Here is a 113317-nt window from a genome sequence, read left to right on the forward strand (position 1 = left end):
CGCAGCTTCGGCTCGTAGGCGTCGAGCCAGGCCTGGGTGACCTTGGGGTCGACCTTCGGCACGTCGGCAACCTTGGCCTGGGCAGGGGTGCTGCTGGCGCCGAACGGCCACCACCAACGGCTTTCGCTGTCGGACTTGGAATCGGCCTTGGCCACCTTGTCGGTGATGGCCTGCTCGACTTCCTTGTCAGCCGCCTTGCTGGCGACTGCGTCACGGCCAAATGGCCACCAGGCATGCCCGCCCTGGGCCGAGGAATCCTGGGGAGTTTGAGCACAACCGGTAGCGGCCAGGCACAAGGCAAACGCGATGGATTTATTCGGTGACATGGTGCATTCCACAAGGTGTTGGTAAATACAAACCGGTTTAACAAACCGGCCTAAATTATTGATTGATAGAGTAGAGCAGTCATAGCCCAATGGGCGACCGCTGGTCGATTTGTGATCAATCGCTTCAGAGACAACTGCGCAGAACGCGCACCAGGTGCTGTGCTCGTGGGTCCATCAGTATATAGGGGCCCAGTGTGTTCACGGCAAAACCAAAGGCAACATCATGTTCCGGATCGGCGAAGCCGACCGACCCCCCTGCCCCAGGATGACCGAAGGCGCCGGCCCCCAGGCCGAAGGTGGCGTTGGCCACCTGCGGCTGGTCGAGCATACAGCCCAGTCCGAATCGTGTAGGCGTCATCAAAGTCTTGTCCATGCCCAGGCTGTGCTCGCGAGTAAGCTCGGCGAGCATTTCGGATTCGAGCAGGCTGCCATCGAGCAAACCGGCGTAGAAACCAGCCAGGCTGCGGGCATTGCCATGGCCGTTCGCCGCAGGCTGCTGCATGCGTCGCCACTCCGGCTTGTTGGTACTGGTCAGCACCGATGGCGGATTGGTGAAGGCGCGCGTGGCCATGGCCGCGGGTTCGCGCATGGTCACCTGCAACAGACGCTGGGCCGCTTCGTCGCCGACATTGCCCTTGCCGCGGGCGATGTGCGCGACGCGGTGGAACTCCTCATCCGCCAGCCCGACGTGGAAATCCAGCCCCAGGGGTTTGGCCACCCGCGCCACGATAGATTCGCCCGGCCCGCGGTTATCGGCCCGCCGCAGCAGTTCGCCGACCAGCCAGCCGTAGGTGATGGCCGCATAGCCATGCCCAGCACCCGGTTGCCACCATGGCGTTTCCGCCGCCAGCGCGGCAGTCATCCGTGGCCAGTCGTAGAGCGCCTCGGGCGGCAGCATGTCACGCAAGGCCGGCAGGCCGGCCTGATGGCAGAGCAGATGGCGCAAGGTGATCGACTGTTTGCCGGCGGCGGCGAATTCCGGCCAGTAGCGTGCCACCGGAGCGTCCAGCGCCAGCTTGCCCTCGGCCACCAACTGCAGGGCAGTCACGGCGGTGAAGGTCTTGGTGCAGGAGAACAGGTTGAGGATGGTGTCGCTGTGCCAGGCCTGGGTACCGTCCTTGTCGGCAGTACCGGCCCAGAGATCGACGACCGTCTCGCCACCCACCTGGATGCACAGCGCGGCGCCGCGCTCCTGAGGGTTGTCGAACAATGCCGCGAACGCTTCACGCACGGCTTCGAACTGCAACTCGAAGTGACCTTGTATCTGCACCCTGACTCCCATCGACCACGCCGCGAAAAATGAAGCGCATTGTTTCAGCGATTCAGCGCTTTGTGAACCGCCCTGCCCTCGATTATCGTCGCGCCGGAACCGTGCGGGCCGTCAGGAAATCTCCCGACGGAACGGTGGCAATGCGTTGAGGATGGCCTTGCCGTAGCGCTGGGTGACCAGGCGTCGATCGAGCAGCGTGATGGTGCCGCGATCCTGCTCGGTACGCAGCAATCGCCCGCAGGCCTGGATCAGGCGCAGCGAAGCATCGGGCACGGCGATTTCCATGAACGGGTTGCCACCGCGCGCCTCGATCCATTCGGCCAGTGCCGCTTCGACCGGATCGTCAGGCACTGCGAAGGGGATCTTGGCGATGATCACATGCTCGCAATAGGCACCGGGCAAGTCGACGCCTTCGGCGAAGCTGGCGAGACCGAACAGCACGCTGGAGTCCCCGCCATCGACACGCGCCTTGTGCTTGTTCAGGGTTTCCTGCTTGGACAGGTTGCCCTGGATGAACACCTGCTTGCGCCAGTCGCGGTCCAGGCCGTCGAACACGTCCTGCATCTGTTTGCGCGAGGAGAACAGCACCAGGGTTCCACGATAGCCTTCGACCAGGTCCGGCAGGTCGCGGATGATCGCAGAGGTATGCGCCGCCGCATCGCGGGGGTCGGCTCGCAGGTCGGGGACGCGCAGCACCCCGGCCTGTTCATGGTGAAAGGGGCTGGGCACGATGGCAGTCACCGAGGCCTTGGGAATCCCGGCGCGCATGCGGAAACGGTCGAACTTGCCCAATGCGGTCAGGGTAGCCGATGTCACCAAGGCACCGTAGGCAACGTTCCACAGGTTGCGGCGCAGCATTTCAGCCGCCAGGATCGGGCTGGCATTGACTTCGATATCGTACAGCGCACCGCCATCGGCCAGGGTCAGCCAGCGCGCCATGGGCGGACTGTCTTCGGGGTCTTCGGCGGTGAAGGCCGTCCACAATTCCCAACTGCCCTGGGCGCGAGCCAGCAGGCTGCCGAACAGCGGGTACCATTCCTCGGCCTGATGGCTGGCAATGCCCACGTTCTTTTCGCCGTCCATGCCTTCCTTGAGCAACTCGCTCAAGCGGGTGAACAGGTCGGTCAGTTTGGAAAAGCCCTTCTTCAGCTCGATGCCCATTTCCCGCATATGCTCGGGCACCACCCCGCCGACGAAGCGATGGCGTGGGCGCTCACGGCCTTCCATGTCTTCGCCGGGCTTGAAGTCCGCCAGTTGCTCGCAGGCGCTGAACATGAACTGCTGCTGGGTCTTGATCTCACGGGCCAGCTCCGGCACCTGCTCGATCAAGCGCCCCAGGTCACCCGGCAGCGGGTGCTGGGCGAGCAGCTTGGTCAGGTTCTTGGCCGTGGTTTCCAGCCAGTCGGCTGTGGAGCGCAATCGGCTGTAGTGAGCGAAATGGCCGATCGCCTTGTCAGGCAGGTGATGGCCTTCGTCGAATACGTACAACGTGTCGCGCGGGTCGGGCAGCACTGCCCCGCCGCCCAACGCCAGGTCGGCCAGTACCATGTCATGGTTGGTGACGATCACATCGACCTTGCCCATGCCTTCGCGTGCCTTGTAGAAGGTGCACTGGGCAAAGTTAGGGCAATGGCGGCCGGTGCACTGGCTGTGGTCGGTGGTCAGGCGCGACCATTGCTGATCTTCCAGGGCCACCGGCCAGCTGTCGCGGTCACCGTCCCATTTGTTGCCGGCCAGTTTCTCGATCATGCTGGTGAACAGTTTCTGGCTCGCCTCGTCGACCTCGATCTTGAAACCTTCCTCTTCGAACAGCTGCGCGGTCGCGCTCTGCGCGTGTCCTTCCTGCAGCAGCACGTCGAGTTTGGACAGGCACAGGTAGCGTCCGCGGCCCTTGGCCAGCGAGAAGGTGAAGTTCAGCCCGCTGTTGCGCATCAGGTCGGGCAGATCCTTGAACACGATCTGTTCCTGCAGCGCGACCGTGGCCGTGGCAATCACCAGGCGCTTGCCGGCCGCCTTGGCCACCGGAATCGCGGCCAGGCTGTAGGCAACCGTCTTGCCGGTGCCGGTGCCCGCTTCCACCGCCACCACCGCCGGATCGCCCGTACGCCGACCTTCGTCATCGCACGCGATGTCGCCCAATACCTTGGCGATTTCGGCGATCATCAGGCGCTGGCCATAGCGCGGCTTGAGGCTCTTGGCTTCGAGAAAACGCGTGTAGGCGCCCTGGATCGTGGTTTTGAGTTCGTTACTGATCATCGGCTGGTCATGGCGAAAGGCTGGATATATTTTCAGTGTTTCTCATCGGGTCGCTATCATACCCTGCTCGACTTCGATGTGCTGGCTGGAGATACCCATGAGCGCCGACAGCGTCTTTCAAACCCTGCATGGGCTCGCTGTGCTGATGTGGCTGGGCGGCATGCTCGCGACATGCACGATCCTGCGCCCGGCCGGGCTGGCAGTGCCTTCGCGGGTTCAGCGCCTGCAGCGTCTGGTGGATATTTTCCCACGGCTGTTCGGCGGGGTCTGGGCCGCCGTGCTGATTCTTCCGATCAGCGGCGTCGCCCTGCTGCGCCTGCGCTTCACCGGCTTCGAGACGGCGCCACGCGACGTACAGATCATGATGGGCCTGTACGTGGTCATGGTGGCCTTGTTCCTGCGCATGCAGGGCCTGCAACTGCCCGCGCTGCGCAAGGCCGTGGCGGCCCAGGCGTGGACGGACGGCGCGATCGCCATGAAGAAGCTGCGTCGCCTGGCGGTGGGTGGCCTGCTGCTGGGCCTGGCGACCGTGGTGCTGGGTATGGCCAGGCAGTTCTGAACCAACCTGGTCAGAAGCGCTGGATGCTCAACGTGCCTTCGGTGCCCGCCTCGCCTGCTCTTCCCGGCAAGCCCTCGCGACCCGACTTGCCGCCTTCGGCGCGGTACACCATGCAGCCCTTGGATTTGCCTCCGGCGCCCGGACGTCCGGGAACACCGGCAGCGCCGCCCTGGCCGCCGTCGGTGCGCACCTTGATCGCTTCGCTGGCGAAGGTCGCCGGCAGGCGCAGGCGGACATTGGCGCCAGGCGCGCCAGGCAGGCCGTCGCCGCCATTGTCACCGTTGCCACCGCGTCCCGCCGAGCCCCAGGTACAACCAGGCGCCTGGCCATTGCCACCGTCCAGACCCGCATAGCCATCGGCACCCGCGCCGCCGCGCGCGTCAATGTTCACCTCCAGGGCGTCCAGCGATTGCAACTGCACGTCAAGATTGCGCCCTGCGCGAGCCGCCTTCTGATGGGTACCGGGCGCGCCACGGGCGAGGATCTGGCTGCCGCTGCCAAGCTCTGCATGCTGCGCGCGCAGGCGCAACTCCTGCTCGCCCGGCACTATCGCAATCCGCGCCTCATGCCCCAGGCGCAATTGCTCGACACTGAGTTCGGTCAGGTTGGCGGGAATCAGCAAGGTGCCGTAATCCGCTACCTCCAGGCGCTGCAACTGCAGCACGCTGGAGCTGGCCGGCAGGCGCAACAGCGAATGAGGTTCGACACTGACCGACTCGGCCAATGCCAGCGGCGTAAACAGTACTGCCAACAAACCCAGCTTACGCATGGCTAGCCTCGGTATCGGACGGTGCGGGAATGGATTGGATGTGAAAGATCCCGGCCAGCAGGATCTGGACTCGGTCAAGCCACGGATGGCTGCGCCCGCGCAGGCGCTTGTTGAAGGCGATCGCTTCGATCAGGTGCAGGAACAGCAACGTGCCGCCGGCCAGGTTGATCAGTGCATGAAACGGTTTGACCATCGGCATGAACAGGTTGAGCAGTACCACCCACCAGAACAGCAAGGTCAGACATTTACCCAGAATCAGAAATCCTTTCATGTGCCCCCCACGGCATTGGCTAGGCGCACATTAACGGCTGGGAGGTGGCGGTGACCAGAGGCCGGCAGGAAAAACCTGCCGACCCACATCGATCAATGGCTCAGATGGATTTCCACGCGACGGTTCTTGGCGCGTCCGGCGTCGGTGTCGTTGCTGTCGACAGGCTCGCTTTCACCGCGACCCTCGCTGCTCAGCTTGTCTGCCGCAACGCCTTGGCCCAGAAGGAAGGAGACGACACTGGCGGCACGTTGCTCGGACAGCTTCTGATTGAAGGCATCGCTGCCGACGCTGTCGGTATGACCGACGATCTTGACCATGGCCACCTGGGCCGTCTTCATCCGCGCTGCCAGCGATGTCAGCTCGGTGCGGGCACTTGAGGTCAGTTCGGCGCTGCCGAATTCGAACGGTACGTCGCCCGCATCGCTCAAGGTAACCACTTCGGGGATATCGGCCACTGGCGGCTCGGGCGCCTTGGTCACGGCGGGGTAGACCGGCAATGGGCAGCCGTTGTGCTTGACTGGCGTATTGGCCGGGGTATCGGGGCAACGATCGCGTCGATCGAATACGCCGTCTTCGTCCTTGTCGCCGTCCTGGGCATAGCAGACCAGACCGCTCACCACCGCGCCGGCCAAGCCACCGCCAGCGGCCCACGCACCACTTTCAATGGCACCCAGCCCACCACCGGCGAGGCCACCCAGCACGCTGCAGACAGGCCAGGTACGCGAGTTGAGTGGGGACGCCCCTTCAGGGGAGGTGGTACAGCCGCTCAGCACACCGGCGACCAGCAGAGCGGGAAGTACGGTCCGCGATAGATCTTTCAGCTTCATTCAAGGCTCCTGAGTCGCCGGCGGGCGCCGGCAACTGAGAAGTAAAGCGTGCCGCCGGTCGTTGTACAAGGGGACTGGCGGTTGGCGCTAAAGGTTCAACGCTGGATGAGAATCTCGGTACGACGGTTCATGGCGCGACCGTCGGCCGTGTTGTTGTCGGCAACCGGCTGGGCCTCGCCCACGCCCTTGACCGATACCACGCTGGCCCGCGGTACGCCGCTGCTGACCAGGTAGTCAGTCACTGCCTTTGCGCGCTGCTCGGACAACCGTTGGTTGTAGGCGTCCTTGCCGACACTGTCGGTATGACCGCTGACGCTCAAGCGCGCCGTGGTCGCTTCGGTCTTCAGGCGGGTAGCGACGGTATCGAGCTGCGCCCGGTCGGCGGCGGTGAGGGTGGCCTTGTCGAATTCGAAATGCACGTTGCGGATGACGATCGTCTCCTCCTTGGGCATCGGTGCCGGCTCGGCAGCGACTGGCATCGGCGCCGGGGCAGGCGGCGGGCAACCATTGGCGTCTACCGGCGTGCCCTTGGGAGTGCCGGGGCACTTGTCGCGGCTGTCCGGTACGCCATCACCGTCTTCGTCGCCATCGCCATGCACCCAGCAATAGGCCGCGCCGACACCGGCCGCCGCCGCGCCAACACCGGCTGCCAGCGACCCGCTTTCGATTGCACCCAGCGCCGCACCGGTCACACCGCCCACGGCCGCGCACATCGGCCAGTCGGTTTTCTGCAAGCCTGCGCAACCCGTCAACACGCTGCCGACCAATATCAAGGGTAGTGCCGTCCGAACTATGCTCATCTAGTTTCTCCTCAGGGAATCGGCAGCAGGGGCCGACGTTCTGGGAGTAAAGACCGTGGTTGGCATATGCGCCAGCAATAAGCCATAGGGCACGCCATCCAATCAATGCTGGGCCATCGGGTCGGGGCCCTATAATGTGGTGGCCACGACCGAGGAGCTTCAATGACCGACGCAGTATCTTCCCGTACCCCGCAACAGGCTCTGGCGGCCTTGCTCGAACGTCACGCGCCGCAGCGCCTGCTGCTGATAGGCGCGAGTGCATTCCCCGCCCTGGCCGCGTTCGAGGCAGCGCACCCCGAAACCCGTATATACAGAGCCGCGCCCGGGCCCCTGCCCGCAGACCTGGCCGGCCAGCGTTTCGACCTGGCGCTGGCGGTGGATTGCCTGGAGCATCTGAACAAGGCCGAAGGCACGCGTCTGCTGGCCGGCATCCGCAACCTCAATGCGAGCTGCATCGCCGTGCTCGCCGACCCGGTCGCAAGCGGCTGGAGCGACACCGACTTCTACGCCCTGGCCCTGCAGGCCAGCGAACGCTTCGCCCGCGACCAGCAGGTGCTCAAGCTGTACACCTATGATGTGCGCGAATACAAACAAGTCCCGGACTGGCTCAACGCCAAGTTCTGGGCCAACCCGGAAAACTTCGGCAAGTATTGGTGGTGATATGAGCGTTTCGATCTGTCCGTGCGCAAGTGGCAACCTGCTGCCGGCCTGTTGTGGTCGCTATCACGAAGGCCAGCCGGCGCCCGATGCGCAGAGCCTGATGCGCTCGCGCTACAGTGCCTACGTGCTGGGCCTGGTGGACTATCTGGTGAACACCACCCTGCACGCCCAGCAGGCCGGCCTGGACCGCCAGGCTATTGCCCTGTGGAGTTCGCAGAGCACCTGGCTGGGCCTGGAGGTGGTGGCGGCGGAAGTCTTCGGCGGCCAGCCGGAACACGCGTTCGTGACCTTCACTGCGCGCTGGCACGACAGCACCGGCGAGCACTGCCACCGCGAGCGGTCGGCGTTCGTGCAGCACGACGGCCGCTGGTATTTCATCGACCCGACCGTCCCGCTCAAGGCCAGCCGCAACGACAGCTGCCCCTGTGCCAGCGGGTTGAAGTTCAAGAAATGTTGCGCGGGCTACATCAGCCAATGATTTTCAGATGAGAAGTGTCCGGCACCTGGACGGTTTCCTCGTGCCGCAACTGACCCATGTCGCTGCCGGCAGGCGCCAGGCTGAACTGCTGCAGGTTCAACTGCGCCGAGCGCTGTGCGGGTCGTTCATCCTGCAGATCGGCGCCCACTTCGGCGATGGCGAAGTCCGGCGCATCCACAGCCACGAACGCTGCCATGTACGCATCACGCGGCACGACCTCGGCGCGGCGGGCCACTGCCATGGGTTTCTGGCCGAAGTCGCCTGCCGCCGCCGGCGCGGTCATGATGATCTCTTCAATGTCCTGAGCCATTTCGTCGATGCTGGCCACGGCCCCTGCGCGTGCCAGCGCCGCACGGTATTTTTCCGCCGCCTGGGCGTCGAGGTTGTTCTTGAGGACCAATCGGCGTCCGGAAAACAGCATCTCGATTCGCTGGGCGTCGGCCTGGAACAGTTTTGCCAGGTTGCTCTTGACCTGGTCCAGCGCCGCGCCGGGCACGCATTGGCCGCTGAAGACGATCTCGTAGAAACGCATGGCAACTCTCCTGGCATGGCACCGTTGCGGGCGCTGGGCGTCCGCACAGATGCCGAAAAGCCAGCACCGTAACAGTGATTATGGACCACGATGTTTCGGCGCAACAAGCACGCCCTTGTCATGCCCGTGCGCCTTGTTAGACTCAAGGCAAATCCGGAGGTCCCTGCCATGTCCGCTTGCACTCTCGTTCTGCGCAGCATCGGCTTGCTTTCACTGCTGGGACTCACGGGCTGCGCCACCTGGTTCACCGGCAACTACCAAGATCCTCAGGTGCATCTGGTCAAGGTCGAAGTGGTCAAGGCCAACATGCTGCAACAGCGCCTGATCCTGCGTTTTCGCATCGACAACCCCAACGGCCGCAGCCTGCCGGTGCGCGGCATGAGCTACAGCGTGCGCCTGGAAGACATGCTGCTGACCGAAGGCGACGCCAGCGACTGGTTCAGCGTGGCCGCCAACAGTGGCGAATACTATGAGCTGCCGGTGCGCACCAATCTCTGGCAACACGCGCGCGAGCTGTCACGCCTGCTCAAGCACCCCGAGCGAGCGATCCGCTACGAATTGCGCGGCGAATTGCGCACCGGGGTGCTGTTCGGCCACGACGTGGTGCTCAACCACACCGGCGTAATCGACGCGCGCGGCTTGTCCGGCCGCTGAGACGTCGCAAAGATTTTTCCCGCAGCGCTGCTATTCCTAACCCAGGGTGAGATAATTCCGGCCAATTTCACCTGCGGAGTATTCTCGATGTCCCAGCAACCCCATGTGCACGGCCCCGACTGCAATCACGACCATGACCACGATCACGCTCATGAGCACGACCACGGTCACGTGCATGGCCCGCACTGCAACCACGCCCCACAGGAACCGGTGCGCAATGCACTCAAAGATGTAGGCCGCAACGATCCCTGCCCCTGCGGCAGCGACACGAAATTCAAGAAGTGCCACGGCGCCTGAGCCGAAACGATGCCCGAGGGTGCTGCGTGCTGGCAGCCCCTCCTTTGACCCCAATGCCACCGCTGTGCGCTGTGTCCGCGAGCGGCTTGGGCACGAAGAAAATATCCCCCGTCTGACGCTTGCGCGTCGCCCCCGCCCTCTCTAACGTAGCGCCTTTTACGCCAGCCCCTGCAGGAGCTTCGCCATGGCCTCGCCCGCCCGTTTTTTCTTCACGCCCACGTTCGGCTGCGCCGCCGTGGTCACCGGCATGCTCACCCTGACCGGCTGCCAACAATGGCTGGGCGGCTCCGCCGAGCAAAACCTGCCGCCAAGCGTGGGTGTACAGCCGCTCAAGGGCCTGGCGCAGAACGTCTCGGTCAGGCGTAACGGGCTGGGCATGCCGCTGATCGAAAGCAATACCTTCCACGATGCTCTGTTCGCCCAAGGCTATGTGGCCGCCAGCGACCGCATCACCCAGATGGTCCGTCTGCGGCTGCTGGCCCAGGGACGCCTGGCCGAACTGGACGGCGTCGAAGCGCTGGACGGCGACCGCCTGCTGCGCAGGATCAACCTCAGGAAGAACGCCGACCAGTTGTATGCCGCGGCCTCACCCCGATTGAAGCGTTTCTTCGATGTCTATGCACGGGGCGTCAACGCCTACCTGTTTCGCTACCGCGGCAAGCTGCCCGCGCAGTTGGCAGGCTACACCCCCGAATACTGGAAGGCCGAAGACTCGGCGCTGATGTTTGCGCTGTGGTCGTTCAGCCAGTCGCTCAACCTGCAGGAAGAGCTGGGTTCGCTGGTACTGGCGCAGAAAGTGGGCACCGACAGACTGGCCTGGCTGCTGCCGGTCTATCCGGATGAGAGCCTGCCTTTCACCGAGGCCGACAAGCTCAAGGGCGTGTCGCTGGGCAACTCGCTGACCAGCCTGGCGGGCCTGGCCACGATGAATCGCGAACTCGAGCGGCTTGGCGCGCCAAGCTCCAGCAACTGGGCCATCGCCCCGCAACGCACGCGGGCCGGAAAAAGCCTGTTCGCCAACGATATTCATGTGGCAACCAGCATTCCGTCGGCGTGGAGCTTCGTGCAGCTGCGCGCGCCGCGCTTTCAGGCGGCAGGTGTCGCCCTGGCCGGTATGCCGGGCGTGCTGGCTGGCTTCAATGGTCAAGTTGCCTGGGGCATGGCGGCAGTGATGGGCGACAATCAGGATGTTTTTCTGGAGAAGGTCCGCAGCGAAGGCGGCCGCGTGCTGTATCAGTCCAACGGCAAGTGGCAGCCGGCCCGCGTGCGTCAGGAGACCTACCTGGCCAAGGGGCAGCGTCCGCTGCGCGAGGCGGTCTACGAAACCGGTCACGGCCCGCTGCTCAACGACGTCAGCGGCATGCCGGCAAGCGGCGGCTACGGCTTGGCCCTGCAACTGCCGGATTTGACCGACGACAAGAGCCTGGATGCGCTGTTCGATCTGTCGCGCGCCAGCAATGTCGAGAAGGCTTCGGATGCCAGCCGGCAGATACGCGCCGTGGCCACCAACCTGCTGTTCGCCGATGCCAGCAGCATTGGCTGGCAGGTCACCGGCCGCTTTCCCAACCGTCTCGAAGGCAAGGGCATGCTGCCCTCGCCCGGCTGGGACGGTCGACATGACTGGGACGGCCTCGCCGACCCCATGCTTCACCCCTACGACCAGGACCCGCCGCAGGGTTGGCTGGGTACCGCCAACCAGCGCATCGTCCCGCCCGGCTATGGCATCCAGCTGTCCAACGCCTGGTACTACCCGGAGCGCAGCGAGCGCCTGGCCGAGCTGGCCGGTGCCGGCAAGCACGACACACGCAGCATGATTGCCATGCAGTCCGATCAGACCACCCCCTTCGCCGCCAAACTGAAAAAGATGTTTCTTGCGCCCGGCATGGCACAACCGCTGAAAAGTGCCATCGATGCGCTGCCCGAGGGCGATCGAACCAAGGCCCGCGAAGCGTACACTCGCCTCATGGCCTTCGATGGCCGCCTTGCCGCGCAATCCGCCGATGCCGCGCTGTACGAACTGTTTCTGCAGCAAAGCGCGCAGCGGACCTTCCTCGACGAGCTGGGTCCGCTCGACAGCGCCAGCTGGAAGGCCTTCGTGGCCCAGGGCATGACTTCCTACTCGGCCCAGGCCGATCATCTGCTGGGGCGTGACGACAGCCCGTTCTGGGACGATCTGAGCACCGCGCAGAAGGAGGACAAGCCGGCCATCCTGGCGCGCAGCCTGGCCGCCGCGGTCAGCGCCGGCGAGGCGCAGCTGGGCAGTGATCGAAGCACTTGGCAGTGGGGGCGTCTGCATCGCACCACCTGGACCGACACGGGCGGGCCCGGTGCCGGCGCACCCGTGCTACGCGGCCCGGTTGCCACCGGTGGCGATCACACCACCTTGAACGCTGCGCCCTACCGCTGGGGCGACAGCTTCGACACCGCGTCGATACCGGCGCTGCGCATCGTCGTCGACTTCGCCCAGGCCGAGCCGATGATCGGCCTTAGCAGCAGCGGGCAGTCGGGTAATCCGGCCAGTGCCAACTACACCGACGGCATCGACGCGTGGCTCAAGGGTCAATACGTCAGCTTCCCGATGCAGCCGCAGCATTTCGACAAGGCCTACGGGACCAAGCGACTGACGTTGACGCCGCAGAAATGACCGTGTGAATTCGCCGCTGAAAACGCAAGAGAGCCCCCGTTACTCGAAACGGGGGCTTGATCACTGCGCTGGATCCTGCCCTATCGGGAAGAACACCCCGCCACTCCACACCCCCAGCCAACCGTCACGCACCACGGCCAGCTCGACCAGCCGATAGAACACGTTGCGGTGAATGCGTGCTTCCAGGTTGTTGCGCACCAGCACATAGGGTGAAGGCTCCTGGGTACAGGGGTCGATGTCGACCCGCAGCGGGTGCTGCGCGTCGGCGTCGACGCAGTCCTCGACATTGCTGGTGAAGCGCAGCGACTGCTGCTCGCCTTCCCCCGACACCTGCATGTCGATGGCCACGAACGGTGCGTCATCGACGACGATGCCGACTTTTTCCACCAGCGTCACCAATACGTACTCGTCGCCATCGCGGCGCAGGATCCCGGCGAACAACTTGACCATCGCTGGTCGGCCGATCGGCGTGCCCTGGTAGAACCAGGCACCGTCGCGGGCAATACGCATGTCGATGTGCCCGCAGAAATCGGGATTCCACAGATGCACGGGCGGCAAGCCCTTCTTGGCAGTGGGAATGTGCGCCAGCAAATCGTCGGCCTTGCCCGTCATGCTCGTCTCCTCAGCGGCTTACGCCCAACAAGCTGCGAGCGTAGTCCTCAAGGGGTGGGCCAAGCAAATCTTCCGGTTTGTTGTTGCGCATCGTCAACAGCCCGCCACGGCTGCGGATGGTCGCGGTGTCGATGAGATAGCGGGTGCTGGTTTCGATGAGCATGATCTGAATCACGCTGCTGTCGACGCCGAGCCGGTCCAGAGCTTCCTGGTCGGCCCATTCGTCAGCATTGCCGATGCGGTCGTCGGCGCGTGCAAAACGGGTGTAGAGCAGGTAATGCGCGCCGGCATTGCGCGCCTCGCCCAAGGCCTGTTCCAGGCCCAGCGGTGCCGGGGCGCGGCGTACCAGGGGAAAGTACTCGACGAACGCTTCGAACGCCTGTTCAGCCACAACGTTGGGCCGCGGGTAGGCGCCGCCGGGAGGCACGAACGCGCCCTGACCAATGTAGATGAACGAATCAGGCTGCACGCGCAAGTTGTTGAACCGGCGAGTTTCACTGTGATTCAACACACCCGCATCGCTCAGGTGATAGCGAGCGCCTTCGCCCAGATCACTGACCTTCATGCAACCGCCCAACGCCAACAGCGCCAGCAGCACGACCAGGTTACGCATGCATCCTCCAGAGCCGGCGACAAGATCCCGGCGATCAGCCACATGATGCAGCTTCTGCGCCAGTTTGCAGGGCTCGGGATGGCTTGAGGGTCAGGCTTCTTTGGGGCCGGGTATTTCCGGATCGCGTTTGCGCTTGTTGCCCATGCGCACGCCGATGTCCATGAGGAACTGGAAAAAACCTTCCTGATCTTCCAGTACGTTGCTCCAGAACGGCGAGTGGTACAGCGCCACCGCGCCGTGTACCAGCGCCCAGGCAGCGCAATAGTGGAAGTACGGCGGAACGTCTTCCAGCTTGCCCTCGCTGATTCGCCCCTCGATGAGGAACGTCAGGCGTTCGAAATTCGACGCGCGGATCTTGTGCAGCTGCTCGACGAGCTCGGGCACCTGGTTGCCCTTGACCACCTTCTCTTCCAGCCGGTCGAACAGCCGATAGCGCTGCGGATCGCGCATGCGGAACTCGAAGTAGGCGCGGGACAGGGCTTCCTTGTCTCGATCGATGTCGGCCGAATGCAGCAGCGAGTTCAGGTCGCGCTCGTAGTCGAGCATCAGGCGCAGGTAGATCTCGGCCTTGGACTTGAAGTGTTTGTAGATGGTGCCTTTGCCGATACCCACGGTGTCGGCAATCAGCTCGACTGTAACGCTGTCTTCGCCTTGCTCGAGAAACAGCGCCAGCGCGGTGTCGAGGATTTCCTGCTCGCGGCGGCGAAATTCACGGACCTTACGAGGTTCTTTTTGCATAGGAAGGACTGGATCGAAAGCGGAGGCAGTCATTATGCCTGTATGAGGTCAAAATGCACGGATCATCCCAAATCTCTGGCTTTATGGCGCATATGCCACGCACCCCTGCAATCTGTACTGAGCAGCAGCGGGCGTATTCCAAATACGTTTAAGAAAACCCTGCCAGGCACTGGCGCCCCTGACCCATTCGACAATACTTGAATTGTCGTCGCGCCATACTCCCCCAAGTGATGCGGCGGCAAGGCGTCGATGGACCACGCGCCTGTTGTGACTCCTAATGGTCTTGACCCGGGATTCTCCCCCCAGAGCCCGGGTTTTTTTTGCCCGTGCAGGCTCAAGCCTGGCGACGAACACGCGCCAGGGGGAACAGCCGGCAGAAATTGTCGGTGGTGCGCTCGGCCAGGCTTTCGAACGTCTCGCCGCGGACCGTGGCGATGCACTGTGCCACTTCGCGGACGTACTGCGGCAGATTGGACTTGCCACGGTAGGGAATGGGCGCCAGATAGGGCGAGTCGGTTTCGACCAGCAAGCGATCGGCCGGCACCTGCCGCGCAACTTCACGCAGGGCATCGGCATTGCGGAAGGTCACGATGCCCGACAGCGAAATGTAGAACCCCAGGTCGAGGGCGGCCTTGGCCATCGCCCAATCTTCGGTGAAGCAATGCAGCACGCCGGCCTGGGGCAATTGCGCCTCGCGCAACAAATCCAGGGTATCGGCGCGTGCGCCGCGGGTATGCACGATCACCGGCTTACCGGTCAGATTGGCCGCCTGCAGGTGCAGTCGAAACGATTCCTGCTGCAGCTGCGCCGCCTCGGGTTCGTAGTGGTAGTCCAGGCCGGTTTCACCGATCGCCACCACGCATGGCGCATCGAGCTCGGCCATCAGCCAGTCCAGCGCGGGGGGCTTTCCGGGAGCGAGGTCAAGGGGATGAATGCCGACCGAGCAATCGACGTCGTCGTAGCGGCCGGCCAGGGCCTTGACCGTGGCGGCGTTCTCGGCGCTGACGCCGATGCACAGGAAATGCCCGACACCGCAGGCACGCGCAGCCTCCAAGGCGGTGTCCAGGCAGCCGTTGTGTTCGGCAAGATCGAGGCGGTCGAGGTGACAGTGGGAATCTACGAGCATGGGGGTATGGGGACTACATCGTGTGAGTGGGACGGTCGGACTTCAGGGCGCCGGCCAGATAGGTTTCGATCTTGCTGCGCGCAGTATTGTCGCCGTCGTTGAACTGCACGCCCACGCCCGCAGCGCGGTTACCCTGGGCGCCCTTGGGGGTGATCCAGGCGACGCGACCGGCCACGGGAATCTTCTCCGGCTCATCCATCAGGTTGAGCAGCATGAACAGCTCATCGCCCAGCTTGTAGCTCTTGCTGGTCGGAATGAACAAGCCGCCGTTCTTGATGAACGGCATGTACGCCGCATACAGGACGGCCTTGTCCTTGATGGTCAGGGACAGAATACCGTTGCGCGGTCCGGGACTGACGGGTTGATTCATTCGTGCTCCGTTACTGATAGTGAATTTTCGCAGCAGTCAAACCACGTCTGCCGCCGGCGCATCCCTCATCCGGCGTCACCGCATCGCACCGACCCAACCGCGTCCGCCGCCGACGCGGCTTGCGCCGCTGCTACAACCGGTGCATCCCTGTAGCAGCGGCGCGAGCCGCGTCCGGTATCACCACGGTACATCAGACAAGCCGCCGCCAACATCGGCAGCGTTCGATCACAATGCACCCATCACGTCTGCCCCGGCAAGGCCATCCAGGACACCAGCAGCGCCTCGATGAGCAATACCCGGTTCAGGTTGGCCTTGGCCAGCACTTTCTGGCGCTGCATCAGCACCCAATCCTGAATGGCCAGCACCTTGCTCTGGGTACTCTTGTCAGCCAGATATTGCAGCACCTTGCGCATGTCGCTCAAGCCCAGTCCCTGCTCGTCCGTCGTCAGGCGATAGCGCAGCAACAGGTTCGACCACTCACAGAACCAGTCGAACAGCAGCAGCAATGGCACAGCGCTCCAGGCTTCGGCCAACTGGCTGGGCGTCTGCTGCCCTTTCAGCAGCTTCTTCACCCCTTCGACCACCAGCGCCCGCTGCTCGACGATACCGCCAGCCTGCAACCTCACCGCTGCCAGCGGCGAGCCTGCGGCCAACGCGAGCAGATCGGTGCGCGCAGCCCCGTCCACTTCCGGCAGCGCCGTGGCCAGCCACTGCAGGCTGACGGCCTGAGTAGGCAACGGGCACGCCTGCTGCACGCAACGGCTCTTGACCGTGGGCAGCAGTCGACTGGGCTGATGACTGACCAACAGCAAGACGGTATTGCCCGAAGGCTCCTCGAGACTTTTCAACAATGCATTGGCCGCATTGACGTTCATCGCTTCGGCAGGCTCGATCAGCACGACCTTGCGCCCGCCCATTTGCGCGGTCTGCACCACGAAGGCGACCAACTCGCGCACCTGGTCGACCTTGATCGCCTTGTCCGCTTCCTCAGGTTCGAGGATGAAATTGTCCGGATGGCTGCCGGCCTGCAGCAACAGACACGACTTGCAGGCCCCACAGGCGTGATGCGCAGCCGGACGCTGGCACAGCAACAGTGCCATCAGGCGCTCGGCGAGGGCACGCTTGCCGATGCCCTGCGGCCCGTGCAGCAGGTAGGCGTGAGCATGCTGGGTGCGCCCGGCCAGCTTCTGCCACAGGTCATCCTGCCAGGGGTAGGCGTCAGCCACGCGGCAAACCTCGCAGCTCGGGCAGCAACGCATCCAGCGCCTGCTGGACCTGCGCCAGGCTCTGCCCGGCATCGACTACCCGATAGCGCGAAGGCGCTGCAGCGGCGCGCGCCAGGTAGGCGCCACGCACGGCCTCGAAGAACGCCCGGCCTTCCTGTTCGAAACGATCGAGGCGACCCCGCGCGCTGGCCCGCGCCAAGCCGACTTCCACGGGCAGGTCGAACACCAGCGTCAGGTCCGGGCGCAACGTGCCCTGGACGAAGGTTTCGAGCTGGGCGATGCGTTCCTGGGATAAACCACGGCCGCCGCCCTGATAGGCGTAAGTGGCATCGGTGAACCGATCGCACAACACCACCGCGCCACGCGCCAGCGCCGGGCGAATCACCTGGGCCAGGTGTTGCGCGCGCGCGGCGAACATCAGCAGCAGTTCGGTATCCACGCACATGGTTTCATCGCTGGGTGCCAGCAGCAGTTCGCGGATACGTTCGGCCAGGGGCGTGCCGCCCGGCTCGCGGGTCAGCACCACGTCCAGTCCGCTGGCGCGCAGACGCTCGGCCAGGTACTCGCGATTGGTACTCTTGCCCGCGCCTTCCGGCCCTTCCAGAGTGATGAATAAACCGGTCACAGGGTGTCCTTGCAAAGTCATGGAGCAGGTGCCTCGACGGCGTCCGGCTTCTCTTGTGGCTCGTGCGTACCGGTCTCTGTCGGCGCCGCGGCTGGCGCGGGGCTCGAGCGATAATCGGCGCGGCGTTTGAGTTGGTATTCGCGCACGGCGTTGTTGTGGGCATCCAGATCGTCGGAAAAGACATGGCTGCCGTCGCCGCGCGCGACGAAATACAGGCTGCTGCCGGGGACCGGGTTGAGCGCGGCATGAATCGCCTCGCGGCCCACCATGGCAATGGGCGTGGGCGGCATTCCGGCGATCACGTAGGTGTTGTAGGCCGTCGGCTCGCGCAGGTCGGCGCGGGTCAGCTTGCCGTTGTAGCGCTCGCCCATGCCATAGATGACGGTCGGGTCGGTCTGCAGCAACATGCCCGTCTTGAGACGACGCACGAAGACCCCGGCGATCTCGCCGCGCTCCTGAGGCACAGCGGTTTCCTTTTCCACCAGCGAGGCCATGATCAGCGCATGGTAAGGCTCGCTGTAGGGTGCGCTGGCGGCGCGCTCGCTCCATTCGCTGGCCAGCACTTCTTCAAGACGGGCGTAGGCCTGCTGCAGCAGCTCGACATCGCTCATGCCACGCACGTACTTGTAGGTGTCAGGGAAGAATCGACCTTCGGGGTACGCCTTGGGGTGGCCGATGCGCGCCATGACGTCACTGTCGCTGAGCCCGCCCAGGGTCTGCTCGAGCTTGTCCTGACGCGCCAGTGCCGCGCGCACCTGACGGAAATTCCAGCCTTCGACCAGGGTCAGGCTGTACTGCACCACCTCGCCGCGCTGCCAGACGTTGAACAGGTCGTTGACGGTCATGCCGGGCGTCATGCGGTATTCGCCGGTGTGCAGGGGCTGTCCGGCACGGTTGAAGCGCCAGTACAGGCGCAACCAGAATGCATCGCGCAGGGTGCCCGCCGCCTGCATGCGCAGGATCGTGCCGCCGGGGGTTGCGCGGTTGGGCACGTCGAGCAGCTGTTCTTGAGCCACGGCCAGGGGCTGGTTCAAGGCACTGTCGACTTTCCAGGCCGCCACGCCCGTCGCCAGTGCGGCAACAACGATGAGCGTTTCCAGCAACAGCAGAAATTTACGCTTCACAAATCAGGCATCCAATAGCGCGTGGGCAATGCCTTGCAGTTTACGGGTGAGCGGTCCCGGCGACCACCTCAGCGACGTGAAAGCGCGCACCGGCCACACGCCGTAGACACTGTTGCAGACGAATACTTCGTCGGCCCGTGCCAGGTCCGCTGGCCACAGGTCACCCACGGACACCTGCAGACCCAGCGTCGCGGCTTGCTCCAGCAGTTCGGCGCGCATCACTCCGGCCACGCCGCAGCGATGCAGCGCGGGCGTGTGCAACACCCCGTCGACCACCAGGAACAGATTGCTGTAGACCCCTTCGACGAGGCGCCCGGACACGTCCAGCATCAAACCTTCGGCAAAAGCCGGGTCGCTCCATTCGGCGCGGGCCAGTACCTGCTCCAGGCGATTGAGGTGCTTGAGTCCGGCCAGCAAGGGTTGCTCGGCGAGCCGCGTGCTGCACGGGTAGAGTTCCACACCCTGCGCGCGGTGCGTCTGCGGATAGGCAGGGCTGGGAGAACCTTGCAGAATGCGCCGCGCCGCGGCCTGCGGATCAGCGGCATAACCGCGCGCACTGTCACCGCGAGTGACGATCAACTTGAGCACGCCCTGACCCAGTGCCGCCGCATAGCGCACGACCTCGTCGCGCAACACCGCCAGTTCGGCTACGATCGCCAGACGCTGGCAGCCCAGCGCAACGCGCGTCAGGTGACGGTCCAGCAGCACCGCGTGGCCATTGCGTACGGCAATGGTTTCGAACACACCATCACCGTAGGCCAGGCCCCGACTCTTCAGGCCCAGCGCATCGCCTGGCTGCCCGTCGAGCCAGGCCTGCATCAACCGGGAAAGCGCCGGAACACCAGGGAACCGTTGGTTCCACCGAAACCGAACGAGTTGCTCAGCACCACGTCGATCGGCATGCTGCGCGCGGTGTGCGGCACGAAGTCCAGGTCGCAGCCCTCGTCCGGCTCGTCCAGGTTGATGGTCGGCGGCGCCATCTGGCTGTTGATGGCCAGCACACTGAAGATGGCTTCGACGGCACCGGCGGCACCCAGCAGGTGACCGGTCATCGACTTGGTCGAGCTTACCGCCAGCTTGTAAGCATGGTCGCCGAACACGGTCTTGATGGCGCTGACTTCGGCCAGATCGCCCGCCGAGGTCGAGGTGCCATGGGCATTGATGTACTGCACCTGGTCGGGCGTGATGCCGGCATCGCGCAGCGCATTGGTCATGCAGCGTGCCGCACCGGCGCCATCTTCAGGCGGCGAAGTCATGTGGAACGCATCGCCGCTGGTGCCGAAACCGATCAGCTCGGCATAGATGGTCGCACCACGCGCCTGGGCGTGCTCGAGTTCTTCGAGCACCAGCGCGCCTGCGCCATCGGACAGGACGAAACCGTCGCGGCCCTTGTCCCACGGACGGCTGGCCCGGGTCGGCTCGTCATTGCGCGTGGACAAGGCACGCGCCGCGCCGAAGCCGCCCATGCCCAGCCCGCAGGCGGCCATTTCCGCACCACCGGCGATCATCACGTCAGCCTCGCCATAGACAATGTTGCGCGCGGCCATGCCAATGCAATGGGTGCCGGTGGTGCAGGCGGTGGCGATTGCGTAGTTGGGCCCCTGCGCACCGAGGTGAATCGACAGGAAACCGGAAATCATGTTGATGATGGAGCCAGGCACGAAGAACGGCGATATCCGCCGTGGCCCGCTGTCGTGCAGGATGCGGCAGGTTTCTTCGATATTGGTCAGGCCACCGATGCCCGAGCCCATGGCCACGCCGATACGCTCGCGATTGGCATCGGTGACTTCAAGGCCCGCGTTGCGTACTGCCTGGAAACCCGCGGCCAGGCCATACTGAATGAACAAGTCGAGCTTGCGTGCCTCCTTGACCGAGAGGTATTGCTCGACATCGAACCCCTTCACCGAGCCGCCGAAACGGGTCGAATAGGCCGACAGATCCGTATGTTCGATGGGACCTATGCCACTGCGGCCGGCCAGGATGCCCTGCCAGCTGCTCGGCACGTCGGTGCCCAGCGGTGACAGCATGCCCATACCTGTGACCACGACGCGTCTACGCGACACAGCACTCTCCTTATTCTGGAAACATCACCGCGCGGCCGTCTAAAGAAAAAACCGCACGCCAACGAAGGCAGTGCGGTTTTCCATGACAAGCAACGGCGATTACAAAACGTTACGCCTGGTGGGCGGTGACGTAATCGATGGCAGCTTGAACAGTGGTGATTTTCTCGGCTTCTTCGTCAGGAATCTCGGTTTCGAATTCCTCTTCCAGAGCCATCACCAGCTCAACGGTGTCCAGGGAATCGGCACCCAGATCTTCAACGAAGGAAGAAGTGTTGTTGACCTCCTCCGCTTTGACGCCCAGTTGCTCGGCGACGATCTTCTTGACGCGTTCTTCGATGGTGCTCATACCTTGTTTTCACTCCTAATGGACATATGTCAGGCGGCTGGCCGGTACGTAAGTTTATAGAAGAAGCTCGGCTTTTCAAACTGAAAGCGTCACTGCGACCCCACGTAAGCCCGCCACCTAGAATTCGGATGCAGCTTTATAACGGATTTTGGATGCCGGGTAAGACATTTTTTTGAAGCAATCCGTCACATTTTCATTTACATGTACATGCCGCCGTTCACCGGGATTGTAGCCCCTGTGACGTAGGCTGCACCGTCGGAAGCCAGAAAACCGACCACTTTGGCGATTTCGTCGGCCTGACCCAGGCGACCCAGCGGAATCTGGCCCTGCAGCGCTTCGCGCTGTGCTTCGGGCAGTTCGCGGGTCATGTCGGTGTCGATGAAACCGGGCGCCACCGAGTTCACGGTGATTGCGCGCGAGCCGACTTCACGTGCCAGGGCACGACTGAAACCCTCGAGACCGGCCTTGGCCGCGGCGTAGTTTACTTGGCCGACGTTGCCCATTGCACCTACAACCGAACCAATGCTGATGATCCGGCCCCATCGCGCTTTGGTCATGCCACGCAATACGGCCTTGGACAGGCGGAACAGGCTGTTGAGGTTGGTATCGACCACATCGTGCCATTCGTCGTCTTTCATGCGCAGCATCAGGTTGTCGCGGGTGATGCCGGCGTTGTTGACCAGAATCGCCGGGGCGCCGAACTGCTCCTGGATCTTGGCCAGGGTGGCAGCCACCGACTCGTCACTGCACACGTTCAGCTCCAGGCCGGTGCCTTCGATGCCGTGCTCCTTGAGCGTGGCAGCAATGCGTGCGGCGCCGCTTTCGGAGGTAGCGGTGCCGATGACGGTGGCGCCCATGCGACCCAGTTCCAGGGCAATCGCCTGGCCAATGCCACGGCTTGCGCCAGTGACCAGTGCAACTTTACCTTGCAGGCTCATGCAAGTTCTCCTTGATCAGGCTTGCGCCGCGCGGGTGGCGGCGAAGGCTTCGGGGGTGTTCAGGTTGTCGGTGCTCACGCCCTCGGCGCAGCGCTTGTTGAGGCCGGCCAGGACCTTGCCCGGTCCGCATTCCACGAGACGCGGTGCGCCCTGGGCGGCCAGGTATTGCACGGTTTCAACCCAGCGCACCGGCTTGTACAACTGCTCGAGCAGGTCGCGCTTGAGGGTGTCGAGATCGGCCGGCACAGCGGCGCTGACATTCTGCACGACCGGAATTTGCGGCGACTGCCAGTCGATGGCATTGACCGACTCGGCGAAACGCTCGGCAGCCGGTTTCATCAAGGCACAGTGCGACGGCACGCTGACCGGCAACGGCATGGCGCGCTTGGCGCCCTTGGCCTTGCACAGTTCGATGGCACGGGCAACGGCTTGCGCCGAACCGGCAATCACCACCTGGCCCGGAGAGTTGAAATTGACCGCGCTGACCACGTCGCCCTGGGCCGCTTCGGCGCAGGCTGCCAGCACATCGGCGTCTTCCAGGCCAAGAATGGCCGCCATGGCCCCCTGCCCGGCGGGAACCGCTTCCTGCATCAACTGGCCGCGACGCTCCACCAGCTTGACCGCATCGGCCAGTGACAGGCAGCCTGCGGCCACCAGCGCACTGTATTCGCCCAGGCTGTGGCCGGCGACATAGGCCGGACGCTCGCCGCCCTCGGCCAACCACAGGCGCCAAAGCGCGATGGAAGCGGCAAGAATGGCGGGTTGCGTCTTGTCGGTCTGGTTGAGGCTTTCGACCGGGCCCTGTTGAACCAGCGCCCAGAGGTCATAGCCCAAGGCGTCGGACGCCTCCTTGAAGGTGTCCATGACCAAGGGGTACTGCGCACCCAGCTCGGCCAGCATGCCGAGCGACTGGGAGCCTTGCCCCGGGAAAACGAATGCGAGGGATGCAGACATTGAACAAGCCCTTGTATGATCTTGTTGCCAGAAAATTCGACGCCGGAAGCGTGTCCGGCGCACTGAACTGACAGTTGGATAACGTACACCTGCCAGTGGTCACATTTAAGCACCTCTGGCCGCGCACGCCTAAAGCAGCCTCTGCGCCAGCTGCCCATGCAGGCGTCGCGGCAGGTTTTCGCGAATCTCGTCGCGCGCCCGGTCTATCGCACACTGCAGCCCTTCCACGCCAGCGGCGCCATGGCTCTTGACCACGATGCCCTGCAGGCCGAGCAGACTTGCGCCGTTGTAGCGCGCAGGCGCCAGGTCGGCCTGCAGTCGCTTGAGCAACGGCAGGGCCAGCACGCCCGCGGCGCGCGCCATCAGGCTGCTGCGAAACAGCGCCTGCACGCGCTCGGCGAACATGCCGGCCAGGCCTTCGTTGGATTTGAGCAGGATATTGCCGACGAAGCCGTCGCACACCACCACATCGGCCTCGCCTCGAAACACGCCGTCGCCTTCGATGTAGCCGGTATAGTTCAGGCCCTGCGCCTTGCGCAACAGACTGGCGGCAAGCTTGACCTGCTGGTTGCCCTTGATGTCCTCGGTGCCCACGTTGAGCAGCGCAACCCGCGGCCGCTCGACGCCCAGTGCCTGGGCCGCGACCGAGCCCATCACGGCGAACTGATACAGGTGCTCGGCACTGCAGTCGACATTGGCGCCCAGGTCCAGCAGCTGGCAGTACCCTCCCCGTGTCGGGATCGCGGCCATCATGGCCGGGCGGTCGATGCCCGGCAGGGTCTTCAGCAAGTGCCTGGACAAGGCCATCAGAGCCCCGGTGTTGCCGGCGCTGACCACCGCCTGAACCTGCTCGTCACGCAGCAGCTCGAGCGCCACACGCATCGACGAATCCGGCTTGCCGCGCAACGCCTGGGACGGGCGCTCGTCCATGCCGACCACTTCACCGGCGGCAGCGATGTGCAGGCGTGAGCGATCCATTGCCGGCTGGCTGGCAATCAGTTCTTCGAGGAGTTGAGGGTGACCGACGAGGGTCAGGTGCAGCGAGGGCGTAGCTGACAGGCAGGCAAGGCTGGCCTGAACAATGCTGCGGGGACCGAAGTCCCCGCCCATTGCATCAATCGCGATGGACTGAGCGGACAAGATTTACTCGTCAGCGCCCTTGTCGATCACTTTACGGCCACGGTATACGCCTTCTGGCGATACGTGGTGACGCAGGTGCACTTCACCGGTGGTCTTTTCGACCGACAGGGTGCTTGCCTCGAGTGCGTCGTGCGAACGGCGCATGTCACGGGCAGAGCGGGATTTTTTGTTCTGCTGAACAGCCATAATTGATTAACTCCTAAACGTTTGGGTCACGCTTTAACTGCGCCAATACACTGAACGGGTTGGACCGCGTTACCTCGTCCTCGCTCGGATCGGGATCATCTGCTCCCGCCGGCTGCTGGCATTCTTCCGGATGATGAGCAGGCACGATAGGCAAGGCGAGCAACAGCTCCTCCTCGACCAGCGCCTGCAGATCCAATGGATCTTCGCCCAGTTCCAGCACGTCATAACCTTTCGGTAACGACTGGGTGTTCGCACCCTCCTTCACCACGGCATAACTGCATTCGCTGTGGATCGGCAGGGTTACCAGCTCAAGACAACGCTGGCAAACCATCTTGACTTCGACGTCCAGGCAGCTGTGGATGACCACGGCCTTGCGTTCGTCTCGCTCGAAAATGAATTTGGCCTGCACCGTACCGACGGTGTCGGAAAGCGGGTCGCAGAGTCTCTCCAAATCGGCCAAGAGCAGCGAACCTTCTAGGGTTACGCCACGATCTGCCAATTTGCGCGGGTCAACGTGAGGTGGAATCGGGTCATTCAACATAGGCGCAGCATTCTAGGGACGACCCCCTCACCTGTCAAAGGAAATTCAGGCCCAAGTGCATGATAGAGTGGCCGTTCATCCACAGGAGCCTGCCATGCCTGCTTTGCTACTCGCTTCCAGCTCCCCCTACCGCCGCGAACTGCTGGCGCGGCTTCGCCTGCCGTTCACCTGCGCATCGCCCGACATCGACGAAAGTCACCTGCCAGACGAGCCGGCCTGCGCCCTGGTCAAACGCCTCGCCGAGCAGAAAGCCCGGGCGCTGGCCGCGCTGCATCCCGGGCATTTGATCATTGGTTCGGACCAGGTTGCAGTGCTCGCAGACAGGGTTCTGGGCAAGCCTGGCGGCTTCGCACAGGCGCGCGAGCAATTGCTGGCTGCCAGCGGCCGGTCCGTCACGTTTCTGACCGGGCTGGCGCTATTGAATGTCGTAAGCGGCGAGTGCCAGGTCGATGTGGTGCCGTTCACGGTGCACATGCGCCCGCTATCGGCCGCTGCCATCGAACGCTACCTGTTGGCAGAGCAGCCTTATGACTGCGCCGGCAGCTTCAAGGCCGAAGGGCTGGGTGTGACCCTGTTCCAGAGCACCGAAGGTGCGGACGCCACCAGCCTGGTGGGCCTGCCGCTGATTCGCCTGGTGGACATGCTGCTCAAGGAGGGTGTGCAACTGCCTTGAGCCTTGCGGGGGTGATTACTGCCGCTTTCGCGGGCAGAGCCCGCTCCCACAAGCGCAGGAGCGGCCTTCTGTGGGAGCGGGCTCTGCCCGCGAAGAGGCCATCGACAGCGCTGCAACGACTCAGCGCAGGCTCGGCCCCTGGAATCCCATCCACATCGCGATCTGATCGGCAACGCTGGCACCGAACTTCTTCGAGAAGCGGTCGAGCGGCGATTCCTTCACGGTGAAGTCGACCATGTCCTTGGCGCCGATCACGTCGCGGGCAACCATGCTGCTGCTGCCCAGCGCGTCGACCAGACCCAGTTGCAGTGCCTGCTCGCCCGACCAGATCAGCCCGGAAAACAATTCGGGATGCTCTTTGTCTTTGAGTCGGTCACCACGGCCGGCCTTGACGCTGTCGATGAACTGCCGGTGGGTGGTCGCCAGCACGCCCTTCCAGAACTCGGTCTCATCGGCACGCTGCGGCTGGAACGGATCCAGGAATGCCTTGTGCTCGCCCGAGGTATAGGCACGGCGCTCGACGCCCAACTTTTCCATGGTGCCGACGAAGCCGTAGCCGGCCGCCGTCACGCCAATGGAACCGACCAGGCTGGATTTGTCGGCGTAGATCTCATCCGCGGCGCTGGCGATGTAATAGGCCCCGGACGCGCCGAGGTCGGCAATGACCGCGTAAACCTTGATGTCCGGGTGCTCACCGCGCAAGCGACGGATCTCGTCGAAGACGTAGCCGGACTGCACCGGACTGCCGCCAGGGCTGTTGATGCGCAAGATCACGCCCTTGACCTTGGTGTCTTCGAATGCACTGCGCAGGCTGCCGACGATATTGTCCGCGCTCGCGGCTTCCTTGTCGGCAATCACACCGCGCACGTCGATCACTGCGGTGTATCCGGACGCACTGCCGCTCGTGGCCTTTTCCATATCCAGCAGTGGCGAGAACAGGAAGATCGCGCCGAACAGATAGATGAACGTCAGCAGCTTGAAGAAGATGCCCCAGCGGCGAGCGCGGCGCTGTTCCTGCACACTGGCCAGCAGGGTTTTTTCGAGCAGTCGCCAGCTTTTTTCATCACCTATGGGCGCGCTGTCTTCTTCACTGCGTGGAGCTTTCCATTGATCGGACATTCTCTACCTCTTGTTCAGGCTGATACGCGACGACTGTCGAGCCACGCGGGCAATTGGTCGAACGATTCGATGCACACCTGCGGTTCGTATTGGCGCAGCACATGCAGCGGCAGGGCGCCGTAACCGACGGCCACGCTGTGCATGCCGGCATTGCGCGCCATCAATAGATCGAACGAGGCATCGCCGACCATCAGCGAGCGCTCAGGCACCGCCTCGCAGTGGCTCATGATCTGCTCGAGCATCAGAGGATGGGGCTTGCCGCGGGTTTCATCGGCAGCACGGGTGATGTCGAAAAAGTCTTCCCAGCCATGCGCCTTGAGCACTCTATCCAGCCCGCGCCGCGCCTTGCCGGTTGCCACGGCCAGGCGATAGCCCTGCTCGCGAAACCCGAGCAAGGCTTCGCGTACACCGGGAAACAGCGCAGACGGCGTGGCGTCGAGGGCCATGTAGGCATCGGCGTAATGCGCGCGCATGGCCAACACCTGCGCTTCGTCGAGCTGGGGATACAGCACGCCGATGGCTTCGGACAGGGCCAGGCCGATGATACCCTTGACCGCTTCGTCACTGCACGGCGGGTAGCCGGACAGTGCCGCGGCGGCGTGCATGGCCTCGACGATCCGGCCTATGGAGTCGCACAGGGTGCCGTCCCAATCGAAGATCAACAGCGAGTAATCAGCTTGCACTCAGGCGCTCCACGGTCCGGGCCCAGACTTCGTCGACCGGCGCCTCGACTTTCAACTCACCGCCATCGGGCAGCGGCACCGTCAAGGCATAGGCGTGCAGGAACAGACGCTTGCCACCCAGCTCGCGAATCTCCTTGGAGAAGTTTTCGTCGCCGTACTTGGTGTCGCCGGCAATCTCGTGCCCGGCATGCAGGGCGTGTACGCGGATCTGATGGGTGCGCCCGGTGATCGGGCGCGCCTCGACGATGGTCGCGAAGTCGCCGAAGCGGCGCAGCACCTTGAACAGGGTCAGCGCTTCCTTGCCTTCTTCGTTGATCTCGACCATGCGCTCGCCCGAACGCAGGTTGCTCTTGAGCAGGGGCGCATTGACCTGCTTCTTGGCGGTCGCCCAATGCCCACGCACCAACGCCATGTAGCGCTTGTCGACACCGTCGCCACGCAGCGCCGCGTGCAGGTGGCGCAGCATGGAGCGTTTCTTGGCGATCATCAGCAGCCCGGACGTGTCGCGATCCAGGCGATGCACCAGTTCGAGCTCCTTGGTGTCAGGGCGCAACTGGCGAAACGCTTCGATCACGCCGAAGCTCAGGCCGCTGCCGCCATGCACGGCAATGCCTGCCGGCTTGTTCAGCACGATCAAGGCCTTGTCTTCGTAGACAATGGCATCTTCGAGCCGCTGCAGCAGCCCTTGCGCAACCGGCACGGGCGCGTCGCGCTCGGGCAGGCGCACCGGCGGCACGCGTACGATGTCGCCGGCCTGCAGCTTGTATTCCGGCTTGATGCGCCCCTTGTTCACCCGCACTTCGCCCTTGCGCAGGATGCGATAGATCAAGGTTTTCGGAACGCCCTTGAGCGCCGTGATGAGAAAGTTGTCTATGCGTTGGCCGGCAAGTTCCGGCGCAACCTCGATCAGCTGAACGCCGGAGGTTGGGGGAGTAGTAGTCGTCATGGCCGCGATCATAACAATTTTTTATGGATTTGAAGCACTTAATGATTGCTGCTATAGTCGCGAACGCCGCCATAAGCGGCTGGGCAGCGGACAAGCGGTTATGAACCGGCCCTGACCAACGCAATTCTCGAGGACGCGAGGCCGTCCTACGGGGCTTTTGCCAGTTACGGAGTGTTTGAGGGCAACGCCGCGCAGGTGCGAGAAAACCGATGAAAGCCCAGGAACCCCGGCATACCGGACACCTTCCTGCCTTTTGTTCGACGCCACTTACGCTTTGCAGTCGTCCTTACCCAGTTCAGGTACAAGCTTCGGAAACCCAATGCCTTAGTCATACAGGGCGAACTTTACGAATTGAAGTTCGCGATATTGCCAACCCGTTGCGGATTCAGCGCGCGGCAGCACCCGAATTATCAGGGATACGTGTAGGGTGGAGATGCACAACCGTCGGACCGTGTAGTACCGCGTCACGGCAGGAAGCAGCCTCAGGCACTTCTGCCATGCCGGTCTTGAACAAGACGCTCAAGGGCGTCCACGCCAGACGATTGATTCCTCCTCCTGACTGAGTGCTTTTGACACCACAGCAAGCAGGACGCGTCGTCGCGGTTCCGCCCCTGTTGGGCAGAAATCGCTGGACACTGCAGTGGCCTAGGCCCTGTTGACGCACCTGACACCGACCGTGAGAAGTCGTGTGTGCCGAACGCCGTTTCCGGCAGCCCGGAAACCGACGGTACTACATGAAAAGAATGCTGATCAACGCAACTCAACCCGAAGAGTTGCGTGTTGCCCTTGTAGACGGCCAGCGCCTCTACGACCTGGACATCGAGTCAGGCGCCCGCGAGCAGAAGAAGGCCAACATCTATAAAGGCCGCATCACTCGCATCGAACCCAGCCTTGAAGCCGCCTTCGTCGACTTCGGCTCGGAACGCCACGGCTTCCTGCCCCTCAAGGAAATCTCCCGCGAGTACTTCAAGAAAAACCCCGAAGGCCGCGTCAACATCAAGGAAGTCCTGAGCGAAGGCCAGGAAGTCATCGTCCAGGTCGAGAAGGAAGAGCGCGGCAACAAGGGCGCTGCCCTGACCACGTTCATCAGCCTTGCCGGTCGCTACCTGGTACTGATGCCCAACAATCCGCGCGCCGGTGGCATTTCCCGTCGCATCGAGGGTGAAGAGCGCAACGAACTGCGCGAAGCACTCAATGGCCTGGTCGCTCCTGCCGACATGGGCCTGATCGTTCGCACGGCCGGCCTTGGCCGCAGCAGCGAAGAGATGCAGTGGGACCTGGACTACCTGCTGCAGCTGTGGACCGCGATCAAGGAAGCCTCGCTGGACCGCTCCGCACCTTTCCTGATCTACCAGGAAAGCAACGTCATCATCCGCGCGATCCGCGACTACCTGCGCCAGGACATCGGCGAAGTGCTGATCGACAGCGTCGAAGCCCAGGACGAAGCCCTGACCTTCATCCGCCAGGTGATGCCGCAGTACGCCAGCAAGATCAAGCTGTACGAAGACAGCGTGCCGCTGTTCAACCGTTTCCAGATCGAGAGCCAGATCGAAACCGCTTTCCAGCGTGTGGTCGAGTTGCCTTCCGGCGGTTCGATCGTCATCGATCCGACCGAGGCACTGGTGTCCATCGACATCAACTCGGCGCGCGCCACCAAAGGCAGCGACATCGAAGAAACGGCCCTGCAGACCAACCTCGAAGCCGCTGAAGAGATCGCTCGCCAGTTGCGCCTGCGCGACATCGGCGGCCTGATCGTCATCGACTTCATCGACATGACGCCGGCCAAGAACCAGCGCGCCGTGGAAGACAAGGTCCGCGAGTCGCTGGAAGCTGACCGCGCTCGTGTACAAGTGGGCCGCATTTCCCGCTTCGGCCTGCTGGAAATGTCCCGTCAGCGCCTGCGTCCCTCGCTGGGCGAGAGCAGCGGCATCGTCTGCCCGCGCTGCAGCGGCACCGGCATCATTCGCGACGTCGAATCGCTGTCGCTGGCCATCCTGCGCCTGATCGAAGAAGAAGCCCTGAAGGACCGCACTGCCGAAGTCCGCGCCCAGGTGCCGATTCCGGTCGCAGCGTTCCTGCTCAACGAAAAACGCAACTCCATCACCAAGATCGAACTGCGCACTCGTGCGCGCATCGTGATCCTGCCGAACGATCACCTGGAAACGCCGCACTTCGAAGTTCAGCGTCTGCGTGACGACAGCCCGGAAGCGCAGAACAGCCAATCCAGCTACGAAATCGCCGCTGCCGAAGTGGAAGAAGTGCTGCCGGTTGCCGCCACGCGCACCCTGGTCCGCCAGGAAGCCGCAGTGAAAACCGCGCCGACCCGCGCCGCCGCGCCGGTCGTAGCCGAAGAAGCTGCCCCCGTGGCTGCGGCAGCGCCTGCCCCCACTCCTGCTCCGCAGATCGCCGAACCCAGCCTGTTCAAGGGCTTGGTCAAGTCGCTGGTAAGCCTCTTCGCCACCAAGGAAGCGCCTGCTGCACCTGTGGTCGTCGAGAAACCCGCTGCCACCACCACCGAGCGCCCGGCGCGCGAAGAGCGTCGCAACGGTCGCCAGCAGAGCCGCAACCGCAGCAGCGGTCGCCGCGACGAAGAACGCAAGCCACGCGAGGATCGCGCACCGCGTGAAGATCGCGCTGCCCGTGAAGACGCACCTGCCGCCCGTGAAGAGCGCCCTGCCCGCGCACCGCGTGAGGAACGCCAGCCGCGCGCACCACGTGAAGACCGTCGCCCACGCAATGGTGGCGACGACGCTCCACGCGTCCGTGAACTGCGTGAGCCGCTGGACGCTCCAGCCGCACGCGAAGAACGCCCGGCCCGCGAAGAGCGCGCGCCACGTGAAGAACGTGTCGTCCGCGAGGAACGTGCTCCGCGCGAAGAACGTGCGCCCCGCGAAGAGCGTCCGGCCCGCGAAGAACGTGCACCGCGCGAAGAGCGTCCGGCCCGTGAAGAACGCCAGCCCCGCGCTGCGCGCGAGGAGCGTGTCGATCATCCGGAAAACCCGGCGGAGACCGAAGTCGACAATGCCGAAGAGGCACTGACCAACGAGGAACTGCTGCAGGACGACAACCAGGACAGCAACGACGGCGATCGTCCGCGTCGCCGCTCCCGTGGTCAGCGTCGTCGCAGCAACCGCCGCGAACGTCAACGCGATGCCAACGGCGACGTGATCGAGGGCTCGGAAGAGTCGAACGAATCGACCATCGAAGGCGAGTCGAACGGTGCAGCCCTGGCCGCCGGCGTTGCCGTCACCGCAGCGGTTGCGGAAAGCGCCATCAGTGCTTCCGCCGAAGCCCAGGCCCACGAGCAGGCCGAACAGGCCAATCGCAGCGTGCAGCCTGCCACCGGCGAAGGCACCGCCGTCGAAAGCGAAAGCCTGGCTGCACCGGAGATCGTCGCCACCGCGCCGACCGCCGAAGCGGCTGTTGAAGTGCCGGTAGACACTGCAGCAATTGCTCCGGCCCAGGCCCACAGCGAGCCCGAAGTCGAACGGCCTGCCACGGTCTCGGCGCCCGACAGCTGGGCTGCGCCTGCCAACGAAAGCGCCGCACCGGTAGTCGAGCAGCAGCCCGTCACCGAAGCAGCCAAGCCTGCCGAGGCCGTCGAAGCCGTCGAGCCTGCGCAGGAGTACGTCGCTGAGCCGGTGGAACTAACGCCTCCGTTCGACGCCACGCCAACGCCGGTCAGCCAACCTGGCGCCGACGTCGAAGTGGACGCACCGGTGGTGGTCGATCCTGCACAGGTCAGCGAGCCGACGCCTCAGCCTCGCGCTGCCGAGCCTGCCGCAGACGCACCGTGGTTGCCTGCCGAGCCTGCCTTGCACCACATCAGCGAACCGGCTGGCGCGGAACCAGTAGCCGCCGAGCCTGTAGTGGTCGAACCGGCTGCTGTCCTGCCGGTCGTCGAGCCGGTGCAGGCGAGCGAGCCTGCAACAGTCGTGGAGCCCGAGCCTGCTCAGGAAGTCGAACCGGCGCCGGCCCTGCCAAGCAATGGTCGTGCACCCAACGACCCACGTGAAGTGCGTCGTCGCAAGCGCGAAGCCGAGGAAGCGGCGAAAGTCGCTGCCTCGAAGCCCGACACTGAGGTATCCAGCGCCGCTGTCGCGCAAGATACCCAGGACGAGCCCAAGCCACTGGTGTAATCAGCCCGTGTGAATCAGCCCCCGTCGTGCAAGCGCCGGGGGCTTTTTCTTGCCGTTGGTGCAGGAATTCGGCCTGATTCGAACCTTAACGCATTTTAAGCGTTGACAGCCTTTCAACTATCTGTAGAATGCGCCTCCACAGACGCGGGATGGAGCAGTCTGGTAGCTCGTCGGGCTCATAACCCGAAGGTCGTCGGTTCAAATCCGGCTCCCGCAACCAAACATCGGAAGGGCCACTCTATAAACGGGTGGCCTTTTTCGTATGCGCTCGATAAAGCCCTCCGCCACGGCAACACGCCCTGCACACCTGCAATGTGAAAGTTGCTTTACAGTTCGCCACGCGTCGGTCACCGGTCGTGCGCAGGCGCTAGAATGGCGCGAATTATTTTTTCCACAGGGATTGGTACTTTGACGGGATCCCGGCATCCTGTTGCGCACAATCCAAGAGGTGATTGATGCGCTCTGACTTGCCCGATTCAACCGCTGTGGAACTCCCCCCCGCCGCTGCCGCTGCCAGTCCGATCAAGCCTGCGCGTGCCCGCTGGCTCGATCTGCTGAGCCGCTACCGGCAACCGGTGGGGCTGGCCGTTACCTTGTTGCTGTTCGCCATCGCGCTATTGGCCTGTCGGCACCTGCTCAGCGAGCTGGACATCTACGCCTTGCACGACTCGGTCCTGGCCACTCCGCCTGCCGCTTTGGGCGGGGCGCTGCTGGCCATGGTCTGCGGGTTCATCATCCTGCTGGGCTACGAATGGTCGGCCAGCCGCTATGCCAACGTCACCCTCCCCGCACGCACCCTGGCCCTGGGGGGGTTCACCTCGTTCGCCATCGGCAATGCCATTGGCCTGTCGATGCTGTCCGGCGGTTCGGTGCGTTATCGGCTGTACTCGCGATTGGGCGTGGGCGCCGGCGAAGTTGCGCGCATGACCCTGTTCGCCAGCCTTTCGCTGGGTTGCGCCCTGCCGCCGCTCGCTGCGGTGGCCACCCTCAGCAGCCTGCCCGCCGCTTCCATGGCCCTGGGGCTGTCACAGGGGCTGCTGGGGATGATTGCCGCAGTCGTGCTGGTACTGACCGCGCTGCTGGTACTGGGCGTCTATCGACGGCGCCTGGCCGAGCAGCCGCTGCCTCACAATCTGTTGGTGCGAGCGGGAAGTCGCACGCTGCGACTGCCCAGCGCACGCCTGACACTGCTGCAACTGGTCATCACCGCGCTGGACGTGGTGGCCGCAGCCACCGTGCTGTATCTGTTGCTGCCCGAAGCGCCGCCGTTCGGCGCTTTCGTGCTGATCTACCTGCTGGCGCTTGCCGCAGGCGTACTCAGCCACGTGCCTGGCGGAGTCGGCGTGTTCGAAGCGATCCTGCTGGCGGCGTTCGCCGATACCCTGGGCGCCGCGCCGCTCGCCGCGGCCCTGCTGCTGTACCGCCTGATCTATGTGGTGTTGCCGATGCTGGTGGCGTGCGTGGTGCTGCTGGCCAACGAAGCACGCCGCCTGTTTTTCGCTCAGCAGGCGATTCGCGTGGCTTCCGGGCTGGCCGCGCCGATATTGGCGGTGCTGGTGTTCCTCTCCGGCGTGGTGCTGCTGTTTTCCGGTGCCACGCCTGAGATCGACACCCGCCTGCAGGACCTGGGCTTCCTCATTCCCCATCGCCTCATCGACGCCTCGCACCTGGGCGCAAGCCTGGTGGGCGTGCTGTGCCTGCTGCTGGCCCAAGGGTTGCGCCGACGCCTGTCGGCGGCCTGGGTATTGACCATGGTGCTGCTGCTGGCGGGCGCCGTGCTGTCGCTGCTCAAGGGCTTCGACTGGGAAGAAGCGTCGTTGCTGTGCATGACCGCACTGCTGCTCGCGGTGTTCAAGCGCTCGTTCTACCGACCCAGTCGCCTGCTGGAGGTGCCGTTTTCGCCGCTGTACCTGATCGCCAGCGTGTGCGTGGTGGGCGCGTCGATCTGGTTGCTGTTCTTCGCCTACCAGGATGTGCCCTACAGCACCAAGCTGTGGTGGCAGTTCGCACTGGATGCCGATGCCCCCCGCGGCCTTCGCTCGGCCCTGGGCAGCGCGGTACTGTTGATCGTGGTCGCCCTGACCTGGCTGCTGCGCACCGCACGCCCGGTGATCCACCTGCCCACACCCGATGAACTGCAGCGCGCTGCAACCATCCTCAAGGCGTCGCACCAGCCCGATGGTGGCCTGGCCCTGACCGGCGACAAGGCGTTGCTGTTCCACCCCAAGGACGAGGCGTTTCTGATGTACGCCCGCCGCGGGCGCAGCCTGGTGGCCCTGTACGACCCCATCGGCCCGACCCAGCCGCGTGCCGAAATGATCTGGCAGTTTCGCGACCTGTGCGACTTTCACCACGCCCGCCCGGTGTTCTATCAGGTCAGGGCAGAGAACCTGCCGTTCTACATGGACATTGGCCTGACCGCGATCAAGCTGGGTGAAGAGGCTCGGGTCGACTTGCACGCTTTCGATCTGGAAGCCAAGGGCAAGGAGATGAAGGATCTGCGCTACACCTGGAACCGCGGCGGCCGCGACGGCCTGTCCCTGGAGATCTACGAGCCCGGCCAGGCACCGCTGGACGAGCTCAAGGTCATTTCCGACGCCTGGCTCAGTGGCAAGAACGTGCGCGAGAAGGGGTTTTCGCTGGGCCGCTTCAGCCCGGAATACCTGAACCATTTTCGTATCGCGATCGTCCATTTCGAGGGCAAGCCGGTGGCGTTCGCCAACCTGCTGGAAACCGACAGCAGGGAGCTGGCCAGCCTGGACCTGATGCGCGCGCATCCCCAGGCGCCCAAATTGACCATGGAATTCATGATGGTAGGCTTGATCCAGCACTACAAGAAACACGGTTACGCTCGCTTCAGCCTGGGCATGGTGCCGCTGTCGGGCCTGCAGCCTCGGCGCGGCGCACCCCTGACCCAGCGCCTGGGTTCGATGGTCTTCAACCGTGGCGAGCAGCTGTACAACTTCCAGGGCTTGCGTCGCTTCAAGGACAAGTTCCAGCCGACCTGGGAGCCTCGTTACATGGCCGTGCCGGCAGGCCTTGACCCGCTGGTCGCACTGGCCGATACCGCCGCCCTCATTGCAGGTGGCCTGACAGGATTGGTGAAACGCTGATGATTCGACGTAACTGGCGCAAGTTGTTCGCCTTGATCGTGGTACTGCTACTGGCGGTAGCCGGTTATTACTGGTTGGCCACCCGCCCTGTCCCTGCGGCGCAGCTCAGCGCCCAACGCCTGAACAACGGCAGCGATGCCCGCGAAGTCGTCCCCGGCACTCGGACCAAGTCGCGAGTGGCGATTGCACTGCCTGCTGCCGAAGCCTTGACCGACAAGCAGTTGCTGGACCTGAGCCGGGATGCCTCGGCGCACATCGTCCAGGTGATCCTGCCGGAAACCGACTGCGGCCTGCAGCAGGCCGCCCTGGACGCTGCCATCAAGCGTCTCGACGGCGCACCGGACCTGGTGGCTGGCATAGGTCCGGGTGCGTCGCTGGCCTGGCGCTGGTTGGCCACCCAGGACAATGACAAGGCTCAGGCAGTGTCGGTGGACCTGAGCGTGGAGAAACCGGACGGCTGTCTGCCGGAACTGCCGAAGAAGGCCGAGCATGGCCAGTGGATGGTTGCCTGGAATGACAACCCCGACGATGCCAGTGCAGCGTTCGTGCGTGACCAGCCCAATGCGCAGACTGTCATCAGCGACTACGACGTGAAGCTGCCGCAGGTGCTGAAGAACCAGATCACCGCCATCCTGGTCGGCACCGAGGGCACCCATCTGGCCATCCCGGTAGTCGAAGTGCCCGCCGCGCAGAGCAACGAGACCGTCAGCCTGTTCCTGTCGGGCGACGGCGGCTGGCGCGACCTCGACAAGGCGGTTGCCGGCGACATGGCGACGATGGGCTACCCGACCGTGGGTATCGACACCCTGCGCTACTACTGGGAACACAAGACGCCCGAGCAGAGTGCCGACGACCTGGTCGAGCTGATGCACTTCTACCGGCAGAAGTGGGGCGCAAAACGCTTCGTGCTGACCGGTTATTCGTTCGGTGCCGACGTGCTCCCGGCCATCTATAACCGCCTGCCCGCCGAGGCACAGGACAGCGTCAGCGCTATCATCCTGTTGGCGTTCGCCCGCAGTGGCAGCTTCGAGATCGAAGTCGAGGGTTGGCTCGGCAACGCTGGCAAGGAGGCCCCCACCGGGCCGGAAATGGCCAAGCTGCCGGCCGCCAAGGTTGTTTGCGTGTATGGCGAAGAAGAGGCCGACGAAAGCGGCTGTACCGAGCCGACTGCAGTAGGCGAGAAGCTCAAGCTGCCGGGTGGCCACCATTTCGACGAGAATTACCCGGCGCTGGCCAAGCGCCTGGTGCTGCAGATCGACAAGCGTACCGGCTCGAACTGATCGGGCTGTAAAAGCAAAGCCCCGGACCTGCGCAGGTACCGGGGCTTTTTTTTGTGCGGCCTACACCGAACCTACATCTCCACCTGCGTACCGAGTTCGATCACCCGGTTCACCGGCAGTTTGAAGAAGCGCAGGTTGCCATTGGCATTCTTCAGCATGAAGGCGAACAACTGCTCGCGCCAGCGCGCCATGCCGGCCAACTTGGAGGCGATCACCGTCTCGCGGCTGAGGAAATAGGTGGTGCGCATCGGGCTGAAGTCCAGCTCCGGCAGATCGCACAGGGCCAGGGCGCCGGGCACGTCCGGTTCGTCCATGAAGCCGTAATGCAGAATGACCCGGAAGAACCCTTCGCCATAGCTCTGCACCTCGAACCGACGTGCAATGGGCACCCTCGGTGTGTCTTCGTTGACCACCGTCAACAGCACCACCTGCTCATGCAACACCTGGTTGTGCAGCAGGTTGTGCAACAACGCGTGGGGCACGGCATCGGAACGTGCAGTAAGGAACACCGCCGTGCCCTGGACGCGATGCGGCGGCTGTACGCTGATGCTGCCGATGAAGATCGGCAGCGGCAACCCGCCTTCGTCGATCCGTTCGACCAGCAGTTGCTTGCCGCGCTTCCAGGTGGTCATGAGGATGAACAACACGGTTCCCGCCAGCACTGGAAACGCACCGCCCTGAATGATCTTCGGCACGTTGGCGGCGAAGAACAGGCCATCGACCAGAAGGCAACCCAGCAGAACCGGGACGGCCAGCACCGGTGGCCACTTCCACAGCAGCAGCATCACGGCCGACACCAGGATGGTGGTCATCAACATGGTCCCGGTGACGGCGACGCCATAGGCCGAGGCCAGCGCACCGGAGGATTCGAAACCGATCACCAGCAGCACCACGCCAACCATCAACGCCCAGTTCACAGCGCCGATATAGATCTGCCCCTGCTCGCTGCTCGACGTGTGCTGGATGTGCATGCGCGGGATGTAGCCCAGCTGGATGGCCTGCTGGGTCAGGGAGAACGCGCCGGAGATCACCGCCTGCGATGCGATCACGGTGGCCAGGGTGGACAGTGCCACCAGCGGCACCAAGGCCCAGCCTGGCGCCAGCAGGAAGAACGGATTGCGCGCCGCCTCGGGGTTTTCCAGCAACAGGCCGCCCTGCCCGAAGTAGTTCAGCACCAGGGCAGGCAGCACCAGAATGAACCAGGCACGGGCAATCGGCTTGCGGCCAAAATGCCCCATGTCGGCATACAGCGCCTCGGCGCCGGTCAGTGCCAGCACCACGGCGCCGAGGATCGCCACACCCATCCCGGGGTGAACGATGAAGAAGCGCACTGCCCAGACCGGATTGAACGCCTTGAGCACTTCGGGGTGCTGGTATACCCCGTAGGCACCCAGCAGCCCCAGCACCAGGAACCACACCACCATCACCGGCCCGAACAGCTTGCCGATGCGTTGTGTACCGTGCTTCTGGATCAAGAACAGCGCCACCAGTACCACCAGCGCCATCGGCACCACCCAGCGCTCCAGGCCATCGAACGCCAGTTCCATGCCCTCGATGGCCGAAAGCACCGACACCGCCGGGGTGATCATGCTGTCGCCGTAGAACAGCGCGGCACCGGCCAGCCCGCACACCACCATCAAGGCACGCAGCCTGGGCAGCGAGGCGGTGGCACGCGTCGCCAACGCCGTCAGGGCCATGATGCCGCCTTCGCCCTGGTTGTCGGCGCGCAACACGAACAGCATGTACTTGATCGAGACGACCCAGATCAGCGACCAGAAAATCAGCGAGAGGATGCCCAGCACCCCGTCGTGGGAAATGGGCACGCCATAGCCCCCGGAAAAGACTTCCTTGAGCGTGTACAACGGGCTGGTGCCGATGTCGCCATAAACGACACCGACCGCTGCCACCAGCATGCCGATCGGTCGGGCCGCCGAATGTCCGCCATTGCCGTTACTGCTTGCCTGAACCATCGACCACTCCCGCACCCGTGATTTGTAACGCCATGTGGCGAGATGCGGCGAAGCATAGCGCAGCACTCGTCGCAATTCCTCGCATAATGCTGGTCAAGCGACCCAGCCATCGCTAGAATTGCGCACTTTTTGATCAGAGGCGTACCCAGCGCCCACCTGTGTGGCCCACGAGGCCCTATCGATACCGAGGTTAGCCATGTCCACCACTCCTTCGTCGGCCGCTCCAAAGGTCGGCTTCGTCTCGCTGGGTTGCCCCAAGGCCCTGGTCGATTCCGAGCGAATCCTGACTCAGTTGCGCATGGAAGGTTACCAGGTGGTGTCCACCTACGAGGACGCCGACGTGGTGGTCGTCAACACCTGTGGTTTCATCGATACCGCCAAGGCCGAGTCCCTGGAAGTGATCGGCGAAGCGCTCAAGGAGAACGGCAAGGTCATCGTCACCGGCTGCATGGGCGTGGAAGAGAATGCCATTCGCAAGGTGCACCCCAGCGTGCTGTCGGTCACCGGCCCGCAGCAGTACGAGCAGGTGGTCAACGCGGTGCACCAGGTGGTGCCGCCTCGGCATGACCACAACCCGCTGATCGACCTGGTACCGCCCCAGGGCATCAAGCTGACGCCGCGTCACTACGCCTACCTGAAAATCTCCGAAGGCTGCAACCACAGCTGCAGCTTCTGCATCATCCCCTCGATGCGCGGCAAGCTGGTCAGCCGTCCGGTGGGCGATGTGCTGAGCGAGGCCGAGCGCCTGGTCAAGGCCGGGGTCAAGGAAGTGCTGGTCATCTCCCAGGACACCAGTGCCTATGGGGTGGACGTCAAGTACAAGACCGACTTCTGGAACGGTCGCCCGGTCAAGACACGCATGCTCGAATTGTGCGAAGCCCTGAGCACCCTGGGCGTCTGGGTGCGCCTGCACTACGTGTACCCCTACCCCAACGTCGACGACATCATCCCGCTGATGGCCGCCGGCAAGATCCTCCCGTACCTGGACATCCCCTTCCAGCACGCCAGCCCGAAAGTGCTCAAGGCCATGAAACGCCCGGCCTTCGAAGACAAGACCCTGGCGCGGATCAAGAAGTGGCGCGAGCAGTGCCCGGACCTGATCATCCGTTCGACCTTCATCGTCGGCTTCCCCGGCGAGACCGAGGAAGATTTCCAGTACCTGCTGGACTGGCTGAGCGAGGCGCAACTGGACCGCGTTGGCTGCTTCCAGTATTCGCCGGTCGAGGGCGCGCCTGCCAACCTGCTGGACGCTGCCATCGTCCCCGACGACGTGAAACAGGACCGTTGGGACCGCTTCATGGCGCACCAGCAGGCCATCAGTGCCGCACGCCTGCAGATGCGCATCGGCAAGCGCGTGGAAGTGCTGATCGATGAGGTCGAGGAACAGGGTGCGGTGGGCCGTTGCTTCTTCGACGCCCCGGAAATCGACGGCAACGTGTTCATCGGCGATGCCACCCATCTCAAGCCGGGCGACAAGGTCTGGTGCACCATCGTCGATGCCGACGAATACGATCTGTGGGCCGAACTGGCCTGATTCGAGCTGCCCTGGCTCGACAGGCAAGACGGCGGCGACCGGCCCGGTTCGCCGCCACGCCAGCCGCAGGCGCCAGACGCCGGGCAATCTGCGCGGGCTTAACCGCCTCCAGGCAGTTACACTAGCGCCCTTTCCTTGCTACGGCCGCAGTCATGTCTGAACCCACTCGTCTCTCCAAACGCCTCATCGAACTGGTCGGGTGTTCCCGCCGCGAGGCCGAACTCTTCATCGAAGGCGGCTGGGTGTCCGTTGACGGCGTGGTGGTCGACGAACCGCAGTTCAAGGTGGACGCACAGAAGGTCGAGCTCGATCCCCAGGCCAAGGCCGAAGCACCGGAGCCGGTGACCCTGTTGCTGCACCAGGCGCCGGGACAGAGCGCCGAAGAGGCGCTGGCTACGCTCAACGCCCAGACTCTGTCCAGCGAGCACGGCTTTGGCAAGCGTCCGCTCAAGGGCCACTTCCTGCGCCTGAGCTGCGCGGCCGAGCTGCCTGCCAATGCCAGCGGTCTGCAGATCTTTACCCAGGACTGGAAGACCCTGCGCAAGCTGACCGCCGATGCGGCCAAGATCGAACAGGAATACGTGGTGGAAATCACCGGCGAGATGAGCCCCCACGGCCTCAACCGCCTCAATCATGGCGCGATGTACAAGGGCAAGGCGCTGCCGGCGGTGAAAGCCAGCTGGCAGAACGAGACACGCCTGCGCTTCGCCTTGAAGAACCCGGCACCCGGGGTGCTGCAGCAACTGTGCGCCAGTGTCGGTCTGACGATCGTCTCGATCCGCCGCATTCGCGTGGGCGGTGTGTCGATGGGCAAGCTGCCCCTGGGCCAGTGGCGCTACCTGACGACCAAGGAAAAATTCTGAACCCTCTCTTTTTCCGGCGCTGCCTGGGCAGCGTCGTTCAACCAGGATACACACCATGATCCACAACGATGTACTGCGCAGCGTGCGCTACATGCTCGACATCAGCGACGGCAAAGTTGCCGACATCACCGCTTTGGGCGGACTGGAAATCAGCAAGGCCGACGTCATCAGCTACACCAAGAAGGACGAAGAAGAAGGCTTCGTGCATTGTCCGGATGCTGTCCTGGCGCATTTTCTCGATGGCCTGGTGATCTATCGCCGCGGTCGCGACGAGACCCGCCCCGCCCAGGCGGTCGAGCTGCCGGTCACCAACAACATCGTCTTGAAGAAACTGCGCGTGGCCTTCGAACTCAAGGAAGACGACATGCACGCCGTGCTCAAGTCGGTCGACTTTCCGGTGTCCAAACCTGAACTGAGCGCCTTGTTTCGCAAGTTTGGCCACAACAACTACCGTGCGTGCGGCGACCAGTTGCTGCGCAACTTCCTCAAGGGCCTGACCCTGCGAGTCCGCGGCTGAGCCCCATGGTCTATAGCGTCGAACCGATCGGTTTTATCCGCTCCTGCTTCAAGGAAAAATTCGCCATTCCGCGCCAGCCGCAACTGGCGCCGGCCGCGCGCGGCGTGCTGGAGCTGCTGCCACCGTTCGATCAGGGCGAGGCCGTGCAGGGCCTGGAACAGGTCAGCCATGTATGGCTGCTGTTCCTGTTCCATGAGGCCCTGGAAGACAAGCCGCGTTTGAAGGTCCGTCCGCCGCGCCTGGGCGGCAACAGGTCGATCGGCGTTTTCGCCACGCGGGCCACCCATCGGCCCAATGGCATCGGTCAATCGGTGGTCCGCCTGGACAAGGTCGAAGGCGCGCGCCTGCACCTCTCCGGCATCGATTTGCTCGACGGCACACCAGTGCTGGACATCAAACCCTACGTGCCCTATGCCGACAACGTGCCTGCTGCCGTCAACGCCATCGCCAGCGCCGCGCCTGAGCCCATTGCCGTGCAGTGGCTGGACGCGGGACTGGCGCAAGCCAGGGCGCACGCCATGCGCCTGGGCGAGCCGTTGGTGGAGTTGATCGAGCAATGCCTGGCCCAGGATCCGCGTCCGGCCTACCAGAAGCCTGCACCCGAGCGCGAATACGGGGCCCGGTTCTGGGATGTGGACGTACGCTGGCATTACCCGCGCCCCGACTGCATTTGCGTGCTGGAAGTGGTGCTCTCCTGAGCCTGCGCATCGCTCACAAAAAAACCGCCCGAGGGCGGTTTTTTCATGGTGCTGGCCAGCCGCTTACTTCTCGACGAAGGCGCGCTCGATCAGGTAGTCACCCGGCTCGCGCATGCGCGGCGAGACGGTCAGGCCGAAGCTGTTGAGCACTTCGCTGGTTTCGTCGAGCATGCTCGGGCTGCCGCACAGCATGGCACGGTCGTCCTGCGGGTTGATCGGCGGCAGGCCGATGTCGCTGAACAGCTTGCCGCTGCGCATCAGATCGGTCAGGCGGCCTTCGTTCTCGAACGGCTCGCGCGTCACGGTGGGGTAGTAGATCAGCTTGTCGCGCAGTGCCTCGCCGAAGAATTCGTTCTGCGGCAGGTGCTCGGTGATGAACTCGCGGTAGGCGACCTCGTTCACGTAGCGCACGCCATGGCAAAGAATGACCTTTTCGAAACGCTCGTAGGTTTCCGGGTCCTGGATGACGCTCATGAACGGCGCCAGGCCGGTGCCGGTGCTCAGCAGGTACAGGTGCTTGCCCGGCTTGAGGTCATCGAGAACCAGCGTGCCGGTGGGCTTCTTGCTGATGATGATCTCGTCGCCTTCCTTCAGGTGCTGCAGCTGCGAGGTCAGCGGGCCATCGGGCACCTTGATGCTGAAGAACTCCAGATGCTCTTCCCAGTTCGGGCTGGCGATCGAATAGGCGCGCATAAGCGGGCGGCCGGTGGGTTGTTGCAGGCCGATCATCACGAACTGCCCGTTCTCGAAGCGCAGGCCCGGATCGCGGGTGCACTTGAAGCTGAACAGGGTGTCATTCCAGTGATGAACACTGAGTACACGTTCGTGGTTCATGTTGCTCATGTACGGGGCTCCTAGAAAAAGCGTACGCCTGACAGGGGCGCGATTGCGCAATAGTTTACGGGGCTCAACAATATCTGTTAAATGGATTATTAAGATATGGGTAATCGGTTATATAGATATGCGATTCACACTTCGTCAATTGCAGGTATTCGTCGCCGTGGCCCAGCAGGAAAGCGTGTCACGCGCCGCGAACCTGCTGTCGCTGTCGCAGTCGGCGACCAGCACCTCGATCACCGAGCTCGAACGGCAATCGAGCTGTCAGTTGTTCGACCGCGCCGGCAAGCGCCTGAGTCTCAACGCCTTGGGTCATCAACTGCTGCCCCAGGCCGTGGCCCTGCTCGACCAGGCCAAGGAAATCGAAGACCTGCTCAACGGCAAGTCAGGATTCGGTTCGTTGGCGGTAGGCGCGACTTTGACCATCGGCAACTATCTGGCCACTCTGCTGATCGGCCGTTTCATGCAGGTGCACCCGGAAAGCCAGGTCAAGCTGCATGTCCAGAACACTGCGAACATCGTTCAGCAGGTGGCGCACTATGAAATCGACCTGGGGCTGATCGAGGGCGACTGCAGCCATCCAGACATCGAGGTGCAACCCTGGGTCGAAGACGAGTTGGTGGTGTTCTGTGCGCCACGGCATCCATTGGCTTCGGTGCCCAGTGCCAGCCTGGCCTTGCTGACCCAGGAGGCGTGGATTCTGCGCGAACAGGGCTCGGGCACGCGCCTGACATTCGACCAGGCCATGCGTCACCATCGTCTGGCACTCAACATCCGCCTGGAACTGGAACACACCGAAGCGATCAAGCGCGCCGTGGAGTCCGGGCTGGGCATCGGGTGCATTTCCCGGCTGGCACTGCGCGATGCCTTTCGGCGCGGCAGCCTGGTGCCGGTGCACACGCCCGAGCTGGATCTGGCGCGGCAGTTCTATTTCATTTGGCACAAACGCAAGTACCAGACCTCGGCCATGCGCGAGTTTCTCGACCTGTGCCGCGCCTTCACCGCCGGCGCGCAGCGCAGTGACGAGATCGTCCTGCCCGACATCGCCTGAGCCAGGCATCGGTCAAAGCAGAATCACCGCCCACACCAGCACGATCATGCTCAAGGCAACGAACTGAGCTGCGCTGCCCATGTCCTTGGCATTCTTCGACAATGGGTGACGCTCCAGCGAGATGCGATCGATAGCCGCCTCGATCGCCGAGTTGAGCAATTCAACGATCAACGCCAGCAGGCACACCGCGATGAGCACCGCGCGCTCCACGCGGCTGACCTGCAACAAAAAGCTCAGCGGCACCAGCACGACGTTGAGCAGCACCAACTGGCGAAACGCCGCTTCGCCGGTGAAGGCTGCACGCAGACCATCGAAGGAGTAACCCGTAGCATTGAGAATACGTTTGAGGCCGGTCTGGCCCTTGAAAGGTGACATGCGCGACGATCCAGGAAAGGAAGACGGCCGACGATGAAACGTTCGGCGTGAAAAAGGCGTGACGGTGCAGCTCAGTTGGCGGAGGTTGACTCCAATTGTTGCAACAGCAGGGCAGCCTGGGTGCGAGTACGCACGCCGAGCTTGCGAAAGATCGCTGTTACATGGGCCTTGATGGTGGCTTCCGACACGCTCAACTCGTAGGCGATCTGCTTGTTCAACAAACCTTCGCACACCATGGTCAGTACCCTGAACTGTTGGGGCGTCAGGCTGGCAAGCCCTTCGCTGGCGGCCTTGGCTTCCGCCGAAACGCTGACCGCCTCGAATGCCTGCGGCGGCCACCAGACTTCCCCATCCAGCACCTCGCGTACGGCCGCTTGAATGGTTTCGAGCGAACTGGACTTGGGAATGAAGCCACTGGCGCCGAATTCACGCGAGCGCACCATGACCCAGGCGTCTTCCTGAGCCGAAACCATCACCACGGGTATGTGCGGATACTGGCCGCGCAGCAATACCAATCCGGAAAAACCGTAGGCGCCGGGCATATTCAGGTCCAGCAGCACCAGGTCCCAGTCGGCCTTTTCGTCGAGGCGCCCTTCGAGCTCGGCAATACTCGCCACCTCTACCAGACGCACTTCTGCGCCCAGACCCATGGTCAAGGCTTGATGCAGCGCGCTGCGAAACAGCGGATGGTCGTCGGCGATCAGGATTTCGTAAGTGGCCATCGATCACAGGATTCCAGGAAATGAAGCCGTTCGGACAGTATCCGCCCGATTCGGCGCCAAGAATGCCGACCCCGGCCATGGTGGTCAAGCGACTCCATGGCCAGAGCCCGCGTCGCCGCCAGGATTATAGATAGTTGGCCAGAAACCGATGCGCCGCATCGGTCTCGTCCACTGGCTCCTGGAATTTCGCTGCCAGGTAATGCGCACTGAACACATCGAGGTAGGCATCCAGTACGCGCGCCGCCTGCTCGTCGCCGGCCAGCTCCAGACACAGCGCCGCCACCTCGGCGGTGCAGAAGTGATCGTCGCGCTTGGAGCGGCGCAAGGTGTAGCGCGACAGTTGTTCGGGCGCCAGGCTCAACACCGGCAGCGAGGCCAGGTACGGACTCTTGCGGAACATCTTTCGCGCTTCGGTCCAGGTAGCGTCCAACAGTATGAACAAAGGCCGTCGACCGAGCTGCGGCGCCACGCTGCTGGTTACCCGCTGCGGCTCGACGAACTCTCCGGGAAAGACCAGATAGGGCTGCCACTGCGGATCCGCCAAAAGTGCCAGCAACCGCGGGTCGACGGCTACGCGCGACCACATGAAGGCGTGGGTGTCGGCGATCACGTCGGCAATCAGCCAGCCGGTGTTGCTCGGCTTCATGGGTTCCACGTCATGCATCAGCAGGCACATGGCCGACCGTGCGTCGACGTTGGGACGCCACGCGCACAGGCAGTACTGCGGAATGACTCGGCAACGCGGGCATCGAGGCGCGCGTGAACCCCGTGCGGTAAATGGCTGGGTACTGCGCGCCAGGCGCTCGGCGCGCAGACGGGAAACGGCATGGCTCATTGCGGATCACGGTAGAGTCTGGGGGCGCGGATTCTAACAGAGCTGGCTCCGGAACGATGTCGATGGTGAGCCGACGTGCCGCGCCGTATAATCGGCTACCCTCAGAGGTGGGTGAACGCCTGCGCCATTGGCGGGTCTTACGCCCACTTGTCTTGCCCGGCTTTTTGCCCAGGAGTGTTTCATGCTGCGCTTTATCGCCCCGTCCCTCGCCTTGCTGCTTGCCTTGCCGCTGGCCGCCCACGCTGCATCGCTGAAGGAACTGGAGCTGTCGAAAAACCTGCAGAAAGTGGCTCAGCAAAGCAGTGTGGGTACACCGCGCGCAATCAATGAAGACATCCTCGATCAGGGTTTCACCGTCGAAGGCAACCAACTGGTCAATCACCTGAGCGTTCGCGAAAGCCAGGCCTACGAGATGCGCCGCGACCCCAAAACCGTTTACCTGCAACTGGGCGCAAGCGTATGTCGCAACAAGGGTTTTCGTGATCTGATGGCACAGGGCGCCGTGATGCGCTATGACTTCACCGAATACAAGACCAATCGCGCCATCGGCAGCCAGTCCTACACTGCTAAGGACTGCGGCAAGTAATACTCCAGGAAATGTAGCGGTGCTACTCGACGAACACCGCTGCCTCACCGGCAGAAGGGATCAGTCCAGATCCTTGCCGTTGAGCAGACGAGAAATCAGCTCCATCGGGTAGCCCCGATAGGCCAGAAAACGCGTCTGCTGGGCGCGCTCCTTGAGTTCAACGGGAAGCCTGGCAGCGAATTTGCGTTCCCAGAGCTCGCGTAGCTGCACCGCCCAATCGAATCCGCTTTGACGAAGTGCCTGCTCGACATCGGCGCGCTGCAAACCGCGCTGGGTCAGGTCTTCGCGTATTCGTGCGGGCCCGTAGCCGGAGTTGGCCCGATAGCGAATGAAGCTTTCCAGGTAGCGTGCTTCCGACAACAAGCCTTCGTCGGTCAGACGATCAAGCTCGGTATCGATCATTTCGGGAGAGGCGCCGCGCTGACGCAATTTGCGCGTCAGCTCGACTCGACCATGCTCGCGACGTGCGAGCAGGTCCATGGCAGACCGTCGCACGGCGACGGGTGTATCCAATACGACAGGTGGCATGAGGCTGATCAGAAATCGGCTTCAGCTTCAGCCGTATCGGCAGCCGGTGCAGTCGCGGAAGCCTTGTCGGCTGCAGCCTTGTCGGTACCGCCAGTCAGCAGCTTGTCGCGGATCTGCTTTTCCAGGGTGGCCTTGATCTCGGGGTTGTCTTGCAGGAACTTGGCCGAGTTGGCCTTGCCCTGACCGATCTTGCTGCCTTGATAGCTGTACCAGGCGCCCGATTTCTCCAACAGGCCGTTGGCCACACCCAGGTCGACGATTTCACCGTTGAGGTAGATGCCCTTGCCGTACAGGATCTGGAATTCAGCCTGACGGAATGGCGGTGCCACCTTGTTCTTGACGACCTTGACGCGGGTTTCGCTGCCCACCACTTCGTCGCCTTCCTTGACCGCGCCGGTCCGGCGAATGTCCAGACGAACCGATGCGTAGAACTTCAGCGCGTTACCACCGGTGGTGGTTTCCGGGCTGCCGAACATCACACCGATCTTCATGCGGATCTGGTTGATGAAGATGACCAGGCAGTTGGCGTTCTTGATGTTACCGGTGATCTTGCGCAGTGCCTGCGACATCAGGCGTGCCTGCAGACCCACGTGCATGTCGCCCATCTCGCCTTCGATCTCGGCCTTGGGCACCAGTGCAGCGACGGAGTCGACGATGATGACGTCAACCGCATTGGAGCGCACCAGCATGTCGGTGATTTCCAGCGCCTGCTCACCGGTGTCCGGCTGGGATACCAGCAGGTCATCGACATTGACGCCCAGCTTGCCGGCGTACTCGGGATCCAGCGCGTGCTCGGCGTCGACGAAGGCGCAGGTTGCACCGGCCTTCTGGGCCTGGGCGATGACCGACAGCGTCAACGTGGTTTTACCCGACGATTCCGGGCCATAGATCTCGACGATCCGGCCTTTTGGCAGACCACCGATACCCAGCGCGATATCCAGGCCGAGCGAACCGGTAGAGATGGCCGGGATCGCTTGACGCTCGTGGTCACCCATGCGCATGACAGCGCCTTTACCGAATTGACGTTCGATCTGACCCAGGGCCGCAGCCAAGGCACGCTTCTTGTTGTCGTCCATTGAAGTCCTCACGTAATCAATAAGGCCTGACGGCCATAACACCTGTATAAGTAGCCAGTATTATTCCACACACCATGCCCCTCGCCTACCCCTGAAATGGTTTTTCTCCAGTGGCAAGGTGTAACAAACCCTGCAGGGCTGCCACGACGGTTTGCCGGCGCACGGCCTCGCGGTCGCCGGCAAACTGCTCGCGTCGACAAAACGTCTGCGCACCGTCGGCCCAGGCCAGCCATACCGTGCCGACAGGCTTTTCAGCGGAGCCGCCGCCGGGGCCGGCAACGCCGCTGACCGCCACCGCAAAGCGCGCTTTGCTGTGGCCCTGAGCACCGCGCACCATGGCTTCGACCACTTCGCGGCTGACCGCCCCGACCTGCTCGAACAGCTCGCTCGGAACCTGCAGCTGAGCGGTTTTCTGCGCATTGGAATAAGTGACGTAGCCGGCCTCGAACCAGGCCGAACTGCCGGCGATGCGAGTGATCGCCTCGGCGATACCGCCTCCCGTGCAGGACTCCGCCGTGGTGGCTTGGGCGCCCAGGGCGAGCAGGCGCTGGCCGAGTTCGGCAGAGAGTGAGGTCGAGGCGTCCATAACAGCTCCTTGATCAGGCGGCCGATGAGGCTACGCCCTCCTGCCATGCAGGTCAAAGTCGCCATGGCGTGCCTGGGTATGACCGGCCCGGAGGGCAATCGTGCGACCGCGTGACCGGTGCCAACGTCCTACATGGTGAAAAAAATCCCTGTACTATTGGCGCCTGCCTTACGTCCCCAAGACACCCGCGAGCTAAGTCCTTGAATGTCCGATTTTTCTAACCACACCCCGATGATGCAGCAGTACTGGAAGCTGAAGAATCAGCATCCCGACCAGTTGATGTTCTACCGCATGGGCGACTTCTACGAAATCTTCTACGAGGATGCGAAGAAGGCTGCCAAATTGCTCGACATCACCCTGACCGCCCGTGGACAGTCGGCGGGGCAGTCGATCCCCATGTGCGGTATTCCCTACCATGCCGCCGAGGGCTACCTGGCCAAACTGGTCAAGCTGGGCGAGTCGGTGGTGATCTGCGAGCAGATAGGCGACCCGGCCACCAGCAAGGGGCCGGTCGATCGGCAAGTGGTACGGATCATCACGCCCGGCACGGTCAGCGACGAAGCGTTGCTCGACGAGCGCCGCGACAACCTGATCGCGGCGGTGTTGGGCGACGAGCGCCTGTTCGGCCTGGCGGTGCTGGACATCACCAGCGGCAGCTTCATGGTCATGGAGTTGGCGGGATGGGAAAACCTGCTGGCGGAGCTAGAGCGGATCAACCCGGTCGAACTGCTGATCCCCGATGACTGGCCGCAAGGGTTGCCGGCGGAAAAGCGCAAGGGCTCGCGCCGCCGGGCGCCTTGGGACTTCGAGCGGGACACTGCGCACAAGAGCCTGTGCCAGCAGTTCGCAACCCAGGACCTCAAGGGCTTCGGCTGCGAGAAGCTGACGCTGGCCATCGGCGCCGCGGGCTGCCTGCTCGGCTACGCCAAGGAAACCCAGCGCACCGCCCTGCCCCATCTGCGCAGCCTGCGTCACGAACGGCTGGACGACACGGTGGTGCTGGACGGCGCCAGTCGCCGCAACCTGGAGCTGGACACCAACCTTGCCGGCGGACGCGACAACACCCTGCAATCGGTCATCGACCGCTGCCAGACCGCCATGGGCAGCCGCCTGCTGACCCGCTGGCTCAATCGACCACTGCGTGACCTCAAGGTGTTGCAGGCGCGTCAGGGCTCCATCGGCTGCCTGCTCGAGGGCTACCGCTTCGAAAGCCTGCAACCGCAGCTCAAGGAAATCGGCGACATCGAGCGGATTCTCGCAAGGATCGGGCTGCGCAATGCCCGACCGCGGGACCTGGCGCGACTGCGCGATGCGCTGGCCGCCCTGCCCGAACTGCAGGTGGCAATGGCCGAGCTCGAAGCGCCGCACCTGGCGCAGCTGGCGGCCATTGCCGGGACCTACCCGGAACTGGCCGATCTGCTGGCCAAGGCCATCGTCGACAATCCGCCCGCCGTCATCCGCGACGGCGGCGTACTGAAAACCGGCTACGACAGCGAGCTGGACGAACTGCTGTCGCTGAGCGAGAACGCCGGCCAGTTTCTGATCGACCTGGAGGCCAGGGAGAAGGCCCGTACGGGCTTGTCCCACTTGAAAGTGGGCTACAACCGCGTCCACGGCTACTTCATCGAGCTGCCCAGCAAACAGGCCGAGCAAGCCCCGGCGGACTACATCCGGCGGCAGACGCTCAAAGGTGCCGAGCGCTTCATTACCCCTGAACTCAAGGCTTTCGAAGACAAGGCGCTGTCGGCCAAGAGCCGTGCCCTGGCCCGTGAGAAATCGCTGTACGAAGCGTTGCTGGAAAACCTCATCGGTCATCTGCCGCCACTGCAGGACACCGCCGCAGCGCTGGCCGAACTGGACGTGCTGAGCAACCTCGCCGAGCGAGCGCTGAACCTGGACCTCAATTGCCCCCGCTTCGTCGACGAGCCGTGCCTGCGTATTGACCAGGGTCGCCATCCGGTCGTGGAACAAGTACTCACCACACCCTTCGTGGCCAACGACCTGAGCCTGGACGACAGCACCCGCATGCTGGTGATCACCGGTCCGAACATGGGCGGTAAATCCACCTACATGCGCCAGACTGCCTTGATCGTGTTGCTGGCGCACATCGGCAGCTTTGTGCCAGCGGCCAGTTGCGAGTTGTCGCTGGTGGACCGCATTTTCACCCGAATCGGCTCCAGTGATGACCTGGCTGGCGGCCGCTCGACGTTCATGGTGGAGATGAGCGAAACCGCGAACATCCTGCACAATGCCACCGAGCGCAGCCTGGTGCTGATGGACGAAGTGGGCCGCGGCACCAGCACGTTCGATGGCTTGTCGCTGGCCTGGGCTGCCGCCGAATGCCTGGCCGGACTGCGCGCCTATACCTTGTTCGCCACTCACTACTTCGAGCTGACCGTGCTGCCGGAAAGCCAGCCACTGGTGGCCAACGTGCACCTGAGCGCCACCGAACACAACGAGCGCATCGTTTTTCTGCACCATGTGCTGGCTGGCCCTGCCAGCCAGAGCTACGGGTTGGCGGTCGCGCAATTGGCCGGGGTACCGGCCGCAGTCATCCTGCGCGCCAAGGAACACCTGAGTCGTCTGGAAACCACCAGCCTGCCCCACGAGACCCCAACGCCCATGCCCGGCAAGACAGCGAAGCCCCATCAGGCTGACCTGTTTGCCAGCCTGCCGCACCCGGTGCTGGAACAGATTGCCAAGACCGACATCGATGGACTGACCCCGCGGCAAGCGATCGAATTGCTCTATGCACTGAAGAACCGGGTCTAACGCTTATTCCTACAAGCTGATAGAATCCCGCGCGGTTTGGGAATGCCAATGGCTTTTAGCCTGGTCTGCGGCTGACCTGCCCAAACCAAGCGGCCCTGTGAAGGGCTTCGCTGCCGCCGCCTGAGGAGAGAAATAGAAATGACCTTCGTCGTCACCGACAACTGCATCAAGTGCAAATACACCGACTGCGTGGAAGTCTGTCCGGTGGACTGCTTCTACGAAGGCCCGAACTTCCTGGTGATTCACCCGGATGAGTGCATCGACTGCGCACTGTGCGAGCCTGAATGCCCGGCCCAAGCCATCTTCTCCGAAGATGAAGTGCCCGAGGACATGCAGGAATTCATCCAGCTGAACGTGGACTTGGCCGAAGTCTGGCCGAACATTACCGAGAAGAAGGATGCGCTGCCCGAGGCCGAAGCGTTCGACGGCGTGAAAGGCAAGCTCAAGGACCTGGAGCGCTAGGGCACGCTCGTTGCCTCGTACCAGCTGATGGCGACCGCCACGCCTGCCGCGCAGGCGTGTGTGACACCGGACGGCGCGGCTGGCCACTCGCTCTCGACCTCAAAAAAAAGTCAAAAAAAGGGGCGGTAATGAGCCGCCCACCTTTCCCTGTCCCTTTTATCCCTGTCATCGTCCTGATGAATCGCGTCACTGCGATATCCCTTTTGGGCGCTCGATCCTGAGCACCTGTGTCGTCCCTGAACACGCCTTGATATTAACGCATCCTGTGCGCAGGACAACCGCGAATAATTCCCATCATAATCTGACTTGGGTGTCAGCTTATTCGATAATGTGTTCAAGAACGTGCAGTTAGATAGACAAGAGTTCCAACTTACAAAACTTTGACTGGATAAATAGCCAAAGGCTTACACAAGGTCACAGTGAACACTGACAACATCGCACTGCGACTAGGCCAACAATAAAAACGCCCCTTGAAAAAGGGGCGTTCAAGTCGTGCGGTAACGGCGGCTATTGAAACAATGACTCGCTGGACAGCCCATTCTTTTCGAGTATCTCGCGTAGTCGCTTGAGGCCTTCCACCTGGATCTGTCGCACGCGCTCGCGGGTCAAGCCGATTTCCAGGCCAACGTCTTCCAGCGTGCTGCTCTCGTGGCCCCGCAGGCCAAAACGGCGTACCACCACCTCGCGCTGCTTGTCGGTCAGCTCGGACAGCCACTGGTCTATGCTCTGCGAGAGGTCGTCGTCCTGCAGCAGCTGCAAGGGGTCGGTGGGCCGGTCATCGGTCAGGGTGTCGAGCAAGGTCTTGTCCGAATCCGGCCCGAGCGAGACATCCACCGAGGATACCCGCTCGTTGAGCCCAAGCATGCGCTTGACCTCGCCCACGGGCTTCTCGAGCAGATTGGCGATTTCTTCTGGGGACGGTTCGTGATCGAGCTTTTGGGTCAGCTCGCGCGCGGCGCGCAGGTAGACGTTGAGCTCCTTGACCACGTGAATGGGCAGGCGAATGGTCCGGGTCTGATTCATGATCGCCCGTTCGATGGTCTGCCGGATCCACCAGGTGGCATAGGTTGAGAACCGGAAACCGCGCTCGGGATCGAATTTCTCGACCGCACGAATCAGCCCCAGGTTGCCCTCCTCGATGAGGTCGAGCAAGGACAGGCCGCGATTGACATACCGGCGGGCGATCTTGACCACCAGGCGCAGGTTGCTCTCGATCATGCGTTTGCGACCGGCCGGGCAGCCGCTCTGGGAAAGTCGTGCGAAGTGCACCTCTTCTTCGGGAGAAAGCAGAGGCGAAAAACCGATTTCATTCAAATACAGCTGGGTCGCATCGAGCGCCCGCGTGTAGTCGATGTATTTGTGCTGTTTGAGCGATGTGGAATTGCGTGCCTTGGTGCGAACCGCAGGTGCAGCAGGTTCTTCGTTCGACATCACATCCAATACGACGCCGGGTTCCATAAGGAGCACCTCATCGTCGATGTCAAACTCCGGCGCTTCTTTGCTGAGAGCCATTGTTATAGTCCTTTGCTGAGTTCGACCTCAAGCTCCAGCGGCGCCAATCTCCATGGCAGCGCGTGAGCCCGTCCCCACTACGTGGAGGAACAGGCTGGTAGTGCAAATCAACGACGTGGCAGGAATTGCAGCGGATCTACGGGCTTGCCTTGACGGCGAATCTCGAAGTGCAGCTTCACCCGGTCCGTCCCCGTTGAACCCATTTCGGCAATTGTCTGACCGACCTTGACCTGCTGACCCTCCCGAACCAACAACCTGCGGTTATGACCGTAGGCACTGACGTAGGTATCGCTGTGTTTGATGATGACCAATTCGCCGTAGCCCCTCAAACCACTCCCGGCGTAGACCACCGCACCATCAGACGCAGCAAAAACAGGCTGTCCCAAATCACCGGCGATATCAATTCCTTTATTCAAACTGCCGTTTGAAGCGAATTTCCCGATCAAAACACCGTTTGCCGGCCATGCCCAGCCGCCTTGGGTGCGCTCGCCCGCGGGTACCGGGGTAGGCGAAGGGACGGGAATGGCGACGCTGCTGGTGGCGGTCGGTGCCGGGGTGAGCGGACGGCGGGTGACTGTGGTGCGGCTCGAGGAAGACGCAGAGGCGCCGCTCTGGGTGGTCACCACGGTGGTGGCTGGCGCGCCCGAGTTGCCGTCGAAGCGGATCACCTGGCCTGGGCGGATGGTATAGGGCACGGGAATATTGTTGCGCGCAGCCAGGGCCTTGTAGTCCCAACCGTAGCGAAAGGCGATGGAGAACAGCGTGTCGCCTCGCCTGACTGCGTATTGGCCTGTGGTCACCGGCTGGCGCTGCGCCGCTTTGGCCGCGTTGTTGCGATCGACCACGCTGACCTGGCTGGAGGTGCTGGAACAGCCGGACAGAAAGGCTGCGATCGCAACCCCGAGCATCAGGAGCTTGACGCTCGAACTACCTGCACGCTGCCCAATGATTGTGAGGCTCACCCGCCGCTCCTTTGTTGTGGTGACAAGAAAATATCCAACTTCACTACTCGACTTCAAGGCGCATGGGTGCAAGCTGCGGCCGTACCTGCGCCACGACCCGCTGTCAGACAGACGGCGCCGCGCAGAATTCACTCCGCGAACTCACACCGGTCAAGCCAGCGGACCATTGAGCAACGGCACGAAGCGCACGGCTTCCAGAACATGCCGGGAGAACCCGTGCTCTTCGCGCACGATCAACATCAGTTGCTGGACGTCGCCGGCGCCCACCGGAATCACCAGTCGGCCACCGGGCGCGAGCTGATCGAGCAGGGCCTGGGGCACATCGGTCGCCACTGCGGTAACGATGATGCCGTTGTAGGGTGCCAGGGCCGGCCAGCCTTCCCAGCCATCGCCCCAGCGAAAGACCACGTTGCGCCGCTCGAGCGTCTGCAGGCGTTCCTTGGCGCGATCCTGCAGGACCTTGATCCGCTCGACCGAGAACACCCGCTCGACCAGCTGCGACAGCACGGCGGTCTGGTAGCCCGAGCCGGTGCCGATCTCCATGACCTTGTCCAGTGGCCCCGCCGCCAGCAGCAGCTCGCTCATGCGTGCAACCATGTAGGGCTGGGAAATGGTCTGGTTGTGGCCGATCGGCAGTGCGGTGTCTTCGTAGGCGCGGTGCGCCAGTGCTTCGTCGACGAACAGATGGCGCGGTGTGCGACGCAGTACCTCGAGCACCTGGGTATTGGCCAGGCCTTCGTCGCACAGGCGCTGAATCAAGCGTTCGCGCGTGCGCTGCGAAGTCATGCCGATGCCATGGTGCTGATTGTCTCTCTGGCGCATCAGCCAAGCTCCTCCAGCCAATCTTGAACGTGGCCGAAGGCCTCGTTGAAGGTGCGATCCAGTTGCAGTGGCGTGACCGACACGTAGCCCTGCATGACAGCATGGAAATCGGTGCCCGGGCCGCCATCTTCGGCGTCGCCGGCCACGGCGATCCAGTAGCCCGGCTTGCCCCGCGGGTCGACCATGCGGATCGGCGCCGCAGCCCGTGCCCGATGGCCCAGGCGAGTCAGCACCATGCCGCGGATACGCTCGATCGGCAGGTTGGGGATGTTCACGTTGAGCACGGTACGAGGCGGCAGGTTCAACCGGTCTCGGGCCTCGATCAGCTTGCGCGCGTAGTAGGCTGCCGTCGGCAGGTGCTCGGGCTGGCGAGACAACAACGAGAACGCAAACGAGGTATGCCCCAGAAAACGCCCCTCGAGGGCAGCAGCCACCGTGCCCGAATACAGCACGTCGTCGCCCAGGTTGGCCCCCAGGTTTATACCTGAAACCACCAGGTCGGGCTCGAAAGGCAGCAGGCCGTTCAGGCCCAGGTGCACGCAGTCGGTGGGTGTGCCGTTGACGCTGATGAAGCCGTTGGGCAAGGTCTGCGGATGCAGCGGCCGGTCCAGCGTGAGTGAACTGCTGGCGCCGCTACGGTCCTGATCGGGGGCGATCACCGTGCACTGGGCATAGTCCTGCAACACGTCGTGAAGCGCGGCCAGGCCGGGGGCGGTGACCCCATCATCGTTGGAAATCAGAATACGCATGGACTTTCCGTCTGCCCTGTCGGCACCAGATCGACGAGTTCGCGCACCACGACAGTGGCGAAGCAACCGGCCGGCAGGACGAAGTGCAACTGCAGGATGTCAGGCTCGGGATAATGCCACGTCAGCTCGCCGATGGGCAGCCGCAGGATGCGTCGCTCCTGTGCCAGGCCCGCTTTTGCAAGCCAGGCACACAGCGCCGGGTGCTGGTCGCCGATGGCGTTTTCCAGTTCGGCGCAGCGACCGGCGGCGACCGATGCGCCCTCGCCCCACAGCGCCCCGGTAGGGTGCAGGTCGAGGATGTCCAGGCGTGGATCACTGCATTCGGCTTCACCGGCGGGAAAGAAGCTGCGGCTGTCGGTGAACGCCAGCAGATCACCGATCCGGGCGCGGTTCCAGGTACCGTCGGCGACGCGCGCGGCAAGTATCTGGTTGAACAGGAAACTGCGCGCCGTGGAGAGCAGCCGCGAACGCACATTGCGCTGCTCGGGCAGCGCCTGGCGTTCGGCATACTGCTGAGCGTCGAACACATTGCCGCCCTGGAAACCGAAGCGCTGGGTGCCGAAATAATTCGGTACGCCGGTCTGCTGGATTTCTCCAAGGCGCGCATCGAGCGCGGCCCGGTCGGCCTTGAGTGCGGTCAGGCGCACGGTGAAGCCGTTGGCCGAGTGCGCACCGCGTTGCAGTTTGCGCGAGTGCCGGGCCTGCTTGAGGATGGCCAGGGTGTCGCCCTGCGCCGCGCTCAGGTCCGGATCGGCCTTGCCTGGCAGATGCAGGCTGAACCACTGCCGGGTCAGCGCCTGGCGATCCTTGAGGCCTGCATAGCTGACCGTGCGCAACGGCACGCCAGCGGCCTTGGCCAGGCGGCGGGCTGCTTCTTCGGTATTGAGGTTGCGTTTCTCGACCCAGAGCCAGAGGTGCTCGCCCTGGCCGGCCAAGGGAATATCCAGCACTTCGTCGACCTGGAAGTCTTCGGCGCTGGCCTTGAGTACGGCGCTGCCCAGGCTGTCGCCCGTGGCCCGCGGACCCAGCAATTCGAATTCGGTCATGCGCGCAGCAACAAGGCGACCGCATGCACGGCGATACCTTCCTCGCGCCCGGCGAACCCGAGCTTTTCGGTAGTGGTCGCCTTGACGTTGACTTGATCCAGCTCCACGCCCAGGTCGGCGGCGATCCGTTCACGCATGGTTTCTATGTGGGGCGCCATTTTCGGCGCCTGGGCGACGATGGTGGCGTCGACATTGCCGACTTTCCAGCCTTTGCTCGCCACGACCGCGAGCACGTGGCGCAACAGCACGCGGCTGTCCGCGCCCTTGAACTGCGGATCGGTGTCGGGAAAATGCTTGCCGATGTCGCCCAAGGCAGCTGCGCCGAGCAAGGCATCGCTCAAGGCATGCAGTACGACGTCGCCGTCGGAATGAGCCAGCAGGCCGAACTTGTGTGGGATTCGCACGCCACCCAGGGTAATGAAGTCACCCTCGGCGAAACGGTGCACGTCGTAGCCGTGGCCAATACGCATAGAAAAAAACGCCCCGATTGAGTCAGGGCGTGATTCTACCTGCTTTGGCGGAGGTTGGGCGGATCAAAACATCTGCAGGTGACTGTGCTGGCGCCTTCGCGGGCAGAGGGCGCCAGCGCAGTCACTTCAAGGCCTTGGCATGATGGCGCAAATGGTCATCGATGAAGCTGGCGATGAAGTAGTAGCTGTGGTCATAGCCCGGTTGCATGCGCAGCGTCAGTTCATAGCCGGCCGACTTGGCCGCCTGACTCAGAGCCTGGGGCTTGAGCTGGCTCTCGAGGAAATCATCGCGATCGCCTTGATCCACCAGCAGCGGCAGATGTTCCGCCGCATCGGCGATCAGCACGCTGGCATCCCATTCGCGCCAACGCGAGCGCTCCTCGCCCAGGTAATGGGAAAACGCTTTCTGGCCCCAGGGGCAATCCATCGGATTGCTGATGGGCGAGAACGCCGAAATCGACCGATACCGCCCCGGATTGCGCAGCGCGCAGACCAGCGCTCCGTGGCCACCCATGGAATGGCCACTGATGGAGCGCTTGTCCGACGCGGGGAAATGCGCTTCCACGATGGCTGGCAATTCATGCACCACATAGTCATGCATGCGGTAATGCAGCGCCCACGGCTGCTCGGTGGCGTTCAGATAAAACCCGGCACCCAGACCGAAATCCCATGCCTGGTCCGGATCATCCGGCACTCCCGCCCCGCGCGGGCTGGTGTCGGGCGCAACGATGATCAAGCCCAACTCGGCAGCCAGCTCCAGGCCGCCGGCCTTCTGCATGAAGTTCTCGTCGGTACAGGTCAGCCCCGACAGCCAGTACAGCACCGGCAACTTGCCGCCCTGCTCCGCTTGCGGCGGCAGGTACACGGCGAAGGTCATGTCGCAACCCAGCTCCTTGGAGCGGTGCTTGTAGCGTTTGTGCCAGCCGCCGAAGCTCTTCTGGCAGGACAGGTTTTCCAGGCTCATGGCAGACCTCAGAAGTGGATGACCGAACGAATGCTCTTGCCTTCATGCATCAGGTCGAACGCTTTGTTGATGTCTTCCAGGCCCATGGTGTGGGTGATGAAGGTATCCAGCGGGATCTCGCCGGTCTCGGCCATTTCGACGTAGCTGGGCAACTCGGTACGCCCGCGCACGCCACCGAATGCCGAACCGCGCCAGACCCGTCCGGTGACCAGCTGGAACGGGCGCGTGGCGATTTCCTGGCCAGCGCCGGCCACGCCGATGATCACCGACTCACCCCAGCCCTTGTGGCAGCATTCGAGCGCCGCACGCATCAGTTGCACATTGCCGATGCACTCGAACGAGAAGTCCACGCCGCCATCGGTAAGGTCGACGATGACTTCCTGGATCGGCCGGTCATATTCCTTGGGATTGATGCAGTCGGTTGCACCCAGCTGGCGGGCGATCTCGAATTTGCTTGGGTTGATGTCGACGGCGATGATGCGACCGGCCTTGGCCTTGACCGCACCGATGATGGCCGACAGACCGATACCGCCCAGGCCGAACACGGCCACGGTATCGCCCGGCTTGACCTTGGCCGTGTTGAGCACCGCGCCGATACCGGTGGTGACGCCACAACCCAACAGGCAGACCTTTTCCAGCGGCGCCTGCTTGTCGATCTTCGCTACCGAGATCTCCGGCAACACGGTGTACTCGGAGAACGTCGAGGTGCCCATGTAATGGAACAGTTCCTTGCCGTTGTACGAGAACCGCGTGGTGCCGTCCGGCATCAAGCCCTTGCCCTGAGTGGCGCGGATGGCCTGGCACAGGTTGGTCTTGCCCGATTTGCAGAACTTGCACTGGCGGCACTCTGGCGTGTACAGCGGAATGACGTGATCGCCCACCGCAACCGAAGTGACCCCCTCGCCTACCGCTTCGACGATGGCGCCGCCTTCGTGGCCCAGTACCGACGGGAAGATGCCTTCAGGATCCGCACCCGACAGGGTGTAGGCATCGGTATGGCAGACCCCGGAAGCGACCACGCGCAACAGGACTTCGCCTGCCTTGGGCATGGCCACGTCGATCTCGACGATTTCCAATGGCTTGTTGGCTTCGAATGCAACCGCGGCGCGGGACTTGATCATCAATGCTTGCTCCTGAAATGAACGGGACTGCCAACAGTGTAATTCATGGGAGGATGCGGAATAATCGCCCCTTGCGCAAAACATTGATGCCGTACAGGGATAATCGAGTGAATGATAACCGCTGGGAGGGTATCGACGAGTTCGTCGCAGTGGCCGAGTGCGCGCACTTCACGGCCGCAGCGCAGCGGCTGGGCGTGTCGTCGTCTCACGTCAGTCGCCAGATCGCTCGATTGGAAGAACGCCTGCAGACCCGCCTGCTCTATCGCAGCACGCGACGGGTAGCGCTGACCGAGGCAGGGCAGACATTCCTCCAGCATTGCCAACGCCTGCAGGACGGTCGCGACGAAGCCTGGCGCGCCATGAGCGACCTGACCGGTGAACCCAAGGGACTGCTGCGCCTGACCTGCGCAGTGGCCTATGGCGAGCGCTTCATCGTGCCGCTGGTCACGCGCTTCATGGGGCTGTACCCGCAACTGCGCGTGGAGATCGAGCTGAGCAACCGCACCCTCGATCTGCTACAGAAGGCCTGGACCTGGCCATCCGCCTGGGACGCCTGCAGGACTCGCGACTGGTGGCAACCAGGCTGGCGCCGCGGCGAATGTTCCTGTGCGCTTCACCGCACTACCTGGCGCGCTATGGCCGGCCCCACAGTGTGTCGGAGTTGACGCGGCACAACTGCCTGGTGGGCAGTTCGGATATCTGGCCGCTGCAGGTCGATGGCAAGGAACAGGCGCAACGCGTGCAGGGCAACTGGCGCTGCAACAGTGGCCAGGCGGTCCTCGACGCGGCGTTGCAGGGCGTCGGGCTGTGTCAGCTGCCTGATTACTACGTGCTGGAACACTTGCGCAGCGGCGCACTGGTGTCGCTGCTGGAGGCCCACCAGCCGCCCAACACGGCGGTGTGGGGGCTTTATCCGCAACAACGGCACTTGTCGCCGAAGATCAGGAAGCTAGTCGATTATCTCAGAGAAGGGTTGGCCGAGAGGCCCGAGTATCTGTAGGAGCGGTCATCGGCCGCGAACGACGCCACCGCCCCCCTCAGCCACGCATCGCCCAACGCTGGCGCAGCCACTCCAGATCTTCAGGCCGGGTCACCTTGAGGTTGTCCGCCCGGCCCTCCACCAGCTTCGGCGCGAAACCGGCCCACTCGATGGCCGAGGCCTCGTCGGTAATCTCCACTCCGGCCACCAGGCTATCGGCCAGAGCCCGATGCAGGACGCCCAGACGAAACATCTGTGGCGTGAACGCCTGCCAGATCGTGCTGCGATCCACCGTATGCTGAACCCGCCCAGTCGCATCGGCACGCTTGAGCGTGTCGCGCGCGGGCACGGCCAACAGACCGCCGACGCTGTCATCAGCCAGCTCGGCAAGCAGTTTGTCGAGGTCGGTGCGAGAAAGGTTGGGCCGCGCCGCATCGTGCACCAGCACCCAATCACTGCCGTCGGCGCCCTGGGCGTGTAAATGCAGCAAGGCGTTGAGCACCGAGTCGGCACGCTCGCGACCACCGGCCACGCGCTGGATCAGCTCGTTGCTGGCACTGGGCAGGTCGGGCCAGAACGGGTCATCGGCGGCGATGCTGACGACCACGCCCTTGAGCTGTGGATGGCCGAGGAAACAGTCGATGCTGTGTTCCAGGATGGTGCGACCGCTCAAGGTCAGGTACTGCTTGGGGCGGTCCGCTGCCATGCGCGCACCCACGCCCGCAGCGGGAATCACTGCCCAGAAGGCTGGCAGCGAGGTATTCATTGGGCCAACTGGTAGAGGGTTTCACCCTCCTTGACCATGCCCAGTTCATGGCGAGCGCGTTCTTCGACGGTCTCCATGCCCTTTTTCAATTCGAGTACTTCGGCGTCCATCACGCGATTGCGCTCCAGCAGCCGTTCGTTCTCGGCATGCTGTTCGGCGATCTGCTGTTTCAGCTCGGCTACCTGCTTGAGACTTCCGTTTCCGACCCACAGGCGATACTGCAAACCACCCAGGAGCAGAAGCAAGACAAGAAACAACCAATAAGGACTGCGCATCACGTTACCCAGTGGTAAAAAACTTCAACTCTGCGACCAGATAGCACGAAGCCTGGCATCCGCCAGGCTCCGCATGTCGTCTTTCTACCATCTATTGCTTAGCCGCGAAACTCGTCGCGACCACGATAGATCGCCTTGGAACCCAACTGCTCTTCGATACGCAGCAGTTGATTGTACTTGGAAACACGGTCCGAGCGGCACAGCGAGCCGGTCTTGATCTGGCCGGCAGCGGTGCCCACGGCCAGGTCGGCAATGGTCGAATCTTCGGTTTCACCGGAACGGTGCGAGATCACCGCGGTGTAGCCGGCAGCCTTGGCCATCTGGATGGCTTCCAGGGTTTCGGTCAAGGTACCGATCTGGTTGAACTTGATCAGGATGGAGTTGGCGATCTTCTTGTCGATGCCTTCCTTGAGGATCTTGGTATTGGTCACGAACAGGTCGTCACCCACCAGCTGGACTTTTTCGCCGATCTTGTCGGTGAGAATCTTCCAGCCAGCCCAGTCGGATTCGTCCAGGCCGTCTTCGATCGAGATGATCGGGTAGCGCTCGGTCAGGCCCTTGAGGTATTCGGCAAAACCTTCGGCGTCGAACTTGTGGCCTTCACCGGCCAGGTCGTAGGTGCCGTTTTCGAAGAATTCGCTGGCAGCGCAGTCCAGGGCCAGGGTCACGTCGGTGCCCAGTTTGTAGCCGGCTTTCTCGACGGCTTCGGCAATGGCGCTCAAGGCATCTTCGTTGGACGCCAGGTCCGGCGCGAAACCACCTTCGTCACCTACGGCAGTGCTCAGGCCGCGAGCCTTCAATACCGCCTTGAGGTGGTGGAAGATCTCGGTGCCCATGCGCAGGGCGTCGGAAAAGGTCTTGGCGCCAACCGGCTGGACCATGAATTCCTGAATGTCGACATTGTTGTCGGCGTGCTCGCCACCGTTGATGATGTTCATCATCGGCACGGGCATGGAGTAGACGCCCGGCGTGCCGTTGAGGTTGGCGATGTGCGCGTACAGCGGCAGGTCCTGATCCTGCGCGGCAGCCTTGGCAGCGGCCAGGGACACGGCGAGGATGGCGTTGGCGCCCAGCGAAGCCTTGTTCTCGGTACCGTCCAGGGCAATCATGGCGTGATCCAGACCCTTCTGGTCGACCGGATCCTTGCCCAGCAGCGCATCGCGAATCGGGCCATTGATGTTGGCCACCGCCTTCAGAACACCCTTGCCCATATAGCGGCTCTTGTCGCCGTCACGCAGCTCCAGCGCTTCGCGCGAGCCGGTAGAAGCGCCCGACGGTGCACAGGCGCTGCCGATGATGCCGTTTTCCAGAAGCACGTCGGCTTCTACGGTAGGGTTGCCACGGGAGTCGAGAACTTCACGACCTTTGATGTCGACGATTTTTGCCATTGTTATGAACACTCCAAAGTAGACGAGACGACGCAGCTTGGGCTTTAGCGATCCCCTCGCGGGCATAGACCCGCTCCCACTGGGCTCGATGTGGGAGCGGGTCTCTGCCCGCGAAAGGGTCACCGCAACAAATCGGGCACTACTTTACCGCAATCAGGCCGTTTCGATCGCCGGGAAACCTTTGACCAATTCATCCAGCGCCTTGAGCTGGGCAAGAAACGGTTCCAGCTTGTCCAGGCGCAGCGCGCAGGGGCCGTCGCACTTGGCGTTGTCCGGGTCCGGGTGGGCTTCCAGAAACAGCCCGGCCAGGCCCTGGCTCAGGCCAGCCTTGGCCAGGTCGGTGACCTGGGCGCGACGGCCACCGGCCGAGTCGCTGCGACCGCCCGGCATCTGCAGGGCGTGGGTCACGTCGAAGAACACCGGGTACTCGAACGACTTCATGATGCCGAAGCCGAGCATGTCCACTACCAGGTTGTTGTAGCCGAAGCTCGAACCGCGCTCGCAGAGGATCAACTGGTCGTTACCGGCTTCCTCGCACTTGGTCAGGATGTGTTTCATTTCCTGCGGCGCAAGGAACTGGGCTTTCTTGATGTTGATGACCGCGCCGGTCTTGGCCATGGCCACCACCAGGTCGGTCTGGCGCGACAGAAAGGCGGGCAGCTGAATGATGTCGCAGACTTCGGCAACCACAGCGGCCTGTTCAGGCTCGTGCACGTCGGTGATCAGCGGCACGTTGAAGGTCTTCTTGATCTCTTCGAAGATGCGCATGCCCTCCTCCAGGCCGGGGCCGCGGTAGGAGGTCACCGAAGAACGGTTGGCCTTGTCGAAGCTGGCCTTGAACACGTAGGGGATGCCGAGCTTGTCGGTCACCCGCACGTATTCTTCACAGACCTTGAGGGCCATGTCGCGTGATTCCAGCACGTTCATGCCACCGAACAACACGAACGGCTTGTCGTTGGCGATCTCTATATCGCCAACGCGGATGATCTTCTGCGCCATGGTGATCAGGCCTTCTTCTGATGTTGAGCCAATGCGGCCTTGACGAAGCCGGTGAACAACGGATGACCGTCACGCGGCGTCGAGGTGAATTCGGGGTGGAACTGGCAGGCCACGAACCACGGATGGTCCTTGGACTCGACCACTTCGACCAGCGCGCCGTCACCCGAGCGCCCGGAGACGACCAGCCCAGCTTCGACCAGTTGCGGCAGCAGGTTGTTGTTCACTTCGTAGCGATGACGATGACGCTCGACGATCACGTCGCGGGCGTAGCAGTCGTGAACCTTGGAGCCGCCGACCAGCTGGCAGTCCTGCGCGCCCAGACGCATGGTGCCGCCCAGGTCGGAGGCTTCGGTGCGGGTTTCCACGGCGCCGGTGGCGTCTTCCCACTCGGTGATCAGACCGACGACCGGATGGCCGCTGGCGCGATCGAATTCGGTGGAGTTGGCGTCTTTCCAGCCCATGACGTTACGGGCGAACTCGATGACCGCCACCTGCATGCCCAGGCAGATACCCAGGTACGGCACCTTGTTCTCGCGAGCGTACTGCACGGCGGTGATCTTGCCTTCCACGCCACGCAGGCCAAAGCCGCCGGGCACCAGAATGGCGTCGACGCCTTCGAGCAGGGCGGTGCCCTGGTTCTCGATGTCTTCGGAATCAATGTAGCGCAGGTTGACCTTGGTGCGGTTGCTGATGCCGGCATGGCTCATCGCTTCGATCAGCGACTTGTAGGCATCGAGCAGCTCCATGTACTTGCCGACCATGGCGATGGTCACTTCGTGTTCGGGGTTCAGCTTGGCATCGACCACCGCTTCCCATTCGGACAGGTCGGCGCCGCCGCACTGCAGGCCGAAGCGCTCGACGACGAAGTCATCCAGGCCCTGGGAGTGCAGGATGCCAGGGATCTTGTAGATGGTGTCGGCGTCTTCCAGGGCAATCACCGCACGCTCTTCGACGTTGGTGAACTGAGCGATCTTGCGGCGCGACGACGTGTCGATCGGGTGATCGGAACGGCACACCAGCACGTCAGGCTGCAAGCCGATGGAGCGCAGTTCCTTGACCGAATGCTGGGTCGGCTTGGTCTTGGTCTCACCCGCGGTGGCGATGTAGGGGACCAGCGTCAGGTGCATCAGCATGGCGCGCTTGGCACCGACCTCGAAACGCAGCTGGCGGATCGCTTCCAGGAACGGCTGGGATTCGATGTCGCCAACGGTGCCGCCGATTTCGACCATGGCCACGTCGGCATCGCCGGCGCCCTTGATGATGCGCCGCTTGATCTCGTCGGTGATGTGCGGGATGACCTGGATGGTCGCGCCCAAGTAATCACCACGGCGCTCCTTGCGCAGCACGTGCTCGTACACCCGGCCGGTGGTGAAGTTGTTGTTCTGGGTCATGGTCGTGCGGATGAACCGCTCGTAGTGCCCCAGGTCCAGGTCGGTCTCGGCGCCGTCGTGGGTGACGAACACTTCCCCGTGCTGGAACGGGCTCATGGTGCCCGGGTCGACGTTGATGTACGGGTCCAGCTTGAGCATGGTGACTTTGAGCCCCCGCGCCTCCAGGATGGCCGCCAATGAAGCCGAGGCAATGCCTTTCCCCAATGAAGAAACAACACCGCCCGTGACGAAGATGTAGCGCGTCATGAAAAACCCTAGAAGTCTGCGTTAAAGCGGCAGAAGCCGCCGGGGAAAGCGAAGGAAGGCCGAAGCCCCCGACGGCCAAAAACGGTTTGGCAATCGGCAACGTCCGTGAATCCGGTGGGTTCACAGAAGTTGTATCAAGAAGGGAGCGTAGTCTACCGGATTCCCCCTTTCATCTCAAACTCTGCTCGCCGGTTGTCGGCGACCAGAGCAGTCGTCCTTCGATGGCAGACAGCGGCAGGTTGGCCACGGCAACCAAGCGGTCGTGGATGAACAGCAGCGGCAAACGATCGCGCACGAACCCTGGCAGCCGGCTTTCATTGAGCAAGCGCTTGAGGTCACGCTCGCCGCGAACGGGCAGGCGCAGGCGCTCGCCGCCCTGGCGGTAGCGGATCTGCGCGTGCCCCGGCAACGGGCCGCCCTGCCAACGCACCTCGCCGTTGCCGACCAACTGCAGGGCTTGTCGGGTGTCTGGCCAATCCTGAGACGGGGGCTGGGCCTGCGACCATTGGCCACTGACCCACCAGATCCGCCCGTGGGCCCTGTGCAGCTCGCCGTCGGCCAGGCGCCAGACCGGCGTAGCGGCGGGATCCGCGTCGCGCAGGGACGTCCAGCCAACCCAGTGCTGGGTATCAGGCAAGCGCGTCAGAGGCGCAAGCCAGTATTGCAGGGCATTGCGCTGACGGCTTTCGGACAGGGTACGAAGCGGCGCCAGGGTCAGGCTGGGCAATGCCAGCCAGGAAGGTTCGCCAGCTGTGTGCGCAGGCGCAAGGTCCGCGGCGGCCAGTTCATCCAGCAGCTGCGCCGCCTCGCTCAGGTGCGCGGCGGCCCTGGCGATACTGCCGGCAGCCTGGGGCCAGCGCGCCGTGATCACGGGCAGGACCTCGCCACGCAGATAGTTGCGAGAGAAACGCGTGTCGGTGTTCGAGGGGTCTTCGATCCACTGCAGGCCATGGTTGCGAGCGTAGGCAAGCAACTCGGCGCAAGGCTCGTCGAGCAACGGCCTCACCAGTATCCCCTGCCCTTGCGGCCGCTGCCTGGGCATTGCTGCAAGCCCTCGCACACCGGCGCCGCGCAGCAGACGAAACAGTACGGTTTCGGCCTGATCGTCCTGATGCTGGGCTGCGAACAGCACATCAGCGGCGCCGAGCAGCGCATCGAAAGCGCGATAGCGCGCCTGGCGTGCGGCTTGCTCCAGGCTGGCACCGTCCTGCACCCGAACCTTGATCACCTGCAAGGGCACATCGAGCTGATCGCAGAGTGCCTGGCAGTGGGCGGGCCAGGTGTCGGCAACCGCTTGCAGGCCGTGATGGATATGAATGGCGGTCAGGGCTGGACGGTTGGGCACGCTGGCCAACAGGTGCAGCAGGACGGTGGAATCGAGGCCACCGGAGAGGGCGAGGTGCCAGGCGGGGGCTTGCAGATAAGGCTTCAGCCTGTTGCTCAGGCGCTGGGCCAGGGCGGAGGGTTCACGCATGGGGCGACCCCTTTTCAGTCCATGGTTCCGGATCGACGGTGCGCCCTTCGCGGGCAGAGCCCGCTCCCACAGGAAATTGTGGGAGCGGGGCGGGCGGCTGAGCCCTCTGCCCGCGAAGGGCGCGCTGCGGTCTCGGCCCTTACAACCCGTAGCTCATCAACCGGTCATAGCGGCGGCCGAGCAAGGTCTCGGTGTCGAAACCCTTGAGCATGTCCAGCTGGCTGGTCAGCTCGGCGCGAATAAGGGCCGAGGCAGCGGCCGGATCGCGATGGGCGCCACCCAGGGGCTCATCGATCACCTTGTCGACGATGCCCAGGTGATTCAAGCGTTCGGCGGTGATGCCCATGGCTTCCGCAGCGTCCGGCGCCTTCTCGGCAGTCTTCCACAGAATCGACGCGCAGCCTTCGGGCGAAATCACCGCATAGGTCGAATACTGCAACATGTTCAGCTGGTCGCAGACGCCGATGGCCAGCGCACCACCGGAACCCCCTTCGCCGATGACGGTGGCGATGATCGGCGTCTTCAGCCGCGCCATGACCCGCAGGTTCCAGGCGATCGCTTCGCTCTGGTTGCGCTCTTCGGCATCGATGCCCGGATAGGCGCCCGGTGTGTCGATGAAGGTGAGGATCGGCATCTTGAAGCGCTCGGCCATTTCCATCAGGCGGCAGGCCTTGCGATAGCCTTCAGGGCGCGGCATGCCGAAGTTGCGACGGACCTTCTCGCGCACTTCACGGCCTTTCTGGTGGCCAATGATCATCACCGGCTGGTCGTCGAGGCGGGCGACACCACCGACGATGGCGGCGTCGTCGGAGAAATGCCGATCACCGTGCAGTTCATCGAATTCGGTAAAGATGTGCTGGATGTAGTCCAGGGTGTACGGGCGGCGCGGGTGACGCGCGAGCCGGGCAATCTGCCAACTGGTCAGGTTGCCGAAGATGCTTTCGGTCAGCGTGCGGCTTTTGTCTTGCAGACGAGAGATCTCGTCGCCGATGTTCAACGAATTGTCGTTGCCTACCAGGCGCAGCTCTTCGATCTTGGCTTGCAGGTCAGCGATCGGCTGTTCGAAATCAAGAAAATTCGGGTTCATAGGCATCCGTCTTGGGTCGACGGCCAAGCGGCCGGCCGGTTGATCCGTTTGGCGCCATACCTTAAAGGAAACGGCGCGTTCAGGTCGAGTTTATTAATTGTGGTCGAACCCGCCCCGCAGGGCCAGTTCAACGATATTGCAGAAAGACGTTCTCGCGGCCGAACTGGTCACGCAGCGCTTGAATCAAGCTGTCGGCCGGGTCGATCCGCCAGCCTTCGCCAAACTGCAGCGTGGCCTTGGCATCGCTGCTGGTGTATTCCATGGTAATCGGGCAGGCGCCACGGTGCTGGCGACACAATTCACCGAGCCAGCCCAGCCGGTCGCCGCCCAGCCCGTCGGCGTGCACCTTGAGGCGCAGGCTTTCGGCCAGGTTGGTGCGCGCATCCTCCATGCTCATCACGCGCTTGACGCGCAGGCGCAGCCCCCCGGAGAAATCGTCGTTGCTGACCTCCCCTTCCACCACCACCATCGCATCGGTCTGCAGCAGCGACTGAGCGGACATGAAGGCATCGGCGAACAACGACGCCTCGATACGTGCCGAACGGTCGTCGAGGGTGATGAAACCCATCTTGTCGCCCTTCTTGTTCTTCATCACCCGCAGGGCGATGACCATGCCCGCCACTGTCTGGGTTTCGCGCGAAGGCTTGAGGTCGATGATGCGCTGGCGTGCGAAGCGGCGGATCTCGCCTTCGTATTCGTCGATCGGGTGCCCGGTCAGGTACAGCCCCAGGGTTTCCTTCTCGCCGCGCAGCCGCTCCTTGAGCGTGAGTTCCTTGGCCTTGCGGTGGCTGGCGTAGACATCGGCATCGGCTTCGACGAACACCCCGCCAAACAGGTCGTCGTGGCCGCTGTCGTGGGTGCGTGCAGTCTGTTCCGCCGCCTTGATCGCCCCTTCCATGGCTGACAGCAAGACTGCGCGGTTGCGATCGATGTTGGCCTGGTAGGCCTTGGTTTCATCATGGAAATGCGGGCCCAGCCGATCGATCGCGCCACTACGGATCAGGCCGTCGAGGGTGCGCTTGTTGATGCGCTTGAGGTCGACGCGCTCGCAGAAATCGAACAGGTCCTTGAACGGGCCGGCCTGACGCGCCTCGATGATCGCCTCCACCGGGCCTTCGCCGACACCCTTGATCGCGCCCAGCCCATAGACGATGCGACCGTCGTCGTTGACCGTGAACTTGAACTCGGAATTGTTCACGTCCGGCGCGTCCAGGCGCAGCTTCATGGTGCGCACTTCTTCGATCAGGGTCACGACCTTGTCGGTGTTGTGCATGTCTGCCGAGAGCACCGCAGCCATGAACGGCGCCGGGTAGTGGGTCTTGAGCCAGGCGGTCTGGTAGGACACCAGGCCATAGGCGGCAGAGTGGGACTTGTTGAAACCGTAGCCGGCGAATTTTTCCACCAGGTCAAAAATGTTCCCGGCCAGGTCCGGGTCGATATTGTTGCTCGCGCAGCCTTCGATGAAGCCACCGCGCTGCTTGGCCATCTCCTCGGGTTTCTTCTTGCCCATGGCGCGGCGCAGCATGTCGGCGCCACCCAGGGTGTAGCCCGCCATGACCTGCGCGATCTGCATCACCTGCTCTTGATACAGGATGATGCCGTAGGTCGGCGCCAGCACCGGCTTCAGGCCTTCGTACTGGTAATCCGAATGCGGATACGCCAGTTCGGCGCGGCCGTGCTTGCGGTTGATGAAGTCGTCCACCATGCCCGACTGCAGCGGCCCCGGTCGAAACAGGGCCACCAGGGCGATGAGGTCTTCCAGGCAGTCGGGCTTGAGCTTTTTGATCAGCTCCTTCATGCCGCGCGACTCGAGCTGGAACACCGCCGTGGTCTCGGCCTTCTGCAGCAGCTGGTAGGTCGGTTTGTCGTCGAGCGGAATGAACGCGATGTCCAGCGGCGCTTCGTTGACCTTGGCACGGTCGCGGTTGATGGTCTTCAACGCCCAGTCGATGATGGTCAGGGTGCGCAGGCCGAGGAAGTCGAACTTGACCAGGCCGGCGGCTTCCACGTCATCCTTGTCGAACTGGGTCACCAGGCCGTCGCCGGCCTCGTCGCAGTAGATCGGCGCGAAGTCGGTCAGTTTGGTCGGCGCGATCACCACACCACCGGCGTGCTTGCCGACGTTACGCACCACGCCCTCGAGCTTGCGCGCCATGTCCCAGATTTCCGCGGCTTCTTCGTCGACCTTGATGAAATCGCGGAGAATTTCTTCCTGTTCGTAGGCTTTTTCCAAGGTCATGCCGACTTCGAACGGAATCATCTTGGACAGCCGGTCGGCCAGGCCATAGGACTTGCCCTGCACCCGCGCCACGTCGCGCACCACCGCCTTGGCCGCCATGGAACCGAAGGTGATGATCTGGCTCACCGCATTGCGGCCATATTTGTCGGCCACGTAGTCGATGACCCGGTCGCGGCCATCCATGCAGAAGTCGACGTCGAAGTCGGGCATGGAGACCCGCTCGGGGTTGAGAAAGCGCTCGAACAGCAGGTCGTACTCCAGCGGATCGAGGTCGGTGATCTTCTGCACGTAGGCCACCAGCGAACCTGCGCCCGAACCGCGGCCCGGACCGACCGGCACGCCGTTGCTCTTGGCCCACTGGATGAAGTCCATCACGATCAGGAAGTAGCCGGGAAAGCCCATCTGGATGATGATGTCGAGCTCGAAATTCAGCCGGTCGACATAGACCTGGCGGCGCGCCTCGTAATCCTCGGTGGTGTCCCTGGGCAACAGCACGGCAAGGCGTTCTTCCAGGCCGTCGAACGAGACCTTGCGGAAATATTCGTCAATGGTCATGCCATCGGGAATCGGATAGTCGGGCAGGAAGTGCTTGCCCAGCTTGACGTCGATGTTGCAACGCCTGGCGATCTCGACCGTGTTTTCCAGCGCCTCGGGCAAGTCGCTGAACAGCTCGGCCATTTCCTCGGCGCTCTTGAGGTACTGCTGGTCGCTGTAGTTCTTGTTGCGGCGCGGGTCGTCGAGCGCCCGGCCTTCACCGATGCACACGCGGGTTTCGTGGGCTTCGAAGTCTTCCTGCTTGATGAAGCGCACGTCGTTGGTGGCCACCAGTGGCGCGCCCAGACGGTCGGCCAGGGCCACAGCCGCGTGCAGGTATTCTTCGTCGTTGGTGCGATTGGTCCGCTGCACCTCGACATAGAACCGCTCGGGGAAAATCGCCATCCATTCGCGCAACAGGTTGTCGGCATCGCCCGGGTAACCGCCCAGCAGCGCCATGCCGATCTCGCCCTCCTTGCCCGCCGACAGGCAGATCACCCCTTCACTGGCTTCGGCCACCCACTGCCGTTCGACGATCACCTGGCCATTGCGCTGGCCCTCGATGAAGCCACGGGAAATCAGTTCGGTAATGTTGCGATAGCCGACTGCGTTCATCGCCAGCAGGCTGATGCGGCTCAACTGTCCATCGGGGTCGCGGTTGGCCAGCCACAGGTCGGCACCGCAGATCGGCTTGATGCCGGCGCCCATGGCCGCCTTGTAGAACTTCACCAGCGAACACATGTTGTTCTGGTCGGTCACCGCCACCGCCGGCATGTTCATGCCGGCCAGCGCCTTGACCAGCGGCTTGATCCGCACCAGGCCGTCGACCAGCGAGTATTCGGTGTGCAGGCGAAGATGAACGAAGGAAACCGACATGTTGATCCTATGGGTTGCGGTAGAACGACAAGGCCCGGATTGTACCGGGCCTTGATCAAAACATCAGCCTGCTAGACCCAGGCGGGCGCTTGATCGCTGCTTTCACGCGCCTGCCATGCGGCACGAACCGGTGCGAACGATCGCCGGTGAATAGGCGTCGGGCCCAGTCGGGCCAAGGCTTCCAGGTGCACCGGTGTAGGGTAGCCCTTGTGCCCGCCCATGCCATAGCCGGGGTAGATCAATTCGAACGCGGACATTTCCCGGTCGCGGCTGACCTTGGCCAGGATCGAAGCGGCGGCGATCGCCGGGACCTTGGCATCACCCTGGATCACCGGAGCGCTGGGCACGTCCAGCTGCGGGCAGCGATTGCCGTCGATCAGTGCAAGCCTTGGCGTGATGCTCAGGCCCTGCACCGCCCGCTGCATGGCGAGCATGGTTGCGTGCAGAATGTTCAGGCGGTCGATCTCTTCGACTTCGGCGCGCGCGATGCACCAGGCCAGGGCTTTCTCGCAGATCTCTTCGTAAAGCAGTTCACGACGCGCTTCGGTGAGCTTTTTCGAATCGTTGAGCCCGAGGATCGGCCGTCGCGGATCGAGAATCACCGCTGCCGTCACCACCGCGCCGCACAGCGGCCCGCGGCCGACTTCGTCGACACCGGCAACCAGCTCTTCGACCAGATCGAAATCCAGCCCCATCTGCAGTTGCCTGCCTGTCTGTGGAGGCTTAGCCATCGTTCCTGCCTATCAGTTGCAACACGGCCTCGGCCGCCTGGTTGGACGCATCACGGCGCAGCGTGCGGTGAATAGCATCGAAGCCGCTGGTCTGTTCTTCACCGCTCGCCAGCAGGGGCAGCAGCCGGTCGGCCAGGGCCTGGGGCGTGGCCTCATCCTGCAGCAGCTCGGGGACCAGCATGCGCTGGGCCAGCAGGTTGGGCAACGACACGTAGGGGCTTTTGACCATGCGCTTGAGAATCCAGTACGTCAGGGGCGCCAGCCGGTAGGCGACCACCATCGGGCGCTTGTACAACAAGGCTTCGAGGGTGGCCGTGCCGGAGGCGATGAGTACCGCATCACAGGCGGCCAGCGCGGTGTGCGAGTCACCGTCGAGCAAGGTCACCGGCAACGTCCGCCCGACGAGCATCTGCTCCAGTTGCGCGCGGCGCTGTGGGTTGGCGCAGGGAATGACGAAACGCATCTGCGGGTGCGCCTGCAACAGCAACTGGGCGCTGTCGAGGAACAACTCGCCCAGGCGCCCGACTTCGCCGCCGCGGCTGCCCGGCATCAGCGCCACGACCGGAAAATCACCCGCCAGGCCCAGCTGTGCGCGGGCCTGACCGCGATCGGCGTGCAGCGCAATGGTGTCGGCCAAGGGATGGCCAACGAAGCGCACCGGCACGCCCTGCTCTTCGTAGAACCTGGCCTCGAAGGGCAGTAGCGTCAGCATCAGGTCGCAGCCCTGGCGAATCTTCAGCACCCGCTTCTGCCGCCACGCCCACACCGAAGGGCTGACGTAGTGCACGGTCTTGATCCCGGCCTGGCGCAGCTTGAGCTCGATGTTGAGGGTAAAGTCAGGAGCGTCGATACCGATGAACACGTCCGGCTTGCACGCGATCAGCTCGGCAACCAGCTGCTTGCGCCGGGCCAGCAGTTCGCGCAGGCGACCCAGCACCTCGACCAGGCCCATGACCGACAGACGCTCCATGGGGAAGCGACTGACCAGCCCTTGGGCTTCCATCAGCGGACCCCCGACGCCGATGAACTGGATGTGCGGATGGCGTGCCTTGAGCGCGCGCATCAGTCCCGAACCCAGGATATCGCCGCTGGCTTCACCTGCCACCAATGCCACGGTCAGCGCTGCGGGGTGAGACATCAGCGGGTGATGCCGCGGGTCGAGGACTGGATCGACCTGAGGAAGACGTCGACCTCGGGGTACAGACGCGCTGGCTCGGCCAGATCGAGCAATGCCTGCTCGACGGTCAAGCCTCGGCGATAGACCGTCTTGTAGGCACGGCGCAGGGCGTGGATGGCGTCGTCGCTGAAGCCGCGGCGGCGCATGCCTTCGAAATTCATGCTGCGGGCTTCGGCCGGGTTGCCGAACACCGTGACATAGGCCGGCACGTCCTTGCCGATGGCCGTGCCCATGCCCGAAAAGCTGTGGGCACCGATGTGGCAATACTGGTGCACCAGGGTAAAGCCGGAAAGGATCGCCCAGTCGTGCACGTGCACATGGCCGGCCAGTGCCGTGTTGTTGACCAGGATGCAGTGGTTGCCGATCACGCTGTCGTGCCCGATGTGGGCGTACGCCATGATCAGGTTGTGATCGCCCAGCGTGGTTTCGGCGCGGTCCTGCACGGTGCCACGGTGAATGGTCACACCTTCACGGATGACGTTGTGGTCACCGATGACCAGGCGGGTTTCTTCGCCCTTGTACTTGAGGTCCGGCGTGTCTTCCCCAATGGAGGAAAACTGGTAGATGCGGTTGTGCCTGCCGATGCGGGTCGGCCCCTTGAGGATGACATGGGGACCGATCACGGTGCCCTCGCCGATTTCCACGCCCGCACCAACGATCGACCAAGGGCCGACTTCGACGCCATCTGCCAGAACGGCGGACGGGTCGATGATGGCGCGAGGGTCAATCAAACTCATAGCTTGCGTTCCGCACAGATGATCTCGGCCGAGCAGACCGGCTTGCCGTCGACCGAAGCCTTGCAGTCGAACTTCCAGATCTGCCGCTTGCAGCTGATGAACTTGGCTTCCAGGATCAGTTGGTCGCCGGGCAGCACGGGCTGGCGGAAACGCAGCTTGTCCGAACCCACGAAGTAGTAGAGCGTACCGTCGGCCGGTTTGACATCGAGCATCTTGAAACCAAGGATGCCGGCGGCCTGGGCCATGGCCTCGATGATCAGCACGCCCGGCATGATCGGGTGCGCGGGAAAGTGACCATTGAAGAACGGCTCGTTGATGCTGACATTCTTGTAGGCGCGAATGCTCTGGCTTTCGACGTCCAGCTCCACTACGCGATCCACCAGCAGAAAGGGATAGCGGTGCGGCAGGTATTCGCGAATCTCGTTGATGTCCATCATTTCGGGGGGAAGCCTGTAGTAAAGATAGGGAGCGCGCGGCTGACGCGCGACACTCCTATTGCAAATCAAGGGGCAGTCTAGCGGCTGGGCACACTTGATATGGAAAGGGTATCAGCCATCAGATGACGCTTTACCGCCTTGGGTCACTGCCTCGACACGCTTTTCCACCTGCTTGAGGCGGCGCGCCATGTCGTCCAACTGCCGCAGTCGCGCGGCGCTCTTGCGCCACTCGGCCGCTGGCTGCATCGCCGTACCCGAGGAATAGGCACCGGGTTCGGTGATCGAATGGGTCACCATGGTCATGCCGGTGATGAATACCCCATCGCAGATCTCGATGTGCCCGACCAGGCCTACACCGCCTGCGAGCATGCAATTCTTGCCGATCTTGCTGCTTCCCGAAATGCCGACACAGGCGGCCATGGCGGTGTTGTCGCCAATCTGCACGTTGTGGGCAATCTGGATCTGATTGTCGAGCTTCACACCGTTGCCGATCAAGGTATCGGCCAACGCGCCGCGGTCCACGGCGGTGTTCACGCCAATCTCGCAGTCGTCACCGATGCTGACTCCGCCGATCTGGGCGATCTTCTGCCAGACGCCTTTCTCGTTGGCAAAACCGAAGCCTTCGCCACCCAGCACCGCACCGGACTGTATGACCACGCGCTTGCCGATGCGCACGTCGTGATAGAGGGTCACGCGCGGCGCCAACCAGCCACCTTCACCGATCTCGCAGCGCGCACCGATGAAGCAATGCGCGCCGACGGTTACCCCGGCAGCGATCCTGGCACCGCTTTCGATCACGGCGAACGGCCCGACACTGGCGGCGGCATCGACCTGGGCGTCATCTGCAATGACGGCCGTCGGATGAACACCGGCGCTGGCGCGGGGCTTGGGATCGAACAGGTGGGAGATGCGCGCATAGGCAAGGTAGGGATCGGGAACGATCAATGCATCGCCTTGAAAGCCTTCGGCATCGGCGGCCTTGAGCAGTACGGCGCCGGCATGGCTGTCGGGGAGGAACTTGCGGTACTGCGGGTTGGCCAGAAAGCTCAGCTGAGCTGGGCCGGCCTCCTGCAAGGTGGCCAGCCCAGTGATGATCTTCTCCGGGTCGCCACTGACCGTGGCCCCCAGGAACTCGGCCAATTGGCCGAGCTTCATGGTCGCTGTCATATCAGCGCGACTGATTCATGCGCTCGATGACCTGGCGCGTGATGTCGAACTGAGGCTTGACATCAATCACCGCACCGCGCTCCAGAACCAGGTCGAAGGCGCCCTTCTTGATGACTTCTTCGACGGCGCCGTCGAGCTTGGGCTTGAGCTGCTTGAGCATTTCGCGGTCGGCAACGGCCTTGGCTTCGTTCAGCTCCTTGGACTGGAACTGGAAGTCGCGGGCTTTCTGCTTGAATTCCAGCTCCAGACGCTCGCGCTCGGGCTGGGCCATCTTGTCGCCACCGGCGACCAGACGGTCCTGAATGCTCTTGGCGCTGCTTTCCAGGGTTTTCAGCTTGCTCAGTTGCGGGCCGAATTTCTTCTCGGCATCGACCGCGTATTTCTTGGCAGCGTCAGACTCGAGCAGCGCCATCTGATAGTTCAGAACGGCGATTTTCATGTCGGCGAAAGCCGGAGTGGCACCCAACGAGGCGGCGAGGGTCGCGGCCAGAACAACCATTTGAGTCAACTTGCGCACAATAAACTCCTACAAAATCCGTTGTTGTTGCCAAGGAGCAGACCTTAGAAGGTCTGGCCCAGAGAGAATTGGAAGACCTGGGTTTCGGCATTGTCAGGCTTCTTGACCGGCATCGCCAGGCTGAAGCTCAGTGGGCCCAGGGCGGTGATCCAGGTCACGCCCAAGCCGGCGGAGACGGCCATGTTAGCGATGTCGATGTCGTTGCATTCGTTAAGCTTGGTACCAGCCGAGTCACGCTTAACGTTGCAATTGGTATCGAAAACGTTACCCACATCCACAAACAGAGACGTTCGCAGCGAGCGCTGATCCTTGACGAATGGCAGTGGGAAGAGGATCTCGGCACCACCGGTGATCTGTACGTTACCACCAAAGGCCAGTGGATCCTGATCCGGGTCCTCCAACGTGCCGCGTCCAGGGTTTTCCTGACTTGGCGTACTACGCGGACCCAACGTGCTGTCCTTGAAACCTCGGACCGAGTTGAAGCCACCGGCATAGTAGTTCTCGTAGAACGGCAGGCCGTCGGTGGAACCGTAGCCATCGCCGTAGCCCAGTTCGGTGTGGAAGCGCATGGTGTAGTTTTCGGTGATCGGCACGAACGCCTGGTTGCGGTAGTCGATCTTGAAGAATGACAGGTCGCTGCCAGGAATGGTCACTTCACCGGTCAAGCTTTGCGAAGCACCGCGGGTTGGCAGTACGCCCTTGTTCAAGGTGGACGACGACCAGCCGGCCGACGCCTTGAAGTTGAGGAACTTGTCGCCTTCCTTCTCGGTGAAATCGAAGATCTCTTCGACGGTGTAGTTACCCGTCTTGATTTCGTCCTGCTGAACGCTCAAGCCGAAGGTCAGGCGCGAGGTCTCGCTGATCGGGTAGCCGAAGTTCATGCCGGCGCCGAGGCTGTCCACGGCGTAGCTGGCCACGTCGACGTCGAGGTCGTCGTAGTCGGTGGTGCGGTAGAACGCGTTGTAGCCCAGGCTGACGCCGTCCGGCGTGTAGTACGGATCGGTGTAGCTGAAGTTGTAACGGCTCTGGTATTCACTGCGGGTCAGGCCGATGGACACACGGTTACCGGTACCCAGGAAGTTGTTCTGACTGATCGAACCACCGAGGATCAGGCCGGCGCTCTGGGCGAAGCCAACGCTGGCGGTGATCGAACCGGAGGCTTGCTCTTCCACGGCGTAGTTGACGTCGACCTGGTCGTCGGTGCCTGGCACGGCCGGCGTCTCGACGTTCACTTCCTTGAAGAAGCCAAGGCGCTCGAGGCGGGTCTTGGATTGGTCGATCAGGTAGGTCGAGGCCCAGCCGCCTTCCATCTGGCGCATTTCGCGACGCAGCACTTCGTCTTCCGACTTGGTGTTGCCACGGAAGTTGATGCGGTTGACGTAGGCACGCTTGCCCGGATCGACCACGAAGGTAATATCGACCGTGTGGTCCTCGTCGTGCGGCTGAGGCACGCCGTTGACGTTGGCAAAGGTGTAGCCGTCGTTACCCAGGCGGCGGGTGATCAGCTCGGACGTGGAGGTCATGACCTTGCGCGAGAACACCTGGCCCTTCTTCACCAGCATCAGCTGCTGGACCTGATCTTCGGGGACCTTGAGGTCGCCGCTGAGCTTGACGTCGCGAACCGTGTACTTTTCGCCTTCGTTGACGTTGACGGTGATGTAGACGTGCTTCTTGTCCGGGGTGATCGACACCTGGGTGGACGCGATGTCCATGTTGATGTAACCGCGGTCCAGGTAGTAGGAACGCAGACGCTCCAGGTCACCGGACAGCTTTTCCCGTGCGTACTTGTCATCGTTGCGGAAGAACGACAGCCAGTTGGACGTCTTGAGTTCGAACAGGTCGGTCAGGTCTTCTTCGGGGAATACCGAGTTGCCCACCACGTTGATGTGCTGGATGGCCGCAACCGTACCTTCGTTGATGTTAATCTTCAGGGCGACGCGGTTGCGTGGCTGGGTGACCACTTCGGTATCGACCGAGGCCGAGTAGCGACCCTGGGCGACGTACTGGCGCTGCAGCTCGTTGCGCACGCCTTCGAGAGTGGCGCGCTGGAAGATCTCGCCTTCGGCCAGTCCGGACTGCTTGAGGCCCTTCATCAGGTCTTCGGTGGAGATGGCCTTGTTGCCTTCGATGTCGATACTGGCCACCGAGGGTCGTTCGACCACGGTGATCACCAGGACGTTACCGTCCCGGCCCAGCTGGATATCCTGGAAGAACCCGGTTTTAAAGAGTGCACGGGTCGATTCCACCAGGCGACCGTCGTCGGCCTGGTCACCTACGTTCAACGGCAACGCGCCAAACACGCTGCCGGCGGAAACCCGCTGCAGCCCGTTGACACGGATATCGGAGATGGTGAAGGACGCGGCGTGAACTTCAGCGATCATCAGTACGGCAAGAACCGCAGTTAGCAGCAGACGTTTCATGAAGTCCTTTCTTATTCCAACTGGCAATAAACAAACTGCCGCAGAAGCGGCAGGTTCGCAAACGAGCGAAGCGTTACAGTCGACCCAGATCGTTTATCAGGGCAAGCAGCATGACGCCAACCACCAGACTGATGCCGATCTGGATTCCCCAACCCTGTACCCGATCGGAGACTGGGCGACCACGCACCCACTCGATCAGGTAGAACAACAGATGCCCCCCATCCAGTACTGGAATGGGCAGCAAATTGAGAACTCCGAGGCTTATGCTCAGGTAGGCGAGGAAATTCAGGAAATCCCCAAAACCCGACTGGGCCGAAGCGCCCGCCACTTTAGCAATGGTTATCGGTCCACTCAAGTTTTTTACCGAGAGCTCGCCGAACAGCATTTTCTTCAGGGAATCAAGGGTCAGCACGCTCATGGTCCAGGTACGCCTGGCGCCCTCGACCACGGCATCGAGCGGCCCGTAGCTGACTTCGCGCAGCATCTGCGGTGGCCACTCGACCGGTTTCACCCCGGCGCCGAGGTACCCGGCGGCCTTGCCTTCACCCTTGGAAACCAGGTTGACCGGGACATCCAGTGGAGCGTTGTCGCGCTCTACGCGCAACACGATCCGGCTGTCCGGACGTTCTCGGACCAGGTCCACGACCTGCTGCCAATCGCCCAGGGGCTGGCCGTCCAGCGCCAGCAGGCGGTCCCCGGTACGCAAACCGGCGGCCTGCGCCGGGCCGTTGGGATCCAGCTCGGCGAGTATCGGCGCCAGCGCCGGACGCCATGGACGGATGCCCAGCGAGCGGATCGGGTCGGGTTCGTCGGAGCCCTGCAGCCACTGGTTCAAGGCCAGCGAGCGAGTGGCTTCATTGCTGGAGCCAGGTTCGCGCACGGTCAACTGCAAGGCACCGGTTTCGCCCAGGCGCCTTACCATTTGCAGGTTCACCGCAGCCCAGCCGGAGGTGCTTTCGCCATCCACCGCGACGATTTCCTCACCTGCCATCAGACCGGCGGTTGCCGCGATGCTGCCCGGCTCGACCGAACCGACCACCGGCTTGAGCTGCTGAGTGCCGAGCATCGCCAGCAGCCAGAAGAACACCAGGGCGAGCAGAAAGTTGGCCGCAGGCCCGGCGGCGACGATGGCGATGCGCTGACGCACGCTCTTGCGATTGAACGACTGTTCGACCTGGTCGGCCGGCACGTCGCCCTCGCGCTCGTCGAGCATCTTGACGTAGCCACCCAGCGGAATCGCCGCGACGACGAATTCCGTGCCCTGGCGGTCATGCCAGCGCAACAGAGGCGTGCCGAAGCCCACCGAAAAACGCAGCACTTTGACGCCACAACGCCGTGCGACCCAGAAATGGCCGAACTCGTGAAAGGTAACCAGCACACCCAATGCCACCAGGGTGCCGATAATCATGTAGAGCGCACTCATAACTCTCTCCGAACTACGGCCATGCAGGGGTCAGCACCCGTGCTGGTTCAACCATTGCTGGGCCAGGTACCGCGCGCGAGCATCCGCGGCGAAGACGGTGTCGAGCGTATCCAGCGCCACCACCGGTTCCCGATTGAGGACGTCCTCGATCATACGCGGGATCTGCGGGTAGCGTATGCGACGCTCGAGGAACGCCGCTACCGCGATTTCGTTCGCCGCGTTGAGCATGGCCGGGGCGCTGTCGCCCGCCTCCGCTGCCTGCCGAGCCAGGCGCAGGCAAGGAAAGCGTTGTTCATCGGGCGCTTCGAAATCGAGCCGCGCAATGGCGAACAGGTCCAGGGGTGCCACACCCGAATCGACACGCTGCGGCCAGGCCATGGCATGGGCGATCGGCGTGCGCATATCAGGGTTGCCCAGCTGAGCCAGCACCGAGCCGTCGACATAGTCGACCAGGGAATGGATCACGCTCTGCGGATGCACGACCACTTCGATCTGCGCGGGTCGCGCGTCGAACAGCCAGCACGCCTCGATCAGCTCCAGGCCCTTGTTCATCATGCTGGCCGAGTCGACGGAAATCTTGCGTCCCATCGACCAGTTGGGATGAGCGCACGCCTGCTCCGGCGTGACCTGTTCCAACGCTTCCAGCGGCGTCTGCCGAAACGGACCACCCGATGCAGTCAGCAATATGCGCCGCACGCCGACATTGCCCAGGCCGCGCTCGAAATCACCGGGCATGCACTGGAAAATCGCGTTGTGTTCGCTGTCGATAGGCAGCACCACGGCCCCGCTGTCGCGCACGGCCTGCATGAACAGTGCCCCGGACATGACCAGCGCTTCCTTGTTGGCGAGCAGCACTTTCTTGCCGGCATGGACCGCGGCCAGGGTCGGGCGCAGCCCGGCTGCGCCGACGATGGCCGCCATCACCGCATCCACTTCCGGCGCAGCGGCCACCTGGCACAGCCCTTCTTCACCCACCAGCACTTCGGTGCGCGAGCCGGCCTGGCGCAATGCCTGCTGCAAGGCGGTGGCACGCTCCTGGCTGGGCACCACGGCAAACACCGGGCGATGCACGAGGCACAGTGCCAACAGTTCGTCCATGCGCGAGAAGCCGCTCAGGGCAAATGCGCTGTAGCGGTCCGGATGCCGGGCGATGACGTCGAGCGTGCTCAGGCCGATGGAGCCGGTCGCGCCCAGCACGGTAATGCGCTGCACGCCGCTCACATCACGCCCCAGCCGGCAGCCCACAGCAGCACGGCAAACACCGGTACCGCCGCGGTCAGACTGTCGATGCGATCGAGCACACCGCCATGGCCCGGCAACAGGTTGCTGCTGTCCTTGATGCCGGAGCGACGCTTGAACATGCTTTCGGTCAGGTCACCGACGACCGAGAGGGCCACCACGATCGCCGCGCCGATCAGGCCCGCGAGCATCTGGCCGATTCCCCAGTCGCGCACCAGGCCGATCGCCAGGGTGATCAGCAGGCTGGTCACCAGCCCGCCGTAGAAACCTTCCCAGCTCTTGCCGGGGCTGACCTGGGGCGCCAGCTTGCGCTTGCCCAGGGCCTTGCCGGTGAAGTAGGCGCCGATGTCGGCACCCCATACCAGCACCATGACGGTCATGATCAGCCAGTTGCCCAGCGGCCAGCCCTTGAGCAGCACCAGCCCTTGCCAGGCCGGCAGCAGGATCAGCAGGCCAATGAGCAGCTTGCAGGCAAGGCTGGCCCAATGTTCGCTGGTGCGCGGGTAGGTCAGCACCAGGAACGTGGCCAGGCACCACCACAGCACCGCCGCGCCGAGCACGAACGGCGCCAGGCCCGGCGTCAGGTAGAGGAAGAACAACAGACCCGCTACCACGGCGGCGAAGGCAATGCGCGCCGACTGTTTTTCGAACCCGGCCAGCCGCGCCCACTCCCACGCGCCCAAGGTAACCACCAGGCCGATGAACAGGGCGAACCCTGCGCCTTCGAGCAGGAAGAAACCGCACAGGGCAATCGGCAGGAGAATCAGCGCAGTGATGATGCGTTGTTTAAGCATTAAGCACGGGCTCCGGCTTCGACCTGCTCGCTCGTTTTACCGAACCGGCGCTGGCGCGAAGCGAAATCGGCCAGCGCCGTGCGCATGGCCTCGTGTTTGAAATCCGGCCAGAACAGGTCGGAAAAATACAGCTCGGCGTAGGCCAGTTGCCACAGCAGGAAGTTGCTGATGCGATGCTCGCCGCCGGTTCGGATGCACAGATCCGGCAAAGGCAGGTCACCGGTGGCCAGGCAGGTCTGCAGCAGATCGGGAGTGATCTCCTCCGGCTTGAGGTGACCGGCCTGGACTTCCCGGGCAAGACGCTGCGCCGCCTGGGCAATGTCCCACTGGCCACCGTAGTTGGCGGCGATTTGCAGCACAAAACGGTCGTTACCGGCGGTGGCCGCTTCGGCTTCGCGCATGGCGGCCTGCAGGTCGGGGTGGAACCGCGAGCGATCACCGATGATCCGCAGGCTGATGCGGTTGTCGTTCAGCCGCCGTGCCTCGCGGCGCAGTGCACTGAAGAACAGCTCCATCAATGCCCCGACCTCGTCGGCCGGGCGCTGCCAGTTCTCGCTGGAAAAGGCGAACAAGGTCAGTACCTCGACCTTGGCCTCGGCACACACCTCGATGACCGCGCGCACAGCATCCACACCGGCCTTGTGCCCAGCGACACCGGGCAGCAAACGTTTCTTGGCCCAGCGATTGTTGCCATCCATGATGATCGCAACATGCCGCGGTACCGTGGAAGGTACAGCCAACTTGGTCTTTTCCATGAGACGGACTAATTCCTTAAACGGCCATCAGGTCCGCTTCTTTCTGCTTCACGGCCGTTTCGATGTCCGCGACGAACTTGTCGGTCAGCTTCTGGATGTCATCGGCGGCGCGACGTTCTTCGTCTTCGCTGATTTCCTTTTCCTTGACCAGATCCTTGTACTGGCTCAGTGCGTCACGGCGAATGTTGCGCACGGCCACGCGGGCGTCTTCGGCAGCGTCACGCGCCTGCTTGGTGAAGCCCTTGCGGGTTTCTTCGGTCAGCGCAGGCATGGAGATCAGCAGCAGCTCGCCCAGGTTGGTCGGGTTGAGGTTGAGGCCGGCGGCACCGATGGCCTTGTCGACCGCGCCGAGCATGTTGCGCTCGAACGCGACAACCTGCAGGGTGCGCGAATCCTTCACGCTGATGCTGGCGACCTGGTTGATAGGGGTGTCGGCACCGTAGTAAGGGACCTGAACGCCTTCCAGAATGCTGGGGTGCGCCTTGCCGGTACGGATACGACCGAACGCGTGCTGCAGCGACTCCAGGGATTTCTGCATGCGCGCCTGCGCATCTTTCTTGATTTCGTTGATCATACTTCGCCTTCCTCGATCAGAGTTCCTTCGGCGCCGCCCACTACGATGTTCAGCAGAGCGCCAGGCTTGTTCATGTTGAATACCCGCAACGGCATCTTGTGATCGCGGCACAGGCAGATGGCGGTCAGGTCCATCACGCCCAGCTTGCGATCCAGTACTTCATCGTACGTCAGGCGGTCGAATTTCTCAGCATGGGGATCCTTGAACGGATCGGCCGTGTAGACACCGTCGACCTTGGTCGCCTTGAGCACCACGTCGGCATCGATCTCGATGGCGCGCAGGCAGGCTGCGGAGTCGGTGGTGAAGAACGGGTTGCCGGTGCCGGCGGCGAAAATTACCACATCGCCGGAATTGAGGTGACGAATACCCTTGCGGCGATCGTAATGATCGGTCACGCCGACCATCGAGATGGCCGACATGACGATGGCGGCGATGTTGGAGCGTTCCAGCGCATCGCGCATGGCCAGGGCGTTCATCACGGTCGCCAGCATGCCCATGTGGTCGCCGGTGACACGGTCCATGCCGGCTGCGCTCAGGGCGGCACCGCGGAACAGATTGCCACCGCCGATGACCAGACCCACCTGGACGCCGATGCCTACCAACTGGCCCACTTCGAGGGCCATGCGGTCCAGCACTTTCGGGTCGATCCCGAAATCTTCGGACCCCATCAGGGCCTCGCCGCTAAGTTTGAGCAAAATGCGTTTATAGCGAGGTTGACGACCACTCACCTGCTGAGCCATTGCGTGTCTCTCCTGCGGCGTTTAATAAATTCTGGACGGGCCGGTGTACGGCGCGCCTAACTCTAGCTTGCGGCACTGCGACAGTACCACCGGACCTGCGCCTTGTAAGCGGCTAAATCCGGGTGCCAACTTTGAAAAAGAGGCTGCGCGCGTAAGCGGGCAGCCTCTTTGGGGCAACAGGACGAATCCGTCTTATTGCTTGCTGGCAGCGGCCACTTGTGCGGCAACTTCGTCAGCGAAGTTGTCGACAGGCTTCTCGATGCCTTCGCCTACCTTGAAGTAGGTGAACGAAACGATTTCGGCACCGGCTTTCTTGGCCAGGTCACCGACCTTGACTTCAGGGTTCTTGACGAACGCCTGCTCGACCAGGCTGGCTTCGGCAAGGAACTTGCTGATGCGACCGGCAACCATCTTCTCGACGATCTCGGCTGGCTTGCCCTTGATCTTGTCTTCGTTGAGGCTCATGAAGACGCCCTTCTCGCGCTCGATGGCCTCGGCCGAAACCTGCGATGGCAGCAGGAATTCCGGGTTGCTGGCTGCAACGTGCATGGCGATGTCGCGAGCCAGTTCGGCGTTGCCGCCGTTCAGGGCAACGATGACACCGATCTTGTTGCCGTGCAGGTAGGCATCGACAACGTCGCCTTCCACGCGCACCAGGCGGCGGATGTTGACGTTTTCGCCAACCTTGCCGACCAGGGCTTCACGCGCTGGCTCTTGAGCGGCGATCAGCGGAGCGGCGTCGGTCAGCTGGTCGGCGAAAGCCTTTTCCACGCTGGCGGCGACGAAGTTCTTGAAGTCGTCCTGCAGAGCCAGGAAGTCGGTCTGCGAGTTGACTTCCAGAATGACTGCGGACTTGTTGTCGGCAGCAACCTTGACGGCGATGGCGCCTTCGGCAGCAACGTTGCCTGCTTTCTTGGCGGCCTTGATGGCGCCGGAAGCACGCATGTCGTCGATGGCTTTTTCGATGTCGCCGCCGGCCTTGGTCAAGGCCTTTTTGCAATCCATCATGCCTTCGCCGGTACGCTCGCGCAGTTCTTTGACCAACGCTGCAGTAATCTCTGCCATTTCAAATTCCTCTTGGATAGGTGTCTAACCATTCCACCCGTTAACGGGCGCTCAATTCTTGACCTTGCCAGCGGCTCTTTACAATTGGAGCGATGACGATGCCGGCAATGGTTCTCGAGGTGGCAAAAAGGGGGCCTAGCCCCCTTTTTGCGTACCGAGTAAACGCTGGGCGTCTAGACTCAGCCTTCTACCGCTGCGGCAGGTGCGTCCTGAACGTATTCTTCAGTACCGCCAGCCACGTGGTTGCGACCACGGATGACCGCGTCGGCCATCGAACCCATGTACAGCTGGATGGCGCGAATGGCGTCATCGTTGCCTGGGATGATGTAGTCGACGCCTTCAGGGCTGCTGTTGGTGTCGACGACGCCGATGACCGGGATACCCAGCTTGTTGGCTTCGGTGATCGCGATGCGCTCGTGGTCGACGTCGATGACGAACAGTGCGTCAGGCAGGCCGCCCATGTCCTTGATACCACCCAGGCTGCGATCCAGTTTTTCCAGATCACGAGTGCGCATCAGCGCTTCTTTCTTGGTCAGCTTGGTGAACGTGCCATCTTCGGCCTGGGTTTCCAGGTCACGCAGACGCTTGATCGAAGCGCGGATGGTCTTGAAGTTGGTCAGCATGCCGCCCAACCAGCGATGGTCGACGTACGGCGAGCCGCAACGTGCTGCTTCCTCGGCCACGATCTTGCCGGCGGAACGCTTGGTGCCGACGAACAGGATCTTGTTCTTGCCCTGGGCCAGGCGCTCTACGAAGGTCAGTGCTTCGTTGAACATCGGCAGGGTTTTTTCGAGGTTGATGATGTGGATCTTGTTACGCGCGCCGAAAATGTACTTACCCATTTTCGGATTCCAGTAACGGGTTTGGTGACCGAAGTGCACACCGGCCTTCAGCATATCGCGCATGTTGACTTGGGACATGATAGTTCCTTGATAAGTCGGGTTAAGCCTCCACGTATCCCAATGACCAACCGGCGGCATAACCTCCGGCACCCAGGTCATCGTGTCGACACGTGTGTGGGTTTGGTTGCTTCCAGGGCATCCCCGGAAAGCGGCGCATTTTATACCATAGCCGCCCCGATATAGAAACCTGAAATAGCGTCGATGCACAACGGCTTTTGCGCCGCTGCCTGATTCGCGCGACAATGCGCGCCATCACCTCTTATATAGAGGCGCCGCCAGCGCCGCGCGGCAGTCCGCGGCGGCTCTGGTAGAATCGCCTCGATTTCCAGCCTGCGAACGCGCGCAAGCGCTCAGAGAGCCCCGAATGACCGTTACCATCAAGACCCCCGAAGACATCGAGAAGATGCGAATTGCCGGCCGCCTGGCGGCCGATGTGCTGGAGATGATCGCGCCTCACGTCAAGCCCGGTGTCACTACCGAAGAGCTCGACCGCCTGTGCCATGACTACATCGTCAACGAGCAGCAGGCCATCCCTGCCCCGCTCAACTACAAGGGTTACCCCAAGTCGATCTGCACCTCGATCAACCATGTGGTCTGCCACGGCATTCCCAATGACAAGCCGCTGAAGAATGGCGACGTGCTGAACATCGACGTCACCGTGATCAAGGACGGCTACCACGGCGACACCAGCCGCATGTTCCACGTCGGCAGCGTGCCGGTATGGGCCGAGCGCCTGTCGCAGGTGACCCAGGAATGCCTGTACAAGGCCATCGAACTGGTCAAGCCCGGATGCCGCCTGGGCGACATCGGCGAAGTCATCCAGAAGCACGCCGAGAAGAACGGTTTTTCCGTGGTACGCGAATTCTGCGGCCACGGCATCGGCAAGGTGTTTCACGAAGAACCGCAGGTGCTGCACTACGGGCGTGCCGGCACTGGCATGGAGCTCAAGGAAGGCATGACCTTCACCATCGAGCCGATGATCAACCAGGGCAAGGCCGACACCAAGGTGCTGGGCGATGGCTGGACGGCCATTACCAAGGACCGCAAGCTGTCCGCGCAGTGGGAGCACACCCTGGTGGTGACCGCCAGCGGCTACGAAATCTTCACCTTGCGCAGCGACGACACCATTCCCCGCGTCTCGGCGTGAAGCCACGCGTGCGGGCAACCCGTTCAGGCCACTAATCTCTTCAGGAATACGACATGCCGCAGGTGGATCCGGAGTTGTTCGATCGCGGCCAGTTCCAGGCCGAACTGGCGCTCAAGGCCAGCCCTATCGCAGCCTTCAAGAAGGCGATTCGCCAGGCACACGATGTGCTCGACGAGCGTTTTCGCAACGGTCGTGACATTCGTCGGCTGATCGAAGACCGTGCCTGGTTCGTCGACAACATTCTGGAGCGGGCGTGGAGCCAGTTCGACTGGGACGAGGATGCCGACATCGCCCTGGTCGCCGTGGGCGGCTACGGTCGCGGCGAACTGCACCCCTACTCCGACATCGACCTGATGATCCTGCTCGAGAGCGCCGACTACGAGGTGTTCCGCGATTCGATCGAGCGTTTTCTCACGCTGCTGTGGGACATCGGCCTGGAAGTGGGCCAGAGCGTGCGCTCCATAGATGAATGCGCCGAGCAGGCGCGCGCTGACATCACGGTCATCACCAACCTGATGGAAAGCCGCACCATCGCCGGCCCGGAACGGCTGCGCAAGCGCATGCTCGAGGTCACCAGCACCGAGCGGATGTGGCCCAGCCGCGAGTTCTTCCTGGCCAAGCGCGCCGAGCAGAACGCCCGCCACCACAAGTACAACGACACCGAGTACAACCTGGAACCCAACGTCAAGGGCTCGCCCGGTGGCCTGCGCGACATCCAGACCCTGCTGTGGGTGGCGCGCCGCCAGTTCGGCACGCTGAACCTGCACGCGCTGGCCGGGGAAGGCTTCCTGGTAGAGAGCGAGAACAACCTGCTGGCCTCTTCCCAGGAATTCCTCTGGAAAGTGCGCTACGCCCTGCACATGCTTGCCGGGCGTGCGGAGGATCGCCTGCTGTTCGATCACCAACGCTCCATCGCCGGCTTGCTGGGCTACAAGGACAGCGATGCGAAACTGGCCATCGAGCGGTTCATGCAGAAGTACTACCGCGTGGTGATGAGCATCGCCGAACTCAGCGACCTGATCATCCAGCATTTCGAGGAAGTGATTCTCGGCGACCCCGAAGCCGGCTCCACGGTGCCGATCAATTCGCGCTTCCAGCTGCACGATGGCTACATCGAGGCCACCCACACCCAGGTCTTCAAGCGCACACCGTTCGCCATGCTGGAAATCTTCGTGCTGATGGCGCAGAACCCGGAGATCAAGGGCGTGCGCGCGGACACCATCCGCCTGCTGCGCGAGCATCGCCACCTGATCGACGACAGCTTCCGCAACGATATCCGCAACACCAGCCTGTTCATCGAGCTGTTCAAGTGCGAAGTCGGCATTCACCGCAACCTGCGCCGCATGAATCGCTACGGCATCCTGGGCCGCTACCTGCCCGAGTTCGGCGATATCATCGGCCAGATGCAACACGACCTGTTCCACATCTATACAGTGGATGCGCACACGCTCAACCTGATCAAGCACCTGCGCAAGCTGCAGTACACCCAGGTTTCGGAGAAATTCCCGCTGGCCAGCAAGGTCATGGAGCGCCTGCCCAAGCCGGAGCTGATCTACCTCGCCGGGCTGTACCATGACATCGGCAAAGGTCGCAACGGCGACCATTCCGAGCTTGGCGCAGTGGATGCCGCGCAGTTCTGCCAGCGCCACCAGTTGCCCGCCTGGGACAGCCGTCTGATCGTCTGGCTGGTTCAGAACCATCTGGTGATGTCGACCACCGCGCAGCGCAAGGACCTGTCCGACCCGCAGGTCATCCATGACTTCGCCCAGCAGGTGGGCGACGAGGTGCACCTGGACTACCTCTACGTGCTCACCGTGGCCGACATCAACGCGACCAATCCCAGCCTGTGGAACTCCTGGCGTGCCAGCTTGCTGCGCCAGTTGTACACCGAAACCAAGCGCGCATTGCGTCGCGGCCTGGAGAACCCGCTGGATCGCGAAGAGCAGATCCGCCGCACGCAGAGCGCGGCGCTGGAGATACTGGTACGCGGCGGCACCGATCAGGACGACATCGAGCAGCTCTGGTCGCAGCTGGGCGACGACTATTTTCTGCGCCACAACGCCGGCGACGTGGCCTGGCATACCGATGCTATCCTGCAGCAGCCCGCCAATGGCGATCCGCTGGTGCTGATCAAGGAAACCACCCAGCGCGACTTCGAGGGCGGCACGCAGATCTTCATCTACGCGCCCGACCAGCACGATTTCTTCGCGGTGACGGTGGCGGCCATGGACCAGCTCAACCTGAACATCCACGACGCCCGCATCATCACCTCCAGCAGCCAGTTCACGCTCGATACCTACATCGTGCTGGACAACGACGGCGGCTCGATCGGCAACGACCCGCGCCGCATCGCGCAGATTCGCCAGGGCCTCAGCGATGCGCTGCGCAACCCCGATGACTACCCCAACATCATTCATCGCCGCGTGCCGCGTCAGCTCAAGCATTTCGCGTTCCCCCCGCAGGTCACCATCCAGAACGATGCCCAGCGTCCGGTCACCATCCTGGAGCTGAGCGCGCCCGACAGGCCCGGCCTGCTGGCACGCATCGGCAAGATCTTCCTGGAGTTCGACCTGTCGTTGCAGAACGCCAAGGTTTCCACGCTGGGCGAACGCGTGGAAGACGTGTTCTTCATTACCGATGCGAACAATCTGCCCCTGTCCGACCCGCAACTGTGCAGTCGGCTGCAGGCCACCATCATCGACCAACTCAGTGTCAGCCAGGCGCCCGGCGTCGAGCTGTCCCGTTTGAGCATTTGATATGAACCACGCGTTGAACCAGCTGCAGCCCTACCCTTTCGAGAAACTGCGCGCCTTGCTGGCGGGCGTCACGGCCGCTGCGGACAAACGTCCGATCGCCCTGTCCATTGGCGAACCCAAGCACGCCTCGCCAGCCTTCGTGAAGCAGGCACTGGCCGACAACCTCGACCAGATGGCGGTGTATCCGACCACCCAGGGCATTCCAGCACTGCGCGAAGCCATCGCCGCGTGGTGCGAACGACGCTTCCAGGTCCCGGCGGGCTGGCTGGATCCGGCGCGCCACGTATTGCCGGTCAACGGCACCCGCGAAGCGCTGTTTGCCTTCACCCAGACCGTTGCACAGCGTGACGTCGACGGGCTGGTGGTCAGCCCCAACCCGTTCTACCAGATCTACGAAGGCGCCGCCCTGCTCGCCGGTACCACACCGCACTACCTGCCTTGCCTGGACCAGAACGGCTTCAACCCGGATTTCGACGCGGTACCGGCCGAGGTCTGGCAGCGCTGCCAGATCCTGTTCCTGTGCTCGCCCGGCAATCCAACCGGTGCCCTGGTACCGATGCCGACCTTGAAGAAACTCATCGCCCTGGCCGACGAGCATGACTTCGTGATCGCCGCGGACGAGTGCTACAGCGAGCTGTACTTCGACGAAGACGCGCCACCGCCCGGCCTGCTGACCGCCTGTGCCGAGCTGGGGCGCAGCGATTTCAAGCGGTGCGTGGTGTTCCACAGCCTGTCCAAGCGCTCCAACCTGCCGGGCTTGCGCTCGGGCTTCGTGGCCGGCGACGCCGATATTCTCAAGGCCTTTCTGCTGTACCGCACCTATCACGGCTGTGCGATGCCCGTGCAGACCCAACTGGCCAGCATCGCCGCCTGGGAAGACGAAGCCCACGTACTGGCCAACCGCGACCTGTACCGGGAGAAATTCGATGCCGTGCTGGATATCCTTACCCCGGTAATGGACGTCAAGCGCCCCGACGGCAGCTTCTACCTGTGGGCCAAGGTGCCCATGGACGACGCGCAGTTCTGCCGCGAGCTGTTCGAGCAGGAGCACGTCACCGTGGTGCCCGGCTCCTACCTGTCGCGCGACGTCGATGGGCTCAACCCAGGCGCCGGCCGCGTGCGCATGGCGCTGGTCGCACCGCTGGGTGAGTGTGTCGAAGCCGCCCAGCGCATTCGTCGCTTTCTCGAGCGTCGATAACACATAGCTACGCTTTTGCATGGCGTTTGAACGACATCATCGGTGGCTCTTTTCAAGGAGTCATCGATGATGTGCAATCCCCTGTTCTGCAAGACCCTTCCTGAACTGGATGCCGAGGCATCACGCCGCGTTGCCATGGCCGAACGCCCGACCAATGCGCTGAGTGCTTCGCCGAACGGACGCTCCAAGCGCGCCCTGGGCCAGTTCTCGAAATTCTGGGCGCCCGGCCGCACGCTGACCATTGGTTTCTTCAACGACACCCCTATTGTGCACAAGGCAGCCATCGAGAAAGTGGCGCGGCAGTGGCTGCGGTCGGCCAACCTGAAGTTCGATTTCGTCGACGGCATGCTTGCCGATATCCGCATCTATACCGACGGCGACGACAACTACAGTCAGGTCGGCACCGATGCGCTGCTGGCCAGCCCAATGGATGCAACCATGGCCCTGGGCGTCAAACCGGACGATCCGTTGTTCGGGCGTACCGTCTTGCACGAGTTCGGCCACGTGCTGGGGCTGCTGCACGAGCATCAGCACCCCAAGGCAAACATCCCTTGGGACATCCCCAAGCTGTATGCGTACTTCGCCGCCAAGGGCGTTGATCAACAGACCGTCGACATCAACCTGCTGGACAAGACCGACAAGGCGCTGGCCAAGGGCACGGCCTATGACCGCGCGTCGATCATGCATTACTCGGTGCTGCAGGAGCAGACGGTGGGCAACTGGGAAGTGGGCATCAATCACACCTTGAGCCGCCTCGACCGGAAATTCGCTCGGCGCATCTACCCCAAGGTCGTGGCCTAGCGCGCGTGGCCGAGGCTGGCTTGGTTGATGTCGAACTCGGCCAGCGCCTCATTCATGGCCGCACTGTCCATCAGCCGGTGTCGACGCACTACCGGGCGCACCGTATAACGCGGTAGATGCGCGAACTCCTCTTGCGCCCACGCCTGCTGGTGGCCGGTGCGCTGGAAATCGGGCCACTCGCCAATCACCAGAAAAACCACCTGCGGTACCAGCGCGATAGCCAGCAGGGTATTGAAGTCAACCAGGCCCAGCCCGCCCAGCGCCGAGCCAACGACCACGGGTACAGCGCTACCAACGGCAGTCCACAGTTTGGATAATCGGCGCATGGGATGTGACCTCGCATGAGTTACTGTATGCATATACAGTACACAGAACCAGTCGCGTGTTCAATCCCTGAAAGCGCATCGATAACCCGTCCAACGGCTGCATCAGATCAGGCGAACGCCCCAAACATGTCCGCCACCGCCTGCTCGCCCAGGGCCGGTCCGACGCTCATGCCCACCCCGCTGTGCATCAGCGTCGCACTCAAGCCTGGCGCGATGTCCAAGCGGGAAAACGGCTGGGGCCCCTTGGCACCATAGACACCTTGCCAGCGCTCCATTACCTGAATGTTGCAGCCCAGGGTGTCCTGTGCCAGCTCCAGCATCCACTGGTCGACCTGCTCGGCATTGAACGGCGAAGCGTCCACACCGTATTCATGGGAATCGCCGATGATCAGGTCACCGTAGGGTGTCGGACTGATCAGCAAGTGAATGCCGTGCGTTTCGAGGTGCGGACTGTCGCGCTCGATCTCGCGACGGATGGCAGCCGCTTCGGGCAGATCGGCGAAAGCCCCGTAGTGAACGCAACTCAAACCGGTCAGTACCGAGTGCTGCAGGTTCAGGTTCGACACGGGTCGAGCGCGGAGCATCTGTAGACGGCACACTTGGGGCTTCAGCGCAGCCATGGGTTCGGCGAGCAGCGTGAGGTAATCGTGACCGGAGCACACCACGACCTGCTGGCCACGAAAGGGTCCAGCGGTGCTCTGCAGCTTTCCGGGCTCGACGCCATTGACCAACGTCGAGAAGTGAAACTCCACGCCCAGCTCGCGCTGCAGATAGTCAACCAGCTTGGGTATGGCTTCGCGCGAATACAGTTGCTGGTCGTCGATGCCGTGCAAGGCCGCTCGGTGGTGGCTGAATCGGCCGCCGTACAAGTCGTCCAGCGGCTTGCCGCGCAACAGCTCGACCCGGTAGCCGTGCTCCGTGGCGCGTCCTGTACTGAAGGCGGCCAACAGGTTCTCCTCAGCTTCGGTACGGGCGAACAACAGCGAGCCGTTACGCTTGAGCTCGAAGCCCGCTCGAGCGCTCCAGTTCGCCCAGATACCGCGGCTGGCTTTGGCCAGGTCGAGCATGATGCCCGGTGGCTGACCGGTCACCAGGGCTTGACCGAAGTTGCGCACCGACGCGCCGATCGGACTCGCCGAACGCTCGAACACCCGCACTTTCAAGCCACGCCTGGCCGCCGCATAGGCGTGGGAAAGCCCGAGAATACCCGCACCCACCACCAGCAAATCACTTTCATACCGATTCATTTCAACCCACTCCCTATGGCTTGGCCGATTTGCCGTCATAGCGTTTGCGCCATTCGGCCAGAATGTTGTCGCGCTCTTTCGAGGCCCAGGCGAAGTCATTCTTGATCAGACGCTGCTCGTAGTCGGCAGGCAGCTCGGTGGGAGGCTTGGCCAAGCCTTCCTGGGCCAGCACCGCGAAGTTTTGCTTGTACAGTTCCATGCCCGCCGCGCTGGCGGAGAAATCAGCCAGGCGCTTGGCGGCCTCGGGATGGGCGGTGCCCTTGATCACGGCAGTGGCCTCGATCTCCCAGCCAAGGCCTTCCTTTGGCAGGATGATGTCCAGTGGCGCACCCTGACGTTTGAGCTGTACCGCCGGGTATTCGAATGAAATGCCGATAGGGAACTCACCCGCTGCGGCCATCTTGCAGGGCTTCGAACCGGAGTGGACGTACTGCCCGATGTTCTGGTGCAACGCGTCCATGTAGGTCCAGCCTTGTGCCTCGCCAAAGGTTTGCAGCCAGGCGCTGACGTCCAGAAAGCCCGTACCGGACGAGGCTGGGTTTGGCATCACGATCTTGCCGCGATAGACCAGGTTGGTCAGATCTTGCCAGCTCACGGGGCGCGGCAGGTTCTGCTTCTCGGCTTCGATGGTGTTGAAGCAGATGGTGGCGGCCCAGACATCCATGCCAACCCAGGCCGGCGGATTGGCCGGGTCGCGGTATTTGGCGCCAATCTTGGGCAGATCCTTGGGGGCATAGGCTTCGAGCATGCCTTGCTGATCGAGGATTGCCAGGCTCGAGGCGGCCAGACCCCACACTGCGTCGGCTTGCGGGCGAGCTTTTTCGGCCAGCAGTTTGGCCGTGATGATGCCGGTCGAATCCCTCACCCATTTGATGTCGATATCCGGGTTGGCTTTCTCGAACGCTTTTTCATAGGTCTGCAGCTGCTCGGCTTCCAGTGCGGTGTACACGGTGAGCTCGGTGGCGGCACTGGCGTGAAGGCTGAAGCCTGCGAACACTGCAGCGAAGGCAAGGGGCTTGAACATGGTTTGATCCTGAGTGAAGTGGACAAGGCGGTATCGGTTGGCCGAACAGGTTCTATCAATGGCTGCCGGGGGTTTCACCACGAGCCATGCGTGCGTTGATCCGATCGATGATCGCTGGCAGATCGGCAATGGTGTCGGCCAGGTAATCGGGCCGTACCGGGGCGAACAGGGCATCGATGCGCAGCCTGTGCCGATCAAGCTCGGAGGGCGTGAGCGCCTGGAAGGCCGGGTGGTCCAGGCCGAGAAAATTGCCGGAAAAGCGCAGCCCGACCGTCCACATCCCTGCGCTGCGGCCTTCGAGAATGCCCGGCAAGGTGTCGTCGACCTTCACGCAGGCAGCGACGTCACCGATGCTCAGGGCGATGACGTTGGCCAACGCCTGGGCGGGGCCGGGGCGGCCGGTTGGCAAATCGTCGGCAGCCACCACATGATCGGGCTGATAGCCCGCCACTGCGGCCAGTGCCACGACGTGGTCCATGACCTGCCGAGGGTATCCGGAGGTGGTGCCGATCTTGAGCCCGGCTTGACGCATGTGCTTGATGGCCGGCAGCGCACCGGGGATGAGCGCGCTGTGCTTGCCGACATTGGCAATCTGCAGCGGCATGAAGCGCTCGTAGATGGCCGTCACGTCCGCGTCGCTCGGTGGCCTGGCAAAACGCTGCTCGAAGCGCGCAGCGATCTGCGGCTGGTCGCACAGGCTGCGAATGTGGTCCCACTTGCCCATGCCCATGGGGCCACGAGCTTCATCCAGGCTCAGTTCGATATCGAACGTGGCAAAGGCTTCGACGAAGATTCGGGTGGGCGCGAAAGAGCCGAAATCGACGACGGTGCCGGCCCAGTCGAGAATGGCCGCTTGCAGTTGGGCAGGGGCTTGATAGTGCATGGTGTTCTCCGAAAAATCAGCAGGTAGGCGTGCTCTGGCGCCAGGCTTGTGAACGTCGCAGCAAGCCGCGTGAAACCCAGGCGAGCAAAAGGGAAACGGCTGCCGAGGTGAACAGGATCAGTGTCGACATGGCGGCGGCGCCGCCGACATTGCCCGCGTCGTCCATGTTCAGTACGGCCACCGCCGCGAGGATGCTGTCTGGCGAGTACAAAAAGATGGCAGCGGAAACGGTGGTCATTGCCGAGACGAACAAGTAGCGAATGATGTCCAGCAGCGCGGGCAGACAAATCGGCAATGTGACGCGTAGGCAGTGCCGATACAGGGGAGCCTTGAGGGATCGCGCGGCCGCCTCGAATTCGCTGTCCAATTGGCGCAGAGCGGTGGTTGCCGTCATGTGCGCGGTGGTCAGGTAATGAGCGATGGTGCAGATCACCAGCAGCGCCATGCTTCCATAGAGGCTGTGCAATGGGTTGTCAGGCAGGTTGAAAAAGAAGACGTAGCCCAGGCCTAGCACCAGGCCCGGCACGGCCATGGGTATGAAGGTGAGTATGCGCAGGGCCAGGTTGAGGGCGGGTTGCCCGTGGGTTTTCTCCATCAGATAGGCACCGGTGAAGATCAGCGCGCTCCCCACCACCGCGCTGCAGCTCGCCAGCACCAGGCTGTTGCGATAGGCCAGCCATCCCCCGCCTGCGGTTTCACTGAACAGGTAGTGCTTGAACGACAACGAAAGGTTGTAGGGCCAGAATTTCACCAGGGAAGAAAACACCGCCATGCCCAGCACCGCCAGCAGGCAGCCGCAGATGAGCACCACGATCAACAGGTAGCAGCCGTCCCGCCCTCGCGAGGGCTGAGGCGTGAGTACCTGCGCCCGGCCACTCATGGACGAACGTTGGCGGCGGCGCAACCAGGCATCCATCGAAAAGCTGATCAGTGCGGGCACCAGGAGCACCATGCCGATCAGCGCCCCACGGCCGAACTGTTGCTGACCCACCACTGCCTTGTAGGCTTCGATGGCCAGGACCTGATAGTCACCGCCGACGATCACGGGCACGCCGAAGTCAGTGATGGTCAGGGTGAACACCAGGCAGAACGCGGCGAACACGGCTTGTCGCGTCGCGGGCCAAGTGATGCTGTGGAATGACCGCCAGGTGCTGGCGCCCATGCTCGAGGCCGCGTCGAACAGGCGCGCATCGCTCATCGAGAGCGCTGAGAGCAGAATCATCAGGGCGTGGGGAAACGTGTAGATCACCTCGCCGATGACGATGCCCCAGAACCCGTAGATGTTGTCGGTGAACAGGCCGCGCAGCAGCCCCTGGTTACCGAAAAGGTAGATCAGCGCGATGGCGGGCAGCATCGATGGCGCCAGCAGTGGCAGCAGGGATATTCCGCGCCACAGGCCCTTGGCAGGAATCAGGGTGCGTTGCAGCGCGTAGGCAAACAGGTAGGCCAGGGGGACCACGATGAGCGCAACGCTGACCGAAACGCGCAGGCTGTTACCCAGCAACCAGTGAAAGTTGTCGCTGCCCAGCAGCTCCCGCGCTGCGATCAGCCCACCGCCCTGCCCTGCATCGCCGCTGAAACCGCGCCAGAAGATCGCCAGCAACGGCAACAGCAGCGCCATCACCAGGAGCAGCAAGAACAGCACTTTGCCACCGACGACGAATACCTGGTCGTCCCGGTCGGCGCGCTGAGCCCGGCGTGCATGACCTTTGCCGCTCACTGACAACTTGGCGGTAAGCATCTCAGGCAAACACCTGCAAGCTGTGTGGCGGCAATGCCACCTGGATATGCCGTGTGCCCGAAGGGGGCAGCTGACGCGCGCTGATTTCGGCGGTCAGCGATTGGCCCGGCAGTTCGTCGAATTCGAAGCTCATTCGGCACCGGTTGCCGAGGAAGGTCACGTTCTGCATCTGCGCCGCGAACAGGTTTTCCTCCGAGTGCCGAGGGTTCACGCAGATCGACTCGGGACGGCAGAACAGGCGCCCGACGCAGCGGGGGGCGACGGCATCGGCCAGTCGCAACTGAAGTGGGCCCACTTGCGCATGACCATTGCCATTGCCTTCGAAAGCCAACCAGTTGCCCTGCCCCACGAAGTTGGCCACAAACGGCGTCTCGGGACTTTCATAGATCGATTGCGGGCTGGCGTATTGCTCGATGCGCCCCTGGTTCATCACCGCAATCCGATCAGCCATCAGCATGGCTTCTTCCTGGTTATGCGTAACCATCAAGGTGGTAATGCCAAGCCGCTGCTGCAGCGTGCGCAGCTCGGTGCACAGGTGTTCGCGCACCTGGGCGTCGAGCGCAGACATCGGTTCGTCCAGCAACAGCAAGGACGGCGCGGGAGCCAGCGCACGGGCCAAGGCGACGCGCTGTTGCTGACCACCGGAGAGCTGGCCCGGATACTTTTTCTCGCTGCCGGTCAGCCCTACCAGCTCGAGCATGGCAGCGACCCGCTGACGAACGATATCGCGCGCGCTGCCGGCGAGGCCGTAGCCGATGTTTTGCTCGACGGTGAGATTGGGGAACAACGCGTACGACTGGAACACGATGCCATAGTCCCTGGCCTGGGGCGGCAGGTTGGAGACATCCCTGGACCCCATGTAGATAGCCCCGCGATTTTGCTGTTCCAGCCCTGCGATGCAGCGCAACAACGTGGTCTTGCCGCACCCCGACGGGCCGAGCAGGCACACCAGTTCGCCCGGCGAGATCTCCAGGGATACGTCGTCCAGCGCCTTGAACGCGCCAAAGTTCTTGCGCAGACCGGCGATCCGTATCGTCACGCCTGGAGAGGCTTCATCAGTAGGGCTGGAACGCAGCATGGGGCACCTCATCAAGTGGAGCACGCGCCGCCTGTGGAGTGCGGCATGCGTGTCGATGAGGCAATGCTAGGGCGTTATTGCGACGACGATGTGGCAGATAGCCAAAAGCTGGCGATAGTCCTATTGGTGAATTTGCCCAGTCTCCAGGACGGCTACAGCTGACGCGCGATGCTGTCGCGAGCGACGTCGAGAAAAGCCGCCGGCAAACGGGCCTGCCTGCGGTCCTTGAGGCAATACAGATACTCGGCGATCTGCGGCGCGCCTTCTATCGCAATGATCCGCAGGTCCGGATTGACGGGCACTTCCTGGCGCGCGATCAGGCTCACGCCGATATTGCGCAGAACGGCTTCGCGGATGGATTCCCGGCTGCCGATTTCCAGCTCGATGCCTGGGCGAACCTGATGGCTGTTCAAAAACTGCTCGGTCAAGGTTCTGGTGGTCGAGCCATGTTCGCGCATCAACAGGCATTGGCCCGCCAGCGCGCTGGGCGGTACACATTTTTGCACAGCCAGCGGGTGCTGCTTGTGAACGGCCAGTACCAAAGGATCGGTGCCCAGCACCAGGTGCATCAAGCGAGGGTCGTCGAGCCATTGCGAGGAGGCCGCCAGGTCGACCCGGTAGTCTTCGAGCGCCTCGAGTACATCCTGGGAGTTGCCGATCTGCACCGACACATCGATGTGTGGCAGCCGCTCGCGAAATGACTTGATGAGATCGAGGATATAGTAAGGCGCCGTCGCTCCGATCCTCAATGCGCCAAGGGCCTGGCCGCAGTTTCGCAAATGAAACTCGATATCTGCCTCATGCTGCAACAGCGCCTTGACCTTGGGCAACAGCCGGGCACCCTCGTCGCTGACAGTCAAACGACGCCCTCCCCGATAGAACAATTCCACGGCGTAGCGGCTTTCCAGTTGCCGAATCTGCGTGGTGACCGTCGGCTGGCTCAAGCCAAGCTTCTTGGCGGCCTGGGTGACGCTGCCCAAAAGCGCGACGGTGTAGAAAGCCTTGAGTTCTGCACTGAGCATGGTCGGGCGGGTTCCTTGCAATACAGCGAGATTGGATTGTCCGCTGGGTGACATGGGGCCGGGTTCTGTCGATGGCCAGGCCCGGGCTTCGAGGTTACACCGCAGCGGCGGCTCGACTCTGCGGCCAACGCTCAGCGCCCAAGGCCCAGATTCGCCTCGTTCATGTCCAGTTCGGCCAGCACTTCGCGCACGACGTCGTCGCCGATCTTGCGTTGTCGACGCATTTCATACAACGCCAGGCGTTGCGCACGCAGGGCCTTGATGCGCAGGTGGCGTTCCAGTTGGTCCATCTGCCGGGCCAGCGCCTGGGCTTCGGCGGAGTCTTCGAACACCGCCAACTGCTGCCGGTACTCGGACATGATGCGCGCCTTGAGTTCGGTTGCAAGTGCGGCCTGGCTGGCGTCCTGTTCGGTGGCCTTCTGCGCCTGGTCTTCCTCTTCCAGCGAACGGATGGCCGATTCGGCGGTGTAGCGCCAGGCATCGCGCACCTCCTGGCGAGCACTCTGGTCATCGCTGGCGGCGACTCCGCGCAACAACAGCGGCAAAGCGATGCAGGCCACTACCAGCGAGAGCAGGATGACACCGGCGGCGATGAAGATCAGCAGGTCACGCTGGGGAAAGGCCTGGCCGGGCGCCATCAGCAAGGGCACCGACATGACACCGGCCAAGGTCACCGCACCACGCACGCCGCCCAGGGTCAGCAAGGCGCAGGAGCGTGCGTCGGGCAGGCGGGTGATGGTGGTCTTGCCGCGCAGGCGGCGTACCCACGATATTGCCCGCCAGGTGCTCTGGACCCAGACGAAGCGCAGCAACAGCAGGATGCCGAAGATCGCCAGCACTTCCAGGCAGCGCCACGACAAGGCTGGCCACAGGGTGGGTTCGTGGCTGATCACCGCCTTGACGATGTCCGGCAACTGCAGACCCAGCAGGAGGAAGATCAAACCGTTGAAGGCGAACTCCAGCAGGGCCCAGACGCTGCGGTTGAGGATGCGCGTGCGCGTCTGGCGGGGCAGCAAGTCGAGCCAGCTCTGCATCATGCCGGCGGCCACTGCGCTGAGGATACCCGAAGCTCCCAGGCGCTCGGCCAGCACATAGGCGGCGAACGGCAGCAGCAGCATGAACACCACGTGCGTCGCTGGATCGTCCCAGCCACGGGCGATCATCCACACGCGCAGGCGCCCTACCACCCAGCTGAGCAGCACGCCCAATGCCAGGCCGCCGACCGCGACCAGAACGAACGTCACGCTGGCATCGGCCAGGGAGAACACCCCGGTGATCGCCGCGGCCAGGGCGAACTTGAAGGTCACCAGGCCCGATGCATCGTTCATCAATGCCTCGCCTTGCAGGATACGCATCAGGGGCGTCGGCAAACGGTCCTGGGCGATCGCCGATACTGCCACCGCATCGGTGGGTGACAGCACGGCGGCCAGGGCGAAGGCCACCGGCAGGGGGATATCGGGCAGCAGCCAATGAATGAAATACCCCGCGCCCAGCACTGTGAACAGCACCAGCCCCACGGCCAGCATCAGCACGGGGCCGCGGTAATGCCACAGGTCACGCTTGGGGATGCGCCAACCATCGGAGAACAGCAGCGGCGGCAGGAACAGAAACAGGAACAGCTCGGGCTCCAGCGCCACGTGCAGGCCCAGGGTCGGCCAGGCGAGAATCGCCCCGGCTGCAATCTGCAAAAGTGGCAATGGCAAGGGAATGACGCGGGCGACCAACCGCGAAACGCCGACCAGCATGAGCAGGATCAGCACGGTGTAGGCGGTTTGCATGGGGCAGGATTTCCTTTGAATCGACAGACAGTGGCCATGGTACCGGCTTACGCACGGTTGGCGCATGACATGACACAACGCGACTTGTCGGTAGAGCGGGTCGGCAACGTCAGTCGAGTGGCCCGGCGCTGATAACCCTGGATCATCCTAAGCCCGGCGAAAATGTAGATTCTTGCGCCATGGGCTTGTCCGTAGACTGGACACACCCGTCAGGATCAAGCAGCCATGTTGCCAGACACCGCACACTCATCGACGGCAACGTTTCCCGATCCGCCCGCGCCAGTGCTGCAATGGGCGAATCACAAGGTCTGCGTCATTGGCTTTCTGCTGCTCGACGGTTTCTCCCTGCCCTGCTTTACCCAGGCACTGGCGGTTCTGTCGACCGCCAACATGATCAGGCCGGGCGCGGTGAAGACGCGCACCTTCTCGGGCAACGGCACCGAGGTGGTCAGCGACCTGGGCATACCGATCCGACCGGACACACCCCTTACCGACGTGCGAATGGCGGAACTGGATGTGTTGATCGTGTGTGGCGGTCTGCGCACCACCCGAGTCGCTCCACCCTGGCTGACGGTGTTGTTGAAGAAACTGGCGAGGACGCCGGTGGCGCTCGGCGGGCTCTGGAACGGCGCCTGGTACCTGGGAAAAGCCGGCCTGCTGGATGGGTATCGCTGTGCCATTCACCCGGAGCAACGCACTGCGCTGTCCGAACGCTCGCCTTACGCCAGCGTGACTACGGAGGTGGCCGTCATCGACCGTGACAGGCTCACGGCCGCCACCCCCACTGGCGCCTATCACGTCATGGTGAACTGGCTCAAGAAACAGTGCGGGCAGGCATTGGCCGAGGCGATCGCCGACCTGCTCAACTACGACCAGCCCCGCTCACGCAAGGTCGACCTGGGTCGGCAGCAGCATCTGAGCCGGCCACTGCGCGAGATCATCCAGTTGATGCAAACGAACCTGGAAGAATCGTTGGATCCGGAACAACTGGCCGCTTGTGTCCACTTGTCCAGGCGACAGGTGCAGCGCCTGTTTCGCGAGCAACTGTCCACAACACCGCAGCGCTACTACTTGCGCCTGCGCATCACCGAAGCACGCCGGCTCATTCAGAACTCGAGCATGCCGATTACCGAAGTGGCGATCGCGTGCGGTTTCGTTTCCGGCCCTCACTTCAGCAAGTGCTATCGAAGCTTCTTTGGCTACCCGCCTTCCAGGGAACAGCGCTATGAAGTGTGACGCCGTCTGTAGCCTGCCCCGGTGCGGGCTACCCCCGACCCTGGGATAGGGTCGGGGCGGCCCTCACTGGCAGGGTTACGACGCGTCGATCCAGATGGTCTTGATCTCGGTGTACTGATCATGGGCCCAGATCGATTTATCACGCCCGCCGAAACCGGATTCCTTGTACCCGCCGAATGGCGTCGAGGCATCACCCTCGCCGAAGCAGTTCACGGTGACGATGCCGGCGCGGATGCCTCGAGACAGTTTCAGCGCATTGCGCAGATTACCGGTGTAGGCCGACGCGGCCAGGCCGTAGGCGGTGTCGTTGGCCAACTCGATCGCCTCCTCGACGGTGTCGAAGGTGGTCACGGTCAACACCGGGCCGAAGATTTCTTCCTGAAAGAGACGACTGTCGCGCCCGACGCCATCGATGATCGTCGGCTCGACGAACATGGGCACGCCTTCACCTCCGCCGACCAGAAACTCGAGTTTTTCGTCAGAGGCCTGGTCGATGTAGGAGCGTACCTTGTCGAAGTGAGCCTTGCTGATCATCGACCCCAAACGGTTCTCTGGGTCGAGTGGGTCGCCCATCTGCCAGTCGCGCAGGTGCACGACCACGCGTTTGATGAGCGCTTCCTTGATGTCCTTGTGCACGATCAGCCGCGAAGACGCCGAGCAGTTTTCACCCATGTTCCAGAAGGCGCCGTTGACCACGTGCTGGGCGACCTGATCCACGTCTTCCACATCGTCCATCACCACCGCTGGATTCTTGCCGCCGCATTCCAGCACGACCCGCTTCAGGTTGGATTCGCTGGAGTACTTGAGGAAACGACGACCCGTCTCCGTCGAACCGGTAAAGCTGATCATGGCCACGTCCGGGTGGCGGCCAATCGGTTCGCCTGCCTCCTGGCCACTGCCCGGAACGACGTTGAAGACGCCAGCAGGAATGCCGGCCCGATACGCAAGCTCAGCCACTCGCAGCGCGCTCAGCGTGGTTTCCTCGGCCGGCTTGACCACCACCGAGCAGCCCGCAGCCAGTGCAGGACCGATTTTCCATGCCAGCATGAGCAACGGGAAATTCCACGGCAGGACCAGGCCGACGACACCTATGGGCTCGCGCACGACCATGGTCACGGCGCCGGAACCGACGGGCGCGGTGGCGTCGTAGATCTTGTCGGCCAGCTCGGCGTGCCAGCGAATGGTGTTGATGGTTTCGGGAATGTCGATGCCTTGGCATTCACGGACAGGCTTGCCGCTGTCCAGGCTTTCCAGAACGGCCAATTCGTGGGCGTTGTCTTCCAGCAGCTGGGCGAACCCGAGCAGTACGGCCTTACGCGCGGCGGGAGACAGCGCGCTCCAGCGGCCATCTTCGAAGGCGGCCTTGGCGCTGGCGACTGCCAGGTCGACATCCTGGCTATCGCAGGCAGCCACATTGGCAAGATGCGCACCGGTTGCCGGGTTGCTGGTGGCGAATGTCCTGCCCGACCGTGCGGGGTGGAATGTGCCATCCACGAACGCCTGGGTACGGTATTCAAGCCGGCCGGCCAGTTCCAGATAGCCTTCTTTGCTCAGCAACTCGGTCATTTCATGCCTCCCCAGTGATGTGGGCAACGTTCTGCTTGAGGGTGCTCACGACGGCGGCAAGCTCGGCCTTTTCGGCTTCTTCCAAGCCCTTGAGGGGGGCGCGCACACCGCCTGCGCGAAGGCCACTGAGCTCGCTGCCGTACTTGATGGACTGGACGAACTTGCCGGTTTCCAGAAAGTCCATCAGCGGCAACATCGCGGCCATGATGCGCCGTCCCTTGTCGAAGTCCTTGTCGATCACACAGGCTTCATAGAGCGCAACGTGTTCGCGGGGAATGAAGTTGGAACCGGCGCAGACCCAGCTGCGCGCGCCCCAGGCGAAGAACTCGAGCGCCTGGTCGTCCCACCCGCAGGAAATCTGGATGGCTGGGTGAGCGGTAGCCAGCCGGTGCAACCGCGCCATTTCCCCGGAGCTCTCCTTGATCGCAACGATATTCGGACAGTGCGCCACGGCCTCGAAGAACTCGTTGCCCATGGCCACACCCATCCGTGCGGGATAGTTGTAGAGCATGATGGGCAGCCCGGCGGCCTGGTCGACGGCCAGCACATGGGCGGCGATTTCATGCTGGGTCGGCAGTGCATAGGGCGGCGACCCCACCAGGATGGCATCGGCCTTGATGTGCCGAGCCTGTTCGGCGAACTGCACCGAGTCTTCGGTGCGGATCGCACCGGTGCCGATCACCAGGGGCAAGCGCGAGCCGATGACTTCCCTGGCCCTTTTGGCCAACTCGATGCGCTCTTGCGGCGAATGCGCGTAGTACTCGCCGGTAGAGCCGCCGATGATCACGCCATGCACTTTCGAATCGATCAGGTATTCGAGCACTTCGGCAAACGCGACAGGGTCGATACTGCCGTCCGCCTTCAATGGCGTAATGGCGGGCGTGAAGATGCCGTCAAAGTTCATGGTGTAGCCTCCAGTAGTTGAATGTCTGAATCTCGAACACTTCGAAACACGTCAGCTCTCGCGTCCGGCGCGGTACTGTCCCCACTTCAAATTCATGTTCACCCCCGCTGACAGAAACGGTTGCGGCGGGTTGGTATTGGGCCGCGGCGCACTGAGCAGGTAGTCGATCAGGGGGTCGTGTTCGCCGGCCAGCCAGTCGGCGAGAAGCTTCCCGGTGATGGTGCCCCGCGTGACGCCCAGGCCATTGCAACCCAGGGCACCGTAGACGTTGCGGGCCAGCTCACCGAAGAAGCCGTTGTGGTTGCGCGACATCGCCAGGGCGCCGCCCCAGGTGTATTCGAAGTTCACGTGCGGCAACATGGGAAAGCGCACATCGAATGACGCCTTGTGACGACGCACGAAGCGGTCGTTGAATTTCTGATTGCTGCGTCCATCGGGATTGAAGCTGAAGCTGTTGCGAATGAGCAGCCGGTTGTCCGGGGTACGCCTGACCGTGGTGCCGAAGGGATCCGCCGGAATGGCGCCCCAGAACGGCTTGCCACCCAGCGCCGCTTGTTCTTCCTCGGTCAGCTGACGGGTAATGCTGCCGTAGGTGTAGATCGGCAACATTCGCCCCTGGAGAAAACCGAAACGCATGCCGAACGAGTTGTTGGCCAATACCAGCTTGTCGGCGGTGATGCTGCCATGGGCATGCCTGAGGACCGTCTTGGCGCCATACTCGACATCGGTGATCGGCGTGCGCTCGTAGAGCGTGACGTTCGCAGGCAGGCTGTCAGCCAGGCCTTTGACCAAGGCAGACGGTTGGATCAGCACCGCGCCTGGGGTGTACAGGGCCTTTCGGTAGAAACGCGTCCCGAGGTGATCGGGCAGTTCATCGGCGCCGATCATCTGGTAGGGCTGGTCGAGCTTGTCCAGTCCCCGGCGATACGCTTCAAGTACGGCGATGCCGCGCTCCTCGACTGCCGCCTGATACTTGCCGCAGGCCTTGAGCTGGCAATCGATCGCGTGCTGGCTGACCAACTCCTTCAACGACAATTGCCCAGCCAGGTTCAACCTGAGGCTGATCTTGGCCAGTTCGATATCGCCGATGTAATCTTCAGCGGCAATATCGTGGGGCAGGTCGATGGCGAAACCGGCATTCCTGCCCGAGGGGCCGAGCCCGACTTCCTGGGCCTCCACCAACACGATCTCTTCGTCGGGAAAGCGCAGCGCCAGCTGCCGTGCAGCCGCCAGACCGGTGAATCCTGCGCCTACCACGACCCAACGCGCAGTCCTGTGTCCCGAATGAGTGGGCATCGGCGTGCGTGGGTAGCTCAGATGAAACCAACCACAGGTCTTGTCGTCCGCAGGCAGCGAAGTAACTTTCATGATCGTGACCATCGATAGTTGAGTTTGCCTGCCGCCAGCATGAGTTCACGGACAGGTAACAGCGCCAATGAGAAGTACGCGCGCAGCCGGACGCGGTCCGTTGATACGTACGTATCGGCAAGGCAGTGCGGTGACAGGGTGTAGCGGCCCTGACGGCAATCATCGTCAGGCGCCGCCGGGTGCGGGCAGGCACAGGGCCCGGCGCGGCAGCCGGCCCCTGTGTCATGCGTCTATTTCTTCGCCGCGGCGCGGGCGTCCGCCAGCCAGCCGTCGTATTCGGCCTGGTGCGCCTTGATCCATTCGGCGGCATGCCGCTTGATATCGGCCAAGGACTTTTCACCTTTCTGCATGCGCAAGTTCTGCGCACTTTCATCGGCCGTGGTAATACGCACTTCGGACAGGAACTTGGTGGCCACCGGATTCTCTTCCGAGAACTCCTTGTTCATCACCGCGTAGACGGTGTCTACCGGGAAGCCCAGGTTTTTCCCGTTATAGAAAGTGTCCTTGGATTCCTTGCCATCGGGCAGCGAGGTGAAGGGCACCGGCAGCCAGACCACGTCGCGGCCCTCCACCAGTACGCCGGCGATCCACTGCGGCACCCAGGTGAAGAACAGGATGGGCTTGCCTTGTTCGAAGCGCGCAATGGTGTCGGCCATGAGGGCGAAGTACGAGCCGCGGTTGTCAACGACCGTAGGCTCCAGACCATAGGCTTTCATGTGGTACTCGACCATGACTTCGCACCCCCACCCCGGGTTGCATCCGGTCAGATCGGCCTTGCCATCGCCATTGCTGTCGAACAGCTTGGCGATTTCCGGCTTCTTCAGATCCGACAGGTCCTTGATGTTGTAGGCGTCTGCAGTTTTCTTGTCGATCATGTAGCCCTGCAGTACTCCCTTCATCACTTCGCCGACCTTGACCATCGACTCATCGCCGCCAGCCTTGTTGTAGAAGCCTTCATGCAAGGCGCCCCACTCATGCACGGTGAAGTCCGCGTCACCGTACGACAGTGCCAGGAACATCGCCGGGTAATCGACCTCCTTGGGTGGCTTGACGTTGTAGCCCAGGTCTTTCAGGCCGGCTATGGCCACCTCCCCCCTGAAGCGCTCTTCGGCGATGGATGGAAAGATGGGGGTGATCGACTTGCCGTCCCCAGGCTTGTTGGCATCGGCGGCGAACGCCCCGAAGCTCAGAACGGTGCCAAGGACTGCCGCGGCGAGGCTGGCAAGCGCGGATTTCTGGAGGGTTACAGGGTTCATGAGTCACCACGTTCAAGGGTTAGATAGGGTGAGCAGGCACGTCAATGAGTGATCGCAGTTTCGACTGGCTTCTTCTTTTTCAACTTCATCAGCAGACCTACAGGGCCGGTTTCGTACCAGCGCTGGCCGGTTGCCAGATCCTTGCTGCGCTCGCCCATGGCCTGGGTGAGTCGATCGAGGAACACGGCAAGCAGCACCAGCCCGGCGCCACCGACACTGGCCAGGCCCATGTCCAGCCTGCCGATACCGCTGAGCACCATCAGGCCCAGGCCACCTACGGAAATCATGGACGCCACCACCACCATCGAAAGCGACAGCATGAGCGTTTGATTGAGGCCGGCCATCATGGTCGGCGCGGCCAGCGGCAGTTGGACCTTCAAGAGCATTTGCGTCGCCGTGCAACCGAACGCCCTGGCGGCCTCGACCTTGTCTTCGGGCACCTGGCGGATGCCCAGATTGGTCAGGCGTACCAACGGCGCCACCGAGAAGATGATGGTGACGATCACTCCGGGCACGTTGCCGATGCCGAACAGCATGACCACCGGCACCAGGTAGACGAATGCCGGCAGCGTCTGCATGGCGTCCAGTACCGGGCGAATGATCATCTCGAGCCGATCGCTGCGCGCGCTCAATATCCCCAGTGGAATGCCGATGACGGCACAGAAGACCAGCGATGTGAGCACCAGCGCGAGGGTGACCATGGCGTCCTCCCACACACCGATCAGCCCCAGTGCGGTGAGCGTGGCCAGGGTGAACAAAGCGATTCGCTTGCCGCCGATCTGCCAGCTGATCAGCGCGGCAATGATGATGAACACGGTAGGCGGCGCCGAAAGCAAGCCTGCCTGGATGCCATCGAGTACCTGATCCACCGGCCAGCGAATCGAACGGAATACATCGCGGAAGTTATGAACGAGATACTTGAGAACGCCCTCGACCCATGTCCCGAGCGGTACGTTTATGGTTTTGAAAGGATCCAGAAGATTAAAGTCGGACATAGCCCACCTCAGAGACGACCCGAAAGCTGATCGTGGATTTATCGGCTGCTCAAGCAGTTCAACAGGTGACCTTGCGAGATGGTCCCCTTGTACAAACCCCCACGGTCCACGACAGGCATGGGCGTGTGCGAGGCGGCAACGAGCGGAACGATTTCGCGCAGCAGCGCATCTGCATCGATAGGCGTGTGTCGGCCGGGCTCGTAGACGATGCGGGCGTCCAGCTGGGCGATATCGCCCGCGCGCAGGATGCGGCTGGTATCGAACCCTTCGAAGAAGTCCTTGACGTACGTGTTGGCTGGATTGCAGAGCAGTTCGCGCGGGGTTCCGATCTGTACCACTCGGCCGCCCTCCATGATCGCAATGCGATGCCCAATCCGAACGGCTTCTTCAATGTCGTGGGAAATGAAGATGATGGTGCGGTTCTGCTCGGCCTGTAGCTTGAGCAGTTCGCCCTGCATTTCGCTGCGAATCATCGGGTCGAGTGCCGAGAACGCTTCGTCCATCAGCAGGATGGCCGGGTCGTTGGCCAGCGCCCGTGCCAGCCCGACGCGCTGCTGCATGCCGCCGGACAATTGATGCGGGTAGCTGTGTTCTTGCCCGGCCAGCCCCACCTGCCGCAAGGCCACCACTGAACGGCTGTAGCGTTCCTTTTCGCTGACGCCGCTGATCTCGAGGCCGAAGCTGACGTTATCGATCACGCTCATGTGGGGCATGAGGGCAAACGACTGGAAGACCATGCCCATGTCCTTGCGGCGCACTTGCAGCAGATCTTTGTCGGCCAGGCCGGTGATTTCCTTGCCATTGAGAAATATCGAGCCGGAAGTGGGCTCTATCAGCCGGTTGAAGAGGCGCACCATGGTGGATTTGCCCGAACCGGAAAGCCCCATGATCACGAAGATCTCGCCACGCTTCACGGAAAAGTTCGCATCGAACACACCGATGACCTGGCCCGTCTTTTCGAACACTTCGGCCTTGGAAGCGCCCTCGCGCAACATATTCATGGCCACTTTGGGTTGTGCCCCGAAGACCTTGTATACATTGTGTACGGATATTATATCGTCGGCGTTATTCATACCTTGCCTCCTTCGCGGCAACACTCATTGCAGTAGGCAAATCATGGCAACGCGAAACATGTTGTAAGGGGCAGTGGTACGGGTAATTGTTCATCGCAACGATTTCCTTGTTTTTTATTCTTACCCCCAGGAATTAGGGTGTTTTTTCAATCTATGCCCAATGTGTATTCAGATCCAACAACATTTACAGCCCTTATTCGATAACGTTGGGTTATAGGTTCTGCATGGGTTGTGCAGCAGGCCTCGGGCATGCCAGCAAGCGACCGAGGCGCATCGAAAACGACACCGAACCGACACGGCGAAGCCAGGGTGCTATACCCTCGCCGCCGACCGAGCACAGCGGTACTGACAGGAGGTTGAGCATGTCGAAGCACGTTGACCCGGATACGATTCTGCTCAAGATGCCTTCGCTGCGTGCAGTCAAGGCCTTCGTGGCCGCCGCCAAGTACGAAAGCTTCACACGGGCTGCAGAGGCGCTGTGTGTATCCCAGGCGGCGATCAGTCGCCAGATCAAGGAACTCGAAGTTCACCTGGGCGCGGCACTGTTCACCCGTGTAGGTCGCGCGGTGGAACTGACCCCGGCAGGGACGCTGTTTTTCGACGCGGCCCACCTGTCGTTCGTCAATATTGCCCAGGCCGCCGAGCGTATTCGTAGCGCGCAATCCGAAAAGCGGGTGCTGACCATCTGTTGCTCACCGGCGTTTTCCGCGCTATGGCTGTCGAGCAACCTGCCGGAATTCTTTGCCCAGAGCGAAGGCATCGAGCTCAACCTGATTACCACGCAGAATTTCCTGACCATGGAACCAGGCGTCCAGCCGGACGCGTTCATCACCAAGATTGCGCGCATACGCGACGGCTACAAGAACTATCACCTGTGCCACGACCTGATCTATCCGGTGTGCACGCCGGCGTATCTGCAGCAGCATCCCGAGATCGCCTCCCTGGACGGTATTCGCGACTCGGCGTTGCTCAACCTGAGTCCCTATGGCCGTTCCCAGGTCGCGGAGCATGTCGACTGGGGGGTATGGTTCGCCTTCCAGGCCATCGACCTGGACGATCGCCCCGCCGCCAGCCCGGCCATTTTCAATGCCAATGACTACAACTTGATCATCAGTATGGTGCTGACCCATCAGGGCATCGCATTGGGCTGGAACCATCTGGTCAGTGGACTCATCGGCAAAGGCCTGCTGGTCAGGCCGATTGCGGATCAAGTGCAGTTGCGCAATAGCTGCCACTACCTGGCGTGCAAGGAAAACTCGGACAACGAAGATGCGTTGCGCAGATTTCGTGAATGGATGCTCGGCAAATTTCCCAGACGGTGACATTCAAGCGCCGTTCAGCATTACTGGACGTTATGCATAGCCCTGCGAAAAAGTTGCTCGCGCCTTGGCGGCGATGCGCTCATCGTTGAATCACGTCGGTCAGCACTGACCTGCAGGATCATTCGAAGGAGCCATTGGATGTCGCTTTTCCTGTTCTGCCGAGATTTCGATTTTCACCAGGCACCTGCCAAGACCCGACAGATCCTCATGAACAGCCTGCTCGATATTCTCGGGGTCATGGCCGGAGCGACGGGCAACGACACCAGCAAAGCTGTTCGACGATACGCCCGAGCGCATTACCCTGGGGGCGAGTTCACCAGCCGCATGATCTTCGACGGCCAGCGGGTCAATGTGCTCGGTGCCGGCTGGGCGGGTGGATTCACTGCCGACAGCCTCGACGCCCACGAGGGTCACTTCACCTCCAAGGGCCACGCAGGCGCCACCGTAGTGCCCGCCCTGCTCGCCCTGGCAGATGCGCTGGCCCACCAAGGCAAGCCAGTGAGCGGTCGTGAACTGTTGACGGCGCTGTGTATCGGCTACGAAACCGCCCTGCGCGCAGGCGTCGCATTGATGGCCACCTCGCCGACCTACCATGCCTCTGGCGGCTTCTCGGGCATTGGTGTGGTGTGTGCCGGGGCGAGGATGCTGGGCTTCGACGAATCGACATTCCGGCACGCGCTGGGCATCGCCGAATACTTCAGTGCACGCTGCCCGATGATGCGCGTGGTGCAGTCACCGACCATGCTGCGCGACGGTCACGGTGCCGGCGCCTTCGCGGGGCTCAACGCATTGCTGATGGCACGTGAAGGCATGACCGGCGCACCGGCGGAAACCATAGAGGACGAATCCGTCGCGGCGTTCTGGCAGGATCTGGGCCATCGCTGGGAAATCGACAGCCAATACTTCAAGCCATGGCCCGTCTGCCGTTGGGCGCAGCCTGCGCTTACGGCAATGGTGGCACTGCAACAGGTATCGGGCGGCATCGACGTCAATCGGATCGAGAAGATCCGCGTCGAGACGTTCTTCGAATCGGTCTGCCTGCAGGGGCACACCCCTGCCAACGCCGACGAGGCGCAATACGCCCTTGCATTCCCTCTGGCCGCGCTTATCGTCCGGGGCAAGGTCGGGCCCGAAGAAGTCACGGGCGCATCGATCTGCGCCCCGGACATTCTCGCCGTGAGCGCCAGGATCGAGATCGTGGAAGCGCCGGATCTTTCGGCGCGCTTCCCCGAAGAGATCCTGTCGCGGGTCATCGTTACCCTGGACAACGGTGACGTGCTGCGTAGCCAGACCACCGCTGCCAAAGGTGACCCGGAAACCGCGATGACCATCGCGGAACTCGAGAGCAAGTACGACATGTTCGCTTCGGTGTCGCTGGATGAAAAAACCCGTGAAGCGATCAAGGCAGCGGTCAAGAATCTGGCTTCATCGTCATCGGCGGTAGAAGCGCTCTCGGGAATCTTTCAGCCGCCGCCCGAACACCTGGGCCAACCCGCCTGAAGTGCGTTGCAGACGGCTCGAAGAAGGGCACGAGGACGCGATCCATTCATAACCTGCCCGCATTGATTGCACGCCTTAAATGTCGTTTGATCCGCCTCGATTGACGGGTATAGGCTGCGATCAATAGCCAGTCGGCAATGCCGAGCTGCATCTAACCTGGCCCCCAAGGTCTGCATCCTGGAGGAAATATGGATTTCAAGAAAACCGT

Annotated in this window: 106 protein-coding genes, 1 tRNA gene and 1 pseudogene (2 of these 108 cut by a window edge); 28 read left to right on the forward strand and 80 right to left on the reverse strand. The window is 62.8% G+C overall.

All coding sequences use genetic code 11. From position 1 onward, the window contains the following. From IFU31_RS05490 to dinG, 3 genes are all read right to left on the reverse strand, one after another. Positions 1-326: the beginning of an OmpA family protein gene (locus IFU31_RS05490; protein WP_185794304.1), read on the reverse strand. Its footprint begins 655 nt before the window's first position; only the first 326 of its 981 coding nucleotides appear in the window; its start codon is at positions 324-326; its stop codon lies beyond the left edge, outside the window. Positions 327-450: 124 nt separating this feature from the next. Then, positions 451-1596 carry a serine hydrolase gene (locus IFU31_RS05495; RefSeq protein ID WP_192102467.1) on the reverse strand — a complete coding sequence of 382 codons (1146 nt, stop codon included), beginning with the start codon at positions 1594-1596 and terminating at the stop codon, positions 451-453. Between the two features lie 111 nt (positions 1597-1707). Further along, complete coding sequence (gene dinG / locus IFU31_RS05500; RefSeq protein WP_192102468.1) at positions 1708-3852, reverse strand: ATP-dependent DNA helicase DinG; 2145 nt, start codon at positions 3850-3852, stop codon at positions 1708-1710. A 97-nt stretch (positions 3853-3949) separates the two neighbouring features. Between dinG and IFU31_RS05505 the strand changes: the two genes are divergently transcribed. Next, on the forward strand, positions 3950-4411 hold the full coding sequence (locus IFU31_RS05505; protein WP_185794301.1) for a DUF2269 family protein: 462 nt from the start codon (positions 3950-3952) through the stop codon (positions 4409-4411). Positions 4412-4421: 10 nt separating this feature from the next. On the opposite strand, the gene IFU31_RS05510 is transcribed toward IFU31_RS05505, so the two are convergent. The 4 genes from IFU31_RS05510 to IFU31_RS05525 all read right to left on the reverse strand — a co-directional run bounded on the left by IFU31_RS05510 (position 4422) and on the right by IFU31_RS05525 (position 7078). Next, the gene (locus tag IFU31_RS05510) at positions 4422-5180 is read right to left on the reverse strand and encodes a collagen-like protein (protein ID WP_192102469.1); all 759 of its coding nucleotides are present in this window, start codon (positions 5178-5180) and stop codon (positions 4422-4424) included. Further along, a complete protein-coding gene (locus IFU31_RS05515; RefSeq protein ID WP_122476462.1) occupies positions 5173-5451 on the reverse strand; it encodes a DUF1145 domain-containing protein in 279 nt (92 codons plus the stop codon). The genes IFU31_RS05510 and IFU31_RS05515 overlap by 8 nt, the downstream gene beginning before the upstream one ends. Positions 5452-5543: 92 nt before the next feature. Further along, positions 5544-6272: an OmpA family protein gene (locus tag IFU31_RS05520; protein ID WP_244657643.1), complete on the reverse strand. Its 729-nt coding sequence runs from the start codon at positions 6270-6272 to the stop codon at positions 5544-5546. Between the two features lie 101 nt (positions 6273-6373). Then, positions 6374-7078, reverse strand: a complete 705-nt coding sequence (locus IFU31_RS05525) for an OmpA family protein (RefSeq protein WP_192102471.1) — start codon at positions 7076-7078, stop codon at positions 6374-6376. 162 nt (positions 7079-7240) lie between these two features. On the opposite strand from IFU31_RS05525, the gene IFU31_RS05530 reads away from it, so the two are divergent. Further along, the gene (locus IFU31_RS05530) at positions 7241-7738 is read left to right on the forward strand and encodes a DUF6231 family protein (protein WP_192057873.1); all 498 of its coding nucleotides are present in this window, start codon (positions 7241-7243) and stop codon (positions 7736-7738) included. A 1-nt stretch (position 7739) separates the two neighbouring features. After that, positions 7740-8216 (forward strand): YchJ family protein, encoded by a 477-nt coding sequence (locus IFU31_RS05535; RefSeq protein WP_192102472.1) that lies wholly within the window; start codon positions 7740-7742, stop codon positions 8214-8216. Here IFU31_RS05535 and IFU31_RS05540 read toward each other — a convergent pair. Beyond that, a complete protein-coding gene (locus IFU31_RS05540; RefSeq protein WP_185794296.1) occupies positions 8206-8748 on the reverse strand; it encodes a hypothetical protein in 543 nt (180 codons plus the stop codon). The two genes, IFU31_RS05535 and IFU31_RS05540, sit on opposite strands and share 11 nt — an antisense overlap. Positions 8749-8916: 168 nt before the next feature. On the opposite strand from IFU31_RS05540, the gene IFU31_RS05545 reads away from it, so the two are divergent. From IFU31_RS05545 to IFU31_RS05555, 3 genes are all read left to right on the forward strand, one after another. Then, positions 8917-9402 (forward strand): LEA type 2 family protein, encoded by a 486-nt coding sequence (locus IFU31_RS05545; protein WP_122476471.1) that lies wholly within the window; start codon positions 8917-8919, stop codon positions 9400-9402. An 87-nt stretch (positions 9403-9489) separates the two neighbouring features. Continuing rightward, positions 9490-9699, forward strand: coding sequence for an SEC-C metal-binding domain-containing protein (locus IFU31_RS05550; RefSeq protein ID WP_192102473.1), 210 nt, complete (start codon positions 9490-9492; stop codon positions 9697-9699). Between the two features lie 184 nt (positions 9700-9883). After that, entirely contained in the window at positions 9884-12343 is a 2460-nt protein-coding gene (locus IFU31_RS05555) for a penicillin acylase family protein (RefSeq protein ID WP_192102474.1), read from the forward strand. Positions 12344-12403: 60 nt separating this feature from the next. Here the strand turns inward: IFU31_RS05555 and IFU31_RS05560 are convergent, their stop codons facing one another. The 16 genes from IFU31_RS05560 to IFU31_RS05635 form a co-directional block, all read right to left on the reverse strand. After that, positions 12404-12955 (reverse strand): DUF1285 domain-containing protein, encoded by a 552-nt coding sequence (locus IFU31_RS05560; protein WP_192102475.1) that lies wholly within the window; start codon positions 12953-12955, stop codon positions 12404-12406. 10 nt (positions 12956-12965) lie between these two features. After that, entirely contained in the window at positions 12966-13568 is a 603-nt protein-coding gene (locus tag IFU31_RS05565) for a DUF4823 domain-containing protein (protein ID WP_192102476.1), read from the reverse strand. Positions 13569-13658: 90 nt separating this feature from the next. After that, a complete protein-coding gene (locus IFU31_RS05570; protein WP_192102477.1) occupies positions 13659-14306 on the reverse strand; it encodes a TetR/AcrR family transcriptional regulator in 648 nt (215 codons plus the stop codon). A gap of 334 nt (positions 14307-14640) precedes the next feature. Further along, on the reverse strand, positions 14641-15432 hold the full coding sequence (locus IFU31_RS05575; protein WP_192102478.1) for a TatD family hydrolase: 792 nt from the start codon (positions 15430-15432) through the stop codon (positions 14641-14643). Between the two features lie 13 nt (positions 15433-15445). Then, positions 15446-15802, reverse strand: coding sequence for a PilZ domain-containing protein (locus IFU31_RS05580; RefSeq protein ID WP_192102479.1), 357 nt, complete (start codon positions 15800-15802; stop codon positions 15446-15448). A gap of 239 nt (positions 15803-16041) precedes the next feature. Continuing rightward, positions 16042-17028 carry a DNA polymerase III subunit delta' gene (locus IFU31_RS05585; RefSeq protein ID WP_192102480.1) on the reverse strand — a complete coding sequence of 329 codons (987 nt, stop codon included), beginning with the start codon at positions 17026-17028 and terminating at the stop codon, positions 16042-16044. Continuing rightward, positions 17021-17653: a dTMP kinase gene (gene tmk / locus IFU31_RS05590; protein WP_185794289.1), complete on the reverse strand. Its 633-nt coding sequence runs from the start codon at positions 17651-17653 to the stop codon at positions 17021-17023. The genes IFU31_RS05585 and tmk overlap by 8 nt, the downstream gene beginning before the upstream one ends. Positions 17654-17670: 17 nt before the next feature. Then, on the reverse strand, positions 17671-18777 hold the full coding sequence (gene mltG, locus IFU31_RS05595; RefSeq protein ID WP_192102481.1) for an endolytic transglycosylase MltG: 1107 nt from the start codon (positions 18775-18777) through the stop codon (positions 17671-17673). A gap of 3 nt (positions 18778-18780) precedes the next feature. Beyond that, the gene (gene pabC, locus IFU31_RS05600) at positions 18781-19596 is read right to left on the reverse strand and encodes an aminodeoxychorismate lyase (RefSeq protein ID WP_192102482.1); all 816 of its coding nucleotides are present in this window, start codon (positions 19594-19596) and stop codon (positions 18781-18783) included. Continuing rightward, positions 19596-20840, reverse strand: a complete 1245-nt coding sequence (fabF, locus tag IFU31_RS05605) for a beta-ketoacyl-ACP synthase II (RefSeq protein ID WP_122476489.1) — start codon at positions 20838-20840, stop codon at positions 19596-19598. Before fabF ends, pabC begins: the two co-directional genes overlap by 1 nt. A gap of 109 nt (positions 20841-20949) precedes the next feature. Continuing rightward, positions 20950-21186, reverse strand: coding sequence for an acyl carrier protein (acpP, locus tag IFU31_RS05610; protein ID WP_043185221.1), 237 nt, complete (start codon positions 21184-21186; stop codon positions 20950-20952). Between the two features lie 197 nt (positions 21187-21383). Continuing rightward, entirely contained in the window at positions 21384-22124 is a 741-nt protein-coding gene (gene fabG / locus IFU31_RS05615; RefSeq protein ID WP_122476491.1) for a 3-oxoacyl-ACP reductase FabG, read from the reverse strand. Positions 22125-22139: 15 nt separating this feature from the next. Continuing rightward, positions 22140-23078, reverse strand: coding sequence for an ACP S-malonyltransferase (gene fabD, locus IFU31_RS05620; RefSeq protein ID WP_192052824.1), 939 nt, complete (start codon positions 23076-23078; stop codon positions 22140-22142). Positions 23079-23207: 129 nt separating this feature from the next. Continuing rightward, the gene (plsX, locus tag IFU31_RS05625; RefSeq protein ID WP_185794285.1) at positions 23208-24218 is read right to left on the reverse strand and encodes a phosphate acyltransferase PlsX; all 1011 of its coding nucleotides are present in this window, start codon (positions 24216-24218) and stop codon (positions 23208-23210) included. 3 nt (positions 24219-24221) lie between these two features. Further along, positions 24222-24404 (reverse strand): 50S ribosomal protein L32, encoded by a 183-nt coding sequence (gene rpmF / locus IFU31_RS05630; protein ID WP_003179396.1) that lies wholly within the window; start codon positions 24402-24404, stop codon positions 24222-24224. A gap of 13 nt (positions 24405-24417) precedes the next feature. Next, positions 24418-24945, reverse strand: coding sequence for a YceD family protein (locus tag IFU31_RS05635; protein WP_122476496.1), 528 nt, complete (start codon positions 24943-24945; stop codon positions 24418-24420). A gap of 94 nt (positions 24946-25039) precedes the next feature. On the opposite strand from IFU31_RS05635, the gene IFU31_RS05640 reads away from it, so the two are divergent. Next, positions 25040-25618, forward strand: a complete 579-nt coding sequence (locus IFU31_RS05640; RefSeq protein ID WP_192102483.1) for a Maf family protein — start codon at positions 25040-25042, stop codon at positions 25616-25618. Between the two features lie 120 nt (positions 25619-25738). On the opposite strand, the gene IFU31_RS05645 is transcribed toward IFU31_RS05640, so the two are convergent. The 3 genes from IFU31_RS05645 to rluC are packed head-to-tail and all read right to left on the reverse strand — an operon-like array spanning position 25739 to position 28366. Continuing rightward, on the reverse strand, positions 25739-26737 hold the full coding sequence (locus IFU31_RS05645; protein WP_192102484.1) for a S49 family peptidase: 999 nt from the start codon (positions 26735-26737) through the stop codon (positions 25739-25741). Positions 26738-26751: 14 nt separating this feature from the next. After that, the gene (locus tag IFU31_RS05650) at positions 26752-27420 is read right to left on the reverse strand and encodes an HAD-IIIA family hydrolase (protein WP_192052822.1); all 669 of its coding nucleotides are present in this window, start codon (positions 27418-27420) and stop codon (positions 26752-26754) included. Continuing rightward, positions 27410-28366, reverse strand: coding sequence for a 23S rRNA pseudouridine(955/2504/2580) synthase RluC (gene rluC, locus IFU31_RS05655; RefSeq protein ID WP_122476782.1), 957 nt, complete (start codon positions 28364-28366; stop codon positions 27410-27412). Before rluC ends, IFU31_RS05650 begins: the two co-directional genes overlap by 11 nt. A 734-nt stretch (positions 28367-29100) precedes the next feature. Between rluC and rne the strand changes: the two genes are divergently transcribed. The 4 genes from rne (at position 29101) to IFU31_RS05675 (ending at position 36898) form a co-directional block, all read left to right on the forward strand. Next, the gene (gene rne / locus IFU31_RS05660) at positions 29101-32505 is read left to right on the forward strand and encodes a ribonuclease E (RefSeq protein WP_446730965.1); all 3405 of its coding nucleotides are present in this window, start codon (positions 29101-29103) and stop codon (positions 32503-32505) included. A gap of 143 nt (positions 32506-32648) precedes the next feature. Then, positions 32649-32725: transfer RNA gene (locus IFU31_RS05665), tRNA-Met, on the forward strand. A gap of 235 nt (positions 32726-32960) precedes the next feature. Then, entirely contained in the window at positions 32961-35618 is a 2658-nt protein-coding gene (gene mprF, locus IFU31_RS05670; protein WP_192052820.1) for a bifunctional lysylphosphatidylglycerol flippase/synthetase MprF, read from the forward strand. Next, positions 35618-36898 carry a virulence factor family protein gene (locus IFU31_RS05675; RefSeq protein WP_192052818.1) on the forward strand — a complete coding sequence of 427 codons (1281 nt, stop codon included), beginning with the start codon at positions 35618-35620 and terminating at the stop codon, positions 36896-36898. Before mprF ends, IFU31_RS05675 begins: the two co-directional genes overlap by 1 nt. 71 nt (positions 36899-36969) lie before the next feature. On the opposite strand, the gene IFU31_RS05680 is transcribed toward IFU31_RS05675, so the two are convergent. Further along, positions 36970-38868 (reverse strand): potassium transporter Kup, encoded by a 1899-nt coding sequence (locus IFU31_RS05680; RefSeq protein ID WP_122476508.1) that lies wholly within the window; start codon positions 38866-38868, stop codon positions 36970-36972. A 196-nt stretch (positions 38869-39064) separates the two neighbouring features. Here IFU31_RS05680 and rimO point away from each other — a divergent pair, with 196 nt between their 5' ends. From rimO to tsaA, 4 genes are all read left to right on the forward strand, one after another. After that, positions 39065-40402 (forward strand): 30S ribosomal protein S12 methylthiotransferase RimO, encoded by a 1338-nt coding sequence (gene rimO, locus IFU31_RS05685; RefSeq protein WP_192102485.1) that lies wholly within the window; start codon positions 39065-39067, stop codon positions 40400-40402. 152 nt (positions 40403-40554) lie between these two features. Further along, the gene (locus IFU31_RS05690; RefSeq protein WP_192057857.1) at positions 40555-41265 is read left to right on the forward strand and encodes an rRNA pseudouridine synthase; all 711 of its coding nucleotides are present in this window, start codon (positions 40555-40557) and stop codon (positions 41263-41265) included. Positions 41266-41320: 55 nt separating this feature from the next. After that, the gene (locus IFU31_RS05695; protein ID WP_192052816.1) at positions 41321-41782 is read left to right on the forward strand and encodes a DUF1456 family protein; all 462 of its coding nucleotides are present in this window, start codon (positions 41321-41323) and stop codon (positions 41780-41782) included. Positions 41783-41787: 5 nt separating this feature from the next. Further along, complete coding sequence (gene tsaA, locus IFU31_RS05700; protein WP_192102486.1) at positions 41788-42480, forward strand: tRNA (N6-threonylcarbamoyladenosine(37)-N6)-methyltransferase TrmO; 693 nt, start codon at positions 41788-41790, stop codon at positions 42478-42480. 63 nt (positions 42481-42543) lie between these two features. Here the strand turns inward: tsaA and fpr are convergent, their stop codons facing one another. Next, the gene (gene fpr, locus IFU31_RS05705) at positions 42544-43323 is read right to left on the reverse strand and encodes a ferredoxin-NADP reductase (protein WP_122476516.1); all 780 of its coding nucleotides are present in this window, start codon (positions 43321-43323) and stop codon (positions 42544-42546) included. 118 nt (positions 43324-43441) lie between these two features. On the opposite strand from fpr, the gene IFU31_RS05710 reads away from it, so the two are divergent. After that, complete coding sequence (locus IFU31_RS05710; RefSeq protein WP_122476517.1) at positions 43442-44368, forward strand: LysR family transcriptional regulator; 927 nt, start codon at positions 43442-43444, stop codon at positions 44366-44368. Positions 44369-44380: 12 nt separating this feature from the next. Here IFU31_RS05710 and IFU31_RS05715 read toward each other — a convergent pair whose 3' ends face one another. The 3 genes from IFU31_RS05715 to IFU31_RS05725 form a co-directional block, all read right to left on the reverse strand. Further along, entirely contained in the window at positions 44381-44743 is a 363-nt protein-coding gene (locus IFU31_RS05715; RefSeq protein WP_122476519.1) for a diacylglycerol kinase, read from the reverse strand. A gap of 71 nt (positions 44744-44814) precedes the next feature. Next, positions 44815-45465: a response regulator transcription factor ErdR gene (erdR, locus tag IFU31_RS05720; RefSeq protein WP_122476520.1), complete on the reverse strand. Its 651-nt coding sequence runs from the start codon at positions 45463-45465 to the stop codon at positions 44815-44817. Positions 45466-45589: 124 nt separating this feature from the next. Next, positions 45590-46300, reverse strand: coding sequence for a tRNA-uridine aminocarboxypropyltransferase (locus IFU31_RS05725; RefSeq protein WP_192102487.1), 711 nt, complete (start codon positions 46298-46300; stop codon positions 45590-45592). 181 nt (positions 46301-46481) lie between these two features. On the opposite strand from IFU31_RS05725, the gene IFU31_RS05730 reads away from it, so the two are divergent. Further along, positions 46482-46886: a PA3611 family quorum-sensing-regulated virulence factor gene (locus IFU31_RS05730; protein WP_122476523.1), complete on the forward strand. Its 405-nt coding sequence runs from the start codon at positions 46482-46484 to the stop codon at positions 46884-46886. Between the two features lie 60 nt (positions 46887-46946). Here IFU31_RS05730 and recX read toward each other — a convergent pair whose 3' ends face one another. From recX to IFU31_RS05745, 3 genes are all read right to left on the reverse strand, one after another. After that, positions 46947-47414 (reverse strand): recombination regulator RecX, encoded by a 468-nt coding sequence (gene recX / locus IFU31_RS05735; protein ID WP_192102488.1) that lies wholly within the window; start codon positions 47412-47414, stop codon positions 46947-46949. An 8-nt stretch (positions 47415-47422) separates the two neighbouring features. After that, complete coding sequence (recA, locus tag IFU31_RS05740; protein ID WP_122476527.1) at positions 47423-48490, reverse strand: recombinase RecA; 1068 nt, start codon at positions 48488-48490, stop codon at positions 47423-47425. A gap of 85 nt (positions 48491-48575) precedes the next feature. Further along, positions 48576-49076 (reverse strand): CinA family protein, encoded by a 501-nt coding sequence (locus IFU31_RS05745; RefSeq protein ID WP_122476529.1) that lies wholly within the window; start codon positions 49074-49076, stop codon positions 48576-48578. A 204-nt stretch (positions 49077-49280) separates the two neighbouring features. On the opposite strand from IFU31_RS05745, the gene mutS reads away from it, so the two are divergent. Further along, entirely contained in the window at positions 49281-51848 is a 2568-nt protein-coding gene (mutS, locus tag IFU31_RS05750) for a DNA mismatch repair protein MutS (protein WP_122476531.1), read from the forward strand. A 138-nt stretch (positions 51849-51986) separates the two neighbouring features. After that, the gene (gene fdxA / locus IFU31_RS05755) at positions 51987-52310 is read left to right on the forward strand and encodes a ferredoxin FdxA (RefSeq protein WP_192102489.1); all 324 of its coding nucleotides are present in this window, start codon (positions 51987-51989) and stop codon (positions 52308-52310) included. A 507-nt stretch (positions 52311-52817) separates the two neighbouring features. Here the strand turns inward: fdxA and rpoS are convergent. From rpoS to IFU31_RS05795, 8 genes are all read right to left on the reverse strand, one after another. Then, positions 52818-53822, reverse strand: a complete 1005-nt coding sequence (gene rpoS / locus IFU31_RS05760) for an RNA polymerase sigma factor RpoS (protein WP_122476535.1) — start codon at positions 53820-53822, stop codon at positions 52818-52820. Between the two features lie 107 nt (positions 53823-53929). Next, the gene (locus IFU31_RS05765; protein WP_122476536.1) at positions 53930-54784 is read right to left on the reverse strand and encodes a peptidoglycan DD-metalloendopeptidase family protein; all 855 of its coding nucleotides are present in this window, start codon (positions 54782-54784) and stop codon (positions 53930-53932) included. A 150-nt stretch (positions 54785-54934) separates the two neighbouring features. Next, a complete protein-coding gene (locus IFU31_RS05770) occupies positions 54935-55570 on the reverse strand; it encodes a protein-L-isoaspartate(D-aspartate) O-methyltransferase (RefSeq protein WP_163007435.1) in 636 nt (211 codons plus the stop codon). A 35-nt stretch (positions 55571-55605) separates the two neighbouring features. Further along, positions 55606-56355 (reverse strand): 5'/3'-nucleotidase SurE, encoded by a 750-nt coding sequence (surE, locus tag IFU31_RS05775; RefSeq protein ID WP_192102490.1) that lies wholly within the window; start codon positions 56353-56355, stop codon positions 55606-55608. After that, a complete protein-coding gene (gene truD, locus IFU31_RS05780) occupies positions 56343-57401 on the reverse strand; it encodes a tRNA pseudouridine(13) synthase TruD (protein WP_122476540.1) in 1059 nt (352 codons plus the stop codon). The genes surE and truD overlap by 13 nt, the downstream gene beginning before the upstream one ends. After that, on the reverse strand, positions 57398-57871 hold the full coding sequence (gene ispF, locus IFU31_RS05785) for a 2-C-methyl-D-erythritol 2,4-cyclodiphosphate synthase (RefSeq protein WP_122476541.1): 474 nt from the start codon (positions 57869-57871) through the stop codon (positions 57398-57400). Before ispF ends, truD begins: the two co-directional genes overlap by 4 nt. Before the next feature lie 121 nt (positions 57872-57992). Next, positions 57993-58835, reverse strand: a complete 843-nt coding sequence (fghA, locus tag IFU31_RS05790; RefSeq protein WP_192102491.1) for an S-formylglutathione hydrolase — start codon at positions 58833-58835, stop codon at positions 57993-57995. An 8-nt stretch (positions 58836-58843) separates the two neighbouring features. Further along, positions 58844-59956, reverse strand: a complete 1113-nt coding sequence (locus tag IFU31_RS05795) for an S-(hydroxymethyl)glutathione dehydrogenase/class III alcohol dehydrogenase (RefSeq protein ID WP_185794273.1) — start codon at positions 59954-59956, stop codon at positions 58844-58846. 86 nt (positions 59957-60042) lie between these two features. Between IFU31_RS05795 and IFU31_RS05800 the strand changes: the two are divergent. Then, positions 60043-60956 (forward strand): annotated as a pseudogene (locus IFU31_RS05800) (LysR family transcriptional regulator). A 37-nt stretch (positions 60957-60993) separates the two neighbouring features. Here the strand turns inward: IFU31_RS05800 and ispD are convergent. The 23 genes from ispD to rpsB form a co-directional block, all read right to left on the reverse strand. Continuing rightward, positions 60994-61701 (reverse strand): 2-C-methyl-D-erythritol 4-phosphate cytidylyltransferase, encoded by a 708-nt coding sequence (ispD, locus tag IFU31_RS05805; protein WP_192102492.1) that lies wholly within the window; start codon positions 61699-61701, stop codon positions 60994-60996. Next, complete coding sequence (gene ftsB / locus IFU31_RS05810) at positions 61698-61976, reverse strand: cell division protein FtsB (protein WP_043185120.1); 279 nt, start codon at positions 61974-61976, stop codon at positions 61698-61700. The genes ispD and ftsB overlap by 4 nt, the downstream gene beginning before the upstream one ends. Before the next feature lie 98 nt (positions 61977-62074). Beyond that, entirely contained in the window at positions 62075-63364 is a 1290-nt protein-coding gene (eno, locus tag IFU31_RS05815; RefSeq protein WP_185794270.1) for a phosphopyruvate hydratase, read from the reverse strand. Positions 63365-63517: 153 nt separating this feature from the next. Further along, entirely contained in the window at positions 63518-64363 is an 846-nt protein-coding gene (gene kdsA, locus IFU31_RS05820) for a 3-deoxy-8-phosphooctulonate synthase (protein WP_122476550.1), read from the reverse strand. A gap of 5 nt (positions 64364-64368) precedes the next feature. Then, complete coding sequence (locus IFU31_RS05825; protein WP_122476552.1) at positions 64369-66000, reverse strand: CTP synthase; 1632 nt, start codon at positions 65998-66000, stop codon at positions 64369-64371. A 169-nt stretch (positions 66001-66169) separates the two neighbouring features. Then, a complete protein-coding gene (tilS, locus tag IFU31_RS05830) occupies positions 66170-67474 on the reverse strand; it encodes a tRNA lysidine(34) synthetase TilS (protein ID WP_192102493.1) in 1305 nt (434 codons plus the stop codon). A 139-nt stretch (positions 67475-67613) separates the two neighbouring features. Beyond that, positions 67614-68561 carry an acetyl-CoA carboxylase carboxyltransferase subunit alpha gene (locus tag IFU31_RS05835; protein WP_122476555.1) on the reverse strand — a complete coding sequence of 316 codons (948 nt, stop codon included), beginning with the start codon at positions 68559-68561 and terminating at the stop codon, positions 67614-67616. A gap of 127 nt (positions 68562-68688) precedes the next feature. After that, complete coding sequence (gene dnaE, locus IFU31_RS05840; protein ID WP_122476557.1) at positions 68689-72210, reverse strand: DNA polymerase III subunit alpha; 3522 nt, start codon at positions 72208-72210, stop codon at positions 68689-68691. A gap of 71 nt (positions 72211-72281) precedes the next feature. After that, entirely contained in the window at positions 72282-72911 is a 630-nt protein-coding gene (gene rnhB / locus IFU31_RS05845) for a ribonuclease HII (protein WP_163007437.1), read from the reverse strand. A 22-nt stretch (positions 72912-72933) separates the two neighbouring features. Then, complete coding sequence (lpxB, locus tag IFU31_RS05850; protein ID WP_185794265.1) at positions 72934-74079, reverse strand: lipid-A-disaccharide synthase; 1146 nt, start codon at positions 74077-74079, stop codon at positions 72934-72936. Continuing rightward, positions 74079-74855, reverse strand: coding sequence for an acyl-ACP--UDP-N-acetylglucosamine O-acyltransferase (gene lpxA, locus IFU31_RS05855; RefSeq protein ID WP_192102494.1), 777 nt, complete (start codon positions 74853-74855; stop codon positions 74079-74081). Before lpxA ends, lpxB begins: the two co-directional genes overlap by 1 nt. Continuing rightward, entirely contained in the window at positions 74852-75292 is a 441-nt protein-coding gene (fabZ, locus tag IFU31_RS05860) for a 3-hydroxyacyl-ACP dehydratase FabZ (RefSeq protein WP_043185101.1), read from the reverse strand. Before fabZ ends, lpxA begins: the two co-directional genes overlap by 4 nt. Before the next feature lie 111 nt (positions 75293-75403). Beyond that, positions 75404-76459 (reverse strand): UDP-3-O-(3-hydroxymyristoyl)glucosamine N-acyltransferase, encoded by a 1056-nt coding sequence (lpxD, locus tag IFU31_RS05865; protein WP_122476563.1) that lies wholly within the window; start codon positions 76457-76459, stop codon positions 75404-75406. Position 76460: 1 nt separating this feature from the next. Continuing rightward, positions 76461-76976, reverse strand: coding sequence for an OmpH family outer membrane protein (locus IFU31_RS05870; protein ID WP_049862282.1), 516 nt, complete (start codon positions 76974-76976; stop codon positions 76461-76463). A 44-nt stretch (positions 76977-77020) separates the two neighbouring features. Continuing rightward, positions 77021-79396, reverse strand: coding sequence for an outer membrane protein assembly factor BamA (bamA, locus tag IFU31_RS05875; RefSeq protein WP_192102495.1), 2376 nt, complete (start codon positions 79394-79396; stop codon positions 77021-77023). A 73-nt stretch (positions 79397-79469) separates the two neighbouring features. Further along, positions 79470-80819 (reverse strand): sigma E protease regulator RseP, encoded by a 1350-nt coding sequence (gene rseP / locus IFU31_RS05880; RefSeq protein WP_122795109.1) that lies wholly within the window; start codon positions 80817-80819, stop codon positions 79470-79472. 30 nt (positions 80820-80849) lie between these two features. Beyond that, positions 80850-82040 carry a 1-deoxy-D-xylulose-5-phosphate reductoisomerase gene (ispC, locus tag IFU31_RS05885; protein WP_192102496.1) on the reverse strand — a complete coding sequence of 397 codons (1191 nt, stop codon included), beginning with the start codon at positions 82038-82040 and terminating at the stop codon, positions 80850-80852. Beyond that, the gene (locus IFU31_RS05890) at positions 82037-82852 is read right to left on the reverse strand and encodes a phosphatidate cytidylyltransferase (RefSeq protein ID WP_192052794.1); all 816 of its coding nucleotides are present in this window, start codon (positions 82850-82852) and stop codon (positions 82037-82039) included. The genes ispC and IFU31_RS05890 overlap by 4 nt, the downstream gene beginning before the upstream one ends. Further along, positions 82852-83607 (reverse strand): polyprenyl diphosphate synthase, encoded by a 756-nt coding sequence (gene uppS / locus IFU31_RS05895; RefSeq protein WP_122476571.1) that lies wholly within the window; start codon positions 83605-83607, stop codon positions 82852-82854. Before uppS ends, IFU31_RS05890 begins: the two co-directional genes overlap by 1 nt. A gap of 16 nt (positions 83608-83623) precedes the next feature. Beyond that, entirely contained in the window at positions 83624-84181 is a 558-nt protein-coding gene (frr, locus tag IFU31_RS05900; RefSeq protein ID WP_122476572.1) for a ribosome recycling factor, read from the reverse strand. Next, the gene (pyrH, locus tag IFU31_RS05905) at positions 84178-84921 is read right to left on the reverse strand and encodes a UMP kinase (RefSeq protein WP_049862287.1); all 744 of its coding nucleotides are present in this window, start codon (positions 84919-84921) and stop codon (positions 84178-84180) included. The genes frr and pyrH overlap by 4 nt, the downstream gene beginning before the upstream one ends. 192 nt (positions 84922-85113) lie before the next feature. After that, complete coding sequence (gene tsf / locus IFU31_RS05910) at positions 85114-85986, reverse strand: translation elongation factor Ts (RefSeq protein ID WP_122476588.1); 873 nt, start codon at positions 85984-85986, stop codon at positions 85114-85116. A 179-nt stretch (positions 85987-86165) separates the two neighbouring features. Further along, positions 86166-86906 (reverse strand): 30S ribosomal protein S2, encoded by a 741-nt coding sequence (gene rpsB / locus IFU31_RS05915; RefSeq protein WP_049862289.1) that lies wholly within the window; start codon positions 86904-86906, stop codon positions 86166-86168. A gap of 346 nt (positions 86907-87252) precedes the next feature. Here rpsB and map point away from each other — a divergent pair, with 346 nt between their 5' ends. The 4 genes from map to IFU31_RS05935 all read left to right on the forward strand — a co-directional run bounded on the left by map (position 87253) and on the right by IFU31_RS05935 (position 92790). Further along, positions 87253-88035, forward strand: a complete 783-nt coding sequence (gene map, locus IFU31_RS05920) for a type I methionyl aminopeptidase (RefSeq protein ID WP_122476589.1) — start codon at positions 87253-87255, stop codon at positions 88033-88035. 53 nt (positions 88036-88088) lie between these two features. Beyond that, the gene (locus IFU31_RS05925) at positions 88089-90791 is read left to right on the forward strand and encodes a [protein-PII] uridylyltransferase (protein WP_122476591.1); all 2703 of its coding nucleotides are present in this window, start codon (positions 88089-88091) and stop codon (positions 90789-90791) included. A gap of 1 nt (position 90792) precedes the next feature. Then, positions 90793-91989: a succinyldiaminopimelate transaminase gene (gene dapC, locus IFU31_RS05930; RefSeq protein ID WP_185794261.1), complete on the forward strand. Its 1197-nt coding sequence runs from the start codon at positions 90793-90795 to the stop codon at positions 91987-91989. A 66-nt stretch (positions 91990-92055) separates the two neighbouring features. Next, a complete protein-coding gene (locus IFU31_RS05935; RefSeq protein ID WP_244652488.1) occupies positions 92056-92790 on the forward strand; it encodes a M12 family metallopeptidase in 735 nt (244 codons plus the stop codon). On the opposite strand, the gene IFU31_RS05940 is transcribed toward IFU31_RS05935, so the two are convergent. The 8 genes from IFU31_RS05940 to IFU31_RS05975 all read right to left on the reverse strand — a co-directional run bounded on the left by IFU31_RS05940 (position 92787) and on the right by IFU31_RS05975 (position 101889). Beyond that, on the reverse strand, positions 92787-93116 hold the full coding sequence (locus IFU31_RS05940; RefSeq protein ID WP_185794259.1) for a hypothetical protein: 330 nt from the start codon (positions 93114-93116) through the stop codon (positions 92787-92789). The two genes, IFU31_RS05935 and IFU31_RS05940, sit on opposite strands and share 4 nt — an antisense overlap. Positions 93117-93223: 107 nt before the next feature. After that, positions 93224-94363 (reverse strand): TIGR03364 family FAD-dependent oxidoreductase, encoded by a 1140-nt coding sequence (locus IFU31_RS05945; RefSeq protein WP_192102497.1) that lies wholly within the window; start codon positions 94361-94363, stop codon positions 93224-93226. 13 nt (positions 94364-94376) lie between these two features. Continuing rightward, complete coding sequence (locus IFU31_RS05950; protein ID WP_122801054.1) at positions 94377-95387, reverse strand: putative 2-aminoethylphosphonate ABC transporter substrate-binding protein; 1011 nt, start codon at positions 95385-95387, stop codon at positions 94377-94379. Between the two features lie 55 nt (positions 95388-95442). Next, positions 95443-96270 (reverse strand): phosphonoacetaldehyde hydrolase, encoded by an 828-nt coding sequence (phnX, locus tag IFU31_RS05955; RefSeq protein ID WP_192102498.1) that lies wholly within the window; start codon positions 96268-96270, stop codon positions 95443-95445. Positions 96271-96286: 16 nt separating this feature from the next. After that, the gene (locus tag IFU31_RS05960) at positions 96287-98011 is read right to left on the reverse strand and encodes a putative 2-aminoethylphosphonate ABC transporter permease subunit (protein ID WP_192102499.1); all 1725 of its coding nucleotides are present in this window, start codon (positions 98009-98011) and stop codon (positions 96287-96289) included. A gap of 1 nt (position 98012) precedes the next feature. Then, positions 98013-99089: a putative 2-aminoethylphosphonate ABC transporter ATP-binding protein gene (locus IFU31_RS05965; RefSeq protein ID WP_192102500.1), complete on the reverse strand. Its 1077-nt coding sequence runs from the start codon at positions 99087-99089 to the stop codon at positions 98013-98015. Positions 99090-99241: 152 nt separating this feature from the next. Further along, positions 99242-100111: a LysR substrate-binding domain-containing protein gene (locus IFU31_RS05970; RefSeq protein ID WP_192102501.1), complete on the reverse strand. Its 870-nt coding sequence runs from the start codon at positions 100109-100111 to the stop codon at positions 99242-99244. A gap of 131 nt (positions 100112-100242) precedes the next feature. Further along, entirely contained in the window at positions 100243-101889 is a 1647-nt protein-coding gene (locus IFU31_RS05975; protein WP_192102502.1) for a Na+/H+ antiporter, read from the reverse strand. Between the two features lie 225 nt (positions 101890-102114). Between IFU31_RS05975 and IFU31_RS05980 the strand changes: the two genes are divergently transcribed. After that, the gene (locus IFU31_RS05980) at positions 102115-103125 is read left to right on the forward strand and encodes a GlxA family transcriptional regulator (protein WP_192102503.1); all 1011 of its coding nucleotides are present in this window, start codon (positions 102115-102117) and stop codon (positions 103123-103125) included. A 75-nt stretch (positions 103126-103200) separates the two neighbouring features. Here the strand turns inward: IFU31_RS05980 and IFU31_RS05985 are convergent, their stop codons facing one another. The 6 genes from IFU31_RS05985 to IFU31_RS06010 all read right to left on the reverse strand — a co-directional run bounded on the left by IFU31_RS05985 (position 103201) and on the right by IFU31_RS06010 (position 110287). Further along, a complete protein-coding gene (locus tag IFU31_RS05985; RefSeq protein WP_192102504.1) occupies positions 103201-104691 on the reverse strand; it encodes an aldehyde dehydrogenase in 1491 nt (496 codons plus the stop codon). A gap of 1 nt (position 104692) precedes the next feature. Beyond that, positions 104693-105595 carry a dihydrodipicolinate synthase family protein gene (locus IFU31_RS05990; protein WP_192102505.1) on the reverse strand — a complete coding sequence of 301 codons (903 nt, stop codon included), beginning with the start codon at positions 105593-105595 and terminating at the stop codon, positions 104693-104695. A 51-nt stretch (positions 105596-105646) separates the two neighbouring features. After that, complete coding sequence (locus IFU31_RS05995) at positions 105647-106966, reverse strand: NAD(P)/FAD-dependent oxidoreductase (RefSeq protein ID WP_122476785.1); 1320 nt, start codon at positions 106964-106966, stop codon at positions 105647-105649. 227 nt (positions 106967-107193) lie between these two features. Then, on the reverse strand, positions 107194-108219 hold the full coding sequence (proX, locus tag IFU31_RS06000) for a glycine betaine/L-proline ABC transporter substrate-binding protein ProX (RefSeq protein ID WP_122476614.1): 1026 nt from the start codon (positions 108217-108219) through the stop codon (positions 107194-107196). 41 nt (positions 108220-108260) lie between these two features. Next, positions 108261-109214: a glycine betaine/L-proline ABC transporter permease ProW gene (gene proW, locus IFU31_RS06005; RefSeq protein ID WP_122476616.1), complete on the reverse strand. Its 954-nt coding sequence runs from the start codon at positions 109212-109214 to the stop codon at positions 108261-108263. A 38-nt stretch (positions 109215-109252) separates the two neighbouring features. Further along, entirely contained in the window at positions 109253-110287 is a 1035-nt protein-coding gene (locus IFU31_RS06010; protein ID WP_122476617.1) for a quaternary amine ABC transporter ATP-binding protein, read from the reverse strand. Between the two features lie 362 nt (positions 110288-110649). Here IFU31_RS06010 and IFU31_RS06015 point away from each other — a divergent pair, with 362 nt between their 5' ends. The 3 genes from IFU31_RS06015 to IFU31_RS06025 form a co-directional block, all read left to right on the forward strand. Continuing rightward, positions 110650-111609 carry a LysR family transcriptional regulator gene (locus tag IFU31_RS06015; RefSeq protein ID WP_122476619.1) on the forward strand — a complete coding sequence of 320 codons (960 nt, stop codon included), beginning with the start codon at positions 110650-110652 and terminating at the stop codon, positions 111607-111609. 138 nt (positions 111610-111747) lie between these two features. Next, positions 111748-113109, forward strand: coding sequence for an MmgE/PrpD family protein (locus IFU31_RS06020; RefSeq protein WP_192102506.1), 1362 nt, complete (start codon positions 111748-111750; stop codon positions 113107-113109). A gap of 188 nt (positions 113110-113297) precedes the next feature. Continuing rightward, positions 113298-113317, forward strand: the start of a protein-coding gene (locus IFU31_RS06025; RefSeq protein ID WP_192102507.1) for an aromatic ring-hydroxylating oxygenase subunit alpha. Its footprint extends 1216 nt past the window's final position; the window shows 20 of its 1236 coding nt (coding positions 1-20); it begins with the start codon at positions 113298-113300; the stop codon falls past the right edge of the window.

The organism is Pseudomonas sp. CFBP 13602 (assembly GCF_014842725.1).
Classification (GTDB): domain Bacteria; phylum Pseudomonadota; class Gammaproteobacteria; order Pseudomonadales; family Pseudomonadaceae; genus Aquipseudomonas; species Aquipseudomonas baltica.

What these genes read in the sequence shown, in the direction of transcription:
- dinG (WP_192102468.1), bottom strand. Translation starts at nt 3,852, where the DNA reads ATGATCAGTAACGAACTCAAAACCACGATCCAGGGCGCCTACACGCGT.
- IFU31_RS05505 (WP_185794301.1), top strand. Translation starts at nt 3,950, where the DNA reads ATGAGCGCCGACAGCGTCTTTCAAACCCTGCATGGGCTCGCTGTGCTG.
- IFU31_RS05510 (WP_192102469.1), bottom strand. Translation starts at nt 5,180, where the DNA reads ATGCGTAAGCTGGGTTTGTTGGCAGTACTGTTTACGCCGCTGGCATTG.
- IFU31_RS05515 (WP_122476462.1), bottom strand. Translation starts at nt 5,451, where the DNA reads ATGAAAGGATTTCTGATTCTGGGTAAATGTCTGACCTTGCTGTTCTGG.
- IFU31_RS05525 (WP_192102471.1), bottom strand. Translation starts at nt 7,078, where the DNA reads ATGAGCATAGTTCGGACGGCACTACCCTTGATATTGGTCGGCAGCGTG.
- IFU31_RS05530 (WP_192057873.1), top strand. Translation starts at nt 7,241, where the DNA reads ATGACCGACGCAGTATCTTCCCGTACCCCGCAACAGGCTCTGGCGGCC.
- IFU31_RS05535 (WP_192102472.1), top strand. Translation starts at nt 7,740, where the DNA reads ATGAGCGTTTCGATCTGTCCGTGCGCAAGTGGCAACCTGCTGCCGGCC.
- IFU31_RS05540 (WP_185794296.1), bottom strand. Translation starts at nt 8,748, where the DNA reads ATGCGTTTCTACGAGATCGTCTTCAGCGGCCAATGCGTGCCCGGCGCG.
- IFU31_RS05545 (WP_122476471.1), top strand. Translation starts at nt 8,917, where the DNA reads ATGTCCGCTTGCACTCTCGTTCTGCGCAGCATCGGCTTGCTTTCACTG.
- IFU31_RS05550 (WP_192102473.1), top strand. Translation starts at nt 9,490, where the DNA reads ATGTCCCAGCAACCCCATGTGCACGGCCCCGACTGCAATCACGACCAT.
- IFU31_RS05555 (WP_192102474.1), top strand. Translation starts at nt 9,884, where the DNA reads ATGGCCTCGCCCGCCCGTTTTTTCTTCACGCCCACGTTCGGCTGCGCC.
- IFU31_RS05560 (WP_192102475.1), bottom strand. Translation starts at nt 12,955, where the DNA reads ATGACGGGCAAGGCCGACGATTTGCTGGCGCACATTCCCACTGCCAAG.
- IFU31_RS05565 (WP_192102476.1), bottom strand. Translation starts at nt 13,568, where the DNA reads ATGCGTAACCTGGTCGTGCTGCTGGCGCTGTTGGCGTTGGGCGGTTGC.
- IFU31_RS05570 (WP_192102477.1), bottom strand. Translation starts at nt 14,306, where the DNA reads ATGCAAAAAGAACCTCGTAAGGTCCGTGAATTTCGCCGCCGCGAGCAG.
- IFU31_RS05575 (WP_192102478.1), bottom strand. Translation starts at nt 15,432, where the DNA reads ATGCTCGTAGATTCCCACTGTCACCTCGACCGCCTCGATCTTGCCGAA.
- IFU31_RS05580 (WP_192102479.1), bottom strand. Translation starts at nt 15,802, where the DNA reads ATGAATCAACCCGTCAGTCCCGGACCGCGCAACGGTATTCTGTCCCTG.
- pabC (WP_192102482.1), bottom strand. Translation starts at nt 19,596, where the DNA reads ATGCAGGCCTGGCTCGACGGGCAGCCAGGCGATGCGCTGGGCCTGAAG.
- acpP (WP_043185221.1), bottom strand. Translation starts at nt 21,186, where the DNA reads ATGAGCACCATCGAAGAACGCGTCAAGAAGATCGTCGCCGAGCAACTG.
- fabG (WP_122476491.1), bottom strand. Translation starts at nt 22,124, where the DNA reads ATGAGCCTGCAAGGTAAAGTTGCACTGGTCACTGGCGCAAGCCGTGGC.
- fabD (WP_192052824.1), bottom strand. Translation starts at nt 23,078, where the DNA reads ATGTCTGCATCCCTCGCATTCGTTTTCCCGGGGCAAGGCTCCCAGTCG.
- rpmF (WP_003179396.1), bottom strand. Translation starts at nt 24,404, where the DNA reads ATGGCTGTTCAGCAGAACAAAAAATCCCGCTCTGCCCGTGACATGCGC.
- IFU31_RS05635 (WP_122476496.1), bottom strand. Translation starts at nt 24,945, where the DNA reads ATGTTGAATGACCCGATTCCACCTCACGTTGACCCGCGCAAATTGGCA.
- IFU31_RS05640 (WP_192102483.1), top strand. Translation starts at nt 25,040, where the DNA reads ATGCCTGCTTTGCTACTCGCTTCCAGCTCCCCCTACCGCCGCGAACTG.
- IFU31_RS05645 (WP_192102484.1), bottom strand. Translation starts at nt 26,737, where the DNA reads ATGTCCGATCAATGGAAAGCTCCACGCAGTGAAGAAGACAGCGCGCCC.
- rluC (WP_122476782.1), bottom strand. Translation starts at nt 28,366, where the DNA reads ATGACGACTACTACTCCCCCAACCTCCGGCGTTCAGCTGATCGAGGTT.
- rne (WP_446730965.1), top strand. Translation starts at nt 29,101, where the DNA reads ATGAAAAGAATGCTGATCAACGCAACTCAACCCGAAGAGTTGCGTGTT.
- mprF (WP_192052820.1), top strand. Translation starts at nt 32,961, where the DNA reads ATGCGCTCTGACTTGCCCGATTCAACCGCTGTGGAACTCCCCCCCGCC.
- IFU31_RS05675 (WP_192052818.1), top strand. Translation starts at nt 35,618, where the DNA reads ATGATTCGACGTAACTGGCGCAAGTTGTTCGCCTTGATCGTGGTACTG.
- IFU31_RS05680 (WP_122476508.1), bottom strand. Translation starts at nt 38,868, where the DNA reads ATGGTTCAGGCAAGCAGTAACGGCAATGGCGGACATTCGGCGGCCCGA.
- rimO (WP_192102485.1), top strand. Translation starts at nt 39,065, where the DNA reads ATGTCCACCACTCCTTCGTCGGCCGCTCCAAAGGTCGGCTTCGTCTCG.
- IFU31_RS05690 (WP_192057857.1), top strand. Translation starts at nt 40,555, where the DNA reads ATGTCTGAACCCACTCGTCTCTCCAAACGCCTCATCGAACTGGTCGGG.
- IFU31_RS05695 (WP_192052816.1), top strand. Translation starts at nt 41,321, where the DNA reads ATGATCCACAACGATGTACTGCGCAGCGTGCGCTACATGCTCGACATC.
- tsaA (WP_192102486.1), top strand. Translation starts at nt 41,788, where the DNA reads ATGGTCTATAGCGTCGAACCGATCGGTTTTATCCGCTCCTGCTTCAAG.
- fpr (WP_122476516.1), bottom strand. Translation starts at nt 43,323, where the DNA reads ATGAGCAACATGAACCACGAACGTGTACTCAGTGTTCATCACTGGAAT.
- IFU31_RS05710 (WP_122476517.1), top strand. Translation starts at nt 43,442, where the DNA reads ATGCGATTCACACTTCGTCAATTGCAGGTATTCGTCGCCGTGGCCCAG.
- IFU31_RS05715 (WP_122476519.1), bottom strand. Translation starts at nt 44,743, where the DNA reads ATGTCACCTTTCAAGGGCCAGACCGGCCTCAAACGTATTCTCAATGCT.
- erdR (WP_122476520.1), bottom strand. Translation starts at nt 45,465, where the DNA reads ATGGCCACTTACGAAATCCTGATCGCCGACGACCATCCGCTGTTTCGC.
- IFU31_RS05725 (WP_192102487.1), bottom strand. Translation starts at nt 46,300, where the DNA reads ATGAGCCATGCCGTTTCCCGTCTGCGCGCCGAGCGCCTGGCGCGCAGT.
- IFU31_RS05730 (WP_122476523.1), top strand. Translation starts at nt 46,482, where the DNA reads ATGCTGCGCTTTATCGCCCCGTCCCTCGCCTTGCTGCTTGCCTTGCCG.
- recX (WP_192102488.1), bottom strand. Translation starts at nt 47,414, where the DNA reads ATGCCACCTGTCGTATTGGATACACCCGTCGCCGTGCGACGGTCTGCC.
- recA (WP_122476527.1), bottom strand. Translation starts at nt 48,490, where the DNA reads ATGGACGACAACAAGAAGCGTGCCTTGGCTGCGGCCCTGGGTCAGATC.
- IFU31_RS05745 (WP_122476529.1), bottom strand. Translation starts at nt 49,076, where the DNA reads ATGGACGCCTCGACCTCACTCTCTGCCGAACTCGGCCAGCGCCTGCTC.
- mutS (WP_122476531.1), top strand. Translation starts at nt 49,281, where the DNA reads ATGTCCGATTTTTCTAACCACACCCCGATGATGCAGCAGTACTGGAAG.
- fdxA (WP_192102489.1), top strand. Translation starts at nt 51,987, where the DNA reads ATGACCTTCGTCGTCACCGACAACTGCATCAAGTGCAAATACACCGAC.
- rpoS (WP_122476535.1), bottom strand. Translation starts at nt 53,822, where the DNA reads ATGGCTCTCAGCAAAGAAGCGCCGGAGTTTGACATCGACGATGAGGTG.
- IFU31_RS05770 (WP_163007435.1), bottom strand. Translation starts at nt 55,570, where the DNA reads ATGACTTCGCAGCGCACGCGCGAACGCTTGATTCAGCGCCTGTGCGAC.
- surE (WP_192102490.1), bottom strand. Translation starts at nt 56,355, where the DNA reads ATGCGTATTCTGATTTCCAACGATGATGGGGTCACCGCCCCCGGCCTG.
- truD (WP_122476540.1), bottom strand. Translation starts at nt 57,401, where the DNA reads ATGACCGAATTCGAATTGCTGGGTCCGCGGGCCACGGGCGACAGCCTG.
- ispF (WP_122476541.1), bottom strand. Translation starts at nt 57,871, where the DNA reads ATGCGTATTGGCCACGGCTACGACGTGCACCGTTTCGCCGAGGGTGAC.
- fghA (WP_192102491.1), bottom strand. Translation starts at nt 58,835, where the DNA reads ATGAGCCTGGAAAACCTGTCCTGCCAGAAGAGCTTCGGCGGCTGGCAC.
- IFU31_RS05795 (WP_185794273.1), bottom strand. Translation starts at nt 59,956, where the DNA reads ATGATCAAGTCCCGCGCCGCGGTTGCATTCGAAGCCAACAAGCCATTG.
- ispD (WP_192102492.1), bottom strand. Translation starts at nt 61,701, where the DNA reads ATGAATACCTCGCTGCCAGCCTTCTGGGCAGTGATTCCCGCTGCGGGC.
- ftsB (WP_043185120.1), bottom strand. Translation starts at nt 61,976, where the DNA reads ATGCGCAGTCCTTATTGGTTGTTTCTTGTCTTGCTTCTGCTCCTGGGT.
- eno (WP_185794270.1), bottom strand. Translation starts at nt 63,364, where the DNA reads ATGGCAAAAATCGTCGACATCAAAGGTCGTGAAGTTCTCGACTCCCGT.
- kdsA (WP_122476550.1), bottom strand. Translation starts at nt 64,363, where the DNA reads ATGGCGCAGAAGATCATCCGCGTTGGCGATATAGAGATCGCCAACGAC.
- IFU31_RS05825 (WP_122476552.1), bottom strand. Translation starts at nt 66,000, where the DNA reads ATGACGCGCTACATCTTCGTCACGGGCGGTGTTGTTTCTTCATTGGGG.
- tilS (WP_192102493.1), bottom strand. Translation starts at nt 67,474, where the DNA reads ATGCGTGAACCCTCCGCCCTGGCCCAGCGCCTGAGCAACAGGCTGAAG.
- IFU31_RS05835 (WP_122476555.1), bottom strand. Translation starts at nt 68,561, where the DNA reads ATGAACCCGAATTTTCTTGATTTCGAACAGCCGATCGCTGACCTGCAA.
- dnaE (WP_122476557.1), bottom strand. Translation starts at nt 72,210, where the DNA reads ATGTCGGTTTCCTTCGTTCATCTTCGCCTGCACACCGAATACTCGCTG.
- lpxB (WP_185794265.1), bottom strand. Translation starts at nt 74,079, where the DNA reads ATGTCTCACCCCGCAGCGCTGACCGTGGCATTGGTGGCAGGTGAAGCC.
- lpxA (WP_192102494.1), bottom strand. Translation starts at nt 74,855, where the DNA reads ATGAGTTTGATTGACCCTCGCGCCATCATCGACCCGTCCGCCGTTCTG.
- fabZ (WP_043185101.1), bottom strand. Translation starts at nt 75,292, where the DNA reads ATGATGGACATCAACGAGATTCGCGAATACCTGCCGCACCGCTATCCC.
- lpxD (WP_122476563.1), bottom strand. Translation starts at nt 76,459, where the DNA reads ATGACAGCGACCATGAAGCTCGGCCAATTGGCCGAGTTCCTGGGGGCC.
- bamA (WP_192102495.1), bottom strand. Translation starts at nt 79,396, where the DNA reads ATGAAACGTCTGCTGCTAACTGCGGTTCTTGCCGTACTGATGATCGCT.
- rseP (WP_122795109.1), bottom strand. Translation starts at nt 80,819, where the DNA reads ATGAGTGCGCTCTACATGATTATCGGCACCCTGGTGGCATTGGGTGTG.
- IFU31_RS05890 (WP_192052794.1), bottom strand. Translation starts at nt 82,852, where the DNA reads ATGCTTAAACAACGCATCATCACTGCGCTGATTCTCCTGCCGATTGCC.
- uppS (WP_122476571.1), bottom strand. Translation starts at nt 83,607, where the DNA reads ATGGAAAAGACCAAGTTGGCTGTACCTTCCACGGTACCGCGGCATGTT.
- frr (WP_122476572.1), bottom strand. Translation starts at nt 84,181, where the DNA reads ATGATCAACGAAATCAAGAAAGATGCGCAGGCGCGCATGCAGAAATCC.
- pyrH (WP_049862287.1), bottom strand. Translation starts at nt 84,921, where the DNA reads ATGGCTCAGCAGGTGAGTGGTCGTCAACCTCGCTATAAACGCATTTTG.
- tsf (WP_122476588.1), bottom strand. Translation starts at nt 85,986, where the DNA reads ATGGCAGAGATTACTGCAGCGTTGGTCAAAGAACTGCGCGAGCGTACC.
- rpsB (WP_049862289.1), bottom strand. Translation starts at nt 86,906, where the DNA reads ATGTCCCAAGTCAACATGCGCGATATGCTGAAGGCCGGTGTGCACTTC.
- map (WP_122476589.1), top strand. Translation starts at nt 87,253, where the DNA reads ATGACCGTTACCATCAAGACCCCCGAAGACATCGAGAAGATGCGAATT.
- IFU31_RS05925 (WP_122476591.1), top strand. Translation starts at nt 88,089, where the DNA reads ATGCCGCAGGTGGATCCGGAGTTGTTCGATCGCGGCCAGTTCCAGGCC.
- dapC (WP_185794261.1), top strand. Translation starts at nt 90,793, where the DNA reads ATGAACCACGCGTTGAACCAGCTGCAGCCCTACCCTTTCGAGAAACTG.
- IFU31_RS05935 (WP_244652488.1), top strand. Translation starts at nt 92,056, where the DNA reads ATGATGTGCAATCCCCTGTTCTGCAAGACCCTTCCTGAACTGGATGCC.
- IFU31_RS05940 (WP_185794259.1), bottom strand. Translation starts at nt 93,116, where the DNA reads ATGCGCCGATTATCCAAACTGTGGACTGCCGTTGGTAGCGCTGTACCC.
- IFU31_RS05945 (WP_192102497.1), bottom strand. Translation starts at nt 94,363, where the DNA reads ATGAATCGGTATGAAAGTGATTTGCTGGTGGTGGGTGCGGGTATTCTC.
- IFU31_RS05950 (WP_122801054.1), bottom strand. Translation starts at nt 95,387, where the DNA reads ATGTTCAAGCCCCTTGCCTTCGCTGCAGTGTTCGCAGGCTTCAGCCTT.
- phnX (WP_192102498.1), bottom strand. Translation starts at nt 96,270, where the DNA reads ATGCACTATCAAGCCCCTGCCCAACTGCAAGCGGCCATTCTCGACTGG.
- IFU31_RS05960 (WP_192102499.1), bottom strand. Translation starts at nt 98,011, where the DNA reads ATGCTTACCGCCAAGTTGTCAGTGAGCGGCAAAGGTCATGCACGCCGG.
- IFU31_RS05965 (WP_192102500.1), bottom strand. Translation starts at nt 99,089, where the DNA reads ATGCTGCGTTCCAGCCCTACTGATGAAGCCTCTCCAGGCGTGACGATA.
- IFU31_RS05970 (WP_192102501.1), bottom strand. Translation starts at nt 100,111, where the DNA reads ATGCTCAGTGCAGAACTCAAGGCTTTCTACACCGTCGCGCTTTTGGGC.
- IFU31_RS05975 (WP_192102502.1), bottom strand. Translation starts at nt 101,889, where the DNA reads ATGCAAACCGCCTACACCGTGCTGATCCTGCTCATGCTGGTCGGCGTT.
- IFU31_RS05980 (WP_192102503.1), top strand. Translation starts at nt 102,115, where the DNA reads ATGTTGCCAGACACCGCACACTCATCGACGGCAACGTTTCCCGATCCG.
- IFU31_RS05985 (WP_192102504.1), bottom strand. Translation starts at nt 104,691, where the DNA reads ATGACCGAGTTGCTGAGCAAAGAAGGCTATCTGGAACTGGCCGGCCGG.
- IFU31_RS05990 (WP_192102505.1), bottom strand. Translation starts at nt 105,595, where the DNA reads ATGAACTTTGACGGCATCTTCACGCCCGCCATTACGCCATTGAAGGCG.
- proX (WP_122476614.1), bottom strand. Translation starts at nt 108,219, where the DNA reads ATGAACCCTGTAACCCTCCAGAAATCCGCGCTTGCCAGCCTCGCCGCG.
- proW (WP_122476616.1), bottom strand. Translation starts at nt 109,214, where the DNA reads ATGTCCGACTTTAATCTTCTGGATCCTTTCAAAACCATAAACGTACCG.
- IFU31_RS06010 (WP_122476617.1), bottom strand. Translation starts at nt 110,287, where the DNA reads ATGAATAACGCCGACGATATAATATCCGTACACAATGTATACAAGGTC.
- IFU31_RS06015 (WP_122476619.1), top strand. Translation starts at nt 110,650, where the DNA reads ATGTCGAAGCACGTTGACCCGGATACGATTCTGCTCAAGATGCCTTCG.
- IFU31_RS06020 (WP_192102506.1), top strand. Translation starts at nt 111,748, where the DNA reads ATGTCGCTTTTCCTGTTCTGCCGAGATTTCGATTTTCACCAGGCACCT.